The sequence below is a fragment of the Legionella steigerwaltii genome (assembly GCF_001468065.1).
Lineage (GTDB): Bacteria > Pseudomonadota > Gammaproteobacteria > Legionellales > Legionellaceae > Legionella > Legionella steigerwaltii.
Genome location: NZ_LNYZ01000005.1, coordinates 57,672 through 173,014, shown reverse-complemented (window position 1 = coordinate 173,014; position 115,343 = coordinate 57,672). Strand labels below are relative to the sequence as shown.

The following is a 115,343-nucleotide window of genomic DNA, read 5'->3' as shown; positions in this document are numbered from 1 at the left end:
TCAAGAACATCACCAATGAGTGCCAACCCTAGACGATCGTCAAGCGCTTTGGCTAAAAAGCGATTTTCACTTAAAGGACTGAATTGACTGGCGGGAGTGACTTGCAATCCTGGTCGTACATTAAATTTTGTTTCAGCCTGTTCTTTGGTTTCCGCGCCAATATCAAGAAACACAGCATTAGCCAAAGGCAGATTATTTTTTTTGGCCTCTTCGAGAAGATGGGTTGAATCCATACCAGAATAGGCCAAAATAGCCCCATTAGGTGTTGAAACCAGCCAACGTTGTGCAAAAATTACTGAAGCAGGGATGCCACCCAAAGGAATAATCTTTAAAAAACCATCTGGAGTAATTGATTCAATCATGTACCCAACTTCATCCATATGTGCCATTAATAGCACATTGGGTCCTTTTTGATTCACTTTATATTGACCAATTAAATTACCCATTCCATCTACAGTAAGGTTGCTCATCGATTGCTGCCATTGTTGCTTTACTACATCACGAACAGACTTCTCAAAACCAGATGCACCTGCCAAATCGGTTAACTTCGCCAAAGAATGTTCGTCCGCAATAGCACCGGTAGTAGCACCGATCAGCATCAATCCCATCGTTAACATGTTTAATCTTTTCATACAAACGTCCTTATCTTATATAAAATTTAATAGCTCAATAATTCAGGCTAATTGGTCTGTTTACAATTCGCTAGCTTGAGCCTTTTTGGCCAAGATAGTAGCGTTGTAAACAGACTCTACAGATTATTGTGACATTATTCTACTATAGTAACCGTATAATATTTAGGCTATTATTGAACCTTTTTATCATTGGAATACTTCTTGTCATGTACACTGCCATTGTAATTCCAGCTCGCTATGCCTCAACTCGATTACCAGGAAAACCTCTGGCAATGATTCATGGTCAAACCATGCTGCAACGAGTAGTGCGATTATCACGTGCAGCTGCTGAGGGGTTAAAAAATGTTTCTGTGGTTGTTGCAACAGATGACGAGCGAATAGTCCAACATTGTGATGAACTCGGTGTTACCTCCATCATGACCTCACCAGAGGCACCCAGTGGAACAGATCGAGTCGCCGAGGCAGTACGTAGCATGACAAGGAAGCCTGACTTTATTTTAAACATGCAGGGGGATGCTCCATTAACCCCCCCTGATTTTTTACGCGCACTGATCGATGCTTACGCTGCTTTCCCTTGTGATGCAGTAACTCCTGTTACTCAGTTAACCTGGAAGCAGTTGGATAATCTGCGTCAAAATAAACAAACTACTCCCTTCAGTGGCACTACAGCTGTATTCAATGAAAAAACAGGCAATGCTTTTTGGTTTAGTAAAAATATTATTCCCGCCATACGTAAAGAAGAAAAACTACGCCAAAAAGGCGATTTAAGCCCTGTATTTCGCCATATAGGCTTATACGGCTATTCATTAGATATGCTTGAACAATACATTACTTTGCCAGAAAGTACATTTGAAAAAATGGAAGGATTGGAACAATTGCGTATCTTGGAGAACGGTTATACTCTTCGTTGCATTCCCGTTGATTACAAGGGTCGTGCCAGCATGTCAGGCATTGATAGTCCAGAAGATGTAGCTCGTGCTGAGACTTTGATTGCTCAATACGGTGAATTATTAGAGAGTATGTAACGATGACAACACGCTTACTCATTGCACGCCATGGCAATACATTTGGACCAGGGGACATTGTCCGTAGAGTAGGAGTCACAGATTTGCCCTTAGTTGATAGTGGCCTGAATCAGGGACGTATGCTAGGTATTTATTTGAAAAATAATAATTTTATTCCTGATGTAATCTTCACTTCGAAACTCAAAAGAACCATTCAAACTGCAGAGCAAGCACAACAGGCCATGGGGACCAATTTACCTATTGAAACACTGACTATTTTCAATGAGATTGATTACGGACCGGATGAAAACCAACCCGAAGAACACGTTGTTGCGCGTATTGGGAAAGAAGCAATTAATGCTTGGGAATCACAAGCAGTGGTGCCTGAAGGTTGGAAGGTGGACCCTTCTGCGCTTATTAAGAATTGGATAGACTTTTCCAATCGAATTCGTAAAGAGCACATAGGAAAAACATGTCTTGTTGTAACAAGCAATGGGATTGCCCGTTTTTCGCCCTACTTAACTGGTGATTTTGCAACATTCAGCGCACAATATGGAATCAAAATCGCTACGGGGGCATTATGTGTCTTTGAAAATAAAGAGCCCTCTATGGAATGGCAATGTCGTGCATGGAATGTGAAGCCAAACCTGGATGCTTTGTAGCCTGGGTGAAGCGCAGCGTAACCCGGGTTTCTATATAAAATGGAACTATTTAATCCCGGGTTACGCTGCGCTTCACCCAGGCTACAATTCAAAAATTTTACTGGAAGAAGATCAATGAAATTATGGATGATGGTATTTTTTCTATTCATGAGCTCCGTATGCAATGGGACCTCCGAATATTGTTTACCCAATCAATCGTGTTGGCCAACCCAAGCGCAATGGGATGCATTAAATAAACAGGTAAACGGTCATTTGCAGCAAGGACATTCTCCCTTATCTCCCTGTATGAAAAACTCAAATAGCATGGCTTGCAAAGCCATTCTCAATCAACTAAAAAATCCTTACTTTATTGAATCGCAACCTGGTGCAACTCAATCCAATGGCTGGGTGGATGCGTGGCAATCGACAGTGAGTCCTTATGTTGTTGCTGTTGAAAACGTACAAGAAATTGCTGCGGCAGTTAATTTTGCACGCAAACATAGCCTGAAGCTTGTAGTGAAAGGGACAGGTCATGATTATCTAGGTCGCTCCAATGCGCCCAATTCACTCTTAATTTGGACACATAACATGCGCAAGGTAACCCTTCATGATCATTTTGTGCCCCAGGGATGTCCGGCAATGCACCCACCTAAACCAGCAGTCACGGTGGCAGCAGGCACACGATGGATAGAAGCATATAAAGAAGTTACTACAAATAATGGCCGTTATGTTCAAGGTGGAGGATGCGCTACGGTGGGTGCTGCGGGTGGATTTATCCAAGGTGGGGGATTTGGAAGTTTTTCCAAAAAATTTGGCACCGGCGCTGCAGGAATTCTCGAAGCAGAAATCGTTACTGCCGACGGTATAATTCGCACCGCTAACGCGTGCCAAAATCAAGATCTTTTCTGGGCATTAAAAGGAGGGGGAGGAAGTACGTACGGCGTTGTAAGTAAAATCACTTTGCTAACCCATAATCTCCCCAGCTCATTTGGAAAAGTTAAAGGGACAATTACAGCAAAATCAGATGCAGCATACGAACAACTTATTCATCACTTTATCAATTTTTATCGAATCAATCTCAATAATGAACATTGGGGAGAACAAGTTAGTTTCAACCCTAATAATCAAATGATCTTCTCTCTAGTTTTTGAAGGATTAAGTAAAACTGAAGTAGACAAACTTTGGCAACCATTTCTTGATTGGTTAGCCAAAAAGCCAGAGCAATACCAATTTGATCTCAACAGTGCGACACGTCCTGCACGGCACTACTGGGATTTGGATTATTTGATTGCAAATGCTCCTGATGCAATTGTGGTGAATAAAGAAAAAAATGCATCTTCAGGTGAATTTTGGTGGGCATCGAATCAATCCGAAGTATCCATGTACATCAACTATTATTTATCCATGTATCTTCCTTTCAAATTATTCGCTAAAGAAAATTCAGCGCATTTCGCCAGAACACTTTTTAATGCATCACGAGCCACTGAAATTGCCCTTCATTTCAATAAAGGTTTGTCGGGAGCATCATCTGATGCAACTGCACGTCAAAAAAATACGGCGATGAACCCAGAGGCACTTGATGCGGCAGCTTTGATCATTATTTCTGGAGGCCAACAAGATACCTATGCCCATATTGGGGGGCATAAACCTGACTTAATTAAAGCGAAGAAAGCCATACGTCAAGCGAATAAGGCGATGGACCTGCTCCATACCTTAAGTCCTAACTCAGGCACGTATCCGAATGAAGCGGATTATTTTATTAAAAATTGGCAATACGCTTTGTGGGGGAGTAATTACCCTAAGTTACTGCAGATCAAACACAAATACGATCCGCACAATGTATTTACTTGCCATCATTGTGTGGGGAGTGAATGAGATTTTAGGATTGATAAAATTGTAGCCTGGGTGAAGCGAAGCGGAACCCGGGTTGATATCACAAGTTCCCGGGTTACGCTTCGCTTCACCCAGGTACAATTCGAGAATCCATCAATCACATATCATCAAAATAATTCTTTAACGTGTGCTGAACATCTAAATTGAGCTCACCTGAATTAGGATCAATAGCACTTACCGTATCCCCAAGATAGCCAATTGCCCAAAAGAAGACATTGTTGGTTTCCATATTAGTTTGTAAATAAGACATGAGTGAATTAGTAAAAAAAGCTTTTCCTTTTGCGGTTTTCCAAGATGCCTCACCCAGTACAATGGGATAACCCGCCTTATATAAAAATCCCCATGACCAGTCAAAACGTAATTGACTTGGCATCCCAGGTGCTGTTTCCCAGCCTGCAACTTCAGCAGGATAAACATGTGGTGAGAAAACCAAGTGTCCATTGTGAGCGTAATCATCCCCCAACAACCATGGTAATGCAGACTGATTTATTCCTTGATTGATTAACTCATTTTTGAATTTATTCTTATCAAAAACAGCAATCCCGTTTTTAGCTTGAGTTTCATCAAGCAGGGGTTTGAAATCCTCTCCCCAATTTCCTTTAAAAAACACACGTTCTAAATTGCCACATAAAGAAGGATCTGGAGAATGGCTGTATCCATTGTCATTCACTACTTGTGATTTAGGAGCACAAATAACAGGGTTATTTGAATCATCATTTCCTGAATCAGGGCCTTCCACAAACAACAGTAAATTAGGATTATTTTTCTGTACTGCATTAGCAGCTGTTGCTATGACTTTGGTCCAGGGAACTTGAGAATCATGGCTTTTAAACCAGTTTAACCGATAAGGTTCATTAAAAATATCAATGCCTATGACATTGTCTAAGTCGCGATTTTTAATTTCTGTGGCTAAAAGAGCAATATCTTGCTCGTATTGCTTCATGTCATACACAGTCCCATCACGCATTGCATCACCATAACCATGACGATGATGGATATCAATCATGACTTTGATATTCTTCTTTTTTAACTCGTGTAGAACAATCCAAAAAGCTTGTTTCGGACTCACTGCTTTTTCACAAGCCGTACCCTGACTTTGCCAGGTTTTACAAAAGATACCGTTGCCTGCATTTGGAAAAGACTTGTCCGAAAGCCACTTATTCAAATCGACTTCATGCTGATCATCATAAAGAACCTCAGGTTGTATGGGTAATCGCAAGGTTTTAAAACTCACCGCTGTATTTTTATCTACACCTGAACTCGGAAACTCCCATGGATTACTGATTAAATCCATCATTCCATAAGCTCTTGGGTTAGAGCTTAACGATGGAATTGCATAAAAAGGATTGCTTTGTAAGCCTTGAAGAGTATTTGTGTCTTGAAATCCAGACCAGGATAGGCCATTTATATGAATAAGCTGGCCATTGTCATTGTAAATTTTACTTTCTCGAGTTTGGTAGGAGTGCGCATCCAAAGCAAACATTAATAATAACCAACATCCTAATACGCTTATTTTTTTCATTTACTACTCCTCCAAATTAATACATGGATAATTTTTAAAATGGGCGTTATTTAACCACTGCTCGGTAATTTCGGGTGAACTTTTGAATGGTTTTGCAAAAATTTAACAAAACAGGGTTTTATATTCGATTGGTACAAAAAATAAACATCCTGACAGAGTGAAGCAGTGAAGCGATAAATAACCCTGGCGTACTCAATTCCAGGGTTACAATCACTAAAGCGAAAAGTCGTTAGCCTACGTGTGATAAGCGGCTCTGATTTTCATAAATTGATTTTTTAACTAATTCATCCATATTGGCATTAGGCTCACACGATTGATAAACCATTTTTAATGGAGACACGTCTACAGTTGATTTGCTCACATCATTTTGCAAATAACCTTCAAGATTTCTAAAAGTAAGATATTTATCTGTAGCAAACTCTTGGCATTGAGCCATAGTTTCATCTTGGCATATTGAAAACTTAATCAAATGTTCTGCATGGAATGATTGATGGCCTTTTGAAAATACATACTGCATATCGTACAGAGCACTATCAGCACCAGCACAAAAATAGGAACCTGATTGAAATTTATTATTTTCGAATACATCACTACGAATATAGCGACCTTCTCCAGGTTGCAAACCAGCAAGAGTCACTTTATGAGTTGCTATTTCTTTAGGACTGTCTGCAAAAACATAACCAGTTAAAACCAAACCCAATATTATAGAGGCTATTTTCATCATTCTGTTTTAACTCCTAAAATGAAACAAATTTTCTCGGTAATGATTTTATATCCCTGAACCACTACAAAGAATTTCAGTTGGACATTATACCCTATTTCATACGAATAGTGTAAAAATTTATAAATTAATTCTCATTTTGATCGAAAATGTGCTAACAGATGGCACCTAACAGGGCATAAGAAGGGTCGTTAGAGCTCCTATCTCTTAGCCAAGAAACATCCATTTTTTGACCTCATTGAATTTTTTATTTACCAATTTAAAATTTTTTATTACACTGGGCCAAAATTAAAATTAAATATACTTTTTTAATGTCCAAAAATTTAACCCATGAATTCAGAGCTTCATTAATCAGTTATTTGCAGAAGCCTCATGATCTGAAGAATAAAAAAAAGCTAACTAAATCCGCTTTTGCACTATTTGATGAGGCCGCAAAGACATGTAATAGTATTGAGCCAGGGAAATACATGACTGTTATTGATGAAATGGTAGAAGTTGCGGTTCGTGGCATTAAAATACATCCTTACCTTGGAATAGCACTGGATTCGTTTTCCCGTGAATTAAGCCAGTCAGACCTAAAAAAAGAAGCACTCGCATTTCACGTACTCAATCTCACCTATAATTTGTATTTGAAAAATAATTTAATTGATCCGGAAAAAGTAGCTAGGAAGAAATTAAAAATAATCGAGCAAACAATTCAGCAATTAAAGACTGATAACAATCCGTATGCTACAGAATTAGAAAGTGCACTAGTAAAACTAACTATCTTAGCTGACGAGTATTTTAAATTATCACCCATAAAACAATTTCAAGAGCAGGTCGAGTTTGAGCGAAAACTAAAACTTGTTTGTGCCGATCATCAAGCGGCCATCGAAAGCGATGCGCAAGTTAAATCTGCTTTTTATGGTTTTCTAGCAGTGATTTTTAGTCTCTTTAATGTTTTTGGACTTTCTCTTGCCGATGAATACTATAGAAAAAACCGATTTTTCCAAGAAATTTCTTTAGCTCCAAAGAATACCTTATCCAATTTTAAAATACCTTTTATTGAAATTGAAGAGACTCAGGAAGAATCAAAAATTGTGTCACCGTCAAGCTAAAAAAAATTGAAATCCTCATTATTACTCTCCATACGTTTTTCAATACCTTCAACGAGTTGAATCTGGCTGTCCCATTTCTCTGAGACGCCCCACTGATTTTAAACACCCATTGGTCAACTAATTGTCATAATGGCAAAGATAACAATAACTAATTGATTTCATGCTAGAAAAGGCTTTGCTATTAAAAAAAAATGAGTTATAACTCTTTCTTACCTGAATCAAGGATTGACAGGTATCTAGGATGGGTCAGCATGATGCTGAATATTTTTTTCATGGAGTGAGAAAATGAACAGTAAAGTATTTTCGCAACGCTTCAATCGCGAGTTAGCTTCATTGGGCTTTCCTGAAGACTTAGCCGAGAAAATCAAAGCAGTCTCTAAAGTATTTGGTGTTTCACGTCATCTAGCAAATTCTTTAATTTTTGGTCACATGCTTCCTGGGGGCGAACAGCTCAACAAGATTGCAGAAATTTTAGAAGTTTGCCCGCAATGGTTAGGTGGAGCAACTGACAGAAAAAAAACTTATCCAAGCCGCGAAACTGTAGATAGTGTATAATAGTTAAAGTTGAGATAATTATTATATATTGTAAAATGCTGTATCTGATCCTGACATCAGGCATTAGGTACAGCAGTATGTATATCTATTTTTCACCATAAAAAAAGCTTATTTTCGCGGGTTATTACCATCATGGAATGTTTGAGTTTTTGTATCGCCAAATCAATTGATTTAACACGAGTGGACAATCATTTTAAAAGCGCTTCGACTGAATTTACTTCATTGAAGACTCGGGATGTTCTTAAATTAAGTGCAAACTACAACAAAGATCATACTATATTTGTTTTTAAAAATGGCACCGTGGTTTCCTGGGGGATCAAGCGTTATCAAATTAATGATTATTTGAATACGATCAAACTCCTGGTTGATAAACCCGTTACCCTTTTGGTGCATGATGAATTTCATTATCAGTTCAGTGATAAAACCACTATAGAGCCACATGATTTTTTCGATGTGGATTGCTTAACCATTGAAGATGAAAGTGATGAACTCAAGCTCAGCCTGTCTTATGGATTCTCTCAATCAGTAAAATTACAATATTTTGAAACCATTATTGATGCGCTAATTGAAAAATACAATCCAATGATCCAAACCCTTTCACTAACAGGTGAGATGGAAATTAGCCGCACTCAAATACAACAGATTATTGGGGAAATTCTTGGTGCTAAGAGTGAAATGAATTTAATTAGTAATTTCCTTTATCATCCAAAATATTTTTGGCAACATCCAACCTTAGAAGAGCATTTTTCTATGTTGGAGCGTTATTTGCACATCCAAAGACGTGTCAATGCAATTAATCATCGGTTGGACACCCTTAACGAAATCTTTGATATGTTTAATGGTTATTTAGACAATCGACATGGCCATAACTTGGAGATTATTATCATCGTATTGATCATTTTGGAAATTATAGTTGCCGTTTTAAATGTACATTTTTAGTAAAATTTCAATTTTAATGAGAGCAAATTAAGACAAAACAGGCTATTCTTTAGAAAAACAAATAATATTTATTAAATCATGCTCAGTAATACAAACCAACTCAATGAAGATCAACTTAGTGCTCTAGAACAATTAAAATCCGTCTGCAAAAAAAAGGATGGCAGCGTACCTAATTTATATACTCATTTGCTCACACAGAAACGAAATTTACCTACGGTTTTGCTGTATTACGATAAGCAACATTTGGTTGGATTCTTAAGTGTTTTCTTCTTTTATGAAGATGCAGTTGAGATCTCAGTGCTTGTTCATCCAAATTATCGACGCAAAGGCATTGCTAAAAAAATGCTGCACAGTATTTTGCCCCTTGTGAAAGAGCAAGGCTTTTTTAAGTTGATTTTTTCTAGTCCTTCCCATTTGAATGATCAATGGATCGCTGAGCTCGGATTTTCTTATATGCATAGCGAATACTACATGGAACGACATGATTTAAATCCCTTACTGGATTACAAAAAAAATCTGACGTATCGCACTGCAACAGAGCAGGACATTCCATTACTTTGCGTTCTGGATGAAGCGTGTTTCTTTAAAACTCAATCCGAATTAATTCCTCGTTTTGAACACATACTGAGTGATAGGGCCTATCAAATAATACTGGCCTTTGAAGACAATCATCTTATAGGTAAAGCACATATACGTTGGCAAAAACATGGCGCAACCCTTTCTGATATCGCGGTTTTACCAGTCCGGCAAGGAAAAGGTTTAGGAACAGCGTTGATTTCTCACTGTATTAATTATGCTTTAAGCGAAGGCAAACCTGAGCTGAATCTCGATGTAGAAACACACAACCAAAAAGCACTAGACCTCTATACCCGACTTGGTTTTCTCACACAAAATTCGTGTGAATACTGGGAAATTGATCTCCACAAATTGCAGAAATTAGTCAAACCAAAACACACGCATTAATTTGCATCCCGTTTACCCAGAGGCTTAACTCATCTTAATTACATTTTCACGCATCTGGGTAAACTTTTTTCTGTAAAATAAACCTCTTCATAGAGCTTGACAGAATTTAAACCCCGCCTTTAGTATTGTCCTAAAAAAAGTGGAGCAAACTATTCACTTCGAAGTCGCGCTTTTCAGCTTACTTAGAAAAACTCCGCACATTTAAATTAAAAGGGATCATTGATGAAAAAAAGGGTTGTAATAACCGGCATGGAAATAACCTCTTCCATAGGAGTAGGCTTAAATAAATTCTGGGAGGCAGCAAAACAGGGACAATGCGGAATAAAACGCATCCAAAGTTATGATCCATCTTTGTATCCAACACAAATAGCTGGTGAAATTACTGATTTTTCTCTAGAGCATCTTCCCGAGCTTAATAAAAATAAACGTTATCCAAGGGTTGCTCAATTTGCTCTTTATTGCACACATAATGCAATAGAAAAGTCTGGACTTACTGCCCGTGAGCTCAGTAAAGCGGGAACCTTCATGGGCACCGGAATGGGCGGGTATCCCGAATCAGAAGCAAGTTATCAATTTTTCTTCGCAGACAATTGGAAAAAAATGCAACCTCTGACCGTGATCCGAGGAATGGCCAACTCCATTGCAAATTTTATTGCCATTGCATTTGGGCTGGGTGGACCTAATTCAACTATTTCTAATGCATGTATTTCATCAGCTGATGCTATAGGCGCAGCGTATCATCAAATCGCTCATGGCAAAATTTCCACTGCGATTTGTGGCGGTACTGAAGCACCACTTTGGGAATCGATGATGTCTGCCTGGTGTAAATTAAAGGTAATGTCTACTAACAATGAAAATCCAACAAATGCCTGCCGCCCATTTGATCTGAATCGTGAAGGGATGGTGATGGCTGAGGGCGCAGGCGTTTTAATTCTTGAGGAATTAAGTCATGCCAAAGCACGTGGAGCTACTATTTTTGCAGAAATAATTGGGTTCGGCTCCAGTTGTGATGCGTTTCATATTACCGCACCCTCTTCGGAAGGACAGCAACGCGCGATTCAAGGGGCATTGGATGATGCAAAATTATCACCGCGAGATATTCAGTATCTGAAAGCCCATGGGACTGGAACTCCATTAAATGATAAAATTGAAACGCAAACCATTAAATCAATATTTGGTGAACGAGCCTATGAAATCCCAGTCACTGCACAAAAATCCATGATTGGGCATGCGATCGGAGCTTCTGGAGTCATGGAAGTTATTTCCACATCACTCAGTCTGCAACATGATCTGTTATTACCTACGATTAACTTAGAAACTCCCGATCCTGATTGTGATTTAGATTATGTCCCTAATGAGTCACGCAAAAAAGCTATTGATATCGTATTATCCAATCATTTTGCTTTTGGAGGTGCTAATGTGGCTTTGATACTTCGAAGATATATAAAATAAACAGCGTATTCAGTTCACGCAATAGTAGCAACAGACTGTAGCCTGGGTGAAGGCAAAGCCGTAACCCGGGTTTCGAATAAAAAAATCACGCGCCTATATCCCGGGTTTCGCTGCGCTGCACCCAGGCTACAACGATCACAGGCAACCTAAATTTTCGTTAAAAGATTGCATTTAAAGACAGTATCTACGATTCCACAATCTTATGACTCAGCAAGTAGCCCGTATTAGCGCGTAATACGGGGATTCAAACACTCACTCAATTCATTAATACATATAGCCTATGCTAAACAATAATGCAGTAGTATATAAATGAGGCATACCTGGACCTTGGTTCAAAGTCGCTCCATCGCCTCCTAAATAATTTTTACCCCAATCCGCAAATTCAGCTCCTACACCTACTTGCCAGTTCTGGCTAAGCATTTTTTGGACCCCGGCTCCAAGTGTATATGAAAAAGCTAGGGTACTGGCGGTAGTAAACCAAAATGGGGGAAATAAAACAGGATCGATTGTAGTAGGAATCCAGTCATGAGCATGGTTCCAACCTACACCAAAACTACCGCTAAGGTAAGGCTGTAGCGTTTGAAAACCACAAGCAATCAGTTTACCTTTAAACTCTGCTCGAAAATGACTTACTTGATACTGATAGGTATAGACATCAGGAATACCATTCACTGTAATCGTACCCGACAAAGAGGCATCGCTGGCTGCTGCAACGCCAAGACCAAATTGAGCAATAACATCGCTGGCGCCAATAAAATGTTGTAACCCAAAAAAGAGTTCACCAGTGCCTAACCAATCAGATTTCGAATCAGCATTATAAAGGTTGATCTGTGGCGGCGAAAAAGTATTAAGATATTGATCTTTCCCTGGATTAGACCAGGCAGGTCCTCCACTGGCAATAATAATTGATGACCATACCTGGGGCAAAGCAGGGGCATAGAGGTCTTCCGTAGCAAATACATTTATTGAAAAGAATGCACAAAGCCCAGAAACTATTATTTTTTTAAACATACATATCCTTTTGATTTTTAAACATGAAATCCAGAGCATTCAGGCTAATTTTATACAGGATTTGGCTCTACTTTTCTAGACTTCACTGATCAGAATTGATGTGAATGAACGTGTCACTGCCGTTAATTTAGAAAGTCAGACCTATTGATCACCTCTTTGTAGCTTTTCTTTTTTAATTCATTAATTAGCTTGATTATATGCTGAATTTTTATCAATATTGATCACATTAATATCGTAACTTGGCTTGTTATTATTATTTTAGGGATAAGAGATGAAAACAAAATTTGGGCTTTTTGATACAGACATTGAACTGAAAGAAGTAAGGATAAAGCTCCCATCATTCAAGGTGATTTTTGTCGGAGATGTTTGCGGTAAAACCTCGCTATTAAAAACGTTTACTTCGGGAAGATACCCCACTAATGTTAAGGCTACAATAGGCGTTGATTTTTATCATAAATTGATTGAAGTCAATGAAAGTAAAATAAATCTTCACATATGGGATATTCCTGGGGTAGCACGCTATGGACATTCATGCAGGTTTTATTTTAAGGAAACAGACATTGCAATTATAGGTTTTGATTTAGCCAGACCCATCACGTTTGATGGTGCCATGAAATGGCTAGAAGAAATTAATCAGCATTTAGATAGGAACAGCTTAGGGAAAATTATTTTAGTTGGACTAAAAAGTGATGCAGAACCTGATCAAGAGTTAGATATTAAAGTCCTGAACAGCTTTGTTAAGGATAATAATTTATTTTACATGACCGCAAGTGCAAAAACGGGAAAAAATATGGAAGAGTTATTCCAGCAAGCAGTTACATCAAAAATGGAATCATCACCCCCGGAAGAAGAAAAACATCGGGTTGAAGAGTATCAATCTAACAAAGGATGTATTATTTTCTAGAATAGTTCGTTTATTTGAATCATTACTGAATCAAAAACCTCTACCAGTAGTGTTTACCTCATACCAGCCAGAGTTACTTTAACTCATCTTTTATACAAACCTCTAAGCAAAAAATGAAGCCGCCTAAAGCATAGCAATGGAGGTTCCTTGGGTATATAATCAGCTATTTTACAAAAAAAGGCCAACAAATGAGTTATTCACTACGTGATTTAGCAAACATGGTACAAGGGGTAGTCATAGGTGATGACTCAATAAAAGTGTCTTTCCTATCACCTATTGACGAGATTTCCCCCGAAAGTTTAGTGTTTGCTGATAGTAATGAAAATGTGAAATTGGCGGAAGCATCGCAAGCAACAGCCATATTAGTCAATGAACAGATTACTGGTTCAAAAAAACCATTAATACAGGTAAAGCATCCATTTAAAGCCTTCATTACTTTGATGCACCATTTCAACCCCCCTCAAAAAACTATTCCTGGTATTCATCCTACCGCCGTCATTGGCGAAGGAGTGCAATTGGGGAATGAAGTATTTATAGGCCCTTATGTAGTCATTGAAGCGGGTAGTATTATTGGCGACCACAGTATTTTAAAAAGTCATATTCATATTGGTCGTGATGTATCTGTAGGAAATAATACCACCATTCACTCCCATGTCACCGTATATGATAAATGTCGTATTGGTTCCAGAGTCATCATTCATGCCTCTACTGTTATAGGTTCTGATGGGTTTGGTTATACCTTTGTTGATGGCAAACATCTTAAAGTTCCTCATATTGGGCATGTTATTGTTGAGGATGATGTAGAAATAGGTGCAAATACTGCAATTGATCGTGCCACGATGGGGGCAACGGTTATTGGTGAGGGAACTAAAATTGATAACCTGGTCCAGGTAGCACATTCTGTTAAACTAGGTAAGCACAATATCCTCTGTGGTTTTACCGGTATCGCTGGAAGTACTACTTCAGGCAATCATGTGATTTTTGCTGCTAATGTCGGGGTTAGTGATCATGTACGCATTGATGATGGGGTAATATTAGGAGCTCGTACAGGTGTACCACCCAACAAACATCTAAAAGAAGGGAATGTTTATTTAGGAAACCCAGCTCGTCCAAAAGATCTCGCCATTCAACATGAGCTAGGAGTTAACCGAATTCCCTTAATGCGCAAGAATATCAAAGCACTTTCGGAGCAAATTGAATTATTGAAAAAACAACTTGCCAAAGAAGAGGCAGAGTAACTATGACATCCCCCTTGATTCTCATTGACGGCTCATCCTATTTTTTTCGTGCATTTCATGCACTACCGCCTTTGACTAACTCAAAAGGCCAACCCACAGGAGCCATCTATGGGGTGGCCAATATGATTAAAAAGCTCATCAAAGATTACCAGCCTGAAGAATTAGCTGTAGTCTTTGATGCCAAGGGGAAAACATTCAGAGACGAATGGTATCCAGAATACAAGGCCCATAGGCCACCCATGCCACATGACTTAAGCACTCAATTTGCGCCATTAATCCAATTGTTAGAAGCAATGGGACTTCCCATACTGATTATTGAGGGAGTTGAAGCAGATGATGTGATAGGAACCTTAGCAAGACAGGCCACAGAACAAGGAATTCCAGTAATTATCTCTACAGGTGATAAGGATATGGCCCAACTGGTTAACGAGCATATTACGTTAATCAATACCATGAGCAATACCACTATGGGTAGTGAAGGAGTCCAAGAGAAATTTGGCATTAAACCCGCGCAAGTGATTGATTACCTTACTCTTATTGGCGATAGCGTAGATAATGTCCCTGGTGTCACCAAATGTGGGCCCAAAACAGCAGTTAAATGGCTTACAGAATATCAAACATTAGATAATCTAATTCAACACGCGGATGAAATCAGTGGTAAAATTGGTGAGAACTTACGTGCAAGTATCCCACAACTGCCATTATCCAAAAAGTTAGTAACAATCAAAACAGATGTTGATTTACCTCTAAAATGGGGTGAGTTAAAACCAAATCCAATGAATAAAGAACGGCTCATTGAATTAACACGTCAATTTGAATTCAAAAATTGGCTTAAAGAACTCTTGGGAGAAGAAGGCAGTTCCTCTCCAGGCCAACCCAAGATATTCAGTATCCCTTTCGAATTAATTACGACGAACCAGCAACTCAATCATTTGCTCAATCAACTGGAACAATGCCAAGCCTTTTGTATTGATACAGAAACAACCAGTATTGACATTATGTTGGCAGAGCTTGTTGGAATTTCTTTGGCGATCGAAGAAGGCAAAGCGGTATATATTCCATTTACGCATACCGATGGAACAGCGCAATTAATTCGTGAAGAAGTGCTCACTGCTTTAAAACCTATTTTAGAAAATCCACAAATAAAAAAAATTGGCCAGAATCTCAAATACGATTATTCCGTTTTGAAAAACCATGGCATTACTTTAAAAGGTATAAATTATGACACGATGTTAGAGTCTTACGTACTCAACAGTAGTGCCGGTCGTCATGATATGGACTCGTTAGCCTTAAAATATCTGGGACACAAAGCAATTAGTTATGAAGAAGTTGCGGGCAAAGGAGCAAAGCAGTTGCGTTTTGATCAAATCCCCGTGGATAGAGCAGCGGCCTATGCAGCGGAAGATGCAGAAATTACATTGCAACTGCACAATAAACTGTTTCCTTCGATCCCAGAATCCATGCTGGGTGTATTCAATGAAATAGAAATGCCATTAGTCACCGTGCTTGCCGATATGGAGCGACTTGGAGTACTCATAGACGCCGTAACTTTGGAAGAGCATGGCGCTCGTTTGAAAGAGCGCATCAATGCATTAGAGCAAGAAGCATTACAACTGGCAGGCAAACCTTTTAATCTGAACTCCCCAAAACAATTACAAGAGATTCTCTTTGATTCACATAAGCTGCCTGTAATTGCAAAAACACCAACAGGGCAACCATCCACGGCAGAGGCTGTATTACAAGAACTGGCTTATGATTATCGTCTTGCTGCGGTGATCCTTGAATACCGCAGCCTTACTAAACTGGTCTCAACGTACATTGACAGCTTGCCTAAAAAAATTAATCCACAAACACATAGAGTCCACACATCCTATAATCAGGCAGTTACCGCCACAGGAAGACTTTCCTCAAGTGAACCCAATTTGCAAAACATTCCTATCCGAAGTGAGGAAGGCCGTCTGATTCGTACTGCATTTATAGCCCCCGAGAACTGCCTCATTCTTGCAGCAGACTATTCTCAAATCGAATTACGAATCATGGCTCATTTATCGCAAGATGAAAATCTGTTAAAAGCCTTTGCTCAAGGGTGGGATATTCATGCAGCAACCGCCAGTGAAATTTTTCAAACACCACTAGAAGATGTCAGCAGCGAACAACGTCGCAGGGCCAAAGCAGTCAACTTTGGTCTGATTTATGGAATGTCTGCTTTTGGACTGGCAAAACAAATTGGCGTAGAACGTCAGGACGCTCAATATTATATCGATACTTATTTCCACCGTTACCCTAAAGTTTTGGAATACATGAACCGAACTCGCCAACAGGCTCATCAGCTCGGTTATGTGGAAACCTTATTCGGCAGACGCTTGTATCTACCCGAAATTAATACTCGCAATATGGTCCGACAAAAAGCAGCCGAACGCACGGCAATTAACGCGCCGATGCAAGGTACTGCTGCAGACATTATTAAAAAAGCCATGATATCGATAGCTAAATGGCAAAATGAGCAAAGAAATCCACCAGCAAAAATGATCATGCAAGTCCATGATGAGTTGGTTTTTGAAGTACGTAATGAAGAAGTGGAATCCAGCAAAAAAATAATTCGTGAGCTGATGGAACATGCGGTGAAACTCTCCGTTCCACTTGTAGTCTCTATTGGCACAGGTGCGAATTGGGATGCGGCTCATTAAGTATTTGAATATCTATCGTATTTGTAGCCTGGGTGCAGCACAGCGGAACCAGGGATTATGGGCCATTCATGTTTCCCGGGTTTCGCTGCGCTGCACCCAGGCTACAAGCTGACAAAATTGTAAAAATAATTTTGTTGGAGGAGTAATGAGAAGTACAACGGTAGTTGAAACACTAAGTATGAATTAGCAAAAGAGAGGAAACACCCTCATTTCAAGCATGGTGCGTTGCCCAATAAATATTCAACGCATCCCCATATTCCAGGGGTTTAATAATTTGCCCTCGTACATTTAAATCTTTTATGGCGAGCTTATTTTCTTTCGTATAAGCATTTGTCAAAATAAATACTTCTGTAAAAGCTAAGGAAGGATCCTTACGAATAATTTTTAGCAAATCAATTCCATTTACTTTGGGCACGTTAATATCAAGAAGGATCACTTTCGGATGGATTTTTTCTTGTCCTTGACGCCCAAATAGTTTATTTAATGCTTCTTCACCATTGGAGGCAATTTCAATAGCGCAAGACTCTTTAACTTTTTTAAATATTCGCTTTACACCTTCGACATCAACAACATCATCCTCAATATACAAAATATCAACGGTGTTTTTGTGGGTTTCCATAGCCATTCTCCGTCCGCATTTCGTGTACTTTAAATGAATGATTAAAAGCCTGCGGAAATAGGAAATATTTTCGCTAAAAAACTTAGCCAGTACTGATATCAATCATACATTAATTATAGTACTAAATATTAGTCAATTTTGAAAAAAATTAAATTTATTGCCTATAATTTATATTACATAAAGATAAGGAAGAAATTATGTATCAGTTAGATAAATCAATTCATTTCATGCTCGTAGATGATGATGCAATTGACATCAAAGATATGCAAAGAACCTTTAAAAAAAATAAAATCGATAATCCTCTTCATGTAGCAACTAATGGATTAGAAGCATTAAACAAATTATTGGGTATAAATGGCGAGAAAAAGATAAAACCCACCCCCAAAATCATTATCCTGGACATCAATATGCCTAAAATGAATGGCATAGAATTTATAAAAAGTATCAGAGCCCATGAAAAATTAAAATCACTGTTGGTTTTTATTCTTACTACTTCAAATAGCGAGAAAGATAAAATAGATGCGTACAACTTAAATGTGGCGGGTTATATTGTAAAACCATTTCATATTTCAGAATTTGTGGAAATCATCTCATCATTGCATCGTTATTGGAATCTGCTTGAATTTCCTGACAAAATATGAGTTAGAGCTTATCAATATTTTCTTCCTTAAGCTGCTTAGGCCAGGTAAAGGACATTGTAGTTCCATGCCCTACTTGAGATTGCACCATAACTTTTCCCCCCTGAGATTCGACAATTTTTTTCACAATACTCAAGCCAATACCGGTAGACTCTAATTCATCTCTTGATTTAAGCGTCTGAAAAACAATAAAAATTTTGTCAAAATATTCGGGCTCAATCCCCGGACCATCATCTTTGATAGTAAACAAATAAAATGCTCCTAAAGGGTCAACCTCAATTTTAATAGTCCCTTTTTTACGGTTGTGGTGTTTTATGCTATTACTTATCAAATTGGATAATACCTGAACTAAAGGGATCTTGGCTGTTTTAAAAACAGGCAACCGTTGAGGCAATAGAATCTCAAATCGGCCCTCAGGATTCAGGTTTTCAATGATCTCTTTCAAAATGACTTTGGTATTCACAAGTTCAATATTCAAATCAACACGACCAGCACGCGAATAGTGTAATATTCCATCAATTAAATTGGACAAACGCAAAGTGCGTTGACGTAATAATGCCAAATGTTCTTTTGACTTTTCATCGATTTTGTCGGCATTATCTTCTTCAATCCAAGTGGCTAATCGTTCGATTGCTCGCAATGGTGCTTTTAAATCATGTGATGTAATGTAAGCAAATTGCTCCAGTTCTTCATTAGTCTTAAGTAGTTGATTTTCAATTCGCTTCGCTTCGGTAACGTCTTTGGAAATGGTCAGATAACCAATAGGCTTACCTGCATCATCTCGACGTAATGTTAAGGTGACTGAAGCAATAAAATGCGACCCATCTTTACGAACACGTTCAAACACTTCTTCGGCTTTTCCTTCCTGCAATGCCTTTTGCATAAAAGCTTGAGCAACCCCGGATTTGACGTCTTCGGGTATATGTAAGATAAGAATATTTTTTTTATTAACCATTTCAGAAGCATGGTAGCCATAATTGCGGTAAGCGCCTTCATTCCATACGATTATTTTTCCATTTAAGTCCGTAGCTATGATTGAATATTCAATGGAACTTTCCAGTATGTTTTGCAAAAGAGTTTTTGCATAAAACATTTCTTCTGTTTTAATGGTTTGTACCTCCAAGTTAAGCATGCTTTTTTTTGCGTGCATACTCTCTTCTCCCTTGTGTTTTTCGGTCATTTTTAATTTTTGACTTAAAGAACCAAGAGTATTCTTTCTGCTAATTTTTTTACCTGCGTGTATTTTTTGTGTTTTCTGATCAGAAGCGTTTTGTGCCCTTTCATAATCCATAGTGATTTCCTTAAGAAATAGATTTTACTCACATTCATAGAAAGAGGATTACTATAATTATAGTGCGTATTTCACATACTTGCTGATTTCTGGTCGGTTTTCAGCTCTGTATATGGATTTAAAAATCAAAGTTCCGCTCACTGAGCATTCTGCTTAAATGCAATCAAGGTGATAGCCAGCTTGTCGTTTAGCACGAGTTGCATGTGAATAAGTTGGTTGCTTTTCATTGACTGAGTCATCAAAATAATAGGCCCAGGTTTTTTGAATGCACTCTGGTCTTACCGTTTTGGCCCAAGTATTATACTCGTTAACTAAGCGATTATATTGAATAAAAACCTTGGCAAAAGCGCCACGCATAAATTCAGAATCTGACCAAGCAATTAAGGGAAGATGAGGATATTTTTGTAAAATAACGGCTGCAAGCTGGGGACCATGGGTAGATAACTCATCAATCAAATTCAACTCACCATCAATGATAACTAGATCGGGCACATGAGTATCTATACAAGATAAAGCATCTTGACTATTACTCACAACATCTATTGATACCGATGCAATTACTGACTCCAATAGTCGAGACAAGCAAAATGCATTAAAGGCATTGTCTTCAATAATTAATACACGCATCGCATCCGGGCTCCCTGTTAGTTCAGGATTAAGTATAAAGATCAAACCTTAAGGAAGAATTAAGAAATTATTTTTATGAAGATTTTTTTTATTTTTGTAAAATTAGACAAATAAGTCTAATTTGGACTAAAACCATTTTGAAAATGCATCACTTATTAATTGAAGGTGCTGTTGCGTAGCTCTGGGGAATCTAACGCGCCCCACCACCAACGCCGCCCAATCCACCATGACCACTACCACCTTCGCCAGAACCTTCTCCGCCATAACCTTTTTCATTCGATGAAATAGGTTGATTGGTATAGCAGGAGCTAACCAATATAGTGGTTCCAAGCAAACAAAACACAAGAAGGGCTTTTTTCAATAGTTTTATTGTTGACATAGGTTTTCCTTATAAATAATTTATTTCCTTATACCGTCTCACCATGCGTTTCATAAATAAAATATAGCTTCTTTTACAATTAAATCACTAAGCAAGTTAAAAAAAGGGAAAACTTATACCTCAACATCATGCGCTAATAGACGTCGATTCGCACGAAAATAAGTTGCAGGAGAGTATTCTAATAAGTCAGATAGTTTTTCCATATAAATACAGGCAAAGCGATCGACTTGATAAGCAAAATAACTTTCTTCTGCTCCAGCTCGAAAAATACGTTCCCACTTTGGATTAAAATAGGTTTGTTGTTCTTTTAACAATTTCGTAAGTTGCGCATCAATCCTACTGATTTGCGCTTGTAGTTCTTGAATTTCATGGCTGTATTGTTTTGAGCCTTCATCGATCATTTTGGTGGATAGATTGACATATTGTTTTTCTAAACCTTTTTTTACATCCATTACTTCGCTGATTTTTTTCTCTATAGGCATTGCTCGTGCTTGCGCCTCTATTTCTTCTCCAAGCTCTTCAACAACTAAAGCAGTACGCCAGTTGCAATCTTTCTTCAATCGTAAAATATCACCATAGATGTGATCTCCAATATAAAGAATTTCATCGCCGCGGACCTGCAAATCTTCAGTAAACTTTTTGGCATTACCCCCTTGATATACTCCTGGAGCGATAGCCCCCATCATATTAGTCATTGCTCCGCTCGCGGGATTAATCGATAAAAAGCGGAGATTATCATAAAAAAAGCGAGGTTTATTTGCTAAAGTAATGACAAATTCAAATAAATTGATCCAGCTCTCACCCTTCTTTAAAAATGGGTTAATCGCATATTCCAGCAAAAGTTTTGTATAAGCATAATCTGAATTGGTCAGAATAAATATTTTTTTGCCATGATGAATAAAATGTTTCAAACCCTCGACTAGTGCACGTTCTTTTATCACATAAGTAGGTAAATTTTTACTAATGATTGTTTTCAAACTGCCATCAGAGTGTACTTTATCCACACAAAATTGAACATCTTGCGCAATGGTTTGATAACTGGGAATTTGCTCAGGATATAGGGTATCTTTCAAGTCAACCAATTGACCATATAGAACACAAAAGGCAATCGAAAAAGCAGTGTCGATTGCCATATAATTTGGATCACCTAAATCAACATAGATGCTTCGATATATTTTCTGTTGCTCGGTAAAATCAATCTGTTTGGTACCATGATAACTTTGTCGAATTGCACCATAACGACTTAATTTTAAAATATTGCCGTTTTTGCTATCAATCACTAAACCGCGAATTGCATCATGATAATTAAAATTCAATTTTTTAATTTGCTCAGGATAATACTTCACCTCGACCAATTGTTCTTTGACGAGTTGATAAACCAAAGATTCAAAATTCTCAGAATTATAACGAATCAAGGTATGGTCCATATCCAGACCAATTAACTTGATTTTTTTCATATTTAGAATTCGATTTACATAAACTTTATGTTCATTCATTAGCCTAAAACCTATTTGTTTTTGTAGCCTGGTTGCTTGCAACCAGGGGGATTTCCTAGAATACATCCATTGAGATCCTGGCTGCAAGCAGCCAGGCTACGTGCCTGGTCCCCGAGATACATTCTATTTAATCTATTTCACTTGCTTCACACCATCCTGAGAGGCCAACAAAACGACATCTGCCGCACGATGCGCAAATATGCCGTTTTCCACAACTCCAGTGATGCGATTAATGAGATCTTCCATCTCCATAGGTTCATTGATTGTTAAATTAAATACATCAAGAATAATATTCCCATTATCAGTAACAAAACCTTCTCTATATTCAGGATCTCCGCCTAATTTGACTAATTGCCGAGCAACCATGCTCCGTGCCAAAGGAATTACTTCAACAGCGACAGGAAAACGCCCTAAATGCTTTACTAACTTTGAGTCATCTACAATACAAATAAATTGTTCTGCCATTTGCGCTACAATTTTTTCACGAGTATGAGCACCACCACCACCTTTTATCATTTCGCCATGTTCCGTTACTTCATCAGCACCATCAATATAAATGGGTAGATCCTGCACCGAGTTCAAATCAATAACAGGAATACCTTCTTTTCGTAATAAAGCTTCTGTTGCTTTAGAGCTCGATACACAAGCATCAATTTTGTGCTTTATGGTAGCCAATTCTTTAATAAAGAAATTTACTGTAGATCCGGTACCTACACCAACGACCATATCATCTTCGATAAATTGCAATGCAGCTTTTGCCGCTTTCATTTTTAATTCACTCATTAAGAGCCGCTCCCTTTTCTTTGCCTTACAATTTCATATAAAGAAACACCGGTAGCTACAGAAACATTCAAACTGGATACACTGCCTAACATAGGTAAAGAGAATAAACCGTCACAGTGCTCACGAGTCAGGCGACGTAGCCCTTCACCTTCTGCACCCATTACAATTGCGATATTTCCAGTGCAGTCTGTTTGATATAATGAACTGGTTGCCTCACCAGCTGCACCATAAATCCATACCCCATGTTCTTTTAAAAGCTCCATGCTACGCACCAAATTAGTCGCTCTGACCAAAGGGATAGCCTCTGCTGCACCGCATGCAACCTTACTTACCACCGGGGTAATGCTGGCGCTTTTGTCTTTTGGAATTACGACAAAATCAACTCCGGTTGCATCTGCAGTACGCAAACAGGCCCCCAAATTATGTGGATCAGTGACCCCATCCAGGATAAGAATCAAAGCCGGCTGTTTACTGGACTCCAATAAAGCAAGCAAATGGGATTCATTGTAATCAGGTAACGAAGAAGCCGTGGCAACAACACCTTGGTGCGCAAAGTCAGCAAAGCGCTGATTCATTTTTTGCATACTCAACTTTTCAATACTAACACTCGCTTGTATTGCCTTATCAATAATGTCCTGCAATCGCTTGTCTGCACGGTCTTCACTGATATAAAGTTTTTTAGTCACTCGATGTGGATTGGTTAACAAAGCAGAAACCGCATGTACCCCATAAACATACTGCTCACTCATGACTTGGTGTTTCCTCTACTGGCTCAAAATCAATTTTACGTTCATCCAAATCAACACGGGCGACCAATACCGTCATCTTGTCTCCCAAATGATACACCTGGCCACCACGAGTTCCAATTAAACGATGTTTTACAGAGTCAAAAGTATAGTAATCATTTTTTAAAGAGGTTACATGGACCAAGCCTTCAACATAAATTTCATCAAGTTCTACGAAAATTCCAAAACCTGTCACTGCGGAAATTCGACCTTTGAATACTTGCCCTAATTTATCTTGCATATACTCACATTTTAACCAAGCAATTACTTCTCGTGTCGCTTCATCTGCGCGTCGTTCGGTCATAGACGCATGTTTGCCTAATCGATTCATATCTTCATGAGTATACTCAAATTCATAAACTGGCTTCTTATCGAGTAAATAACCGATTGCACGATGAATTAACAAATCAGGATAACGTCTGATGGGTGATGTAAAATGAGTATAAGCCGAATAAGCCAGCCCAAAATGCCCTTCATTCGCTTCAACATATTGTGCTTGTTTCAGGGAGCGGAGCATTACCGTTTCAATAAGATGTTTATCAGGTCGACCCTCGATGGCATTCATAGTGCGCTGAAAATCTTTAGGCCCCGGTTTTTTCCCCCCACCTAATTGCAATCCCAGCTCACCTAAAAACTGTCTTAATGCAGTAATTTTGTCTTCTTCGGGGGCGGCATGCACTCGATAAAGCGCGGGAATCTTGGCTTTTTCTAAAAATCGTGCCGTAGAAACATTCGCGGCCAACATACATTCTTCAATCAATTTATGTGCATCATTGCGAATCACAGGAACTATATATTGAATTTTTTTATTTTCATCAAATTCGATGCGCGTTTCAGTTGTCTCGAAATCCATGGCGCCTCGAAGTTTACGGGTAACTAATAGAACATGATACAAATCATAAAGAGCTTGTAATGTAGGCCATAAAGAGGCATGTTGTTCGTCAGTGGCGCCCTGCTCAAGCCAAGAGCCAACCTGGGTATACGTTAATCGGGCATGTGAATGAATGACGGCACGATAAAAACGTGAGCGAGATATTTTACCTTCATTACTAATCGCCATTTCAGCAACCATACACAAGCGATCGACGTGAGGATTTAACGAACATAAGCCATTGGATAAAGCTTCAGGTAACATGGGAATTACCTTGCCAGGAAAATAAACCGAGTTACCCCGGCGCGCTGCCTCTTTATCCAGCGCAGAATCTTGCATGACATAATTGCTGACATCGGCGATTGCAACATACAGTTGGAAACCGCCTTTGGGTTTTTTATAACAATAAACTGCATCATCAAAATCTTTAGCGTCTTCACCATCAATTGTCACAAAAGGCAGACCACGCAGATCGGTGCGCCCGTTGATTTGTTCTTCGGTGACATGCTGCGGAATTTTTGCTACTTCGATGCTTACATCCTCAGGCCATTCAAAAGGAATCCCGTGTGCATATAGAGCAACTTGAATTTCCATACCTGGAGCCATATGCTCGCCTAAAACATGAATTACTTTACCTATGGCTTGGGTACGTTTACTTGGGAAAGCAATTAATTCGACCAAAACAATTTGACCATTTTTTGCTCCGTTTACCATTTCTTGCGGAATAGAAATATCCTGAGTCAAATGTTTGCTATCCGGCAAGACAAAACTGACCCCATGATCAGTAAAAAACCGGCCCACAATAGTAGCATTGGCATGCTCGATCACTTCGTGGATTTTCGCCTCAGGTCTTCCTCGACGATCCACACCAGCCTGATAGGCAAGGACAACGTCTCCATGCATGACTGCTCGCATTTCTTTAGCAGACAAAAACATATCTTCTGTACCGTCATCAGGAATAAAAAAACCAAAACCATCTGGATGTCCCTGGACTGTACCGCGCGAGAGATTAATCCTTTGCATCAAACAAAAGCGCCCGCGCCGATCTTGCATAATTTGTCCATCGCGCAACATTGCTTTGAGTCTAAATCCCATGGACTCTTGTTTGCGTTCATCTCTTATTTGTAATTTATCGAATAATTGATTGCGCGACATAGGCTTACCATATTCATTAAGAACGTCCATAATGAATTCGCGGCTGGGAACAGGATCGGCGTATTTTTCACTCTCCCGTTTATAAAAGGGATCTTTTGATTTTTTGCTCACCGTATATCCTGTTTATATTTTGTTGTCATAGAATTAAATTACTCATCATTTGCTCAGTTCTACCACTTATCTATGAAAGTAGCAAGATAAGTGGCATTCGTACTAGTGCTTAGCTACGGGAATTACAAATCCACGCGTCCCCACTGCCGCAGTTAAGGCAGATAAGGACATATCTTCTGCTGCCCAAAACGTACTGCCTTTGTCATTAGCAGGAATTTTTACTCCTTTCCATTTGCACACAGCAATAAGACCTTCACAAGGTACTTGTTGTTCATGTCCGGGTTTGGATTCAATGCAATTTAAAGCAAACGGACCTTTATTTAAGGCTAATGCAGCCCAATTTCCACCTTGTAACTTAGTTGTCCAACCGGCACTAGCACCAGGATTAGTCACTGGATGGGTAATCCATAAATCTGCAGAAGTAAGATTATGAATAAAAACCAAACTGCTTTTCTTAGCCTGTAGTGTTACTGATTCACCTTGAACTGCAACTGCCTGACATCCAGCAGGTAAGGTCGATTCAGCTGCTACACAAAAAGATACGAGTGAAAAACACAAAAAAGCGACAATTCTCATTACTTTCTCCCAAATTAAATAGAAAACTGTGCGTACAATAGCATGAAAGAGCTCATAAGAATAAAATTATATAATTTGCCTATGTTGCTTGTCAGCCTTACTTGCTAAAATCATTCTACTTTTCTTTGGCCAATTTAATAACTATGCATATCTGGGTGGATGCCGATGCGTGCCCTAAAGTAATTAAAGAAATTTTGTTCCGTGCTGCAGCCCGTACAAAAACTTCACTCACTTTAGTGGCAAATTCCTTTCTTACTTATCCTAACTCACCTTTCATCCGCGCAGTACAAGTCACTAAAGGGTTTGACAGCGCGGATCATTACATTGTGGAACATGTAGAACCTTTTGACCTGGTGATTACCGCCGATATCCCTTTGGCAGCAGACGTTATTGCCAAAAAAGGATTAGCAATTAACCCGCGTGGTGAAGAATATACCGAGAACACCATCAAGCAACGTTTAAATTTAAGGGATATGCATGAGCAATTAAGGGCAACAGGAAATTTTTCAGGTGGCCCGCCTGCCTTAAGTATCAAGGAGAAAACTGCTTTTGCTAATGCTCTGGATAGATGCTTGGCAAGAAAAGTACAAAAATAATTAAATTAACGTAAACGTATGCGCGTGCAAATTACTTTAAATTTGACAAATAATTCTCAGCAACCTAGATTTTAGATATGCCTAAGAAGGATGGTAAACTGCATGAAGCTGCTTCGGTATACCCTGTTTCTTTTTATATTAGTGAGTAATACACTCGCTTATGGTGACCCCATTGTAATAGGCGTTTCTAAATCTGCACCTCCTTTTTCTGCAGTAGGTGGTGGCAATCATTATTTTGGCTTTTGTATCGATCTCATGAATGAAATATGCAAACGTCTTAATGAAACGTGCGAATATAAGCCTATTACCATAAGAAACCAGATGGATACATTGAATTCAGGCGGCATAGACATTACCTTTCCACCATCTCCAATACCTCAAACACCATCACCAAATTACATTTACAGTTTGCCCTATATGACAAGCAATGGACAATTTTTAACCATGTCTCCAGACATAAAAACAATTGCTGACATTAAAAATAAAAGAATTGGAACCGTACAAGAAAGCCATCTTCGCGACACTCTATTGCTTTATACCAGCCAAGATAACATCAAAGAATATCCAAAAATTTCGCTAATGATTACTGCCTTACTCGATAAAGATGTGGATGTAATCATAATGAACGTTAATATCTTTAAGTATCTTACCATTAATAAAGTCATTAATTTTCAAGCAGTAGGTGATCCTATTGTTATAGGAAACGGGTATGGGATCGTGACACTCCCCAAAAATGATAATCTAATTAACAGAATAAATAAGGTGTTATTACAAATAGAAAACGATGGAACCTATGAAACCATTTATAATAAATACTTCGGCTCTAATTTGTAGCTCTATGCAGTATGGGTTAAACTGGCACCCATTTTCAAAAAATACAGGATAAAACATGTTAGATAGTATTAACATTGCAGAAATCACCAGTCTGCATAAAAACTCCATCATCAAATGGAAAGCCTCAGGTATAGTACATCAACACAAAGAATTTTGTCGTTTAGTTGAAGAAAATCATGCGTTTAACTATCAGCTCTGGCATGCGGAAGATAGAGCACGTCGAGATGATCAAGGATATGAGTTTGTATATCAAGCAAAAAGAGAGATTGACCGATTTAATCAATTGCGTAACAACCGGATGGAAGCGATGGATGAATGGCTTGTTAACCAGCTGCAACCGGAACACTTTAAAATGTGTCCAGTGAACTCTGAATCACCAGGAATGATCATTGATCGATTGTCTATTTTATCCTTGAAATCGTACCATATGGATCTACAAACCAAGCGCGAAGATGCTACAGAGGAACATCGTAAAAATTGTACCCATAAGTTAATGATCATTAATCAACAATTAGAACAATTAGCTCAGTGCTTCAAAGAATTACTTGAGGAAGTAAGAGCGAGAAAACGTACTTTCAGAATCTATCATCAATTTAAAATGTACAATGATCCTACTCTAAACCCAGAACTGTACTGCCAGCGTTAGTTGTGGCGTGATGAGTTAAATCAGTGTCGCTTTTTGAATGATTCATAGTTGGTGGGGAATTTCTAGGCGGCGCAGCTTTATGAAAGAAGAAATTCCAAAGTGAAAAAGATGAGTTGGCTTTTGGCAGGGAATCAGGGGCTCTTTTTTTGGCGGGCTCACTTGATTCCCTTTGGGACTGGGTCTTTAGTTTATCCATCGACACATCATCTTGGCCAGCTTCACTCTCTTTAGACGGGCGAACCTGACCTTGGGGTGGGCGCCCTAAGCCACGTGCTAAAGCCCTAAGGCCTAGAACTAATGAAAATAAGACTGCATTAGCTATCGCTAATACACCCATTACCGGAGTATCATGATAATGTCCATCCGGATCCTCTTCCTGACAAGAGGTCATTGCAAAATTAGAGAAATTATTTCCCTTAGATACACCAGACGCGAGGGAGCGGAACACTTCAAACCATTCTTGGAAAAAATACTGTGGCGAGGAGTTGAGATTAAGGCCATCTTTTAATGATGTCTTAAAACTCTCTGCACCTAAAATCTCAGCATTATTTTGTGCCTCGATATTCTTCTTCATCTCCTTTATTTGATCGTAAGAATGTTCTTTTTCGTTCTCTGCTTTTTGCTGCTGCATATGCTGATAATGGGCGCTCAGCATATAAGCGGTCATTCCAATCATTAGCATCAGACCAGAAACAATAAATGCAGCAAGTAAAACAGGAGGAAAGGCACTTGAGGTAACTAAACATACTGAGGCAACTGTAAATAAAATACTGGTCAATACACCATAAGCATACAAACCGTATTTCATTCCCAATAAACCCGCAGTGAAATAACTGTGCGTTGTTTGATCTTGTAATAATTGACGTTCTTCTTCAAACTCTTTAATTAATTCACACACTCTCTGTTTCAATTGGTGGATTTCTAAGGAGGCTCCTGGTTTTTTATTACCCTCTCCTTGTAACTCAAGCAATTTGGCATAAGTAAGTTCTAATTCTTTAGTTGTTAGTGCCAATTTACATCGGGTTTGCGTAACCTCCAGGCGTAACTGAAAATCGTATTCCTCATAAATTCGAGAAACAACACAAGCCAGCGCATAAAAAGCACTAAGAACTGACATGGCGAGGAAGAGGGGTGGGGAAAGAACTGAAAGACTCACCACACCTATATAAAGGTATAAACCATCAAGCAATCCACCAGCCCCAACCGCTAAATAAGCATAAACACGATCATCAGTGCTCTGATACTCTATGCGTGATAAATAAATTTCACGTTCTGTTGCTGTTAATGAAGTCAGCAGTTGAATTTCCATTAAAAGCTGTTTATTTTCATTCATTTGCGTTTTACGCCGCTCAAGCATACTGCGTACCCAGAAACGATTGGCGGCTGCAAAAATACCTAATACTAAACCAACAGGGACGACCATATATTTAAGGTCCATCCCGCTGAGTATCCCTAAAACTTGTACTGTACTTCTCCACCCCTTATAAGCATTTTTTAAGCCCTTCATTACATCACGAAAATAGGGCCAAGCAGCTGCGATGAATTTTTTTACTGAGTTATTTTCTTCACCATCAAAAACACTTGCAAGAAAAGAAAACGACACTAAAAAAATTGCTTCTGCAGAAACTGCAGCGATCCCTTCAGGAGAGGTTAATATTTTACGAATTGAGTCAGCATCAGTTTTGGCAAGAAATACTTCTAAAAAGTATTTAAACATACTGTAAGAGGAACTTAGTGAATCCAGAACTGCATAAGCATGATAGATGTAACGATCTTTATCGAGTTTTTGAGCGAGGAGTCTACTTTGCGCGTCGATACGGCCGGCAATCGCCAAGAGGAAAATGAGGTCTTTTGAATTTAGAGATGAACCTTCTTCGCCCTTATTAGACATTCTTACACACAAAAATGACCGTAAGTTAGGATGGCGCGGATTATATGGATAATTGTGCTTGATGTCAATAATCGTTTCATCCTGAATCAAAAAAACACAAATTTCCTGCAGGTCGATAATGATATCATACTCAGTTCGTACAAAAAATATTTCTTTAAACTCAATACGGGTTGTGACTTAGGAGGCAAAATCTGCTACGATATTGCACTAATAATAAAACAACTCAGGAAAGAGGATTCAATGAGATCAATACTTGCTCTCTTTATTTTTGCGGCACTAATGACTGGACCTGTTATGGCATCAAATGAAACACAAATTTACGGTTATGTTGAGAAAGTTACTTTTCCAGGGAAAAATTTAACACTCTCAGCAAAATTGGATACCGGAGCTAAGTCAGCTTCATTAAATGCGACCAATATAACTGAAATTACTAAAAATAGTGTGCCTTATTTGCGCTTTACTGTCCCAACTAAAAATGGAGATTATCAATTTGAGGCAGAATATAAAGGTCGTGTAAAAATTAAAGTTCGTGATGGAGAACATGGTTCAGAAATACTAGCACATGCACCAATCAAACGCCCTGTCGTACTGCTTGATATACAGCTTGGCGATAAAGTGAGAACAATTAAAGTGAATTTAACCAATCGCAAACGTTTCCTCTATCCTTTGCTTTTAGGAAGAGATGCAATTATTGCTTTTAATGGTGCGGTAAATCCTGCACTGACATTTACGTTAAGAAATCAGAGTCTTAAGAAATAATGAAAAACAACACGCGTCATGTTTATGGACTTATTTTTACTTTATTTATCCTAGGGGCAGGGATTTTTTTGTACCGACACTTTGTGCTCGATGTACCGTTGACCGACACCGAAACAATAAACAGTTGGACGATTGAATCGAACTTACGTTTTGTTGCGGATCCAAATACGCCGATTAAGGCGAGTTTTAATATTCCCTATTTACCACCACACTTTGCAATTCTTGATGAGTATTTTGTATCGAGAAATTATGGGGTAACCACCAATTTAAATGGTGATAATCGGGAAACAGTTTGGTCCATCAGGCGCGCTCATGGCTCACAATCCTTATATTACAGAGCGATTTTCCGTCAAACTGAGGGAAATGAATCACCATTAGCAACCCCTCCGGCAGTCAAAACACAACCGCTTGCTGAGAGTCAAAAATCTGCAGTTGAAACCATTACAAACCAAGTAAGACAATCCTCTGCGGACATTAAAACTTTTGCCCAAAGTACGATTAAAGAACTGAATAAAAAAGATGGGAATGCCAAGTTACTGACCAGTAATGATTTTAGCGACGAACGTCTCATTAATGCAGCAATTCTCATTTTGAATCAGTCTAAAATTTCTGCAATTCCAGTAAAAGGGATTTATTTATCTCAAAAGAGTAAGGCCGAATTAAGTTCATTTTTGGCCGTATTCAATGGCAAAAACTGGGTTTATATTAATCCTAAAACAGGTAGTGCTGGACTACCTAAAGATTTCCTAATTTGGCAATATGGCAATGAACCTGTATTTAATGTAACAGGTGGTAAAAAAGCTCAGTTTAGTTTAACTGTGTCCCCCACACCCATCAATGCCTTAAGTATTGCCAAATCGAGAGGCTTACAATCAGACTCACAACTGTTGCGTTTCTCCTTATTGCAACTACCGGTCAATGTTCAGGCAACTTATAAGATTTTATTAACGGTACCCATAGGTGCTTTTATTATCTTGATTTTGCGAAACTTTATTGGGATTAAAACGTTCGGCACTTTTATGCCTGTTTTAATTGCTTTAGCCTTTAGAGAAACCCATGTAATCTGGGGAATTTCCCTCTTTGTCATCATCGTATCTTTTGGACTCCTAGCACGCTTTTATCTGGATCAATTAAGATTACTTTTGGTACCAAGACTCGCGGCAATTCTTACTGTCGTCATTTTGCTCATGATCTTCATAAGTGTCATCAGTCAAAGTCTTGGATTAGATGCAGGACTCTCTGTTGCCTTATTCCCCATGGTCATTTTAACCATGACCATAGAACGCATGTGCATCACCTGGGATGAGAGGGGCGCCTCTGAAGCAATAAAATCAGGGATAGGAAGCCTAGTCGCTGCAGTAATCTCTTATTGGGCGATGAGCTATGAACCATTACAATATCTTGTATTTGCTTTCCCCGAGCTGCTCCTAGTTCTGCTCGCTTTGATATTGTGGTTCGGTCAATACCGCGGATACCGATTATTTGAGTTGAAGCGCTTTAAGTCACTTGCGAGACATGTAGAATGATTACGCTGTTTCGTCGTTTAAAAAATCATGGAATATTAAGTATCAACCAGCGCAATACTGATTTTGTGTTACGCTACAATCCAAGAAAATTGTTTCCTCTAGTCGATGATAAATTAAAAACAAAAAAATTGGCTCTAAAAGCAGGAATCGCGGTTCCACCTTTATACGATATTATCGAAACTGAACAACAAATTAAAACCATAGAGGAACGCTTGGAGCCTTATAATGACTTTGTTGTTAAACCCGCACGGGGATCAGGTGGCGATGGTATTTTAGTTTTTAAAGATAAGGTCTATGGACGTTATCGACAAATTAATGGAAAGCTAACCACGACCCAGGAGCTAAGCTATCATTTATCGTGTCTGCTTTCGGGGGCATACAGTCTTGGGGGCTCCTCTGACTATGCCATTATCGAGAAACGTGTCGTGGTTGATCCCGTATTTGCTGAGGTAAGCTACGAAGGCATTCCTGATATTCGAATTATTAGTCTACTTGGCTATCCCGCTATGGCCATGGTGAGGCTTCCTACACGTTTGTCTGGCGGAAAAGCCAATTTACATCAAGGAGCAATTGGTGTTGGGGTAGATCTCGCTACAGGGAAAACTCTTGGTGGAGTATATCATAATGACATCATTGATTATCATCCTGATACGCTTAATCCTATCGTGAACATCGAAGTGCCTTATTGGAATAAAATACTTGAGATTGCCTCCAGTTGCTATGATCTCACTGGTCTAGGCTATCTTGGGGTAGATATAGTTCTTGATAAAGAACAAGGACCCTTAATGCTCGAGCTCAATGCGCGACCTGGCTTAAATATACAAATTGCAAACAGGGAAGGTGGATTAAAACGCTACCGAACAATTGAAGCACACTATAGGGAGCATCCTAACGAATCAGTTGCCGAAAAAGTAGCTTTTAGTCGTGAACATTTTTCTCGTTTAAAATAGCCTTTAAGGGTTGCCCGGATAAAGGTCCACAGGACCCAAACTCGGGTTTCACTTCGTCGTACCCAAGCTACAAATAGGTGCACTTAAATAGTCATTGGGCTGATTCCCTCTTCATCTTTGGTGAGTTCAGAGCGTTTTCTTTTTTTGGTAGTCAGATTTTCACTGAACTGGAACGTCGGACTCCAAGTCGATTTCATTTTTTCATGACTGCATTCACTCTCTTCTGAAAGTTCTTTCTCCAAACGCTGAGAAAATTCTTGCTCAGAAGTATCAGAATTATGGCCAGGTGTTAGAATCCTCTCACCAGTATCTTGTTCAAAATCAGATGTTACAAGCCACTCATTTGTTTGCTCTTCCTTAAAGGGTGGCGAAAAAACCGGTTCATCCATCTCATCCAAATTATAACCAGGAGTTTTGGGTATCACATACTCCATGGCCATTCCATGCTCACTCCAGTCAGCATGGTAATAGTATTGGGATTCATTAAAATCAGCGACAACCTGAGTCAAATTGGTAGGCGAAGCACTGTAATCATAGTCGCTGTAATAGGCAAGAATTTCTTCGCCTGGTTGAATTTGACGTGTCGTTACATAAGAGTCCGTTGCAAAATCAAATCGAACATTCATTTCTTTTCGACGATTTGCACCTTCTATGCAATAGGCTTCTGATGCTTTATCTTTAGTATAAAGATATCCTCCCGCACCTGATTGCACTAAGTAGTTTGTGTCTAAACCACGTTGTACTGCCCACAATCCGATCGCTGTATCCTTTTCAGGTACATCATCCATGCCCTGACCTACGAGCCGGCATAGTGTTTTTTTCGCAGGAATTTCCTGCCCGCTAAATAAGGAATAACGAGTTACTCCATTTCGTACCGTGGGTGCTATAAACAAATGGTAAGGTGAGTTTCTTTGTAGCTCCATTTTTTGATTTTTTTGAAAACGCGCTACGTCTTCAAATTTATTCAAATCATATATTTTAGGATCTAAATTTTTATCTAAATACATTTGCTTTTTAGATTCTTTCTTCATAGCTGCTCTTAGGGTTATTAATAAATCGAAAAAGCTTTTTATGCCTTCACGCGTACTCACATCACTTATTGTAAATTCTTGACCGAGTGTTTTAGCTAAACTCCGCAGAACTTCAATCAGCGTTTGTGGTTGGCGCAAAATTTGCGGACGATCTTTTGTAAAATACTCATCTCCATAAGAAATAGTTAACTCATCAGCAAAAGCAATTTTTCTGGTCGCAATATAATAAGCATGATAATCAAATACAACTGTTCCAAACTTGTCTTTTTGTTGGTTACAAATGACTTTTACTTCTAAATTAGGTTTTGCAGCATGATTAACCCAGCGGGTACTGGACCCTGATTTCAACATATCAATTACTACAGCATATTCATCTTTATCATCTAAATTTAATTGCCATACATAAGTAGAATCGCCTTGATATTCTTTAACTACTTGCTCCATCCTAGAGTTAGGCTGTATACCAAATAAATCAATGCCTTTTATTTCGCCAACAATATCACCTTTCTCAAATGATTTGGCGGCATATACTCCCAATTGTTTGGAACCAAGATTTGGAATAGCGGCTATAATTACACCGTGATCATAATCCGTAGATAAATAATTAAAGTCTGGTTGATTGCACTGATTCTGCAAATAATTACGCAGTCTTAATCGAGACTCCGTCTGCTCAGGGAAAAAAAGCAATTGTTCTGCGAGCATTTCTTCTAAAGCTTGTTCTTGATCTACTTTGTTTAAAAATTTAACGGTTCTTGTCATGTTGATTCTACATCATTTATTTGCAGCGAATTTTAGTAAAAAAAAAGAGCCTGTCCAGCTATTTCTAGAGACAATCTGATTTTAACTCTATGTGCACATCAGATTATATTAATGATGAGTACAAAGATATTACACTTTATGGCTGTATGCCCTGCGCATGTTGGATAAATAATCGTTTTATAGGGGTAAATCCATTACATAAACCTAAGCCCAAACCTCGCAAGGTAACAATAGGCAGAAAGGAATTACTGAATAATCGTTTGAAACCCTCCATCAACAGAATAGTTTGCCATACTGCATTTTTACGCTCACGTTGGTAAGCCCCTAATGCTTTTTTGGATACAAGGGTATCATGAGCAGCATCCAAACACTGAATCCAGGAGTGCACGTCGGCCAGGCCTAAATTTAATCCCAAACCGGCCAAAGGATGGATTGTATGTGCCGCATCACCAAGAAGTAACCAACGATTCCCTACATAGTGTTTGACATGCCTCATTTGCAAAGGGAATTGATGACGCGTGCTGATTACTTCAACCTGTCCAAGCTTTTTAGCAAAAGCTTCAGTTAAGGAGGCATTAAACTCCTGTTCTGAAAGATTCATTAATTTTTTAACTTGTGTTGGGCTAGTGGACCACACGATAGAACATTGATGTGCATCAGCTAGAGGTAAAAATGCCAAAGGCCCATCAGCGCGAAATACTTGATATGCAGTGTGATGATGCTCTTTCTCTACAGATACCGTGGCAACCAATGCATGTTGATCATAAGACCAGCTGTTTAATGGCACCTTGAGTTTTTGGCGAACCGGGGAATTTGCTCCATCAGCAACCATTAACAATTGTCCTTCCCAAGCCTGCTGATTGCCGCACACTTTAACTTTGGCGTCCTCACTAAATACTTCTTCCACGTAACTCTCAGGAAATAAATGAATGGAGGATTGTGTCGAAGCTTGTTGGAGTAAAGCGTGTTTTAAGACAGATTCTTCAATAATGCTCCCTAAATTCTGTGCACCCACATAACGTGAATCAAAATCAATATGTGCTTTGCTTTCAGCATCCCAAACATACATACGACGATAGGGAGAAACGCGTGTATTCTCCAAGTATTGCCAAACATTTAATTGCTGCAACAGTGCCTGTGAAGCATAGTTAATCGCATAAACACGAGTATCTGGTTGTGAACAATCGACTTTTAATGAACCCGCGTCAATGACTGCTACAGAGTAACCACGTTGGGCCATAGCTAAGGCTGCCGTTAAGCCCACAATACCACCACCAATTATCAATACATTAAATTGCAGACTCATTTCATTTCCTTCATAACTATTTTTGTAGCTTTGGCAAAGCAATTTCGCAGACCAAATCAGGAATCACCCCCCCGAATCCTCGTGCATATCGTGCTAAAAGGTTCTTCAATGCAGGAATATTATCAAGAGCCATCAATCCTAACCCACGAGCAACTCCCAACCCAGGTAAACGACTGGTAAACACTTGGATTAATCCATCCGTTAAACGAGTAATTGCTTTTTGATCATGGGATCTTAATTGCACGTACTGGTGTAACATTTCAGCATTAAGTCCCCGCTCGGCAATGCATTGCGCTAAAGTAGCCACATCTCTTAGCCCGAGATTAAATCCTTGCCCCGCTACGGGATGTAATGTGTGTGCCGCATTACCTACAAAAACTACTGGCCACTTAGTTTGTTTTGGCATTAAAACTTGTTGTAAAGGATAGGAGAACCGTTTACCTACTTTGGCAAAGCGACCTAAACGATAACCAAAAGCAAGTTGTAATTCTTGTAAAAAATCCACCTCAGATAAAGACAATAAGCGTTCTGCTTCCTTAGGAGGCACGGCCCAAACCAAAGACATCCGATTTTCTTGCATGGGTAAAAGCGCCAACGGACCATAACGAGTAAAACGTTCATAAGCACGATGTTGATGCGGTTTAAGCAAACCAATATTAGCTACAATCGCGTGTTGACCATAGAGCTTGGTGTTAGCCGGTAATGAACAAAAACGACGCGCTTCAGAATGAGCACCATCCGCAGCAACAATCAAACGTGCCACAATGTTTATTTCACCAGAATCAGTGAGAATTGTTGCCGAATGGTTCTCATAATCCAAGGAGTGTAAGCTCGCTGGAGCAATTAGCTGGTCATGAGGTAATAATTGATGCAAAGCCTGATTGATATGCTGCATTTCTGCAACATGGCCCAAAGGAGCATCCAACTCACCCTGCAAGCGTGATATCCCAAAGTGATGTTGATCGGACACATGGATAGTATCTATAGGAGTTACATGCTTTTTAAGAAGATCCCAAACGCCGAGCATTGTTAAAATGCGTCGGCTCGCAGGCGATAAAGCTAAAGAACGCGCATCAAAATCAGGGCTTATTTTGTTGCTAAACGGTTTCGCTTCTACCAATAAAGTACTATACCCTAATCCTTGCAAAGCAAGCATTAAAGTTGCGCCTGTTAAACCACCCCCAATAACCAGTATATCAATCTCTTTATTAATCACGCATTAATGCCTCAATTTCATGCACATCCACAGGCAATGCTGCAGTTAATACCTCATGGCCTGTTTTCGTTACTACCACATCATCTTCAATACGCACACCAATACCCCACCAACGCTTATCTACCCCCGCGCTGTTTGAGCTAATATATAATCCTGGCTCAACAGTTAAAACCATTCCTGGTTCTAAAGCACGCCATTCACCATTAATTTTATAAAGACCACTGTCATGAACATCTAATCCCAACCAATGTCCGGAATTATGCATGTAGAACGGTTTATATGCTTCTTTAGTAATCAATTCCGCTACATCACCTTGCAAAATACCCAACTCACATAATCCTTCAGTGAGAATGCGGACCATAATTTGTTGTACGCCATTCCAGGGAAGCCCTGGTTTGACCGCTGCAATTCCTGCTTTTTGCGCCTTGAGTACCAACTCATAAATACTTTTTTGCTCTGGGCTGAATTTGCCATTGATTGGAAATGTTCTGGTGATATCAGCAGCATAATTTTCATACTCACCCCCTGCATCAATAAGCACCAAACTGCCACGATGCAAAGGTTTGTTGTTCTCTGTGTAATGCAAAACACAAGCATTTTCGCCACAACCCACAATAGGATCATACGCGACACTACGACAACCATGACGACTGAATTCATAAACAAGCTCTGCTTCAAGTTGATACTCATGTTCCAAATGCCTGCAACGACGCATCGTGTGCTCATGTGCTTTAACAGAAATGCTTGCTGCTCGACGCATTAAATCCAGCTCCGCATCACTTTTAAATAAACGCATTTCACCTAAAATAGGCTCCAAGTCACATAGCTGGTCTGGTACTTTAACCCCACGCCGAACTTGAGCTTTAAGTTTCTGCAATGACTGCATGATTATTTTTTCTGTCTCTGGATTTCGAGCAAGCGAGTAATAAATAGCTGACTTTCCATTTAATAATTTGGGCAATTCTTCCTCAACGCTGTCTATAGGAAAAGCAGCATGCATGCCTAATTTAGAAAGCGCCCCATCTTGTCCAAGGCGTTTTCCTGTCCACTGCTCTTCCGCAGGATTACGTGTGCGGTTAAATAAAATACTCTGAGTATTTGCCCCGGCGATAAGAACCAATAATGCATCAGGCTCATTAAATCCTGTGAGATAATAAAAATTACTGTCCTGACGAAAGCGATAATGCGCATCGCCGTTACGTAATACTTCGTGAGCAGCAGGGATAATGGCAATACTGCCCTCGGGCAATTTTTGCGCCAATTTGTTTCTTCTTGTCTGGTATTCTTGTTGGGAAATCATAGTAAAAATCCTTTTAATGAGTTATTCCAGCATGACCGCCACGTTCTTTTTCATTCATAATTAAATCACTATGCAACCGAAGCACCGCCATTCGTGCATATTCACTGACTTCCATTAATGCACGTTCATCTTCTTCATCTACATCCAAGGTGTCACAATCAAGTTCAGCAAATTCAATAAGATGTTGAAATGCATCCTGGGCCTCTTCCTCATGAAATTGACTGGACCCTATACCCGCTAAAGTCAAGGCTTGGGTAAAACCTTCGCACCACTCACTAAAAGCTTGTGCCCGTACCAATAAGGACTCCTCTTCATCGGGAAGCATCATTTTAAATTCAAAATCCAAACTGTTAATTTGTTGCTGGCTTATAGAAAAAACGGCAAACATTGCTAAAACTGCATTACGACTGGCCTCATCTTTTTTATTATTTAATAAAGCACGTAAATAGGCTTCCCCTTGGCTGTCAGCACCAGCACATAGGTAACCACACATCATTCCATGCAATAAACTGGTTGATATGTGCAACATTAAAACTGAAATGGATGCAGAAAACTCATCATAATCAGGCAAATGCAAATGTTCTCTTTCTTCAGACATATTTAACTCATTAATGGAAAAATACCCCATGATAACCGATTTAATGCAAGCGTTCATCCTACTAATTGCTGCTTGCGAGCAAAATTGTTACTATTCATAACTGCTCTTTATGGAATTGCAAAGGTCTTATTATTATGACGCAGATGAAATCGTGTACTGTTAAACTACTGAATAAAACGTATGAAATTAAATGCCCTGAAGGTGAGGAACCCAATTTACTACTTGCAGTGCAAAAATTAAACAACCAAATCATGATAAATAAAAAGAAATCGAAACAGCTGGACAATTTCCAAACTTTGTTGCTGGCTGCGCTTGATATTAGCCATGAATTGATATTATGTAAAAACAAACAAGCACACCAGCAACATCAGGTAACCCAATTTATTAACTCACTGGAAAATAAAATCAATAAAATGGTGGGCAATGAAATGACAGAACGAATTCCAGAAACAGATTATTGATTTATACTGGATTGCAAAAAAAATGTAACCGTTCACTGAATAGGCGTGAACGATTACAAAAAAAATCCCCGCCTTTCGCGGGGAGATACTATTAAAACTCCATCTCTTAAAATAAGAGGAAAAATAGATCACGATTAAAAGGACTTAAAAATGAGACGCCAATGGTATATAGGATTTGGAGTAGCTTTATTAATTATTCTTGCTCTCTTCGCTATGTTTCATAGCATCAAATGGTTTATCGCTTTTCTAATTCCCCTTTTTGTGATTTGGATCTATGATTTGATTCAGAAAGAACACACTATTTTGCGTAACTTTCCAGTCTTGGGTCATGTGCGCTATTTTCTAGAATTTCTTCGTCCTGAGATCCAACAATATTTTGTTGCTACCGATGAAAGTGAACTTCCTTTCAATCGTGAAACACGTTCACTCATTTATGAGCGCGCAAAAAATACTCGTGATACAGTCCCTTTTGGCACGGAGCGCGATATTTTAAGTGTTGGCTATACTTGGGCGCTCCACTCTTTAGCACCCAAACATCATTCAGAAGTCGAACCAAGGATTACAGTTGGAGGGCCCGATTGCCTCCAACCGTACTGTGCCTCACGCTTTAATATTTCCAGCATGAGCTTTGGTGCGCTCTCTGGTAAAGCAATTATGGCCATGAACAAAGGAGCACAGATTGGTGGTTTTTACCAAGCCACTGGGGAAGGGGGGTTAAGCACCTATCATCTACAAGGTGGTGATCTGGTATTTCAATTCGGAACCGCCTATTTTGGTTGTCGAGATGCACAAGGCAATTTTGACGAGAAGGAATTTGCCGTTGAAGCCAATCGTAAAGAAGTAAAAATGATAGAAATTAAACTCTCTCAAGGGGCAAAACCATCTCATGGAGGCATCTTGCCCGCCGCCAAGTTAACTGAAGAAATTGCAAAAGTAAGAAAAGTCCCCATGGGTCAGGATGTAGTTTCACCCATGGCTCATTCTGCCTTTTCTACCCCTGTGGGATTATTACAATTCGTAAAAAAATTACGTGATTTATCACATGGAAAACCCATTGGGTTTAAATTGTGTCTGGGACGTAGAGATGAATTCCTTGCCATTTGTAAAGCCATGCTCAAAACAAATATCCTGCCTGATTTTATTACCGTTGATGGCGCAGAAGGAGGTACAGGAGCTGCTCCAGAAGAATACGTTAATTTTATAGGCACCCCTTTGGAGGCGGGATTAGTCTTTGTGCATAATGCTTTAGTCGGGATTAATGTAAGAGACAAAATTCGTATTATCTGTAGTGGTAAAGTGGCAAACGGATTCGATATTCTGACCAATATCGCCTTGGGTGCAGATATGTGTAATTCTGCGCGGGCAATGATGATGGCTACGGGTTGTTTGCAGTCGAAACAATGCAATGCGAATACCTGCCCCACAGGAGTAACAACACAAAATAAACGATTACAATATGGTCTGGTTGTCGATCAGAAAAAACATCATGTCGCCAATTTCCATAAAAACACCATGAAAAGCTTTTTGGAGATGGTTGGCTCACTCGGCTTAGACAATCCCAGCGATTTAAAACCCAACCACATCATGAGACGAGTCAATGTGCAAGAGGTCAAATCGTTTAATGAAATTTATGAATATCTTACACCAGGACAACTGTTAGGACCGGATATTCCTGAGAGTTATAAAGCACATTGGGAAATAGCAGATCCGGATAAATTCTAAAGATGTAGGTTGAGCCAACCTACATCAAATTGAGCAACGATCTCACTTCCACTTAATATTGCATCCTAAACTTGGCTTTTGGTTCGCACTCACTGGTTTTCCAGCAAGGATATTATCCAGTGCATTTTGTAAGTGGGAGCCAGTCACTGGTTTGTTATTCCCTGGTGTTGACTCATCCAAACAGCCGCGATAGACACAAAGCATATCCTTGTCAAAAATATAAAAATCAGGAGTGCATGCCGCTTTATAGGCTTTAGCAACTTCTTGTGATTCATCATACAAATAAGGGAAAGGATAATGAAACAATTCAGCTTCCTCCCGCATTTTTTCTGGACCGTCAGCAGGATATTGTTCAGCGTCGTTTGAACTAATTGCAAGGAATTGAATCCCTTTTTTCTGATAAGTTTCTGCTAATTCAACTGTTTTGGTCTGGATGTGTTTGACATAAGGACAATGATTGCACAAAAACATAATCACTGTTGCAATCGGTGATTTAATCTGTGCTAGGGAAACCAATTGATTGTTGCGTGTATCAACTAGAGTAAAATCGGATGCTTTACTTCCCAGTGGAAGCATATTTGATTCTGTTGCTGCCATAAATAACCCTTCATTAATCAAAACAAGGGTCATATTGTACCTGCTAAAGGGGCGTTAGTGCATTACCCTGTTTATGTTAGTTGTTTATGTATAGTGCCATCCCAGTCTGCACGTGAATGATAAAAATTTAGATTTGTGATGGTTCTAGTTTTTTAAGTAGAAGCCAGGACCATCCTTGACTTTAATCGAGATGACCATGATATAATCAGCTTAACCCGATAGCGAGAGATTTTAGAACCAATGCTAACAGCATGGGGAGCATCCTGAAATCGGCGTTGTGCAAGCCCACCCTGCAGTGGGAAGCCTGAACCGATTCATCCGCTACCCACTTGAACCTCAGGGTTCATAATCCATGTCTGTCGGGCTCCTCTTTTACTTCATTAATTGCTCTTTTAATAAAAGATACTCATCTCTAATCTTAGCTGCTGCTTCAAACTCCATGTTTTTTGCATGCAAATACATTTGTTTTTCCAAAGTATTAATGTGTTTTACTAATTCCTGAGTTGACCAATGCAAATATTCTGGACTAGGTTCTGCAACCGCAACGTTGCGTTTTCCTTGATAAGCGCCTTCCATAATATCCGTTATTGACTTGTTAATCCCTTTGGGTATGATTCCATGCGCCTCATTAAATGCTTTTTGCTTTTCACGTCTTCTGTCGGTCTCATCAAGCGCCCTTTGCATGGAGCCCGTAATCTTATCGGCATAAAGAATCGCCCGTCCCTTCATATTACGTGCAGCACGTCCTATAGTCTGAATCAAAGAGCGATCAGAACGTAAAAAACCCTCTTTATCTGCATCAAGAATCGCGACTAAAGCAACCTCCGGCATATCCAAACCTTCACGCAATAAATTGATTCCCACCAAAACATCAAATACACCCAGGCGCAAATCACGAATAATTTCAACTCGCTCCACGGTATCAATATCTGAATGCAAATAGCGTACTTTAATGCCGTGTTCATTTAAATAATCGGTTAAATCTTCTGCCATACGTTTCGTCAAAGTGGTCACCAAAACACGCCCATTTTGTTGGATCACCAGGCGAATTTCTGACATTAAATCATCAACCTGAGTGCGCACAGGGCGAATTTCTACTTCGGGATCCACAAGACCTGTGGGGCGCACGACTTGTTCAGCAACATTATCAGAATGTTCTTGTTCATAAGGACCAGGAGTAGCTGAAATATAAATCGTTTGTGGCGAACGTGCTTCAAACTCCTCAAACCGTAATGGTCGATTATCTAAGGCTGAAGGAAGTCTAAAACCATACTGCACCAACGTCTCCTTACGCGAACGGTCGCCTCGGTACATCCCGCCAATTTGCGGCACAGTAACGTGGGATTCATCAATAATCAGCAGTGCCTCTTCAGGCAAATAATCAAATAAAGTTGGAGGTGGTTCACCCGCTTCACGCGCGGATAAATAGCGAGAATAGTTTTCGATACCCGAGCAATAACCCAATTCCAACATCATTTCCAGATCGAAATTAGTGCGTTGCTCTAAACGTTGGGCTTCGAGTAATTTATTTTGCTCTTTAAATTCAGCCAGACGCTCTTGTAATTCTTCTTTGACCCAATCTACAGTTTGCAAAATACGATCGCGAGGAGTTACATAATGGGTTTTAGGGAAAATAGTAACCCGCGGGAAACGTCGTAAAATTTCACCCGTGAGCGGGTCAAACTGAGCGATGTTTTCTACCTCATCGTCAAATAATTCAATGCGTATTGCATCGCGTTCTGAATCTGCAGGGAAAATATCAATAATATCGCCATGTACTCGGAACTGGCCACGCTCCAGGGATAAGTTACTGCGAGTGTACTGCATTTCAGCAAGTCGTCTTAAAATTTTACGCTGATCGGATTGTTCTCCACGTGAAAGATGTAATACCATACGCAAATAGGAATCAGGATCACCCAAACCATAAATTGCAGATACGGTTGCGACGATAATCGCATCTTTACGTTCAATTAAGGCTTTGGTTGCAGACAAACGCATCTGTTCTATGTGTTCATTGATGGATGAATCTTTTTCAATAAAGGTATCTGAAGCGGGCACATAAGCTTCTGGCTGATAATAATCATAATAGGAAACAAAATATTCCACCGCATTGTCGGGGAAATATGCTTTAAATTCGCCATAAAGCTGGGCAGCAAGTGTTTTGTTGGGCGCCATAATCAAAGCAGGACGACGCATGGTTTTAATAACATGTGCTATAGTAAAGGTCTTGCCCGAGCCAGTAACCCCTAAAAGGGTTTGTTTGGATAAACCAGATTCCAAGCCTTCAATTAATGAGGCTATGGCAGTCGGCTGGTCGCCAGCGGGCTTATAATCGGCATATAGTTTGAATAAATCTTTCATATCTTATTAGTATATCTCACAGGAGCAACAAATGGATATCGCATTAGCAAAACGCGTGCAAAAAGTTAAGCCTTCACCTACTTTGGCCGTAGCAGCAAAGGCTACCCAAATGCGTGCTCAAGGGCATGATGTTATTAATTTAGGTACCGGCGAACCCGATTTTGACACACCCAATTACATTAAAGAAGCAGCTATTGCTGCCATTAATAAAGGATACACCAAATATACTGCTGTTGATGGCATCCCTGAACTTAAAGAAGCGGTTAAAAACAAATTTAAAAAAGACAATGGACTTGATTATCAGACCAATCAAATTTTAGTTTCAGTAGGTGGCAAACAAAGCTGTTACAATCTCTGCCAAGCCCTGCTTAATCCGGGTGATGAAGTCATTATTCCTGCGCCATACTGGGTCTCTTATCCTGATATGGTGTTATTGGCCGAAGCAACACCCGTTATCATTTCTACAACTCCGGCACAACGGTATAAAATCAATGCGGAGCAACTCGAAAAAGCCATCACCCCCAAAACACGACTGATCTTCTTAAATAGTCCATCCAATCCATCAGGGGTAGCGTACACTTTGGATGAGTTGAAGGCCTTAGCCGAAGTCTTGAAAAAACATCCGCAAATTATTATTGCGACCGATGACATGTACGAACATATTCTTTGGAGCCAACCCTTTGCGAACATTCTTAATGCATGCCCTGAATTATATGACCGAACTATTGTATTAAATGGTGTTTCCAAAGCGTATGCCATGACCGGATGGCGTATAGGTTATGCAGCGGGTCCTACCCCATTAATGAATGCGATGAAAACCATCCAGTCCCAATCAACCTCAAATCCGTGCTCCATTGCACAAAGAGCGGCTGTAGCAGCATTAACTGGCGGGAATGAAAGTGTAGTGGAAATGGTTAAAGCCTTTCGCCAAAGACATGACTTCGTCGCTTCCAGATTATTAGAAATACCCGGAATAGAAGTGATTCCAGCTGATGGTACTTTTTACATTTTCCCAAGCGTACAAGCAATCATTGAACAGCGCGGTTATATAAATGACCTTGAATTTTCGGAAGAATTACTCGTTAAGGAAGGGGTGGCTTTAGTACCCGGATCTGCATTTGGTAATGAAGGCTGCATCCGTTTGTCCTTTGCAACCAGCATGGAGATATTACAAGATGCATTAAACCGTCTCCAGCGCTTTTGCAGCTAAGGAATCCCTTCTCCCTACAAGGGAGAAGGTGCCCGCAGGGCGGATGAGGGTATTAATTATATCTAATGAACCCTCACCCCTACCCCTCTCCCACTCGTGGGAGAGGGGATTTCTAGTGAGAAAGCAGAAGTATCATAACCCAACAAAAAAACCGTAAATAAAGCAGATTTTAAAAATTTATTATTAAATCTACTTGACCCTCAATGAGAATCGTTTTAAGATTCCGACCCTATTCCCCGGTAGCTCAGTCGGTAGAGCGGATGACTGTTAATCATTAGGTCACAGGTTCAAGTCCTGTCCGGGGAGCCAATCCCAATCGACCACTTATAGTTTATTTTCTTCATTGTTTTTCTTATTAGAATATTGATCATCGATTTCTTGGATCTTATCTTGTAGGTTGGTTCGCCAAATACTGTTTTTAATCAATCGATTATGCGTTAGTTTCGTTTCTTCCTTTCGTTTTTGCCAATCGCTCTGCCAGTCCTTACTTTCCCAAAATGGGGTAACAGGCTTTAATTTAGTTACATCAGAGAGTGTTTCAAGACTTACAAATTTAACCGTATCCAGGGCAACTTGAGAAAATTCGGGTCCAAATTCTGTTGCTAATTTATAGACTCTACGTAACTCCGTTAATGTCACCCATTTCTCATAAGGATCGTCTTCTCTTTTAGCAATTTGGTGTGGATCATAACTTTCGCTACTTTTTCCAACAACAAAAATTAAAGGGACTGTTGGTTTTCCTTCTTTTTTCTTCTTATAATTTTCAAGAATTAAATCATTAAGAATCAACTTAAAATAACCATACATAGAATGAGGGGTACCCTTGCCTAGATCTTCGTTTTTGAAAAGGTAATCGTCAGAATGAAACGCCTGTATTCCATTATTTTTATTGATTTCATGACAGACCTCTTTATAGTCATATTTACCGAAACCAAATACAACAACTTCAGTACTTTCTCCACACAGCGCTTTGATGGATTCTTGATCGATTTTCATATGCTATAAGACATAAGGCGAGCATAGTATAATTATAGACCAGCAATCGTAAGTCGTGCCCTGAGGGATCTACCTACGTCTGCTAAATGACCTTATTCAAGCAAGCGTGCGTAATATGGGATTTATCTTGATGTTTACCGATAATCCATGCGTGAAAGGTTAATGTGTTTTAGGGTAATGGATAATGTCATGAAAAGTGGCTGTTTTTGACGTAAGATTACGGTAACCATGGGATTGGTTCGCATTAAATCGAATACCCTCGCCATGTGAAAGAGTACGCCAAACCCCATCCACTAGGATATCCATGTTGCCTTCAATAACCACTACATGCTCAATGACTCCATGTTTATGCGGGGGTGATAAATGCTCACATCCTGGCAATAATTCGATAACAAATAGTTCAAAATTCAACTGCGGATCAAAAGGAAAAAGAGGTAAAACTCGAATTCTTTTATCGTCAGGATGAATGGTTTGTACTTGGCCTGTGCGATGCACCGCTTCACCAGAGACCGAATTAATTTCTTCAATAAAGGAAGAAAAAGAAACCTCAAAACCTGTTGCTATTTTCCATAAAGTGGCAATGGTTGGGCTAGACTCTTCGCGCTCTATTTGCCCGAGCATTGCTTTGCTAACTCCAGTGGCAAGAGCCGCTTTATCTAAGCTCCAGCCCTTTTGTTGGCGCAATTTTTTAAGCGTTGTTGCAATATGTTTGTATATATTTTCCACAATGAACCTATAGAAAACGCTTGTGCGCCATAACGCACAATGATAATATAAGCTATTATGCGTTATAACGCACGCACTGTAAATTGTTCCATGAAGAGTAAGAAATGTCTGATGCAAATAAAACATTAAGCAAGAGCGCTCAAAGCGTACAGCGAGTTCTAGTAGAAAAAGGCTTAGCTTTTGAGGTAATTGAACTTTCTGCAAGTACCCGTACTGCTCATGATGCTGCTAATACCATAGGGTGTGATGTAGCACAAATTATGAAGTCATTATTGTTCTGCACCGCAAAAACCAAGAAGTCTGTTTTGGTATTAGCAAGTGGCATTAATCGCGTGAATGAAAAAACGATAGAACAATGGGTCGGCGAAAAGATTGTTAAAGCAGATGCCGATTTTACTCGTGATATAACCGGTTTTGCTATTGGTGGCGTTCCTCCTGTTGGTCACAAACAAACGATTGCTCATATTTTTATTGATGAAGATTTGCTGCAACATAATATTCTATGGGCTGCTGCTGGTACCCCTAATGCAGTTTTTAGCTTGAGTTCGAGTGACATTGAATCGCTAACTCACGGCAAAATCATAGCGATTAAATAGGCTCATTATGCGAAAAGTATTTTGGGATAATCCCTACCAGTCTCATTTAGAAACTCGTGTAGTTTCAGTTGCTAATAATCGCGTGTTATTCGAGGAAACGATCGCGTTTTCTTTTTCAGGTGGTCAGGAAAGTGATAAAGCCTATATTAATGAGCTTACTGTGCTTCATTCTGAAATAGATGGCAATCTCATTTATTACACGCTTCCAGAAGGTCATAACCTTAAGCCTGGCAATATAGTGACAATGGAAATTGATTGGCCTCGTCGGTATAGGCTTATGCGTCTACATTTTGCTGCTGAATTAATTCTTGAGCTTGTGACACGAAAACTTAAACTCGAAAAAATAGGAGCCCATATAGCCGAAACCAAGGCTAGAATTGATTTTTTCTGGGATAAAAATATTTCGTTCTTATTTGAAGATCTGCTTCGTGATTACAATACAATCATACAAAAAAATCAAAATATAAAAACAGGCTTCACTGATGTACAAAATCAACGACGCTTTTGGGAAATTGAGGGATTTTCTAAAGTGGCATGTGGTGGGACACATGTTAGGACAACATCAGAGGTTGGTTTAATCGCTCTTAAGAGAATCAATATTGGCGGTGGAAAAGAGCGTATTGAAATAAAACTCTTGGACAATAATTTGGGATTAAATTAATTCAGTGTACCATTCTGGTAAATCGTTGGTAATTTCTCTACAGAACTGCCCTGCAAGATGGGGTGAGATTTGTTCTACTTGATAGTTCATTTGCTCTATAAACCTTCTCATAGTAATGTAATAATTTTTAAAGATCTTGTTTTTCCCAGATAAATAATATTAGGGAATATACTACTGTGTCATCTATAAAGCATTTTAATCTGTTATCGTTTTAATTTTCCTTATCTCTGCGTAGTTTTACGTATTGATGCATCTTTTTGTCTAATTGTACAATTATTGTATATTAAATATTTAGGAGATAATCGTATGAGCCAACCACAACGAATTTTTATTGTTGGGCATCATGGTGCTGGTAAAGGAGTGCTTGCGAACGCTGTAGCACAATCATTAGAATGGCGATTTGTCGATGCAGATTTTGGGCTGGAAGCTCACGTAGGCCGTCACTTGCATGAAATATTAGGAAAACAAGGCCAAAATGATTTTTATGATTGTCAATTCGAGATACTAACTGCACTTTGTGACCAAGAGCACCTTGTTGTAACAACAGATTCCAGCGTCGTTTGTTCTGAAAAAAACCGTCAATTATTACGAAATGAAATGACGGTATGGTTAGATGTGAGCACGCCAATTCAAATCGAACGCACGTTACACCATCCGACACACTTATTGCCTATTCCAAGTTTGAATGATTTCTTTGATCGACTGCATGAGGAGCGAGATGGTTTATATAAAGAGGTAGCCAGATTAACTATTCAGGGTGATGATGGAAAATTAGAAGATCATACGAATTATCTTGTTAAGACCCTATTCAGAAATAAGTAATTGTAGGTCGGACCTTGACGCGACACATCAAGAAATTAATTTAAAAATCAATCGATTAGCATTATGGTGTGGGCCAAGGCCCAACCGCCCGAACATTAATTTTTAAAATGTTTTTGCCCCAAAACCGATTTATAAGCTTGTTCATCTGTGCCTAAAATTTTGAGCAGAAACTCTGCTCTTTCCCCCTTCATATTTTAATTTCTCTGACATTAAATAAACTTTTTCTCATCATAAAAAACAAAGTTGACTTTTTTTGAGCATTCTGGTTTACTCGTTTTGGTTCAACATTACTCAATGTTGAACCAAGAAGTGAATAGGAAGGATACAATTGCTTAGAATAATGCTATTGAGGAGTAACCCTACCTTGTTGCATATTCAAAACAATATAATAAAAACAAAAATCAAGAGTGCTATTTGGATTAAGGAAATTCAATCTGATAACACTCAAAGCTGTTGTGTGCCTATGGAATTTGACTATTACTTTTATTTCTGTCTCGAAGTGAACTCTTAATAAAACCGGCTCCACTGTGTTTTTAAAAAGCAGGATACCGAAAGATAGAGTATAAGTATCAGAAATTAAGGATAGAAAAATGATGGCAAAGCTATTTAAACCCTCATCTGTAAAAACACCTTCTATAATTCGAGATATATATTCCGCTCATAAACCCAATATCATCACAGGATCGTATACTGGAAGTAGATGGCGGCATAAAAGCATGGAAAAAACATTGGATCACATTATTGATCCTAATAAACTCAAAGAACTACACAAACAGGCACAAGTTAATTTAAGTCAATGGGCACAAAAAAAAATATCTCCACCAAAATCTGTTGAAGTAGTTCATAAAGATTGGGGGCTTGCGGCACTTGAAGCAACCAAGAAACATGGTAAGCCTTATTCTGTACTCAATATGGCCAATCCAGTGTTCCCTGGGGGCGCAGCTTTGGAAGGAGGAAGTGCCCAAGAAGAGAATATGTGGCATCGAAGCACTTGTGCTCAATCTTTATTGGACAAAATGATCTATGTCGATAAAGACTCTCAGACCTTCCGCTACAATGATGTAGCAAAAAAATTGTTAGAAGCCAAGCTCAAAATGACGGCTGAAGAACGTGAAGTCTTAAAAAAACACGGCGGGGAAACGGATTCCTCAGGACATAAAGTATTCTTTAGCCGAGATCCTAGGATATGTTTCAGAGGACCAGAAATAACCCTTCCTACGGATTCTAGTGATTTTACATCAGCATCCCGTGTTGCAGACAGCGACTTAAGTTATTCTTTTCTTCATCCATCAGATATTTTCTCATTTTATGAATTAAGATCAGCAGCCCCAGAATTCTCCATTGAACCACACGAACTGACTCATGAGGCCAGAGCGCAATACTCTGCTGATTTGCGAAGACGCATTGCAGCCCAATTGGATACACTAATCCTTGAGGGGCAACCCAATGCAATTTTGGGCGCTTGGGGTTGTGGGGCATTTAAAAATGATCCATCAATAGTGGCACAGATATATGGTGAGGAAATTGCAAAACGCGCCCATTTCTTCGACCATATTGTGTTCCCCATACTTAACACAGGCTCGCATAATAACTATGCCATATTTGATAAATATCTTTCTGGCATGAAACTTGGGGATACGCATTCTGTAACTCCGACTTTGAAATCTGCGTAAAGGCTTTTGTAGTTATCGGTTTGTGATAACCGAGGCTTGTCCAACTAAGCTTAAAAATTTTGAACAGAACTAGTGATGTGTTTTTCTGTACTAGTTACTATTCCGTTTCCGTAAACCCTTTAAATTTTGAATGCCTCCATAAAGAACCTAATTTTTTATATCGCAACCACTTTTGTTCCACGTGTTTTGATCTTTTCCTTTCTTCTAACAAACCAATACACCTGAAATTGCAACTTATTTCCGCATAACCTATGCTTAAAAATAAATCATCTAGATCACATAAAGCTCAGTTATTGCGACAGTTGGAGGTGTTATTATGTTCTGTAAATCAGTAGCAAAGGCCTTAAGTCGAGGGGGTGTGATTGGTTCGGTTTCTAAGGTTTTTCTCCGAGGCGAACTTAAACCATGGGATCCTGATCTTATAAAAGTCGGTTCAAAGCAAGTATGTCGCGGAATGACAAAAGCTCAATTAAACCAAATGTTGACAGAAAAAGAAATCACTCAATTCAAATTAAAAAAACAAGCACCAGATATAGAATACAGCGATATAGGTCGTCAAGTGATACGAGGAGGAGATCCTAATCTATTATCATTTTCCCCCAGTTCATATACAGCGAGCCTTTATGGAGCAAACAGATACTGGCTTCCACGAGATGGAGCCATTATAGTAGGATGCCTGCCGGCGGTATTCACTGATCTCAGTGAACAAGCCAAGGCATGTCCTCAGATGTGCGATAAGGAACAAAGAATATACAATGAGGCGAGGCTAGCCGGGGGAGATTATTATCGATCAGATCCATTAGACGATGGTGGTGTGGCAAAACTTGTAATGGAATGTAATGAAATCTGTGCTGTTGTTGGAAGTCAAAAAGGAATATGTTTTGACAAAATGTATCAGGTAGATTCCTTCGTAGAAAAAATACACCATGTGATAGGTACAGGACGACCACGCTTAGGATTGATACCAAGCACATCATGCTTAGTAGATACATTCATAAATCCTGATTACGTTGAACGAGCACTTGCTGTGAAAATTGTACTTACAAAAAACCCAGAACATCTTGAAATCTTGGAAGAAACAATGAAAATCTCAGGAGATTTAGAACCTGACCAACGTGTTTTAACCGCCGATGATGCTGCGCTAATTATGGGTGATCCTGAGTTGCGATTACTTGCAACAACAGCAGCAGGTCCAGCAGGAACAACCATTGTGAGTTCCGTACCCAAAGATGCTTATGGTCCTGAAATGTTGGTACACTTAAAAAGTGCATTACGAGAACAAATTATGCTCTCTCAACAAAGTATCACCCAATTTCGAATGGAATAAGGAAGTGCCAATAAAAACCAGATAGAAATATGAGTAGTGGCAATTAAGGGATAATAACATGTTTTTAAAAACGCTATTTAGAGTACATAAAGCCAATTCCCCAATTAAAGAGGTATATGCAGCACATAAGCCCAACTTGATTACAGGATCCATTTCTGGGAATAAATGGCGGCATAAAAGCATGGGAAAAACACTAAATTACATCACTGATCCCAATAAACTTATGCAATTACAAAAACAAGCACAATTAAATTTAAGCCAATGGGCACAAAAAAGAATACCTCCTCCAAAATCAGTTGAAGTAGTTCCTAAAGACTGGGGGGTTGCAACGCTTGAAGCAACAAAGAAACATGGTGTAACTTATTCTGTACTCAATATGGCAAATTCTGTTTTCCCTGGGGGTGCCGCTTTGGAAGGTGGAAGTGCTCAAGAAGAAAACATGTGGATGCGAAGCACCTGTCCCCTATCCTTACTGGACAAAATGATTTATTTAGATAAGGACACGATGACATTTCGCTACCATGATACGGCAAGTAAATTATTAGACGCCAAAATTAAAATGACTGATGAAGAACGTGAGGTCTTAAAAAAACATCGAGAAGAATTAGATGCCATAGTATATAAAGTATTATTTAATCAAGAGCTCAGAGTATGTTTCAGAGGGCCCGAGGTAGTGCTTGTCACCTCTGGGTTTGATGACTTTGGGGCAAATAGGAATATTCCAGACAGCGACCGAAGCTATTCCTTTCTTCACCCATCAGATATTTTTCCATTCTATGAATTTAGGTCAGCGGCTCCAGATCTCAACGCGGAACCGCATGCTTTAGATAGCGAATCTCTAAAACAATACACCGCTGATTTAAGGAGACGCATCGCAGCCCAATTAGATACATTAATCCTTGAAGGAAAAGCCCATGTGATTTTAGGTGCCTGGGGCTGTGGCGCATTTAAAAATGATCCATCAATAGTGGCAGAGATATATGGTGAAGAAATTGAGAAACGCGCCCGTTTTTTCGAACATATTATGTTCCCTATACTTAACACAAGCTCATATGATAACTATGCCATATTTGATAAATGTCTTACTGGTATGAAACTTGGTGATCAGTATTCTACTACTCCGACTTTGACATTAGAGTAAGTGCTTTTTGCAGTATTATCGGTTTATGACAAACACTTTCAGGGCTTCTCCTACTGAATCTAAAAATTTCGCATAGGGCACTCTGGCATGCTTTGCACGTTGACGCAATTTTTTCCAAAAATTAAACGAAGTACGAAATAAAGAACCAAGGTGAGCAACATAAACCACATGAAAACAAAATTTGTTAATTTTGAAAAAAACATTTGCATTTGAATCAATATTTAGATTAATCTGAAAGGGGCTCATAGGAAAAGGAGATCACCATGGGTAAAAAAATGCAAGAACACGATCGCGCCCGGTTTGAAGAAATCCGATCCTCGATGTATGTTTGATTTAAAATTATATTCGTTCTAACCCAAAGTAAACGTAGGCCCGATCTAAACCTGGCCTACGTTTTTTTTGATTTGACCGCATTAAAATTAACCTCGCAAAATTTCTCACAATGGTTTAAACACCCCCAAGATAATTAAGTGAACAAAATCTCATATTGAATGTTAATATCATGGTCGGAGTTTTTTCTAATTATTAAAGGATGTAATCATGTGCAAACAATTCTCCATATCATTCCTCTTCTTTATTATTTTCAATGGCATGGTCCATGCCTCGGCTAACAAACAAACGCTCGCAGTTGTAGAAGAAAATGCCGACCGCGTGAGCTTTTATAACCAGGACACAGGGACTAGAAAAGGCAGCTTGAAAATTGGTTTTCTCCCGCACGAAATTGCGATAACAAAAGATGGAAAAACCGCCTATGTTAGCAATTTTGGAATTAGAGATTATGATAGTGGTTCTGGCCTACCGGGTGTTTCAATTTCGGTTATCGACCTGCAAAACCAGATAGAAAAATATCGGTTATTTACCTTTGATTCTTTGGATTATAAAGATTATTCACAAATTGATAGCGCACCACATGGAGTTAAATTACGCCCTCCTTTTGAAAAACAATTGTACGTTAATGTAGAAAAAGGCGGCAAGATTCTTGTATTTGATGTCGATACACAAACGTTAAGCAAAAAAATAGATGTCAGCCCTAATACGCATAACCTATTTTTTTCACAAGATGGAAAAATATTATGGCTGATGGCTGGTAAAGATGGTGTCATCCGCATGGATGCTGATTCAGGATTGATTACTGGGAGCATCACTCTACCATCCCCAGTACGCGGCTTGAAATATACGCCTGACAACCGTTTTTTAATGGTGTCTGCAGTGAATCAAATTGTGTTTCTTAATCCAGACACACTCACGATTCAAAAACAATTTACGAATTTGAACCTGGGCCCCATCCTTTACTCAGAAATGACACCCGATCAAAAATATATATTGGCTCCTGCTCCATTTGATCATCAAGTTGCAGTGATTGATGTTGAATCAGGCCTCGTCATAAAACGACTGGTAACTGGCTTAAATCCCATTAATGTTCTGACTAGCCCTGATGGGAAATTTGCTTATGTATCTAATGCAACTGATAAACATCTATCCAAAATAGATTTAAATACTTTTGAACTCACGTCCATTCCTACTCATGCAGGCCCTAATGGTTTGGCATTTATACCCGAATTTACCCCAGGGCTGCATAAAAAACTGCGCATGGGAGTCGCTTTGCCGTTGACAGGCAAAGACGGTCCTAAAGGTCGCGATATGCTTAGAGGTTATGAATATTGGAAAAGTACAGTCACTCAAGCTGGAGGACTCTTAATCAATCACCAAGTCTATGATCCAGATATTGTTTATCTAGATACCGAATCTCAAGTTGATAAACTTAAGAGCTTGACGCATGAATTACTCAATCAATATCAAGTACAAATACTTCTTTCAACCTATGGTAATGACGCGTACGCCCTTGAAAAAGAAGTGGCTGAATCTAAAAAAATAATCCTCACATCAGCACCTGGAAATGAAACAGCCTGGGAGCCCAATAACATCGCGCGTGGCTATGATTATTTTGTGACGACTAGTCTTTATGAAAAAGGATATATCACTCAATACAACTTCAAACCATCTTCCTGGTCAGCACGTGCTTCAGCAATTGGTTTGAAACTCCAAAATGCATGTTATGCAGCTAACTCGTTGGATTATCAACACATAACGACCTTATTAAATGAAGACAATTTTCACTTGTTTTATCCATAAAAGCTGGCTAAAAAGAGTGGGGATTTGTGTGTTAATAATAAATAACTTAATCATAAGGAACTAAGATCATGATTCGTCACCTAAAAACATTCGTTATTTTATTTATGTTCTTAATGCCCATTTCAGGGGTATTGGCAAAAAATGCGGATTATGTCTTTGATCCGCTGGATCCCCATCATAGTCTTTATATTCCTGAGACGACAACTAAAGCTCCTGCTATTTTATTACTCCATGCCAGTACAGGTATTGAAAAAGTGAATTATGATTGGGCGAGTCGGTTAAGAGATCGCGGCTATGTAGTTTATATAATTGACAGTTTTAAACCCAGAGGCTGGGAAGATCGTCGTTCAGTAGGCTGGGAAAAGGCCACACAAGCGCAACTTGATGATGTCGATCCCGCTTATCAATATCTGAAACAGCTTCCTTTTGTTGATCCCGACCGAATCGGTATTTTAGGATTTTCTATGGGCGGTTTTGACGTATTAAAAGTCATGGAAGCGCCACAACACGATCCAGCTCCCTACCAAAAACTTCCCTTTAAAGCGGCTGCTTCGTTTTATGGGGTATGTCATAGACTTGATGCCAATGCCAAACTAAGAGCCATAACTAAAATATTTATTGGTGAATATGATGATCGAGCAACAACGAACGATTGTATTGATTTAGTCAATAGAAGTCTGGATGAGGATCTGGATATTTCCATCCAAATTTATCCTGGTGCATTGCATGGATTTGATAATTTTGAATTCCCTGACTCCAAAGAAATCATTGATGAAAAAGGGGAGCTTTATCATATTGGTTTTAGTAAACCAGCAAGAGAAGAAGCGCTTAAAGACTTACCCGCGTTTTTTGATCGTTTTCTAAAAGCATAGAAATAACGTATTTAGAAGGCCCGATTATATTTTCTATACTCTATAATTAAAAAATAAACTATTTGATAGAATAATATTCATTTAAAGTTTTGAAGAAGAGAATTACCCTGACAAAGCATAAATTCTAGAAAGTAAGGATCGTAATTATGTTATCAAGACAAATGTTTGGTCGAATCCCAAAATCTCCTGCTCTAATTAAAGAAGTACATGCGGCACATAAACCCAGCTTCGTCAGGGGTTCCCTTTCCGGGGAAAGATGGCGGCATAAAAGCATGGGACGAACATTAGAGTACATTATTGATCCGAATAAACTCATAGAGCTACACAAACAAGCACAATTTAATTTAAGTGAATGGGCAAAAAAAAGAATACTTCCCCCCAAATCAGTTGAAGTAGTTCCTAAAGATTGGGGGATTGCAACCCTTGAAGCAACCAAGAAACATGGCAGACCTTATGCTGTACTCAATATGGCTAATTCGGTGTTCCCTGGGGGAGCTTCTTTAGAAGGTGGGAGTGCCCAAGAAGAAAATATGTGGCATCGAAGCACCTGTGTTCTTTCTTTGTTGGACAAAATGGTTTATCTAGATAAAGAGACGATGACATTTCGCTACAATAATACAGCAAGAAAATTATTAGAAGCTAAGATCAAAATGACCGATAAAGAATGTGACGTCTTAAAGCAACACGGTGGGGAAACAGATCCTATAGCATATAAAGTATTATTTAACCCAAAATCCAGCGTATGTTTCAGAGGGCCAGAAGTAACGTCTATAACATCTGGTTTTGAAGAGTTCCACCCAGATAGACCTATTGCAGACAGTACCCTGAGTTATTCTTTTCTTCATCCATCCAGTATTTTCCCGTTTTTTGAATTAAGATCAGCAGCTCCAGAGTTCGTCATTGAACCACACGCTTTAGCTCCAAAGGAATTAGCACAATACACCGCGGATTTAAGGAGACGCATCGCAGCCCAATTAGATACATTAATCCTTGAAGGAAAAACTCATGTAATTTTAGGAGCCTGGGGTTGTGGCGCATTTAAAAATGATCCAACAATAGTGGCGCAGATATATCATGAGGAAATTGAAAAACGAGCTCATTTTTTCGACCATATCGTGTTTCCTATACTTAACACAGGTTCACATGATAACTATACCGTATTTGATGACTGTCTTGATGGCATGAAACTTGGAAGTACTACTCCGACTTTGGGAAATTTATAGACATCAAGAGTTCTGTTTGATTTTTATTTATTTAAAAACTATCTCAGTTAATGTTCATGTTATGAGGTTGGGGATTCCTTTTATTCTATCTGTATTAATTCAAGCTACACTTGTTATATAACCTTATTTAAGGAAGCAACAGGAATGAGTAGCAAAACACCCATAGTTTTTGGTGATGTAAAAATCAAGCCCGGAGAACGAAAAACGGTTTTATTGCCTATGCCCAAATTATATGACTGGACGCCAATCAGTTTACCTATACATGTAATTAGTGGTTTGGAGGAGGGCCCCTCATTGTGCATTACTGCCGCAATACATGGGGATGAAATTAACGGAGTTGAGATCATCAGGCGCTTCTTGAAAAAAAAAGGGCTAAAACATATCAATGGAAATGTCATTGCAATTCCCATCGTTAATGTATATGGTTTCTTATACCAGGAACGATACCTAATGGATCGAAGAGACTTAAATCGATCATTTCCTGGCAGTTCCAATGGCTCTCTTGCATCCATTCTCGCAGAAATCATCAGTACGCAAATTTTATCCCAATCAACCCATGCGATTGATCTGCATACTGGCTCTAACCATCGTTTTAATTTACCGCAGATTCGAGCGAACCTGGATATGCCAGGAGTTGAGGATTTGGCTCAGGCATTTAATGTTCCAGTCATCCTGCATTCGGCCTTTAGAGATGGTTCGATGCGTGAGTATGCCAATGAGCAGGGCATCCCCATTTTGGTTTACGAAGGCGGGGAGTCTTTGCGATTTGATGAGCTATCCATCAGAACAGGCATTAATGGAATTTTAAGTGTTATGGGCGCATTAGGCATGATTCAACCAGGAAGATACAGGGTGAGAAAATGTACCCCTACTGTATCCAGAAACAGTTATTGGATTAGATCACCCACAAGCGGCATTTTAAGACACCTTAAAAAATCAGGAGATCGGGTCACTAAAGGACAAACGATTGCGATTATCGCTAATCCAACCAGTACGGAAGAATACAAATTAAAATCACCGCTTTCCGGCATTATTATTGGTGAAAATATGTTGCCGCTAGTGCACTCAGGACAGGCTTTATTCCACATCGCAAGTTTTGAAAAATTAACAGTTGTTGAAGAGCAACTGGAAAACCTCCAAGAAGCATTTGATTTGAACGACTATGAAGATTAGGGCTTGTTTGCATTTCTACTATCTTGGACAAAATAGTAGAAATGCAAACAAAGCCCTAAGTGCTCATCAAAAATAATCAAGCCAAAAGCGTAATAAAGCGGTTACCGCTTGAGGTGCCTCCATGGGCGACATATGGCCAGAGTCCTCAATAATCGCTAATTTAGCGTTAGGAATTTTGTTGCTCAACTCCTCATGAGTCGCTAAAGAAAAATTTTTATCTTGGCGTGCATGGATCACTAAGGTAGGCATTGTCAAAGCAGGGAGGATCGAAAGACACTCTTCGCGAGCTAAAAGGATCTTTTGTTGTGTAATAAATGTTTGTTGGCCAACACTTAAGAACATAGAATGGACTTGCTTTTTGACTCGCTCATCAAAAACATAATAATCTGTAAGTGCGGCAGCGACCTCTTGAAAACTTCCTTGTTCAACCTTCTTGATCATGGTAATTCTTTTTTGATGTTTTTCTTTAGAATCGGGTTGTGCCGAAGTATTCAATAAACATAATTTTAAAATGCGTTCAGGGACTCTCCTGGCAAGCTCCAATGCCAACCACCCACCCATGGAATGCCCCGCCAAGAAAAAATCACCTTCAATATGATTTAAAATCTCCTGGGCTAAATCTTCAGCGGTATTCCCACTAACTAATGGGATAGTTTGACACCGTGCAAGATCCTGCAAATGATTGGTTTGATAAGACCATACTCGCTGATCCGATAAAACACCGGGTAAAAAAATCAATGTTTTCTGCGACACAAATGACTCCTCACTTAAGAAGAACGTTTTGTAAACCACAAAATCAAATCATCATCCAGGCAAACCACGGAGCCCGGTTCAACAGTTTTATAAGCATAAGTGATTCCCATGCCATCAGGGATATAACCTCGTTGTACATAGAGTCGCTGAGCCTGCCCATAATCTGCATACAAACCAACACCAATTCCAAGGATGGAATGATTTTTAAATCCTTCTGCCTCAGCCAGATCAAGAAGTGCTGAAGCAATTCCTTTATTTCGATAAGGGGGAAGAACATTCAAGTCCATAATTTCAGGAATGTGCTGTTGCTTGAATGATGGATAAAACGAATCCCATTTCAAGGTAATATACCCCGCAAAATAATTCTCGTAAAACGCAAGCCAAACCAGACGCTCTTGATTTTCCTGCTCTTGAAGATAGTGAATAAAAGTGCTTCGAGGTTTTTGCCAATTGTGCGCTGCAAATTGCTTGACCATCAAGTCGATGTCATCTTGGTTCATAAAGCGGATATGTAAACTTGTGGAGGTCATTTGTTACCTCTCTGAAGAAAAAAAATTACTATTTAAATCATTGTTAACAACAAATGAGGAAGTAATTTTTGCTGACAAGGCTTTTTCGCAAAAAAAGTTTACAAGTAAATTAATTTTATACTCATTCGCCAAATACATTGGATAAATTGCATAAAGATTAATCTCCGGAGACGTTTCTTGAGGTAATACTTGAATTAAAGTGCCATTTTTGATTTCTTCACAAACTGAAAAATACGGGGCCCACAGCAGCCCCATGCCTGCAATGGCAGCCTGTTTTAAAACACTGGCATTATTACTTTTAAAGTTTCCTGAGACATGAACAATTTTTTTATTGAATACCCATTTATTTTGAAGTCCATAGAGAGTATTAATTAAGCAATTATGCTTTTGCAACTGCTCAATTGTTTTGGGAAATCCACATTGACTCATATAGACAGGTGATGCAAATACATCCCGATGAATTGCAAATAATTTTTTGCAAATGAGTTTTTCATGTTTGACATCATCAAATGAAATGGCCAGATCAAATGTGGAGGATAAAAGTTCTTTTGAATCAGAACCTACAATAATCTCCATTTCAATCTTAGGGTATTTTTGCATGAACTCAATACTTAGTGCAGTTAAGTAAGGTATTGCAGGCGTCACTGTAAGATAAAGTTTAATGGGACCTTCTAATTCTGATTGCTTAGGAGTTGCAATCTCCTTAACTGCTTCCAATTGCTCGAAAAGCCTCAATACTTCTCTATAAAGTCTCTGCCCTGATTCAGTCACAATTAATCCTGTTGTAGAACGCCTAAATAAGGTAGTTTTTAATTCATCCTCTAACCAAGTAATTTGCTTGCTCAATTTAGACGGGGAAATATATAAATTTTGCGCGGCCTTTGAAAAGCTTTTGCAATCAACAGCAGCAATAAAACCTTTCAGACAAGATAGGAGATTCATATTAAAATTTTTCTTAGTTAAGATGTATCGAATTATAGTATGGTAAACCAACAGGAAGATCCAACCTCACATCAAAACGTAATCGTTAACGGGCTACGTCATTCCGGGTTGACGAGTAGCATCAAATATTAATTCTCCAGTAGTAACTTACATTAATTCGCTTCATGAAAAAAAGCCTATTTGTTTCTCAATAGGAAAAAACTTCTTTCCCAAAAAGCATATTCTCGCCCTTTAATAAGTTGCATAAAATTCACGCAACAAAAAGAATGCACACCAAAAGCACTTATGTTTTTCCGCCATATAAGAAGCGGGATTAAGATCATTATTAGGAAATTTCAATGAAAGATAAAATCCAAAGAAGTAATCCCGCTGCGATTACAGAGACCGTAAAACAATCGCATAAAATGAATGAAGAAGTACTGACTCATCTTAAAAAATTTGGCGAAGAATCTGAAGCTGAAGGAAAGAGCGTTCATGAACAACTAAAAGAGTATGAAACTTCCGCTGAAACCATACTGGAAATTCATCGGACACAAATAGTAACGGATGCTAGCCAGGTGTTAATTACCTTATTAGAGAAATACATCGCACAAATAAATACCCCTTTACTCTCTTGCTCATTTTTAGACCATCCAGATCGAAAAACAGATTTTATTCTAGCCAAGCACTGCCTTAACCTACTAAAACCTAATCATGATTCTGCCCGCACAGGTGATGAAGCCATTTATCATCTGCTGAACTACTTGAACCGATATCATGATGAACTGGACATTAAACAAGGAACTACCCAAATACTATGCGCCTTTTTCTCTGCTTATAGGCATTATGCTGATGGTCTATCTGAGGAATTAACCGAGCAATTAGCTGTCCATGATTTCTGGAGTGAGGTTATTGATACCCGTTGGCTGAAACCCGCTCTAGAGGAAATACAAGATGAAGACGATAATGTAAAAAAACTCGCTTTTAAAAAATTAGCTGCTGTAAAAACGTGGACTCCTGAGAATCGAACGGTGCATCAGAGACATTTAACCTCAATGATGCTAGAAAAATTAAACAACGATACAATAAACTCTGAGGCCAAAGAAACACTAATAAAACATCTTACCGATGGAAGTGACGCAACATATCTGGAATTATGTCCAATAGATAATCCTTTAAGGCGGTCTTTTCTACTCAACATTTAATGGCAAGACAGCACCATCTTGCCATTAAATATTGGGCATCCATTACCGATATATCGGGATCTCCTGAATTTAGCACTAAACTAAATAAACTTTCGTACAGATCTGGCCAATCTGGACTCATCATATTGATGCGATCATTCTTCTTTTTTCGTGACCATCGCCTAATCTGTTTTTGCCATCAGGAACTGCTAAAATTTTTGAAAATAAATGCTGCTTAAAACGTTACTTAAAAGAAGAAAGCAAAACAGTGAAGTATAATAATCTTTATCTACCTAACGAAGGTTTTTATCTATGCCGAATAAATCATTAGATACTTATTTAAGTTTATGCACGCAAGTTTATGACTTGAGTAAACCTCTTCCCCCCCAGGATGCCTGGGATTTCTATCTAAGCTATGCGCAAGAAACAGATGGCCCCATTTTGGAGCCCATGTGTGGCACGGGACGTTTTCTTTTACCCATGTTACGCAAAGGATTTGATGTCGAGGGGTTTGATGCGAGCCAGTCGATGTTGGATGCATTACATGCCAAAGCAAAAGCACACCATTTAAATCCTAAAGTCTGGCATGGATATCTTGAAAAACTCCAGCAAGCAAAACAATATGGCTTAATCTTTATTCCTAGTGGTTCGTTTGGTCTCATTACTGATTTAGCTACGGTCAAACAGGCCTTAACCGTTATTTACGATCATTTAAAAGAAAATGGTCTCTTTGTATTTGAAACCGAAACCTTTAATGCTGCCCCTAAAGAATTGGGCATTTGGCGTGGTTCGCGTTGGCACCGTGCTGATGGACAAACCATTTTGCTCAGTCAGCTGGCAATGCTTGAAGAATCCATTTGTTATTCGATTGGCAAATATGAGTTAATTGAAGCCAACCAACTCATTAAAACGGAAATTGAGGAATATAAAATCCGACTTTATGATGATCCATCTCTTTTAATAGATTTGTTGCATGAAACGGGTTTTAAAGCAATTCGCACGCTTAAAGCCTTTGACAGGAATGCATCTCCAAGTAAAAACGATGAGACGATTCTCTATGAATGCAGAAAATGATCCGGCGCTTCTTTGGGCGCAAAATTATCTGAATCAACAAGGCTATTCCATACAAGAGCCATTTAAAACAATGCACAGCGCTTCCTGGGCTAAAGTGTATCAAATTGCTACGACTAAAGGCTTTTTTTATTTAAAACAGATACCTAAAGCCTTTGCCATCGAGCCTAATTTATTATTATATCTGCGCAGTTTTTTCCCAGCTTTAGTACCTGAAGTATTGGGTACTAACCCAGATTTACACTGTTTTTTGATGAGTGATAGAGGGACGCCACTTGGTGAAAGTTTGGCAATAAATTACCAAATTGAATTGGCTAGGGAGGCGCTTAAATCTTATGTGACAATCCAAACCGGTCTTATAAGCCAAATTGATTCCTTGCTGGCACTCGGGGTTCCTGATTGGCGTTTGGCAAACTTACCTGATTTATATTTAAACTTGTTGGATGAATCTGATTTTTTAAAAGATGAGGGTTTAAGTACCCATGAGTTGCAACAACTCATTTCTTTGCACCCAAGATTTGTTACGCTTTGTCAGCAGCTCGCCCAATACGCTATTCCTGAAACAATTGAGCACAGTGATTTTCACGAAAATAATATACTGCACCAAGTACAGCATCTCACGCTTATCGATTGGGGTGAAAGTGTCATTTCCCATCCTTTCTTTTCTCTAATTTCATTTTTGATGGGGATGATGCGCAATCATCAAATCAACGAACAAAATGGAATCTATGGCGTATTACGTGATAGCTATTTGAGTCATTGGCATGCTTTTGAATCTCAGGAACGATTATTGAATGCGTTCGCCTTAGCAAAACGCTTAAGCCCCATTAAATACTGTTTAAGTTTTTATCGCTTAACCCAATGCCCAGGATGGTATGCCATTGAGCGTCATCAAGGACGAGTCGCTAAGGTACTGCGCACATTCCTGCAGTCTGAGATAAAAGCAGATAAAAACTAAGGTAATCGTTCATTCCCAAATTGTAGCATGGGTGAAGCGAAGCGAAACCCGGGTTACGGCTTCGCCTTCACCCAGGCTACATTAGCCCTTTTATTTCTGGATTTGACAACGCAATAATTTCCAGTAACCAAACAAATTAGTCTTTCGAGAATCCAATAGTTTTAATAGCTTGTAATTGAGAATTGAATGCACCGAAAAATCAGATTTAAAACCTACAAGCTCATTAACACGGGCAAATATTTTTTCAAAAAAACGAATTACTGCATGTTCTGAGGCAAAATGATTAACAAATATTATTTCTGCTGTGGGCTTGGCGACACGCGTTAATTCCTGCAGAAAAGCATTCACATCGGGTACTACAGAGGCCACATACATCGCGACAATAAAATCAAAACTGTTATCAGGAAATTCTAGATGAGCAGCATCCATAATCTTTAACTGCACCCGCTCTTCTAACTTATTTTTTACCACCTGCTCCTCTGCTTTTTCCAACATTTTTTCAGAGATATCAATCCCAGTAATCTGTAAATCAGCACGATAAAGTGGTAAAGACAAACCAGTCCCAATACCAATTTCAAGCACTGTAGCATGTTGCTTTGCGGCTTTGTTGACTACATCGGCACATAAGGAACGACCTGGGTTAAAAATAGAACCAAACAAAAAATCGTAGAATGAAGCGTACGCATTATAAACTTTTCTTATTGAAGCAACAGACATAGTAAACTCCATAAAACACAAATTGTTTATAATTAAATTATAGGTTCATAGCTATCTAATATAGTCCTTAATTGTTTTTAAAGTTCTATTTCCAATAATTAAATAATAATCCATGTGCTCCAAACACAGGATCACTTTTGGGCAATCCAGCGCGCTTTATCTGCTCATCAACACGGGGATGCTCTTCGGCTTTGCCATAATTCATATCAAAATCAACATCCCGGGGATAAGCGCCAATACATTTAAAGTCCCTCGATAAATTCGGGCTTTTATGCGCTACACCCGCAGGAATAATCACGACATCCCCCTGGCTTACTTCATAAACTTTGCCTTCATCACCTCCAAATTGAACGGTACCTGCTCCTTCAATCATGACTAATACTTCATGCGTTGTGCTGTGATAATGATGAAAATTGTAAATCGAATCGACCCATGATTGCCCCCAATGATTTCGCTGTAAAAGTTCTTGAATGGCTTGTGTGGACTGATTGGTCATTACAAAGGTTTGCTTATAGATTAATAAAGGAAAACGAGGATTATTTGGGAAAAAACCATTAGATGGAATCAATTCATGGAGCAATTCTTTGGGGGGCATTGGCATTACCATTTTGCGTCCTTGTAACCTCTATAATTTTTATATCCTTTCTACGAGAAATTATCGCGTAGATACCTCTCATCGAGAGGTATTTGGCTTTAAATTTCCTATTAAATCATCTAAGAGCCGGTGCAGTCGCAGGCTTAGCTTTTTCCTCTTCCTTTTGCTGGGAAAAAAAGCGCGCCCTTTGTTCTTCTCTTCTTTCTAAAATTCCATCTGCATAACCAGTTTCTGGGTGTTGTCGTATTAACGCGTTTTGATAAGCAATGCGCTCTTGTCCGCTATAAGAATCGGGGTCATCGCAGGTAATTTGCCCCTTTGGGCCAATATAGGATACTGATAACTGACGCTTTAGACCTACTTGGGCAAGTCTTTTTTGCTGTTGATCTGGATTACTTTTCTGTTTCAACATAATAATCTCCTATCCTCAAAATTAAAAGTTCGCATGCTCCTTTTAAGCTTTATATCAAATCCAGAGAAATGAAACAATGCAATTCAATTTGATCAATAATAAAATTACTGACAAAATAGCACCCAGCTTGTTCATCTAATCCAGGTTGCTTTTTAAATGGCATTAAAAATTGACTTAAACCACCCCATTTTTTTATTAAAAAATAAAATTCATGAAGCAAGTAAAAGTTTGCTGGATGCATTTGGATTTAATTATTTTCAATATTTACGATGTTTTGCAGATGGTTCAATTAATTGCCTGACCAATGATACGGGACTCTTTGAATACTTCCAGCAAATAGAAAATGAACCTGTCGTTTTTTCCTCATTTGAAGACGAACATGAGAATTCTCATTCATACTGGTTTCTTTGGGATGAGGAATTGCCCAGTATACCAGTGCAAATTGCCCGCGAAAAATTTAATTTGCATAACGGGATTACATTAGTTCGCCGCAGTAAAAATTATTACGATATGATTGCTGTCGCCTTACCTTATGAACAGGAAAATCCGGGGTCCTTCTATCTCAATAAACTCAAAGCAATTGAGCAATTTATTTTTGATTTTGATCTTCAGAATAAAGATTTACTCCAAGTACTGAATAAAAATTCAGTCGCTTTGCCTGAAGCATATCGTGATGTGAATTACAAAGACATTTGCCTCACTCATGGTAGAGTCCCTGTTATTGGAAAAAGCGGGACCACCTACCTCACCGTGCAAGAATTAACCTGCCTCAGATTATTACTGCAAGGTGCGACTCATAAACAAATCGCCCAGCTTCTTGAGATTTCACCTCGCACTGTAGATACCTATTTGCTACGTATGAAACAACGCACTGGATATTCTTCCAAATTGGAAATGGAGCGGATGTTGTATCTATGCTCGACATTATAGTTTCAACCACTGTTGTCCGTGTTCATAACGTACAGACAACTTTTTCTCCGCGTTTTATATTCTGCTAAAAATTTTATTTGTCAGGAGAAAACCCCCATGAAAATTTCAGAAACCAAACCAGCAGAGCAGATTTTTAAACAATTTTGTGATGGATATGCGCAACGTAATTTGCCATTTTTGCTCAGCCTTTTTACGCAAAATACAAACGTTTGGGGCTCCGCACTCGATGAATATCGTGTCGGTTTAAAAGAAATAGAAGAACAGTTCAGAAGAGATTGGAGCCAATCCGAGCAGGGCAAAATAGAAGTTATTCGTTTTGTTCCAACCCCTGATAACGCCTTATGGGCTGCTGCAGTATGTAATGCACGTGTTACCATCGAGGGCAAAGAGCATCTATTTGAACATTTACGTGGGACTCTAACCATCGAAAAAGAGGCAGGTGTCTGGAAGATTGCGCACATGCATTGTTCTTTCCCCGATTATCGCAACGCCGAAAATGGTTCTTTTCCTGTAGGGAATGAATAACCAGATCTAGGTAATCTTGTAACCAGGATTAGTTTCGTAGCCTGGGATGTAGCGCAGCGGAACCCGGGTTTCGCTGTGCTACACCCAGGCTACAATACTGAAACCGTCATCCCGAGTATAACGAGGGATCTCCTCTATGCTACAACGCGGAAATCCCTCGCTGCACTCGGAATGACGGTATCTATTTACTCATTTTTTGTTTTTATTAAGAGAAAAACAAAAATCTTCAAATTGTCTATACTTATTTTGTCCTGTTAGAAAAAGTGACGGCTTGGCTTCATATTATTCATAAAAGAAAAAATGAAATGTGTTTAAACTTCAACTATGAGGAACAAATAAAATGGATCTAAGTAAACGTATAGAACCAAAAACCTGGGCTTTCGTTGAAAAAATCAAGAAAGCTGGCGGTAAACCAATTTATGATCTTCCGGTAAAAGAAGGAAGGGCCATTTTTGATAAATTACAAGAATTGCCTGCAACAAAAGAAAAATCTGAAGTGGATATTGAAGATCGTTTCATTCATCACTCTAGAGGTAAAGTAGGCATTCGCATTGTTCGTCCCAAAGGCTCAAAAGAAAAACTACCGGTAGTTATGTTTTATCATGGTGCAGGTTGGGTTTTTGGTGATTGGCAAACTCATGGACGTCTTGTGCGTGAACTCTCAGTGGGCGCTCATGCTGCAATTGTATTTGTCAATTACTCTTTGGCTCCAGAAGCACAATACCCAACACAAATCGAAGAAGATTATGCAGCATTAAAATATATTGCAGAGCATGGCAAAGAACTCAACCTAGATACTTCTCGTTTAGCGGTTGCAGGCGATAGTGTCGGCGGAAACATGGCCGCAGTCATGACTCTTCTTGCCAAAGAACGTGGTGGTCCTAAAATTGATTATCAAGTGCTTATTTATCCAGTAACTGATGCCAACTTTGAAAATGATTCCTATAAAGAATTTGCCGATGGACCTTGGCTAACCAAAAAAGCAATGGAGTGGTTTTGGGATAATTATTTACCCGATAAAGCAAAAAGGAAAGAAATCACTGCTTGTCCTTTGCGAGCCACTGTTGATCAACTCAGAGGATTACCTCCTGCGCTAGTAATCAATGGTGAATGCGATGTATTGCGCGATGAAGGTGAAGCGTACGAACACAAGCTTAATGCAGCAGGTGTTCCCGTCACGGGGATCCGCCATCATGGCACAATTCATGATTTCGTTATGCTCAACGATCTTTTAGATACTCCAGCATGTCGTAGTGCAATCGAAACCATCAATAGCCACTTGCGCATGGTATTTGCCAAGAAGCACTAATGGAATACGCTTGAGGGATACTGCAGGTATCCCTCTCTTTTTTAGTAAGCGTTCACACCCTATCGTTCCCCAATATTAAAGCATACCCCTTAACGTGTACCTTTTTAGGACAACTCAAGATTCGATACGTTTTTTTTATTTCCAGACTCTCTTTTTTTGATGCCTGTAAATAAAGGCTCTTGATACCCACCAGGAATACCTTCTTTGGAAAAAACAATTTGCCATAACTGATTCGAACGAGCACGAAAAGAACCGGCACATGCTAATAAATAATAGCGCCACATACGATAAAAACGTTCGTCATATTGTCCCTTTAAACGCTCCCAATTTTGTTCGAAACGTTCATGCCAGGCCATTAAGGTATTGTCATAATAGGCCCCAAAGTTCGCCCAGTTTTCCATAATAAATAATCCCTCAGAAGCGCTGCTGATTTGCTCCATAGACGGAATCATACCATTAGGAAATATATATTTATTAATCCAGGGATCACTTGATTTGGTCGTTTGATTCCCGCCAATTGTATGCAATAAAAACAAACCATTATCTTTAAGGCAATCACGCGCTTTTTGCATGTAAACTCGATAATTTCGATAACCTACATGTTCAAACATTCCCAACGACACCACACGATCAAATTGTTCATGGACATCCCGATAATCCTGAAAACGAATTTCAATAGGCAACCCAGAGCAATTTTGTTTGGCATAGTCATACTGTTCTTTGGATATGGTGATTCCCACAACACTGACACCATAGTGTTCCACCGCATATTTGGCAAAAGCCCCAAAGCCGCAGCCTATATCCAATACACGCATTCCGGGTTCGAGTTTTAATTTCTGGCAACTTAATTCCAATTTATTCAATTGTGCTGTATCGAGATCATCTGCATTTTTCCAATAACCACAGGTGTAATTCATACGACTATCCAGCATGGATTTAAATAGTTCATTGCCTAAATCATAGTGTGTTCTACCTACTTCAAGAGCACGTTTTTTAGATTGATGGTTAATCAGCTTGAGCCAAATTAATTTTGGCCATAACAATTTATCACCTTTGACTTTTTGATCGAGCTGCGCACGAAGAATACGAGTAAAAAATTGATCGAGGCTTTTACAATCCCACCACCCATCCATGTAGGTCTCACCTAATGCTAAAGAGCCCTCATTAAAAATACGTGGGTAAAACTCTTCATTATTAATTTGAATATCCCAAGCCTCATTCCCATTGGGCGTAATTCCAGCTGAATGCAAAAGGTCTGTTGCAATTTTTTTAATTTGCTGATTCATGAGCAGACTCATCCTTCTGTGCTACACAATTTAAAAATATTAAGTTTTGTAATTTTTATTATCTGGATTACTTAACTTATCCTGTAAAAAAAGAAATACCTCAAACAACAGAATAATTAATACAATGTATTTTCCATTCATTATCACCGTATTTATTATAATATCTGCATATACATTTTGTTTGTATAAAGCAAAAGAAAATGAATAATACATCCCTAAAGTAAAAATTCGTGTCCATTGAGAAAGATTATAAACAAAAATACCCTGAATAAAACCCACAATTTTTATTCGATGATACATTTTGATTAAGCCCATTCCCTCAACAAGAAATAATAAACTGGTTGCAAAAATCCATGTATTAAGAATTATCTTATCATCAAGAGCATGAGTCACAGTACTTGCCAATCCTGAAATAGACAATGCACCATGAAGAATACTATTTCCATTACTCCAACCTAAAAATAAACGTTTCTTTGAGCATGCAAGCAGATACCTTCCAATAAGTATGAACCCGATGATATAGAATAAATAACCCAGGATAATTAATACTTGGCTTATCAACATTGGAATTACAGGCGCAAACAAGGAATGGGTAAGTAATGCTAATGCTTGAGTACTGACAGTTAGGAGTAAAATATTCCCGGTATGTAACTTTATTTTCTTTGAAAAAATACGCTGCAAATTGATTAAAGAAATAATGATGTAGATCGGCCAAATAATTAACGCGCAAAAGGCAAAAGTCCAAATGACGAGATACCAAGAAGGGAATTCTTGTAAAAATAAGAGCGCCAAAATCGAAGAACCTGCCACCCAGGTTCCGATACCGAATTGATTGATTGCACTTGCTGTAAACAGATTAAAATGCCCCTCTACAGAACACTTAACAAAGGAGCACATCAAATAAAATCCAATAATCAACAACTCCAAGATAATGAGCTGTCTCAGTAAAGGGGTTACACATTGGAATTGAGGCAATACATCAAACAAGACAATTCCTATAGCCATAACAATATTGCCGGCAAATGCCTGGCAACAGGAACCTTTTTTAAAAAAATGATGAACCAAAGCTGAGATTAAAAGCAAAATCAAGAGATATAGAACTGAATAATATTCCATAAGTTAATGTCTCAGAAAGGCCTCAATGAAAGCAATATTTCTATTCATTCTACACATTTCAACCTATATGAAAACACCCTGGCGTACAAATTGCATATGAGATGCAAAGCCATCTTTTAATTTACAGATCGCTTTTCCTCGATATCTGACTTTTTAAGATAGCGTGCCTTAAAATTTTATGGAGAGGATAAAATTATGGCCCTAACCAGCGCATTAAATGGATTGAGCAGTATCAGTGCACTTAGCCTTTCAGAACCTGAAGCTATTGCAGGTTTAGTTACACTGGGAATTGTAGCAACAGGAGCAGTAGTCGCAATTGCACACAAAAAATGGGAAAACTACGAAGAAAAAAAACATAGAAATGAAATTGAAGACATTAATCGACGTTATAAACATTTCTTGGAACGAATTGAAGTACCTGGTTATGGAGTCATTCAAGGATTCCCACCCATTTTCAAATGGGTACCAGAAAATAATCCTAAATCTGTGGATTCCCTGCATTATACGGTGGATGAAATTAAGGAAATAGGCAGAAAACTCCCACAAGTACCTCCTGCGTTATCCTCATACAGACAATCCATTTTGCACGCCATTTTAAAATTAAAAGAATATTATTTAAGCCGAGAGAATCATAATGATACTACTGCAGGAGTTCTTTCATACTTACTCAACATCCTGCAAAACAGATGTTTAAGCTTCGAAGGGTATGATTTTGATTCTGCATATCTTGGAGCGCTTACCGACTTTATTGATGATTATGCATCGATGGAAGGTAGGGAAAATAGCCAACATTTTAAACGTTTGCAACCTGTTTATACTTACTTATTGGATGCCAAGCAACACTTGGACAAGCATAAAGAATCGCTTTCATTACGTGAATTGATTAACGAGCTTAGAGAGACATGTCTCGATGACAGTAATCGATTATTGCGGCTCTTTGTAAAGACCGTTGTGCCAGAAAAGAAAAGGGATTTAGCAGATACAGCAGCCCTTGATGAGTTGGAAAATAATATAGTTCGTAGGGAGTACATTAAATCCGAAGTATGGGGTGCAGTACTCAGTAAATTTCATGAAATCAATCTGCCTGAATCTGTTTTTAAAGATTGGATCATCGGTTTAGCGGCATACTATCTAAAATCACTAAGGCCTTGCTCCATTTTGAAAGACAAAAAAGTAATGTCACCTACGGATCTTTTTGCGTTTACTGACTGGGCACAAGCCATTCTGCGGCAAAACAAGAAATCAACAAAAGATAAAGAAAAACTAAGCAAACAGTTAGAAGCAATATCTCAGGTATTTAATAAATCACGCAATTTTATTAATACAAAAAGAGTAGGCCCTGAAAAAAAACCTGAATTTGTAGTAGTTGAAGAAGACCAGGAATTGCTGGATAGAACAGTCATTATGGCACATTTTGCCCATTTGATTCACGCGATTATTTCCCTACAAGCATTTTGCTCTCACTTGTTACACAGCATAGAGCAATTGGGGGCAATTTATATTAATGATCCACAGCATTTTACTGAAATTTTTACTGTGCTCGACAATTTATGCAAGATTGTTGACGTTGATCTGCACCAAGTCAAGGAAGCATTCGTCGCAATTTCTAAAGCCAACAAAAATACCATGCGCCTTGCAAATGAAGGATTATTTCCCAAGGAAATTGCCACAGTTCTCGAGTCAGTAGAGCACATGCTGTTAAAACTTGGGGCGCAAGTTAAAGAGTATAAAAATCAACATGCTGAATCATCCGAAGCAGCAACAAAGACTGTAGTTTATGAAATGCTCGCTGTAGCTCAATTTTTCGAAAAAATGTACACGCTTCCTCAGTCCATCGCACAACTGATGGTTCCTGTCACGGCATCTAAAAATAAGAGTACAGACTCACAAATCAAAGCCACTGCCCCAACTAAGCCAATATTAAAAGAAACCATACCCCCCGAAGATGAGTCATTGGTTATTAAACAAAAGGAACTCGCTTTATACGATCTAGGTCAGCAAATAAGAAGCCAGATAGATACTATCCATAAAGAACAACCATCTGATTCTAACCTAATAAAATATCAAAAAATAAGTTACGCCTTAAGCATGTTGAAAGTTAAATCCATCAACATGTTACAAGAAAAATCAGCAGATACCGAGCGCACGGATAAAGCCAATAAAACGTATAATTTAGTCCTTTCCTTATATCAAATAACTCTTGAGTTTTTAGTATTGCCTCAACAAATGCGGACAGAACAGGTCGGTGCGTTCATCCAAAAAATTCAAGCGGAATTAAATGATCCTGAAAACAGCGCATTCATTGATAAGCATCGGGACTGTTTCCCCAGATTCATTGCAGAACACTTTGGTTTTTTTCATACGGATACTCGCAATAAATTATCGGCATTGAAACAAGCTTATGAAGGTTTGCAAGCACAACCAGGATAGAAGCTATCACAATGATCCTCATACCCTCACCCCTGCCCCTCTCCCACAAATGGGAGAGGGGATTTTTAAATGCTAAAAAAATTTCCCTTCTCCCTACAAAGGGAGAAGGTGCCCTTTAGGGCGGATGAGGGTATTAGTTACAGCCAACACCCATCAGATTTTATTAATAACGACGCGCAGTGCCTGTAATTTTAAAGCCGTACTATGAATGTATTCCTCGCTGTCAACAAGCTGCTTTTTATAATACGCAATTTCATCCTCGCGTATCGAAGGGTTGAGCGTTTTTAATGCTTCTAGCCGATTTATTTCATGCGTAATACTTTGTTTCATCTGTACCGTAGCCTGTTCTATAATCTCCTGGAGTTGTGCTTCGGCTACTTTTTTACTTTGTACCAATATGGTTTCAAGATCTGTTTGGATCTGCTGAACAATTGGATATCCCAAATGACGTTTAACAGGTTCACACATTTGATTTAATTGTTTGTAATCCAATATCTTAGAAAGATTCTTTCCAGATACATCCATGAGCACTCGAATTGGTCTAAGAGGCAGGAAACGATCCAGTTGCAATTTTTTAGGCGCGGCACAATTTGCGGTGAAAAAGGATTCCAAAAACAAAGTTCCTGGCTGAATGCTTTTTATAGAAATAGTAGCTAAAGTTGCATTTCCCAATTCGGAATCCAGGGTCATTTCCATACATTCACTGACCATGGGATGCTCCCAGCTTAAAAATTCGACGTCTTCACGCACAAGTGCTTTCGTGCGCGAATAAGTCACGGTCACACCGTCTTCTTTTAATCCTGGGAAGTGACTTGTTTTCATATGATCGGTAGGATGCAACACTTCTGTAGATTCAGAATGGTACTCATGATCAATCCCATATTCCTGAAATACTTGAGCCATATAATTTTCTAACTCCAAACAGTTTTCTTCTGCCTCAATAGCAGCAATCAATGCTTCTGCTTGCGGTGTATTACAGGAATTTAACTCCAACAACCGATCTCGGCCTTCGTGAAGTGCTTGATTAATTTGTTCCGCGCGTGCTTTCGTTTCCGCAATCAGTTTTTCCAGCTCTTGCGGGGGTGTATCTACTGTATCGAGAATGGGTAATAACTGATCTTCGAATTCTTCATAAAGAGTAAAACCCACAGAGCAGCTCTTTGTAAATAAGTTAATCCCTTCATGATACCAACGGAATAATTTCTCCTGTACCGTGTTCATGAGATAAGGAACATGAATTTCAATGGTATGTCGCTGGCCAATACGATCGAGTCGACCTATGCGTTGCTCCAATAAATCCGGATTTAAAGGCAAATCAAACAATACCAAGTGGTGCGCAAATTGAAAGTTGCGGCCTTCACTACCGATTTCAGAACAAATAAGCGTCTGAGCTCCATTTTCTAACTCAGCAAAATAAGCTGCGGCGCGATCACGTTCAATAATCGATAATCCCTCGTGAAACGAAGTGCTACGAAGACCTCGCTTTAATTTTAAGTGCTGATCTAAAGCAATTGCGGTATTTGCCTTGGCACAAATAACAAGAACTTTTTGGGGATGTAATTCGTTAATTTTGTTTGCTAGCCACGTCACTCGAGGATCGTTTTCCAACCAGATCTCTTTATCCAAAAGTTGTTCAGGATAAAGTTTACGCTGACCTTTTTGTTCATCCAATGAAGAATAAATCGTAGGGCACGCCAAAGGGCACGCATGCACTTGACGCTCAGGGAACCCTTGAATCGCTGCACGCGTATTGCGGAATAGGACACGTCCTGTTCCATGTCGATCCAATAAGTCTTTAATAACCTGACTGACATTCAAACCCGTTATTTCCCCCAAGTAAGCCTGCAATTGCGACTTAAGTTCCACACTCAAAATATCCGTCGATGTCTGCTCTCCATAAGTCATTAACTCTTGCACTAGGGTATTGATTTGCTGATACCCTTCTTCTTCTTTTTTGAAGGTAGAAAAATCATAAAATCGTGATGGATCAAGCAATCTCAAGCGGGCAAAATGGCTCGCAATTCCCGCTTGTTCCGGTGTCGCGGTTAAAAGCAATAAGCCTTTACTTCGTTTCGCTAACTCCTCAATACATTCATACTCAGGACTTTCCTCTCCCTCTGACCAATGCAAATGATGTGCCTCATCAACAACAAGCAAATCCCACTCGCTCGTTAGCGCTTGATGCCGTGCTTTTTCATTTTCCATGAGAAAATCCAAACTGCATAAAACCAACTGCTCGTTTTCAAAAAGATTCTCTTGGGTCGTATCAATCTGCATCCCTTCTTCTTCATCTAACTCATACGAAAGTTCATAACGGTCTGCATCAATGATCGAAAAATATAAATTAAACCGTCGAATCATCTCGACAAGCCATTGATGAATCAATGTTTGGGGTACCACAATCAACACTCGGGTAGCACGACCAGTGCCTAACTGATAATGAAGAATCATACCTGCTTCTATGGTCTTACCCAGTCCTACTTCATCTGCAAGCAAAACCCTTGGGGCATAGCGTTGTGCCACTTCATTGGCTATGTATACCTGATGTTTCAGATGACTGGTTCGTGATCCCAACAATCCTCTAACCGTAGATTGCTGTAACCTGCTTACATGATTCAAGGTATCTATTCTTAATTTAAAGGTATTTAACTTATCCAGCAAACCACTGAACAGTCTTTGTTCTGGGGTGTTTAATTTGATAAAACAATCTAAAGAAAGCTCATTAATTTGCAGTTCATTACCTGCATCGTCTATTCCTGTGTAAAAAAACAAACCTTGACGCTCTTCCACTTGGGTTATACGCATTTTTTGTTGGCTCGAGGTAGTTACTTCTTCACCTTCCTTATAGACGATGCGGCTTAGAGGAGCACTATCTGTGGAATAAATACGCTCCTCATCCGCAGCAGGGAAGCTCACGCTCACCTGCCTACCATTCAAATCAATAATAATACCCAAACCTAGTTGAGTTTCAGTGTTACTTATCCAGCGTTGGCCAATACGATATGTCATAAAAAAAATCATCGTTCATGTTAAGTGTGAGTAAAATAATCAAAAAACAAAATAAACTCAACTTGACTTGTATCCTTTTTTTAAATAGGATGACCCGATTTTAATCACTCAAGGGGTCTATTATGTACAAGAGAGAAGAGCCACGTAGTTATTATGAAGAAGAATCACAGTACGAAAGCAAACAGCGCCTTGAGGAAGACGAAGGTCAAACGTACCACAGACCAGGATACAGCCCAAGAGTACATTCTTCTGATTTTAATGATGACAGCAGCATATTTGATGCATGCTTAGGAAGTCCTGAGGTAAGAGCGGAAACACAAAAAGAACTTATGGGCGACTTAAAGGAAGGATATACTTTTGTAAAACAAACTATTCCTGGATTTTTCACTCCTTTTGGAAAAAAACCCGCATTTCAAGAAACATTTGGACTGAACACTAAAAAAGAAGTCGCTCTTGTAGCAACCTCTCCAATTACAATCCCTGTATCACTTACTCTTGGTGCTGGTCTTGCAGCGGCTACTGCTGCTGTTGCTACCATTGCGGCTCTTGGAGGCTTGCTTACTGCTGCTGGTGCTGGATTGCATAGTTTACGTGCAGGTAAAGAAGATGCCAGAGAAACAGCAAAAAATGCACTCATGTTTTCTGCAAAAGCTGGAATTACTGCTGCTATTTCTACTTTAGCTGCAGTTGCTGCTGCTGTATTAGCCGCGGTTAGCGCTCCTATCGCGTTGCTCTATCTTCTTACACGTACTGGCGCAACTGCTGTTGGAAAAATTGCTGAGTGTTGTGCTGACGATACCGAAACTTCATATAGATTTGCATCTATGCAGTAAAATATCCTTATTGAGTTGGGCTCCAAAAGCCCAACTTATCTAAAGGCAAATGACTTTTTTGCGCTTATAAAATAATAATTTATTTGTTTCATGAATTACCGTTAACTCTTTAAAACAAATTTTTCTTGTTTTTTTAAGTTATTCTGGTTAAAAATAGTAGGCACAGGAAGATAATTCAACAGAAAAAGGAATTCACATGGCTACCAACGAAGAAGAAACTCGACTGCTTATTGATCTCGATACCATAGAAGAAAAAGAACAAGAACAAGAAGAATCAGAAAAAACATCAGTAGACATAAAAACACTTGAAGAAACGATACAAAAAAAGTTAAAGATCATCAATGAGACAGATCAAGACAAGTTCGAAAAAATTACCATAACCAAAGAAATATTTGAGCAAATCAAAAAAAGTCTGCAAGAGACCATTGCAAGCATGGAAAAAAATCCAAGCATGTTCTCACGGGCAGCGGAATACTGGGGTGAGTTACCGCTTTGGCAAAAAATTATTGGGGGCGTCGCCTTAACAGTTCCCACCTTAATTATGGGCATTGTCGCACATATTGGTTTTCTTTTGGCAATTTGTGGCGTCACGGCGGTTACTTATGCCGCAGGGGGGATCATGCTTGATGATCACCATAAATGCAGTACCAGTGCTGTCGAAAGCTTGCAAAAAGGTGTTTTAAGCTTAGCCAATCTTCTTGAATTAACCATTACTGCCCTGGACATTATCCGCCAACAATTGGCGGTAGAAATTCAAAAATTTGCCAAAGAAAATGAACGACTCACAGGAAACATTGAAGAGTTAAGCAAGAAAATTGATTTGATTGACAAACAAGTCATGGCTACCGCTAAAATTAATGAGGTGCTCGGTGGCACCAAAGATGGATTAGTAGAAGCTGCCGAAACGCTTAAGGGAGAGGTGGGGCAACAAACTGACCTAATGAAAAAAAATCAAGAGAAATTAGACCGCATTACAGAAGGATACATTAGCAGTCAAAAGGAATTGGCGGAAAAAGTTCTGGAAGTGCAAAAGGTGAGAGATGCTCTTGGAAAAGATCTTGAGAATGCGAAACTAATGATAGATACTCTGCATGGCACCATATCGCAATTATCAACTGCCGCCATTGGTAATGAAGAACAGCGCCTGGCTTTCCAAGAAAGACTAAATACCTTTATAAGTGATAAGGAAGCGAGCTTTCATTCACTAGCGGAACGCATTTTTGATGCAGAACGCAAACTTGCATTAGTACAAAAAGAGTTAGAACGATCAAATTTGCGCTATCAGGAGCTTCTTGATAAACAAGAAAAACATATAGACATACTTCAAACGCTGAGTGCCCAACCTTCCGCAGATCAAGCTCCCCAAAAAATACCGATGGGCGAGTTATTAGCTAAGAAAGGGATTTATGCAACAAAACAAGAAGGAACTGGCAATGGTTTGGGCTCAGATCTAACATCAACACCAGTATACAATTAATAATTCTATTTATATCCCTTAACTTACCCTCTCCCACTTGTGGGAGAGAGCAGGGTGAGGGTTCATTAGCTATAATCAATAACCCTAATCCGCCCTGCGGGCACCTTCTCCCTTGCGGGGAGAAGGGAAATATCTCCCTCCACGCTGCGTCCTATTCTTTTCTGCCTTCCAAAGTCAAATCATATGCCTCTAAAGCAGCTTTGACGGCCGTACGCTCACTGATACGTTGATACCATTCAAGTAAATGAGCAAAACGTTGCTCATCAATAGTCTGTTGGTAAAAAATTTGAAAGCAGAAAATCCAAGGCCAAATTGCCATATCTGCAATAGTGTACTGATTACCGCTAATATAAGAAAATTGGGTCAATTGCTTTTCCATAACCCCTAACAAGCGATCACTTTCATCCGCATAACGTTTAAGCGCATAGGGGACTTTTTCAGTTGCACGATGGAAATGCCCTAATTGGCCAAACATAGGGCCTATATGAGCTGCTTGAAAAAGACACCATTGGAGGGTGGTATATTTATCTTGTAATGAATCGGGTAAAAATTTATGATGCTTTTCTGCAAGATATTGCAATATAGCGACACTTTCAAACAAATAGAAATTTTTTTGCGAATCATATAAAACCGGAATTTTATTATTTGGTGAAATTTTTAAAAACTCCGGATTAAACTGTTCTCCTTTGGAAATATCAATTGTTTTAATCGTATAAGACTGGGACAGCTCGTGCAGCATTATCGTCGGTTTAATACCATTAGGTGTTCCGAATGAGTACAAGGTATACATGAGAACCTCCTTGTTATAAGCTCTGAAAATAGAAGTATAGTGTAATTTTTTTCTTGGAGTAAACCCAGTCATGGTTAATGACTAGGACAGACGCACACTTTGAAATGAATAGATTGCGCTCGCTCCCAGATTATGTCATTCCCACGCAAGCAATCCATTCAGCAATTGGCACCATTTGTTTGGCATGACTCCAGGTAACAATGATTTGATGCAGGATAATTTTAGGCTATTCTTAGAAATCATGATCAGCAAAAAGGACTTAACATGAGCTTCAAAGATAAAGTGGCTATTCTTAATAGTTCCCGTACTCCATTTGTCAAATCTCAAACGTACTATTTAGAAAAATCAAATCAGGATTTGTTAGGAGCAGCATTAGCTGATCTAATCAATAAAACTAAGATTCAAGGTGAGTTATTGGGTGATTTTATTGCAGGAGCAATTATGAATCATCCTTTTGACTGGAATCTGTCCCGTGAAACGGTTTTGGGTAGTGGCTTATCCCCAGAAACTCCTGGATTAACCATACAACGTGCTTGCGGCACTGGTTTAGAAGCAGTAAATCTTATTGCGTTAAAAATTGCTAGTGGACAAATCACTGCAGGCATAGCAGGGGGAACAGATACCAATTCAGATATCCCGTTAATTGGGCAAAGAAGGCTAACTCATTTTTTAATCAAATTTCAACAGGCGAAAGGACTCAAGGAAAAACTGAAAGCCTTCAAAGAATTTCGCTTGGGCATGCTAAAACCCCAATTACCGGAGGTTCGCGAACCACGTACTGGTCTGTCCATGGGCGATCATTGTGAATTGATGGTTAAAGAATGGCAAATATCCCGCAAGGATCAAGATGAATTGGCTTTTCGCTCACATCAAAATGCCACACAAGCTTATAATGAAGGGTTTTATGAGGATTTGATCGCTCCTTTTGCTTCCTTAAAACGAGATACCATTACCCGCAAAGATTCTTCTTTAGAAAAGTTGGCCGCCTTAAAGCCTTCTTTTGATAAATCAGACAAAGGCAGTTTAACTGCAGGAAACTCGACGCCACTCACTGATGGTGCCTCTGTTGTATTATTAGGTTCACCTGAATGGGCAAAAAGTCATCAACTGGAACCACTCGCCTATTTTGTGGACTGCGAAGTGGCTGCCGTAGATTTCGTGCATGGTGCAGGGTTATTGATGGCGCCAACGATTGCTGTCGCTCGTTTACTGGCAAGAAATAAGCTGAGCTTACAAGATTTTGATTATTATGAAATTCATGAAGCCTTTGCTGGCCAAGTATTATGTACTTTAAAAGCCTGGGAATCTGCTGAATATTGTAAAAAAGTGTTACATCTCAAAAAACCTCTAGGAAGCATAGACACACAAAAAATGAACATAAAAGGTGGGAGTCTTGCCCTTGGCCATCCTTTTGCTGCTACAGGTGGGCGCCTGGTTGGTGCAGCAGCCAAAATACTTGCCAATAAAGGCCAAGGACGCATCCTTATAAGTGTTTGTACCGCCGGAGGAATGGGTGTTGCTGCAATCATTGAACGTTAGCCGACAGAAGAGAATATCTCTTCGTAGCCTGGGTGAAGCGCAGCGTAACCCGGGATAAAGGAGCGTGATATTTTATCCGAAACCCGGGTTACGCTGCGCTTCACCCAGGCTACGCGCTTGCACTGAAAATCCCATCTACACTAACTATTAACTAAAGTATAAACAGTTGGTTCTGCTTTTTGTATTCTTTGGGCATGGAGCGCCTCGGCTTTCTTGGCAAATAGACCCTGTGCCAGATAGGCACTCCCCCCCACTACCGCAGAAACTGCCTCTGTAACCGCCAAAGGAGGATTTGGTGTCGCTTTATTGGGTTTAAAGAAAAAACCACCGCCATAAGTGGCCTTTGCCGCCACATCTACTGTTTTGTTTAGCAAAACATTCAAATTTTCAAAATACAGTGGAATAGTGAAATTACTTGTTCCTAAATCAATGCGGATATTAAAAGGCAATGTTATGGTTGGACCATTATAATAGGCACCAGACACCAGGTGTTCTGAAGAAGGAGGATAAGTGATTTTAGGAACCGTTCTGCTTGAAAATTGAAGCGCGGTTGTTGCAACTGTAGTACTGAACATAGCCAAAGCCACTGCCCCAGCAAAAGCTTCTGCACTCACATACCCATACTCTTTCCACAGAGGCTTGGCAAGCTGCAGTCCAAGCTTGTCGGCATAATACCGTTGTTCTTCTCTAGCTTTCTGCCACTCATTTATCGTTGCACCTACAGTTCTTAAGGCAATACCTGTTGCCATACAAATAACACCGGCATTTTGCACCACCCCTGAAGTAATATAATCGGTCAGGTTATATGAGGTACCATTATTTACATGATTACTGTAAGTCAAAGGAAATGATTCACTAAGACCATAGTCTAAGTTTGTAAGATTAACCCCTAGAGTAAAATTACCCGTAGCATTCACTGCACCATAATAGGATGCACTGACTTCTTCCAAATTAAGCATATTAGAAACAGCATATGCAGCACCACCAAGGGTACACGCTAATGTACCGCACACATTCATTGTATTTGCCGCTGCATGAACTGTAGTATCAAATGCCCAATTGGCTGCCGTCCAAAAACCATTCATCCAACGCATAACCTACATCCTTTTTTACAGTACAAAAAATGACTTGCTCATAATTTTCATCATGACAAGTCAAAATATCGACACTTATTTGTCTTAATTTGGATCAGAACATATCTATATCAACTGGTCAATAAATTATTTACACGCTGGATTTTCACAGAACTCGCTAAGATGGGAAATAAGTTATGCGCACTTTTGCTAAAAATGGTGCAAATAAAAGTTAACTTCCTTCGCACGATTGGTAAAGAGCCAATTTATTCCTCGATTCAATTCTCGGTACAAGCTGAACTTGGAATCAACCATGCCCACCCCAACAATTTGTTTGGCGGTTTTGAGTCTATTAATTACTTTATTATTGATCAAAAAATAATGGCCCAATACGCCCCCATAATTCTCATTTAAACTGATATTACAATATTGCTGCACATTATTATGTCCTGCTACCAATAACAGTGCATTTTTAGGAAATTGCGATAAGGCACTAAAAACCTTGGAATTTAAAGTGAGCAGATGATAGTTTTCACCAGCTGACAACCCATTTAAGGCGTGAACCAATGCCTCCTCATCCTGAAAAGGTGATGCTTTTAATTCGATCAACAAATGCATGCTGTCTCCATATCGAGCAACAACTTCATTCAGTGAAGGTACATCAGGAGCTAGTGCTCGTAATTCATTAAAGCTCAGCTGAGCAATTGCCTGCTCGTGTCCCCAGAGACGCTTTAAAGTAGGATCATGATTCACTACAAGTACTTTATCTGCAGTTGTGTGCACATCGAACTCTATTCCCCAGCACCCCAATTCTTTTGCCAAATCAAATGCCGCAAGCGTATTTTCAATAATACCCTGTGCCTGATTGTGTACTCCTCGGTGTGCAATCAACCGTGCAGAATTAACAAGATCCAGTGAGGGCTTACTTCTGGGAATAAGTGCAAAATAAACATCCATCGTTTTTTCTAAAAAATTAAGCAGCACGACAAAATTCCTGATTGCTTCAATACTTTTTATTTTATGTGGAGAAAATTGAAAAGGCAAAACAGCTGATTTCTCTTTCAATTTGTGTAAAAATAATAGGTTTTTTAATCTACGGTCTGTGTATGCCTTTAATTACAAACCACATCGATCAAGCTATCCGCGATTTACATGCAGGAAAACCTGTTGCCATACCTACAGAAACTGTTTATGGATTGGCAGCACCTATTAATAATGAAAAGGCAATTAGAACCGTCTTTGCAATGAAAAACAGACCATTAAACCATCCTTTAATCGTTCACGTAGCACAAGATTGGGATCTCAAGCAATGGGTCAAGGACATACCTGCTTATGCCCAGCAACTCATTAAAAAATTCTGGCCCGGTCCTTTAACTCTTGTTTTGCATTGCAAACCCGATCAAATCAATCCATTAATTACGGGAGGTCAGACTACGGTAGCTATCCGATGTCCCGCCCATCCATTGGCCCAGGAGCTGTTAATCAAGTTAGGTATCCCGTTGGTCGCCCCCTCCGCAAATCCTTTTGGGAAAGTCAGCCCCACAACCGCACAGCATGTCAGCGAATCATTTCCTCATCAAGAATTAACAATATTGGACGGAGGTCGCTGTGCTGTAGGCATTGAATCGACTATCATCGATGCAACTCATGCAGAGAACTATCAAATTTTACGTCATGGGCTTATTGATGAAAAAACCATAGCTGAAGTAATTGCGACCCCATCACTGCACCATGAAAATATACTGAGAGTTCCGGGAAAATTGGAAAGTCATTACCAACCGCAAAAAACGTTATATTATTTTCCCAACTATGAGTCGCTTACACATTTTTGCCAAAAAAATCCAGATAAAATCTATGTTATCGCGAGCAAACAGCCTTTAGGCATCCTTGAAGATCATTTTCATCGATTGGAAGATCAACCTGAAAAAGTAGCCTTTGACTTATATTATCAATTAAGAAAAGCAGACACATCCGATGCCCAAATCATTGCAATCGAACTCCCTCCCGCAACAGGAGCATGGGAAGGAGTAAGGGAGCGTATTTTAAAAGCTGGAATTCCCTATTCCAGTTAGTTAGGAATAATTGGCTTACGATTAATCTGAAAAAGCCAATAGACTTCTTTCCGAAGAAGTCTATTGACAGATCAGCAAAATATGAGTACCTTAGCGCCACAATGCCGAGGTGGTGGAATTGGTAGACACGCTAGCTTCAGGTGCTAGTGGGGGCAACTCCGTGGAGGTTCGAGTCCTCTTCTCGGTACCATTGAGTAAGTTTAAAACACTTCACAATGGTTCTCAAACATACGTAACACATTGATTATTATTGAAATAACACTGACTTCTTCTTCTCAAATCTTTCTCAACTATTCGTTATTTTTCGTATATAACCGCGAGCACTTTGGGTAAGATCTTGGGTAAGACTTTTATAATCATCTTCCCTCAAAGTTGCCATTAGTTGAGGTAACTATAAATGCTTTCAGATGCAAAAATTAAATCCTTAAAAATTGAAGATGGAAAACGCCATGCAGATCGGGATGGTTTAGTATTAGAAATAAGGCCAAGTGGAAAAAAGGTCTTTCTTTTTCGCTTTCAATGGGAAAAAAAGCCGCAAACAATCACCTTAGGTAATTATCCAAGCTTAAGCTTGGCTGATGCTCGAATTAAAACAACCTCCTACCGCAATTTACTTAATAAAGGAATTGATCCAAGAAAAGGAGATGAGGGCGAGCAAATAAAACTCACTTTTCGCGAAATCGCAGAACAATGGCACAAAAAAAATATTCATCGATGGAAGTCAATTACAAGCAATCGCCATTATAAAAGCCTTACTCGTGACATTTACCCATTCATTGGTGATAAACCCATTGATGAAGTAACTAAAGCAGAACTATTAAAAATCATTCAACCACATGAGCTCAAGGGGCACCATGAAGTAGCACACCGGTTGCATGATAGATTAGAAGCAATCTTTGAGTTTGCAGTAGGTGCATCACTTACAGAGAATTATCCATTCATTGGACTAAAGAAGGCATTAGCACCAAAACCAAGGGTGGTTAATCAACCTGCTATAGCACCTAGCGATGCTCATGAGATGATGGCAATAATCAAAAAAAGCCATGCCTCCAAAATCACTAGGCTATACATTGAATTGTTGGCACATCTTTTTACAAGGCCATCTGAATTAAGGCTTGCTCAATGGAGCGAGTTTAACCTACAACAAGCTGAATGGCACGTTCCTGCTGATCGAATGAAAATGGCAACTCCTCATTGGGTTCCATTATCCTCACAAGTTCTAAAATTACTAAAAGAACTTAGGTTATTAACAGGATTTACTCTTTACCTCTTCTGTTCCCCAACGACAAAAAATCAGCAACCATTGAGCGAAGCAAGTGCACGAAAACTCTTACATAACATTGGTTATAAAAGCAAACATACCTTACATGGTTTTCGTGCTTTGGCTTCAACAGTTTTACATGAGAAAAGTACCTTCAGGACTGATGCGATTGAAGCTCAATTAGCTCATAAGGTACAAGGTGTTCGAGGCGTTTATTTACGTGCTGATTTTAAGCAAGAACGCGGACAACTGATGGAATGGTATAGCAATTGGTTAAATCAAGCCAAAAACCAAATAAAAGAAAATCAATTTACAGGTAGGTTATAAATGCATTCAATAATAATCAAACATACTTCCGAGTTTAACCAGTCTAAACTCGGTCAACGATTAGACGAAACACTGATGACGTGTCTTAGGGCGACCGTAACAGTAAATGATGAAACCGGTACTAAATTAGCCACACTCCTTGAAATTAGTAACTTACCACGAGAAGTAGTAATGATACTTACCCAACCCTGGTACAAAGCCAATATGATTGCCTCTTGGATTGAAAAGCATAATCTACCTACTGCAAAAGAATGCGCTAAAGATATTATAAAAAAACTCAAAGATCTAAAGAAAATACTTACAGCTAACTCGACTGAGCCCAGCTTATTCCTAATGTTATTACTAACATCATCCGAACTGGACTTAGATAAAATTTTATTTAATCTAAATGAGATTCAATCATTCTTTGAATTTTTTATAAAGCACAATTTTAAAAATGGTAATAACTACTCAGCTAATTTTTTTAGAAGATACGCCATTAATAGCCTATTTTGGATGGGAAAAAAAATGGGTTTAGTAGAGACAGGAAAGCCAACTAAACTAAACCAATACCTTCACATTGTTACTGATCGCGTATACGAAGACATAAATAAAGATTTTATGAGGTTCAAAAAAATTGATTTCCTTACAATTAGTAAAGAAAAAATGAATGTCCCACTTTCATTCATATTTAATCCTTTCAATGAGAAAACAAATAATATCTTATCTATAATTAATAACCGTTTTACAACGACATAATTAAACCACTCCTGACAGCCTTAAAATTTCAAGATGTCAGGAGTTATCATCTATTTTCTATCAATTCATAATCTCTCCTACGGATTCATGAGAAGGATCCTCTAGAAGAAGTTAATAAGGAGAGAAAATGTCTGAACAATCACTTTTACTTTATCCCAATCAAGCTCAAAAATTTTTAGGCGTAGGTCCTACAAAGTTTTATGAACTTGTAAAACTTCCTGATTTTCCTAAGCCAAGAAATCCATTAGGAAAACGTCCGATGTATCTGAGAAAAGAAATTGAAGAATGGGCAATTAACCTCATTGACGCTCAAAATTATGAAAGGAGTTAAAATGAGAAAAATAATTAACAACTGCCCAGATATACTGGGCAATCCTAAATCCAAGTCACTTTATAGTAATGTAACGACATCTCAACGAGCGAGGATATTAAATCATTTTGAGGCATTCCCAAAGATTTCAACTATTCAAGCCCGGACTAAATATGGGGTATTAAACATTTCCCCTCGGGTTATAAAATTGAAAAAGATCGGCCATATTATCAAAACTCTCTGGATTAAAAAGCCAGATGCTAATGACGTACTGCATCGTGTAGGGCTGTACGTTGATTTGGGAAAGCAGGAGGTGCCTCATGCATAGTACCATTGGAAAAAAAATCCTTCAGTTCAATAACCTTCAGCGTGAGCGAGCTCGCTTATATGTAAGTAACTGTACTAACCCTGATTTACCAGAGCATATGAAGCTGGATTCTGCTGAATCGAACATTGAATTGGATGAATGGCTTAATCAAATTTTTGGAGGTAATAAATGCCCAGAAATAGAATGATTAAAAGCGAGTTTTGGACTAGTGAACAGGTAATGTCCTGTTCGCCTCTAGCTAGATTAATGTTTATTGGGCTGTGGAATTTTTCTGATGATCACGGGGTTCATCCAGGCTCATATAAAAAACTGAAGGCTGAGGTTTTTCCTTATGACGACTACTCCTTGGACAAAATTCAAAATTGGATTTCTGAGCTTATACAACAGAAGCTTTTACATGAGTACACTGTTGATGGACAAGCCTACTGGATAGTTACAGGTTGGAGTAAACATCAAAAAATTAACAAACCAACGTACCGATATCCAATAGATGCCAGTCTGATTCCCACTAAACCAATTCATAATTATTTAATGAACACTAGTGAAGATATTAGTGACTATTCAACTACTCCTACATCACCAGTCAGTGAGAACTTATTGAGAAGTTCCGACGAAAGAGAAAAGAAAGAAAAGAGAGAAAGAAAAGAAAAATACTTACGCGAAGTAGGAACTTCATCTGTTTGTGTTTCTGATTTTTCATCCAATGATGGTTGCACACAGTTATTTGAATATTGGAAAAAAATCATGAATCACCCAAAAGCAAAATTCGATTGCAAAAGACAGAGGGTTATTGCCAAAGCACTTGAACTTGGTTTTGAGGTTAGCCAACTGCAACAAGCGATTGATGGATGTAAAAATACTCCGTTTAACATGGGACAAAATGATCGTAATCAGGTGTATGACGACATTTCCTTGATTTTTCGTGACGCAGAGCATATTGAGCGTTTCATTGCCAACGCGGATAAACCTGCATTTGAGCAAATAGATAGCATTCCAAATGATTTAATGGTAGGGGTCATTTAACATGATGATGGCTAAAGAAGTATCACAACAATTAGCACAACGAGCTGAAGATGTCGCACGTTATCTCTTTCCAAGTGGAAAACGAGAGGGCAACGAGTGGTGTGTTGGTAGTATTAGTGGTGAACCTGGAAAATCCCTTAAAGTACATCTTACCGGTGAAAAATCCGGTGTATGGTGCGACTTCGCGAACGACTCTAATGATTCGGGTGATTTGTTGGATCTATGGGCGCGATCACGCAATTTAAAGATCATAGAAGCCATTAGAGAGGCGACCCACTACTTAGGTATATCCATCCCTCATTTTGAGGCGCATAAGATCCCAAAATTCGTTAAACCATCGTTGAAGGCTACTGTCGAGCTAAGCCAAATGTCTTTGGTTATGAATTATCTTACTGTTAAAAGAAAATTAAACACTAAAACTGTTTACGATTATAAAATTAGTGAACGAAATAAACAGATAATTTTCCCATATTGGCGTGATGATGAACTTATATTTGTAAAATATCTAGGATTAGAGCGCATTAATGGGAAGAAACAGATTTCAGTTGAACCAAATTGTGAGCCTTGCTTATTTGGTTGGCATTTAGTGCCAGCTAATGCACGTACCGTGACGATTTGTGAGGGTGAAATCGATGCAATGAGTTTATATCAATATGGCTTATCAGCTTTATCTGTTCCCTTTGGAGGAGGGGATGGTAATAAACAAAAATGGCTAGAATATGAGTTTGACCGACTGGCTATTTTTGATGAAATTTACCTATGTTTTGACAATGATGCTTCGGGTCAGTCAGCAACATTAGAATTAGTTGAACGGTTAGGTCGTCACCGCTGCCATATCGTTAAATTACCATATAAAGATGCTAATGAATGTTTGCAACGTAGTGTTACAAAAGAAGTAATACAAGAATGTTTTAATGATGCAAAAACACTTGATCCAGAAGAGCTAAAGTCTGCTAAAGAATTTACTGAGCAGGTGATAGAGGAATTTTTTCCTCCAGCCGATGTTTATATTGGTTATGAAGCTCCATGGAGTAAAACTCACGGTAAAATTAGTTTTCGCCCTGATGAGCTATCTGTCTGGACAGGAATAAATGGTCATGGAAAAAGCCAATTTTTAGGTCAAATCATTCTTCATGCTATAAAGCAAGGTGCCCGAGTGTGTATCGCAAGTTTGGAGATTAAGCCCAAACGATTATTAATGCGTCTAACTCGTCAAGCCAGTGCTCTTGCCGAACCATCAAAAGAATATATACGTGCTATTCACGAATGGTATGAAGATAAGTTATGGTTGTTTGATTTGGTTGGAACGGCAAAATCCAGACGGTTATTGGAGGTATTTCTCTATGCTCGTCAGCGATATGGCATTGATGTATTTGTAATTGATTCTTTAATGAAATTAGATATTGCAGAAGATGACTATAAAGCACAAAAAGCTTTTATGGAGTTACTATGTGATTTTAAAAATGAGCACAATTGTCATGTTCATATCGTTATACATCCGCGTAAAAGTGCAAATGAATTACAACCCCCCGGGAAGCTTGATAATAAAGGAACCGGAGCAATTAGTGATTTAGCTGACAACTGCTTTACTATTTGGCGCAATAAAGAAAAAGAAGCTTTTAAGCAAAAACAGAGCAGTGGTATAGAACTTACTGTAACGGAATTAAAAAGGCTAAATGAATCAGATTGCCTATGGTGTTGTGATAAACAACGTAATGGTGATTGGGAAGGAAGATTTGGCTTTTGGTTTCATGGTGAATCATTACAGTACCTGAGCAAACCAGAACAAAAACCTATGCGGGTAGTGGATTATTCGAAAAATATGCCTAAAGATTAGCTTTCTGAATTAATGTTTGCAGGATTTTCTAGTTCTGATAATGGGAGAATAGGTTCCCCTACATCAACATTTATTATAAAAGCAATTTTGATTAAATTTTGTATAGAAATATTTTGCTCTCCACGCTCATCACGTCCCATATAAGTTCGACCCAAAGTAGAGGCAGCAGCTAACCCTTCCTGAGAAAATCCTTTGGAAGCTCTTATTGCTCGAATTTGATCGCCTATTTTTATAAGGTTTACGTACTTTTTTATCATGCAATAAGTAAACCGATTGCACCTTATAAGTTCCAAGCCCAATAAGTGGCATTATTTCTGAATTTGGTTTATTATCGGTCAGGTGATAAAAATTAAGGCAGCAATTATCGAAAATGATTTTCTTAATACCAAACCTGCCTATTTAGAAAAGCGTTAATAAAGTGCAAAAAATACAACTAGCAACAATAAAAACAAAAATCATTAACCATAAAGTGAAATCTTTAAGGTTGTTACCTTCTTTTTTAGACTAGAATTTTTATGAAAAAAAAATTAACATTAGTTCTGATGCTATCTGCTTGTCAGGTTTACGCTAGCGCTCTTCAGCCCCCGTCAGTTGCTAAATATCAACTTTACCCAATTGGAACCTCAGGCTCTTCAGTTTGGTTATTAAATGTTGAGACCGGAGCGTTGTCAAAATGTATCTCTGAATCTATTACCGAATCAACAAAATGTTCCCCGTGGGCAGAACCTCCAGGTAAAAACCCAAGGTACCGTTATGATCCTAATACAAAAAAATTGATTCCGATGAACCAAGCGGCTAGAAACAGAGATAAAGGAAAAGATCCTCTTGGCATTAGATAAACATTCCCTTGGAAATATGAAATGACAACACAAAAGTTAGATTTACAAAATAAATGGTTCTACAGACTTGTTAAAGTTCTGTACATCTTTTTTTTAGCAGTAGGACTTATCGGGGTTCTCTGTATAGGGTGGTGTTTAAAACCATATCAATTGGTTGATACCAAAAAAAGTTATTTGACCTGCCCGGATGGAACGAGACATTCATTTCATAGTTTAGACCTTTATTTTGATTCAAAAAAAAGCTTTTCTGATTATGACGCTAAAAAAGCAATAAAAATGTGTGGTAAACATAGTGATGAATTTGAAAAATATCGAGCGCCATCTCCTGAACCATATCCTACGCATTGGGAATTTAAAGAACTTGGTAGTTGGTTATCAGTTATGAAGTTCTGGCTATGGGGCATTATTATTGTTTTTATTATCATCAACGTTACCAAACAATCCTTGGTATATATTGTTTATGGCAAAAAATTCAATTTTTAATTTGGAACAGATGGGTGATCAAAAAAACGTACTAAATTTTTATTTTCGAAACTAGATAAAATGATTAATTCAATCCAAGTAGTTTTTCAAGATAAGAAGATACTGGAGCCTGCTCCTCTTTGCACCGAGCTCCATATATTTTAGGTACTAATTTTGAAGCCAACCATTTACGCGTATCAATACGCAACCGTGAGCGAGCTATAAATTCTCTATTACAGATTATATTGCCCTGCTCATTCACTACCTCGTCATGAGATGAATCATCAGCAATTTCTAATATTTCTTCAACCAGTAATTCAACTTGGCATTGTTTTGCTTGCGCGTATTGGTCGGAAAATTCGGAATTATTTTTCAGCCATGCAAAAATTGTATCTTTATTTGGCCAGTGTGGATTCTCGGCGCATAATTTTTTTATCCCTATACTGTTCGATGCAATAACATCACAAATTTCTTTTGCAAGCGCAGCAGTATAGTTAGTGGGTCTTCCTACTTTATTTTTTTTAATATCCATTCTAGAGTTGATTAAGAAAGAGTTATTCTATTTTACTATTAACGTATCAATTATTACGATTGTTATTTTTTGATTTAAAGCTAGTTGCACATTACAATTGCCCATTATTTCAGATGAGATTAATTAAATTCAAAATTGTATACTACAATAATGTATAATAATTAAACATAATATAAATTAATTATTTAAGACCCATTATATATGGATAATCAACAATTAATATTAGCGATCATACAAGAAGCACAGAACAGTGGAATAGCTCCATTGTTGAAAACTGCTCTAGTTAAATACCTTTATCTATTAGATGTATATGTAGCAGAGGAGCAACAAGGAAAAACTCAATCTTATTGGGTGTGGCAATTTCTGCATTATGGCCCCTTCTCTGTAAATGCAATTAAAGACATAGAAGCATTAACTTTAACTAAAAAAATAGTAGAAACAAGCTCAGCCTCTTCATTAGAAAATGACAAAGATTTTGTGCTTTATAATATTGCAGATTATCAGAGGCCTCCTAGTCTAATTGAGCTTGGAATACCTGGTTCAGTGCGTTTGAAAATACAAAGTGACATGAAACGATATGGACAAAACCTAACAAAGCTATTGGATTATGTCTATTTTAAAACCGATCCCATGCACAATGCCAAACCAGGAGAAATTTTAAATTTTTCAGATTGCATTAAAAAGAATCCAGCAGATTACCGAACTGTACAGATGAAAAAAATTCCCTCCAACGCTATAAAAAAAACCAGAAATAAACTACGTGAACTTATAGAAATTCGAACACAAAAAAGTGAAATAATTCATGGGCAATATGATGATATTTATTATTCAGGATTAAAAGCATTAAATGAAGAGCCTCTTCCTACTGGACTGCGAGGAAAAGCAAAATTAAACGACTAATTTCAAATCAGTGGATTGATTATGGGTATATTGCAAGTATTTGATACATTTCTAGAAGATACACCATCAAATAGTAAGCCACAACTAGGGAGTATTTATTGGGTACCAACCCCTGATACAGATGAAGTGACGAGAATACTGGAGGTTGAACGGGCTACTCCAGATGAACATAGCATTACGAATTTTGAAATTACACAAATTAATAAGACTCATTTTAAAAGTCGTCAACGACTGCCCATAAAAAGGCTAAATCTTGGAGATACAGAAGAAATAATACTCACAAAAGGAAAAAAGCGACCTGTAGTTATTTTATCGGCTATACATACAAGTAATATTGATACCATAAATTCAGGCACCGAGAGAAAGCTTGCATCTAATTTAGGAAAAACAACCTACTTAGTAGCACCATGTTTCAGTGTTTCTTCCATGCTAAACCCAGGGACCTTTGGGCCAATTTTAGTAGCACGCATTCGCGCGTTACAGTACCCACATTTTTTTTGTTTACCTGACCCTAAAAATCCAGATGAACCTGGATCAATAATTAGATTAGATAGGATTTTTCCCACATATCTTGGCTTATGTTGTACCCCCATGGAAAAAAAACTTCACCCCGAACCATTCGAGGTGCTTCTTTCTCAATTTTCAATAGTAATGAATGATAAATGTGCATATAAAGAACCTTATGAATTAGTTAAAACACTTGCTCAAGATGCATTACCAACAGAATAACTTAAATTCTTTTCAATTCGCATCTATCCTTATGTTTTCTTATTTATTCAAATCATCTATCATATATAAGGTTGGGTAAGATCTTGGGTAAATTTCGAGTCCAGGTTATTTTAAACTAATTAAATCAATGCATTACAAAGAGGTTCGAGTCCTCTTCTCGGTACCATTGAAAGATTTTAAATCCATATACAGTAGAGACTTTAGAGCAATTTCAAGATAGCTCTCATGACGCGCTCTCTTAATCACAATCCAGAAAAAACTATTGAACCTTCTAATGAATGTAGCAACTGTCTTGAAAAAAACTTTCAGGACAGTTGCTACTCTAATTTTTACTATTATGTGTTATAAATTAATTTGTTATAGACCGACGCTTAAAGGAGGTTCTCATGAAAATTATTATTGGAGGTGGGACAGGATTAGTTGGTCAAACTTTAGTACCTGAATTACTGGAGTCTGGACATAATATTTATGTAATTGGACGTGATGAAGAAAAAATTAAACAGATTTTTGCAAATAAGGTACATGCGATTTCCTGGGATGAACTTAATGCATTAAATCCGAATGAATTTGATGTGATTATTAATCTAGCGGGTGAAAATATTGCGGCCCATCGATGGAGCTCCGAAACAAAAGAAAGGTTACTTTCAAGTCGCATTGAAACAACCAGTCAATTAGTGCTTTGGGGACTCAAAGCCGAAGAGAAAAAACCTCACTTGTATAATGCAAGTGCTGTTGGCATTTATGGATTACAGAAAATACGAGCACAAGATAATCTAACCTTTACTGAAACCACCCCTCCTATTGATTCTCCTGATACCAGTTTCTCGACTCAGCTTGTTACTCAGTGGGAACAAACCGCAAAAAGAGGTTTTGAAATGGGTATGCCGGTTACCCTAATGCGTTTTGGCGTGGTTTTAAAGCGCGGCGATGGGATGCTAAAAAAACTGGAATTACCCACAAAATATGGGATTGGAGCGGTGGTTGGTTCTGGAGAACAACCTTTAGCATGGATTGATAGCGCCGATCTGGTTAAAGCAATCATGTTTTTAATTGCCCATCCAGAAATTACCGGTCCGGTGAATTTGGTAGCACCAGAGTGTGTCACGCAAAAAACGTTTACCAAAACATTTGCGCAGGTACTCAACAAACCTGCATTTCTGCAGATGCCTGCCTGGGTTGTAACGCTTTTATTCGGCCAAATGGGCGAAGAATTATTATTGTCAGGACAAACTGTGACACCCCAACGCCTGTTAGAATATCAATTTGATTTCGAATACCCAACGTTATTTTCAGCTTTAACTAAAGAATTTGGAGGTTAAGATTATTATGAGTCTTAGATTGTTATCCCTGGATGAAGTAAAACAAAGTATTACTATGAGCCAGGCAATTAGGGCAATGGAAAATGCATTTATTCAATTAGCCAAACAACAGGTTAAATTACCTTTAAGAACAGGGATTACTATTGAGGAAGAAGAGGCGCTTACTTTAACAATGCCTGCATATCTGGCTCAAGACAAAGCGTTAGGTTTGAAAGTAGCTTCCATTTTTCCCAAAAATAGCACACGAAATAAACCCACAATTACTGGTTTTATTATGTTACTTGATGCCAGCACGGGTGAACCCAAGGCATTAATGGATGCAGGGTATCTGACTGCATTAAGAACTGGGGCCGTTTCGGGATTGGCAACCCAATATTTTGCAACAGAGCATGCTCATCATGTAGCGATCATTGGTTCAGGTATTCAAGCAGAAACACAGCTTCAAGCTGTAGCCACTGTGCGTGATATCAAACAGGTGTCCGTATGGTCAAGAAATATTAAAAAGGCAGAGCAATTCGCGACAAAATTCTCAAACCAATACACAATTAATGTTTATGATCATATTCCCTCCGCGGTTAAAGATGCAGACATCATCTGTACCGCCACGGCCAGCACCGAACCCTTAATTCATTTACACGACATACAACCTCATGTACATATTAATGCCATAGGCTCCCACACCGCCCAGATGAAAGAAATCGATAATGAGGTGTTAAAACATAGCATTGTGATCGTTGATCAATTAAGTGCTGTCATGGCTGAGGCTGGTGAAATTATCAGTGCAGTCCAACAAAATCAGTTAAAACAAGAAGATATCATCGAGATAGGTAATTGGTTAATACATAAAAATATCGATTACAAAAATCAAATCACGGTGTTCAAATCAGTGGGGCTTTCTATCCAGGATGTAAGTGTCGCTTCAGTTGTTTATGAAAATGCGGTAAATAAAAATTTAGGAACAGCATTTGAGTTGAATTAAGGGGAATTTATAGGAGATGTAGCCTGGGTGCAGCGCAGCGGAACCCGGGTTTTCTGGCCACGAATAAATTTCTTAATCCCGGGTTCCGCTGCGCTTCACCCAGGCTACAATTCATTTTATTTGGATGTTATATCCCCTAACGCCTGACCAAAACGGATTGTACTCCCTGCTTTTAAATCATTACTCCAATTCATTTGAGCACCGTTTGCAAACAGCAAAATAACCGTTGAGCCCAATTTAAAGTAGCCCATTTCATCGCCTTTAGCCATTTGCTTCTGCTCTTCTTGTCTGTATTCAAAATCAATGTGTGTTTTGCTGCGCTTGATATCCCCATGCCAACTGGTTCCTATCGCTCCAACTATAGTTGCACCAACCATCACCATCACCATAGGGCCTATTTTAGTGGAAAAAAAGACAGCCAATCGTTCATTACGTGCAAATAGCCGGGGTACTACACGAACAGTCGAAGGTTGGACGGAAAATAATGCACCAGGCATATAGTTCATTGATATGAGTTTGGCATCCATCGGCATATGAACACGATGATAATCTTTGGGCGATAAATACAAAGTAGCAAAACGTCCGTTAACAAATTGCGCTGCTCGATCTTTACCACACATTAAAAGATCTTCTACTGAGTAATAATGACCTTTTGCCTGAATTAATTGGCCTTGCTCTATAGAGCCTATTTCACTAACACACCCATCTACCGGTGAAATAATGTCCGCTCGAGCCAATGGTCTACATTCTGGTTTTAAATAACGAATAAAAAAGTCATTAAAACAAGCGTATGCAGTAGGATCTTCAATCAACGCCTCACTCATATTGACCTGGTATTTACTTATAAATCGTTGAATGATGTAATTTTTTACCTTGTCATGTTTCACTTCAGCCACACATCCCGCTAGAGTTGTCAATCCATGCTTAGGAGTTAAATATTGAGGCAAAGTTTTTATTAAATCAAAAGACATATAAAGCTCTTGCAACGTTTTAGAAAAAAAGGATCATAACCTATACTTCCAATGCTCACAAACATAGTTGGGAACATTGAAAGTACAAGTAGTTTATTTAAGGTTTGAATGTCCTCGTCTCAATCGCCCATATACGTTCACGAACCTGGATCCCGCAAACAAGTCGCAAGACGTAGAAATATGAATTGTCAAAGAGCCACATGCTTAATAAGTACAACCTTCGATGAGCAGTTGACGATGTGATGCAGAAATTGTTTCATAATGATATTTCACATCATTAAGATAAAATCTTTTATGCTCTTCCAAGTTAAATTGTGCGATTAATTGATATTTTTGCTCTTGTAACATCGCTGGATACTTAGTAGTTTCTTTTTTAATCGTTTCTATTATTTTGGTAAATAAGCAGTCGCTTAACCCCGAGGAATCTGGTCCATTCATAAAGATCAGGGCAAGTGCTTTCGAGTTACAATTTCCTTTTAAATAACCTTCAACTTCCTGTCTCCTGGAGGAACCCCAAAGAGAAGCGCCCCATGATTCCTTTTCATATTTTTTTAATGAAGATTCAACTAAGCTATTAAATGACCGTTCCGTTAGGCTATCCACCCACTCATACATAGTCTTATACAACATAGAAATACCTCCATCACTATAAGGATGAGTAAATCGTTTGTCTTTTTTAGCAAAGAACACCACATCACGAGTAAAATCTGCAATGCCTTTTTCGAAACTTTTATCTCTTATGGCCAGATCAATACTGGGTATAGGGTGCGTTTGTAGCATATGGATAGTAAGGCCCTTGATAAGCAACATATTCAATTCCCCATCTTGCTTTGGGCCTGAACTTAAAATATAAGCCAGACGATTATCACCACTCTCATTCACGCTCACTTTTAAATATTCTTTAACGGGTTCAACTCTGGTGCGAAATGAAAGCGCACTGATAAAAGGAGCATATTTTTTATCAATAATTTCTATGATATAACGTTCCAATTCTTCAGGTTTAATGGATTTTGCCCAAACAAACAACGAATCATAATATTGATTTTTCACATCTTCATGCGTAAAAGGTAACACGTCTCTTTTCACTGCAAGTACGGCTTTTTCCATGAGCTCGTCTGTCTTTGTCAAATGCAACTGGAAATTGACCTGCTCTGCAATTAACTTAAGGCTTTCGGCTATATTATTGAATTCAGCGGCATGAGTTGTTGTATTTGCCAAGGCTTGGCAAATTGTTAGATTATGTGTTTTATACAGTGAGCCAAGTTTATCTGAAAATTCAAGGTTATCTTTTTCAGTGAGATCCTCACGTTTCTTTGCATAATAGGTATTAATTATCGTTCGGAACTCATTGACAAAAGCAACCAATGACTTTGTTGCATCGCGCAATTTACTGTCTTTATCAACACTAATCTTTGCTGCAATTGCATCAGCATCGAGTAGAGGGAGGTTTCCAAATAACTCCAAGGCGCTGGTTAAGGTCTCATCTGTCGCCTTTTTACTTACTAGGTTGGAAATTTGTACATGAGGAGGATTGGTCGTCTCTTTAAGTAATGAGTTTGTTAGTCGGTATGAACTGTAAATCAACTCTTTTATTGTTGGTGCAAACGCATCACGCCAAACCATGTGATATCGTTTTTGCAGTTCGCTAGGATCATATCGAAGACCCTCTTCCTTTGCATAGGTTGTTTCATTTTCTTTTTTGATCCATTCTTCTATATTCCGATAAAAAGAAGGTTTTTGATAAAGGGATTGATAAGTAGGTAGCAGCGATGCCCCATAACCATTATCGAGACATCCCATATAAAAGATGGCAACCCGATATAAATTATCGTAATGCTCTTGATATAAAGCCATCATAAAATCAACAAATGATTTTTTGTTCGTCTCTGCGTTACAAAAATCAGGAAACAACTCTTCATATTTTGCTCGTAAGCTGGGATCCGTTTCATCTAAAGAGGTGTAATTTAAAGGCAAATCACCAAAAAGCTCGGTTAAACGTTTACGTTGCAGTTCGGGTTGAAATGTTAATAGGGCTTTTAAAACAGCAGCCAGTTTTTGTTCTTGCGCAAGAGAATTCTGAGCCAAGCGCGCGAACTCTACGGGATCTGCATAGGCTTTAGGTAATTTTTTAAGTGCTTGCTCTTGTACTCCGGGTAATATTACTGGAATAGTAACTTGTCCTGGATGTTGGTAAGGCGGCCAATGATAAGGCATGGACTCCTGGACATTAGGAAAAGCCTCATAATCACGAACAGTGAGATTAACATGGTTTTTAGGAACGCCAATCACCGCTCTAGGTTCTTTCATATAAATGATGAACCAATAAAAGAACATATCAAAATCGATATCACCGGCCAAACTTAGGTTATGCGGATGAGCATCATCATCGTCAAGAAACCATCGGCCTATCAAAAGCTCCATAATGTTTTTTTCAATTAGTGTTTTAACACTAGGAGCAACTTGTTCCTTTAAAGTACTATTGACAGGAACGCCCTGGCTGGCAAAGTGAAAAGGTTTAAAATCCTCAACACCAATAGAAAGCGTACCAATTATTTTGTCTTCGGTGTGACCTCTTTTTGAAGTGATTTCCAGGATATTACTTTTTATCGTTTGCAGCTGTTCACTTAAAGGCTGTTCCCGATTAAAGTTTGGTATATCCTTTAGAGCAATTGTATCTTTTTTGATTAGACCTTCAGGAGTCTTAACAATGTATTTGATTGAGTCTTTATCTAATGCAATGTGAAGTGTGTTGTCTTTTACGGTTTCATTGCTATCTGACATTAGTTCGAGATCATACGTCCCAAATACCAAGCGCTCCTCAGCAGATCTTTTTCCTTGGAATGCCCTTTTGAAGGATGAAGTTGCTACGCTAATTTTGGCTAATAATTCAGGATAATGATTTTTAGGTTCTAATTTTTTAAAAAAAGCTTTCTTGATAACACCATCTTCTTCAAAGGTAACTTTAAAAGTTTGATGAGAGCTATCCGAAATCGCAGTTTTTTCTGAATAAGTGAGTTGACTATGCCAAAGTGCTTTTTTTGGTATTCCCATATTTTAGTCCATTAAATCACAGTCGTCCTTTTAGAATAGTTCATATTAGGCAGAAATATTCAATAAGTTCAAGAATAATTTTCAAACAGATAACTAGGAAACTAAACAGTAAAATATGACGTGAATCATATCAGCACAAAAAATCTCTGTGTGCCATGTCACTTTGCTTTTTTAGGAATAGAGCATCAAGTAAATTGTAGTTCAACTGTGGACGAAATGCCCAGCCCAGGAGGGAGATTAGTTCCAGGGCTAAGGCTGTAGCGTTATTAGCTACATTGGATTTAACTCATTTGAGAACATGATAGGATTGACCAAATATCATTTTCATCCGTTTGTTCTGGTTCTATAAGTGCCAGCACGTCCTTATCCAACGCGCGTATTTCTTCTCCTGAAGTCGTTTGATTGAAAAACCAGAGATTTCTAGTGAGTTTATATTTAATTGCATTAGCTCCAAAAACGGTAATAGCAGTGATAACTATATTAGCAAGAACAATTAAGGCGTCAACTATACTTTTATATTCCGGATTCGTTTGAGGGTCGACAATATTAAGAATGCCTTTTTCAGCGGTCTTTAATCGATCACGGACATCAATATCGGGATCCATAAGTGCATCATAAGCAATCGAGTACAAATTTTTTCTATATCCTGCCTGCGCCTTTTCCCATTTGCCTTGCATTTTTTTATAAGACTCGGATCCGGCCAAGCGCGTAGAAATTACTTTGCATTGAGCCTCAACGCGCAAGATAACCTGTCGGAAACGTTCTGCTTCTTCACTCTCTTGTGCCGCCAACCCAACCATTTCTGCATTAATACTTAAATTCTGCATTAACGTGACGCAAATAAAACGCTCGCGTAAACGCTCTGCTAACGCCAACTGCAGTGGATCTTCGATTGCCTGTACTTGATTACCTTGAGTTTGTATCCCATGTATTACACCAGCATAAAGAACTTTTATCAATGTCTTTCTATGAGCTTCATCCGGTATATTCGCCAATTGCGGCAAAAGTAGGCGCAAAGCTTGTCCTTTATAATCTTTCCCTAATACCAGCTCATATTCTTGAGGAGTAATTCCATCCGACCCTTTTAATAGCCACAGTGCTGCGTTTGCAGCTTCTAGTTCTTGAGAGCTTAATTTATATAAACTCGATTCAAGATTAGTAATTTCTTGGAGTTCTTTAGCAAAATGATGTCTAATTGAGTCCTTTAAATGTAGGTGAGGGGTTAAAGCATGTTGCTCTAGTTTTTCAATATCAATAGTTTTCGTTTGATCTAAAGCTACTAAACTCGAAGCCATTAAAGGATAGTCCTTTGCTGCGGCAAAGATTTGCTGGTACCCATCCTCAGATAAAGATCCTTTGACCCAAAAAATCAAACAAAGTTTCTTACAGTCCTCATCAGGAAAAGAATGAATAAGATCTAACTCTTCAAGTTTTGTAGGATCATTAAAAAATTCTTTGGCCTCTATAGCAAGCGCTGGCTCTAAGTCGATGAGTTTGTTTAAAGCCTGATAATAAGCAGCATTCGATAAAATACGGCGGATTTCTTCTTCAGAATAATTTTGCTGCATTAAGAATGGGATTAACTTAATTTGAGTCTCATCCCACATATAAGCGCTGAATTTTTTGATCAGCTCCAAATTAGTGAGTAAATTCCGATTCTGCTCCAGCAGTCCTTTTTCATAAAATACGATGAGGACTTTCAATAAACTCTTGTTAACGCGTTCATCCGCAGTTAAGTGAAGCGCCTCAATTTCCTTACGTAACTGACTGGGTTCAGACAATAGATCCTTAAGTACGTTAGCAGAAAAAGAAAGTTCGTCTTGTATTTTATATTGAAGAATCCTATCCAGTGCTGGATTATCTGCGAATAAGGCGGGTAAATTAAGCTCGAAAAATGGAATAGGCGCACGCAACGTTACTGTGTCCTGCACTACGTGTAGTTTTCGCATCAACAGCGCAATACGTTGAAAACGCAAATTAATTGCGTTATCCCCATTGACTGCATTTTGTAATAACATGCCCGGCAAAGCAGAACCAATCTGCTGTAGTAGGGGGTCTAAAGAGGGTACAGAGGAAACAGCTACTCCAGAATTACGGTCTTTAATAAATGGGTTTAAATCAAAACTTGATAAACAATAAAGCGCTCTATCTTGTGGTGCTGCATGGCCATTTTTTCCTAAGGCCATGACCCATTGTTTGGGGTCATCCTTTCGATACATCACCAGAAGCCCACAACTCTCCCCTGCATCATTAATGTAGGAAAAATTCTGACGAACAAGATTCGCATGGCAAGTTTCTGAACTTTCTCCATTTTTCTTTAGCGGATCAGGCCCAAACAAAAATGCCAAATTACCTGCAGTCATATTTCCCTGCAAATAATATTTGCCTAGAGATTTTGTGTACCAAATCTTAAAGTGTCTTATTGCTTGCTGAACTGTACCCAGAAAATTAACAGCGGGAACATCCCTATAAATTATGTTTGTGTCATCTTTTTTTTCTGCAATCGCCCAGCCCTGTCCAAATGCATGGAAAATTTGTTGTGCATTTCCCTGTACCAAATAAGGCATAATTCATTTCTCAACATGGCAAATTGAGAGTATTATAACCAATAATTCAACGAATGGTGATGTATTTTTGCAAAAATTGCATTTTTAATACCTTAAAATTAGGTTATTAGCATCTTCATAGTTCAAATAGAGGTCACTGACCGCGTTTCTGTGGCCTGTTTTGGTATCCAGAAGGGGAGCCGCCCCTGGTACGTTAAAAAGAAATTGTAGCCTGGGTGAAGCGAAGCGGAACCCAGGAATTCAAAACTGTATTTTAAGCAAGAAAAAAATATGAAATGCAACATCATAGGCGCAGGTCGATTGGGTAAAAATATAGCCTTGGCTTTATCCCAGACCCAACTCATCACATCATTTGCTATTTGTAATCGCAGTTTAGAGAGCACACAAAAGGTCTGCCAAGAGCTTGGTTTCGGACAGCCAATCGATAAAATCGAGCATTTACCTGCAGCGGAAGTCACTTGGATCTGCTGTAATGATGATGCCATTACCGATGTTGTAGAAACGCTGATGCGATATGATGTTTTAAAACCAAAATCTTTTGTGATTCATTGCAGTGGGGTGCTGAATTCTGATTTGCTGAAGCCATTAAAGAAACAAGGTTGTTTCGTTGCAAGTTTTCATCCGCTTAAGGCGTTTAAAACAAACTACCTCGATGCTTCTGCATTTCAGCATGTCGATTGTGTTTTGGAAGGCGATGCAGAGGTCTGTGACTGGTTACAACAGGCTTTTACCCAGTTGGGTGCTAATCTCATCGCGATCGAACCTGCAGCAAAAAATGCCTATCATGCCGCAGCATGCATGGCATCAAATTATTTAATTACCTTGGCAGCCTGCAGTGAAGAATTATTCCAGCATGCAGGAATTAACCCCCAGCAAAGCCGAAAAATGATGGTCAATTTAATGCAAGGGAATTTAAATAATTTATTGCAAACCGAAAAGATTGCCGAATCACTCACCGGCCCTTTGGCAAGAGGAGATGTTCAAACCCTTGCCCTGCATTTGCAGGCCATAGAGAATCCAGAGATAAGGCGTTTGTATCAAAGTGCAGCATTGAGTACCTTGCCATTAGCGCGATTATCTGAGGAAATAAAAAAACAAATTAGAGGTCTTTGTAGTTTGGATGAAAGTGAATTTTTTACTGGACAAGTTAATGATTAACTATCCCCCTTCGCCCAGATTTATTTAATCGTAGCCTGGGTGAAGGCGAAAGCCGTAACCCGGGTTTCGCTACGCTCCACCCAGGCTACAATTCATACTGAGTTACGGCTTCGCCCTCACCCAGGATACAACTATTATTACAATTACTAAATTGTAAGGTCAGTTGTTTGAACTACCGGTGTTGACTCTGTACCACCTTCCAGAGTTGCCTGTTTTTTAACTGTAACATCTTGCGTAACACCATGTCCGTTCTCAAGCTGGCGAGGCGCTGGACTATGATCTGCCCCCTCAATACGAGGCATCTTCCCATTCATTTTCTCCCAGCTCTCCGCCATAACCCCATCATCTTTATTATTCGTCTGAAATTCGTCCATAGCCTCACTTATTTTTGCTTCTATTTTTTTGTTACTTTGATAAGTGGAATAGCCATAGAAAGGAAGACTCAAAAGCAACCCTACTCCAACTGTAAGCACACAAGCGGCAATACCCCATCCTCCAAGAAATTTGCCCAATCCCTTGGCTCCCCAAGAGTCAGCCATGTATTCGGTTAAACCTTTATGCGCCTGCATATTACCTGCTTTACCTTGGCTTAAGTATTGAAGTGAAGATTCCTCTGCGATATTCCTACTCTTATTAGTAAAGAGAGCCTTAAATGAGTCCCAAGGATGTTTCCAAGACATTTTTTTGGGGGCATTTACTTTGGCAGATGCTCCTTGATCCACATCACTAACCAGCGAAACACCAGATTGCAATCTTTGATCATATTGTTTATCCAGTTGTTGTTTTAAGCTTGCAGCGTGCTCTAATACGTGATCTGCTCCCCCATTAACAATTGAGTCAATAGCCTTAAAAATTTCACTGTCAGGCTGACCTGCTTCATGATCCAAGATGGCAACACGGCCATTAATTGCTTGCGCACGTTCATTTCCACTTTTACATCCGCTAATAGAGGCTTCTTCGATAAAGATAGATAATGCTTGTATCAGCTTGCTGTATTCATGTTGATGGTGTAAATCATTGGCCATCATTGTTTTTAATGCTGCTTTTGCTCTTTCAACAGGATTGCTTTGGTCTACTTCTTCTGCTACTCGATCCTTCCATGCGATTTTAATTCCTTTGATCAATTCAATGGCATCTTTTCCTTGCTTGGATGCAGAAAAGAATAGGTCCTTCTGAGGATGGGCATCGGCTTCCATTAAGAAGGCATTATACTTAGCAAATACCTCTTGAACTTGATCCTTTGCAACATCATCTTCCCTAACCAAATTGTACAACATAGCCATTTCTGACATTAAAGTGGCTTCTGTTCTTAAATCATTTCCGCCATACCCTAAGCTATCACCAAATCCGTTTACTGATATATTTTGCACAAAACAAAATGGCCTAGCCACACCTGCTTCCATGTATAATTGAGCTTTGTTATGCAAGTGGGCTCCACTCAAAATGATACGTGCCCCTGCAGATTGTTTATTACCTCCAGCATCACCCAATCCATCATTAATCGCTGTATGCAAATTATAGATAAACGCTTTACCTGTCCAAGGTTTGGTATTGAAGACATCTTTATTTATTTCAGCTGCTTTTTCTAGATTAACTTGTATGCCAGCTACTTCTTCTAGACAAGCTTTTATGTCAGCTGCTTCTAGACGTGCTTTTATGTCAGCTACTTCTTCTAGACGAGCTTTTATGCCAGCTGCTGCTTCTAGATTAACTTTTATGCCAGCTGCTTCTAGACGTGCTTTTATGTCAGCTGCTGCTTCGAGATTAACTTTTGCCCTGAACTCTTTGTTTGTAAAAACTTTTTTCTCTGTGATAACCTCTTTTATTGCATATTTTGAAGCAAGAGAAGTCAACTTAACACTGACATCATTAATGGCAGATGCTTTATCAATTCCTTTTTTCACATCCAAAGAAGGTGTCCTGATTTGCAAGCGAGAGGGTGTATAACCATTTCCTAGCGCGATAGTCGCAATTTGCCTATCAGCAAGCGTATCTATACCTCGTTCATGCGCGGTATTTTCTGAACCAGAAATCCATGTAGCAAGTTTTGAAGAGCCATCTGTATGCAATATATCATTAGGAGTTGCAGTAGTTGATTCAGCAAGATGCACGACTTCCTTTTTACTGAGATCTTTCTTGGAAACACGTTTACCAGTTGCTCTGACAACTTCTTCCATAAGGATACTATGTGCTTCTTCAGCAATACTTTCACGAGCTTTGTCTAATGCTTTTACAAGTTTAACATTATTACCGTTAGAATCCGCGAACGCTTTTTTAAACGCGTCTTCAATTAAAGGCTGAACCCGAGCCATTGCTTTTTGATGAGCTTGGGCCATTTGTTTTTCCAACTTTTCTTTTTCTTGAGCAATTTGCTTTTCAAATCGTTCTCTAAATTCCTTTATAAACGCCCCTTTTTTCTCCAATTTATCTAAAATCTCTTTATATGTCTCATTATTGCCAGCATCGAGAAATTTTTTTCGGAATTCTTCTTCTTCTTTACGATCGAATGGCTTTCCCCCCCGCTTATGTTCTGCCTGAGTTTTTTTCTCTTGATATTCCAAATTAAGCTTTTTTCTAAGCTCCTTTATGTCGAATTCTGGATGCTTTGCAAGCTCCTGCTTGAGGGCATCCTTGATTTGCCGCTCAGACTTTAAACCATCAAATTTTTGCTCTATTACTTTTGCATAGGTACGTGTAGCAAGTGCCAAATGAAAATGATATTCTTGTTGCAGTGGGATAATACTGCTTTGCATGCTTGATAATTCAGCCAAGTTTTCTTCACTCAGCTCGTACTTTTGCCTGTACGTTGTTTTTAGCGCTGCAAGATCAGGGTCTGTTGTTACATCAAGGCTAACTGTAGTTACCTTAGAAGGTTTAAAAGTTTTATGTCCAGGATAACCTTTTTGAAAAAGACCAGTAACCGTCGTCTTATCTTCTGGTAATTCAATACCCTCTTGTAACTTAAAATCTTCTGGTAATTCAATGCCTTCTGGTAATTTTTTTGGTAATTTTTCTGGTAATGCAACATCTATTAATACGCGTCCCTGAGGATCAAAAAGCAACCTCTCAGGGTGTTCCAAAGCCATTTTTTTTGCTTCATGAATAAGCAACCCCATATAGGCTTTGCGCGCTTTGATTTGTTCTGCTGTAAGCATAATTAGATCTCAGGTTGTACTATCTTATTTAAATTTTAGCATATAAAATATTATGGAAACCTTACGTCTAGAGAAATTGGTTAATCTATTGATAGTAGGTAAAATTTTTCAACGAAATTAGCAATCGCAGGGATGCAGCAATGAAATTCGGGAATTTTTCCTCAAGTCGAGTAGTCGTAGCCTGGGTGCAGCGTAGCGGAACCCGGGGTTAAGAAGTTTGTTCAGGTCTTGAAAACCCGGGTTCCGGCTGCGCCTTCACCCAGGCTACAATTAATAAAGAGGCATTTTGAAGACGTTTGGGGCTACCTAAAGCTCTGCTTCTTTCAAATTTGTGGTATTGGCATTCTTCTTTGCTTTTCTTTTTTCTTGCCAAGTCATCAACATGACAAAAAATGCTGGCACAAAGACCACCGCAAGGCATGTTGAGGCCAACATACCACTGCACACGGCAATACCAATCGAGCGTCGTGCGTTGGCACCGGCACCGGTAGCGAATACTAAAGGCATCACGCCGAGAATAAATGCAAACGAAGTCATCAAAATAGGGCGAAAACGTGTTTTAGCACCAATTACAGCGGCTTCCATAACGGATTTGCCATGAAGCTCGTGTTCCTCTCGTGCTACCTCAACAATCAAAATAGCATTCTTCGCAGCCAATGCAATCAGCAGTAATATCCCGATTTGGGTATACATATTATTGGAAAGACCCAGAGCGGATAAAGCCAACACCGTTCCAATTAAAGCTAAAGGCACGCTTAACAGAATTGCTGCAGGCGCAATCCAGTTTTCATATTGGCCTGCCAAAATCATATACACCAAAACGAGTGACAGGATAAAAATATAATAACTCATATTTCCGGCAATTTTTTCCTGATAGGCAGTACTCGTCCATTCATAAGATATCCCTGCTGGCAACACTTCTTTAGCGACGCGCTCCATCGCTTGCATGGCTTGACCAGAGCTATAACCTTTCGCTGCCATTCCATAAATATTGCTGGAAGGATATAAATTATAAAGAGAAATAATGGGTGGGCCTACGGTAGGTGACATATCAGTCAGTGTTCCCAATGGCACCATTTCACCCGATTGATTCCTCACATAGAAATTACGTACATCGCCAACCGTCATCCGAGAGTCTGCATCCGCTTGGACATAAACCTGAAATACCTGTCCGAATTTTGAAAAAAGGTTCACGTAAGAGGAGCCAAGGTAGGTTTGCAATGTTTCGGTTGCATCACCCACCGTAACGCCCAAAGCTTCTGCTTTGACCCGATTGATGGGTGCAGCAAGCTGCGGTGCTGATGCACGAAATGAAGACATCAATCGTTGCAATTCAGGTTGCTGGCTTGCATAGTAAATCAACTGGTCCGTCGCGCTTTGTAGTTTGCGATAATCAAATGATCCATCTTGCAGTTCAAGTTGCATTTGGAAACCGCCTGAAGTACCTAGGCCTTGAATCGGCGGCGGGATCATCACCAAGACTTTCGCACCCAAGGTTTTTCCAGCAATCTCATTCAGCTTATTGTACAAGGAAAGCAAATCCTCGCCTTTACCTCGTACACTCCAATCTTTAAACATCACATAAAGGACACCCCCATTGGCAAGGGGCGCACTATTATCCAAAAGGGAGATCCCATCAATGGTAATGACATTCTCTATGCCGCCAATTTTCGCGACCTGGTCGCTTAAATCATGTAACAGTGCTTCGGTTCGCCCTAAACTGGACCCATCGGGTAATTGGACGTTCAACATCGCATAGCCCTGGTCTTCAATTGGAATAAACCCCGTAGGAATACGACTAAGACCAATAATCGCCAAGACTACGAGTAAAATACCAATGAGACATACTGTTTTATTTCTATGAACAAGCCGGTCTATGAAGCTAATGTAGTTATTTTCTATAGGGTAATAATACTTATCAAACAAACGAAAAATGAAGTTTTTCTCTTTCTTCGTATCAATTGGTCTAAGCCACATAGCACACTGGGTGGGTTTCAAGGTCATGGCGTTAATCGCACTGATAAACGCAGTAGCTGCAATAACCAATGCAAACTGGGCATACATCGCTCCAGTTAATCCTGGCATAAACCCTGCAGGAACAAATACCGCCATTAATACCAGCGTAATTCCAATAATAGGCCCTATTAATTCGGCCATCGCATTAATTGCTGATTGCTTGGGCGTGGTACCACGCTCAATATGCTGGGTTACCCCTTCAACAATTACAATCGCGTCATCCACCACGATTCCGATTGCTAAAACAAGTGCAAATAAGGTTAATAAGTTGATGGAATAATGGAGTGCAAACATAGCAAAGAATGCACCAATGATGGTCACCGGTACAGTGGTGGTGGGTACTAAGGTAGCACGCGCGTTTTGTAAGAACAGCAAAATCACAATTAACACCAAAATACCTGCTTCAAACAGAGTTTTATACACCTCGTCAACGGAAGCTTTTACGAAAATCGTGGTATCAAATGGAATCGTATACTCCATCCCTGGAGGGAATTTTTTTGCCATTTTTGCCACGGCTTTACGCACTTCATCTGCTACTTGCAGTGCGTTGGCACCTGGAAGTTGATAAATGCCGATTGCCGCAGTCGGCTTGTTATTCAGTTTTGCAAGCTGGGCATAGCTATTCGAACCTAATTCAACACGCCCAACATCACGGATGCGTACAATTTGCGCACTAGTACTTGCATTCGCATTTTGATTTGGTTTTTGGGCTACTGTTTTCACAATGATGTTTTCAAACTCACTGACATCAGCAAGTTGCCCCGGCACATTCACCGTAAATTGATAAGGCTGTTTTCCTACTGCAGGTGGTGCTGCAATTTGCCCAGAAGAAACCTCTTGGTTTTGATGGCTAATGGCTTGCAGAACATCACTTGGATTAAGTGAGTAAGCCAACATTTTTTTGGGGTCCAACCAGACACGCATTGCATAAGTACCTGTTCCAAAAATAAGCACATTCCCTACGCCAGGCAAACGCGCCAACTCATCTTGCATATTAATTGCAGCATAGTTATCAAGGAATAATCCATCGAATTCACCATTTTTGGACGTTAGTGTAATAAATTGCAAAATCGCGGTAGATTTCTGCTGGACCACCACACCTTGCTTTTGCACTGACTGAGGTAACTGCGCCATGGCTGCTTGTACCCGGTTTTGTACCAGCACTTGCGCAAAATTCAGATCCGTACCAATAGAAAAGGTAACAATAAGCGTGTAAGCCCCACTGTCCGTGCTGGTAGATTGCATATATAGCATGTTTTCCACCCCATTCACTTGCTGCTCGATGGGCAAAGCGACGGTTTTGATTAGTGTTTTCGCATCTGCACCAGGATAGGTGGTTGTCACCTGAATGGTGGGGGGAACAATAGCAGGATATTGAGATACAGGCAGCGCAATAATTGCTACCAATCCCAGCAGCACTATGAGTAGCGCAATAACGTTTGCCAAAATAGGCCGCTCAATAAAAAATTTAGAAATCATTCTGCCGTCTTCTCACTTTTTGTAACAATCCCTGAACAATTAATGGTGTCAACTTAGTGGGTAGCCTGGGTGAAGGTCCGAAGGACCGAAACCCGGGTTTCACTTCGTTTCACCCAGGCTACACGTACTTTTATGAACGTTTGGTATACTTACACCCCTACCCGAATAACGCTCCCTGACACATCTAAATTAATGCTTCGCCTCTTCATTCTTTTTATTCGCTTGACTCTCTTTCGTTTGTGTTGCCTGCTCTTGCGGCGCAACCTTATTACCTGGAGTTGCATATTGCAGGCCATCAATAATTACTCTGTCTTGGGCATTAAGTCCCGAAGCGATCCCCCGCATTCCATTCTCCACGCTACCCAAAGTGACCCTTTTCGACACAACGACATTGTTGTTATCCACGGTCAATACATAAGCGCCGATTTGATCGTAAAGAATTGCGGAATCAGGGACTGTCAGTTGCTCTTTTGGTTTGGATATCGCCACACGTACCTGCACAAAGAGTCCAGGTACAAAAACATAATCTTTATTTTGCAAAAGCGCGCGGAGCTCCATGGTGCCTGTAGACGCATTAAGACCCGTGTTCACGAAATCAAGTGTTGCCTTATACTTGAACGTAGTATCGCCTTGTAAGCTAACTTCGACAGGAATTTGTTTAATATCTTCGGGTTTAAATCCATGTGCACGTGCTGCTGCACGCAATTTAATTAAATCGATTTCATTCAAATTAAAGTAAACATAGATGGGATCAATCTGCTCAATAGTTGCTAAATTCGTCGCTTCACCGTGGCCCACAAGATTGCCAACGTCAACTAAATGTCGACCAATTCTGCCATCAAAAGGGGCGGAAATATGTGTATAACTGTAATTAATTGCCGCGTTTATTTCTTCGGCTTCTGATTTATCCAATTCTGCGGCAATCTCTAGGGTTTTGGCGTACCATTTTTCTACTTCATTTAGGGAGGTAGCATGCTCTTTATACATACGCTGTTGGCGTGCATATTCTGATTTGTTATAAACAAGTGATGCCTTTGCTGCAGCGACAGTCGCCTTAGCCGCCCTAAGTTTTTCAAAATACGGCTCAGGCTGAATGACAAAAAGCTCTTTTCCTTTTTTAACAAAAGTGCCATCAACAAACTCAATTGAATCAAGGTAGCCTTCAACACGCGCAACCAGATTAACAGAATTAAATGCTACCGTATTGCCTGTTTGGGTAACATATTCCGCCATTTCTGCTCGTATTGGCTTTTGCACAACGACTTTAGGCGGGGGGATCGTTGGAACATTGCTTTTGCCAAAAAAATGCACAATCAAATAGATGAGAACTAAAATAGCAACAGCTATCCCTGCAATTTTGACTGATTTCGAATCTTTATTAAAGTTCATACCCGATACCATTTTATTTATTCCCAAATTTCCTTTTTTCTTTAAAAGAGGAAGGTTTGATGCTTAATATACCCTCACCCCTCGCCCCTCTCCCGATAACGGGAGAGGGGATTTTTTAATGTATTCCTCTCCTAACATGGAAAAGGACTATTTTAATGTATCCCCTCTCCTAACATGGAAAAGGACTATTTTAATGTATCCCCTCTCCTAACATGGAAAAAGGATTATTTTAATGTATCCCCTCTCCTAACATGGAAAAAGGATTATTTTAATGTATCCCCTCTCCCGTTATCGGGAGAGGGTTAGGGTGAGGGTATATTCGCACCTCGCTCACCCAGCCTCTCTTTCAACACTAGAAGAGAGACTTTCTCCTCTACCACTTAGGCAAATAAAGCTCCTTTATTGCTTCTTTTTTAGTTCGTGGTGGCTCATGGTTTTGCTGTTTAAGCAAAGTACCCCAATTTGTTCGTGCAGCCATGTCCGCTTTAATTTGTGGTGGTACCACATCATTAGTTCCACGTATTTCCCAGCCACCGCCAAGCGCACGATAAAGCGCGACTAAGGCTAGCGGAATATTTGCTTGTGCATTAACCAAAGCAGTCTGCACACTTAATTGTTGCTGCTCCGCATTAAGCACCGGTGTGAAATCTGTTTCTCCGTTAATATACCGGATGATTGCGAGCTTCAGTGTTTTGATTGCAGCAGTATTTGCTTGAGTTAAGGCGCGTTCTGCTTTTTTTGCTTCAATATAAGCCGTAATATTGTTTTGAACTTCTTGCTGCGCTTTTAGAACTAAATTGACATAATTTAATACGGATTGCTGAAATACAGCATCTTGTGCCCGCACCGCGTTAGTGATTTGGCCATAATTGAGTATTGGCCAGGTCATGGTCGGCCCTGCAGTTATTGAGCGATTTGACCAATTAAACAGATCGGAAAGTGAATTTTGCCCAATACTGTTTGAAGAAAAAACAAATGTTCCATTTAAGGCAAAAGATGGAAAAAGATTTGCTTTTGTTGCGCCTATCTTAGCGGATTGCGATATGGCATCCATACGTGCCTGATAGATATCTGGTCGACGCGCCAATGTTTCTATAGGGATTCCAACCGCCACCGTTGAAGGTGCTTTGGGGATTCCTTTGCTTTTCCTTAGCTGTTCATCAACACCATTCGGTACTGTACCTAATAAAAGTGCCATGGCATTTTTTTGTTGTTCCAAACTATTTGCCAGCGGAGGCAGAGACGCTTCGGTTTGTGACAGTTCTGTTTGTGCTTGCTCCACATCAATCAAGTTGGTTTGACCCGCGTTATATCGCGCTTTGGCTATTTTTAACCCTTCCTTTTGTACTACGATGTTGGCTTTTGTTACTTTGATTTGTGCCTCATAAGTACGAACCTGGATGTACGTGCTGGCAACGTCCGCCGTAAGGGTAACCAAAGCATTGTCATATGCAGCAATCGAAGATAAAAAGGCAGCATCATTCGCTTGAATCGCCCTTCGATATTTACCCCAAAAATCAATTTCCCAATTCGCGGCAAACCCCAGTGAGAGGGTTTCAAAAGATGAAGGCAAAACCTTTTGCAATTCACCACCACCAATTTCGTAATAGGTGAAATTTCCGGTTGCGGCCTGTTGTTGTGGATACAGCATGCCTACCGACTGCGCTAACAGAGCGCGAGTTTGTAACACTCTTACCCCGGCAATCTGTACTGTTAGGTTATTGTAATACCCTTCATAAATTAATGAGGTAAGAACTGGATCATGAAAAACGTGCCACCATTTTATCGTTTTAAATGGAGCCTCTTTTACCGTTGCGTCCTTTTTTGGCCAATGTGCAGCAACCGGTTTTTTGGGCTCTTTATAATTAGGCCCAACCATGAAACAGGCGCTCAGTAGCAGGCAAGCAACAAAGGTAAAAATTTTTAACATAGGTGCTAAGATTTCCCTATCTAAACAATTTTCCATTATTGGAAATGATTAGCCGTTATTACTTTCCAGAACTTTATCATTACTCCGAATTATTTGATAGATCATTAGGTTAAATATTGGATGAAGCGAGCTGATCGCTCTCTGTAAAAAACGTGTAGCCTGGGTGCAGCGCAGCGTAACCCGGGATAAAGAAGTTTATTTAGGTCCAGAAAACCCGGGTTACGCTGCGCTTCACCCAGGCTACAATTGCTTAGAGATTATTCAGAGGTAATGACTTGTAATTGAGTCACATTTTGCAAGCCACGCGGTAATCGATTGCCTCGACGTCCACGCTCGCCTTTATAATGATCCAGGTCGGCCCCTTTCAACGTAAAATGGCGTTTTCCCGCATGTACGGTGAGTGAGTCATCTGCTGAGAGCACTTGCAAATCAATCACATACTCTTCGCGTGATGCTGCTTTAGCAGAAGGGATACTGATTAATTTATTTCCCTTCCCGCGCGATAATTCCGGTACTTCTTTGGCTGAAAAAATGAGTAATCGACCTGCGCTGGTAGCACAGGCAACAAACAACTCATCGTGTTTAGGTAGTATTCGCGGTGGCAAAATATGGCTAGCGTCAGGCAGCTTAATACACGCCTTTCCGTTGCGATTTTTTACATAAAGATCGGCGATTTTGGCAATAAAACCATATCCAGCATCACAAGCTAATAACACCAATTGTTCAGGCTCGCCTCCAGCTACCGCTTCGAACAACGCACCTTCGGCGGGATTAAGCTTACCTGTCAAAGGCTCACCCTGGCCCCGAGCAGAGGGTA

The 115,343-nt window shown here is 39.1% G+C and carries 101 protein-coding genes, 2 tRNA genes and 1 other RNA gene (2 of these 104 cut by a window edge); 59 read left to right on the top strand and 45 right to left on the bottom strand.

All coding sequences use genetic code 11. From position 1 onward, the window contains the following. Positions 1-608, bottom strand: the 5' portion of a protein-coding gene (locus tag Lstg_RS04110; protein ID WP_238585369.1) for a M42 family metallopeptidase. The gene continues 505 nt to the left of window position 1, outside the view; 608 of the gene's 1,113 nt are visible here — the first part of the coding sequence; its start codon is at positions 606-608; the stop codon falls past the left edge of the window. Between the two features lie 230 nt (positions 609-838). On the opposite strand from Lstg_RS04110, the gene kdsB reads away from it, so the two are divergent. The 3 genes from kdsB (at position 839) to Lstg_RS04095 (ending at position 4,152) form a co-directional block, all read left to right on the top strand. After that, positions 839-1,657: a 3-deoxy-manno-octulosonate cytidylyltransferase gene (gene kdsB, locus Lstg_RS04105; RefSeq protein WP_058476394.1), complete on the top strand. Its 819-nt coding sequence runs from the start codon at positions 839-841 to the stop codon at positions 1,655-1,657. Positions 1,658-1,659: 2 nt separating this feature from the next. After that, entirely contained in the window at positions 1,660-2,298 is a 639-nt protein-coding gene (locus Lstg_RS04100) for a histidine phosphatase family protein (RefSeq protein WP_058476393.1), read from the top strand. 114 nt (positions 2,299-2,412) lie between these two features. Further along, the gene (locus tag Lstg_RS04095; protein ID WP_058476392.1) at positions 2,413-4,152 is read left to right on the top strand and encodes an FAD-dependent oxidoreductase; all 1,740 of its coding nucleotides are present in this window, start codon (positions 2,413-2,415) and stop codon (positions 4,150-4,152) included. Between the two features lie 115 nt (positions 4,153-4,267). Here Lstg_RS04095 and Lstg_RS04090 read toward each other — a convergent pair whose 3' ends face one another. Together Lstg_RS04090 and Lstg_RS04085 are read right to left on the bottom strand one after the other, a co-directional pair. Beyond that, complete coding sequence (locus Lstg_RS04090; protein WP_058476391.1) at positions 4,268-5,692, bottom strand: cellulase family glycosylhydrolase; 1,425 nt, start codon at positions 5,690-5,692, stop codon at positions 4,268-4,270. A gap of 229 nt (positions 5,693-5,921) precedes the next feature. Continuing rightward, positions 5,922-6,416: a hypothetical protein gene (locus Lstg_RS04085; RefSeq protein ID WP_058476390.1), complete on the bottom strand. Its 495-nt coding sequence runs from the start codon at positions 6,414-6,416 to the stop codon at positions 5,922-5,924. Positions 6,417-6,724: 308 nt separating this feature from the next. On the opposite strand from Lstg_RS04085, the gene Lstg_RS04080 reads away from it, so the two are divergent. From Lstg_RS04080 to Lstg_RS04060, 5 genes are all read left to right on the top strand, one after another. Further along, a complete protein-coding gene (locus Lstg_RS04080) occupies positions 6,725-7,510 on the top strand; it encodes a hypothetical protein (RefSeq protein ID WP_058476389.1) in 786 nt (261 codons plus the stop codon). A gap of 285 nt (positions 7,511-7,795) precedes the next feature. Then, positions 7,796-8,065 (top strand): hypothetical protein, encoded by a 270-nt coding sequence (locus Lstg_RS04075; protein WP_058476388.1) that lies wholly within the window; start codon positions 7,796-7,798, stop codon positions 8,063-8,065. 132 nt (positions 8,066-8,197) lie between these two features. Beyond that, a complete protein-coding gene (locus Lstg_RS04070) occupies positions 8,198-9,004 on the top strand; it encodes an RMD1 family protein (protein ID WP_058476387.1) in 807 nt (268 codons plus the stop codon). Positions 9,005-9,082: 78 nt separating this feature from the next. After that, entirely contained in the window at positions 9,083-9,967 is an 885-nt protein-coding gene (locus tag Lstg_RS04065; RefSeq protein WP_058476386.1) for a GNAT family N-acetyltransferase, read from the top strand. 222 nt (positions 9,968-10,189) lie between these two features. Continuing rightward, complete coding sequence (locus Lstg_RS04060) at positions 10,190-11,419, top strand: beta-ketoacyl-[acyl-carrier-protein] synthase family protein (RefSeq protein ID WP_058476385.1); 1,230 nt, start codon at positions 10,190-10,192, stop codon at positions 11,417-11,419. 264 nt (positions 11,420-11,683) lie between these two features. Here Lstg_RS04060 and Lstg_RS04055 read toward each other — a convergent pair whose 3' ends face one another. Further along, positions 11,684-12,430 carry a hypothetical protein gene (locus Lstg_RS04055; protein WP_058476384.1) on the bottom strand — a complete coding sequence of 249 codons (747 nt, stop codon included), beginning with the start codon at positions 12,428-12,430 and terminating at the stop codon, positions 11,684-11,686. 271 nt (positions 12,431-12,701) lie between these two features. On the opposite strand from Lstg_RS04055, the gene Lstg_RS04050 reads away from it, so the two are divergent. From Lstg_RS04050 to polA, 3 genes are all read left to right on the top strand, one after another. After that, a complete protein-coding gene (locus Lstg_RS04050) occupies positions 12,702-13,334 on the top strand; it encodes a Rab family GTPase (protein WP_058476383.1) in 633 nt (210 codons plus the stop codon). A 188-nt stretch (positions 13,335-13,522) separates the two neighbouring features. Continuing rightward, complete coding sequence (gene lpxD / locus Lstg_RS04045) at positions 13,523-14,572, top strand: UDP-3-O-(3-hydroxymyristoyl)glucosamine N-acyltransferase (RefSeq protein WP_058476382.1); 1,050 nt, start codon at positions 13,523-13,525, stop codon at positions 14,570-14,572. Positions 14,573-14,574: 2 nt separating this feature from the next. Then, entirely contained in the window at positions 14,575-17,259 is a 2,685-nt protein-coding gene (gene polA, locus Lstg_RS04040) for a DNA polymerase I (protein WP_058476381.1), read from the top strand. Positions 17,260-17,470: 211 nt separating this feature from the next. Here polA and Lstg_RS04035 read toward each other — a convergent pair whose 3' ends face one another. After that, the gene (locus Lstg_RS04035) at positions 17,471-17,878 is read right to left on the bottom strand and encodes a response regulator (protein ID WP_058476380.1); all 408 of its coding nucleotides are present in this window, start codon (positions 17,876-17,878) and stop codon (positions 17,471-17,473) included. A 197-nt stretch (positions 17,879-18,075) separates the two neighbouring features. Here Lstg_RS04035 and Lstg_RS04030 point away from each other — a divergent pair, with 197 nt between their 5' ends. Further along, the gene (locus Lstg_RS04030; protein ID WP_058476379.1) at positions 18,076-18,519 is read left to right on the top strand and encodes a response regulator; all 444 of its coding nucleotides are present in this window, start codon (positions 18,076-18,078) and stop codon (positions 18,517-18,519) included. A gap of 1 nt (position 18,520) precedes the next feature. On the opposite strand, the gene Lstg_RS04025 is transcribed toward Lstg_RS04030, so the two are convergent. From Lstg_RS04025 to Lstg_RS03990, 8 genes are all read right to left on the bottom strand, one after another. Continuing rightward, the gene (locus tag Lstg_RS04025) at positions 18,521-19,807 is read right to left on the bottom strand and encodes a sensor histidine kinase (protein ID WP_058476378.1); all 1,287 of its coding nucleotides are present in this window, start codon (positions 19,805-19,807) and stop codon (positions 18,521-18,523) included. 153 nt (positions 19,808-19,960) lie between these two features. Continuing rightward, positions 19,961-20,434: a response regulator gene (locus tag Lstg_RS04020; RefSeq protein ID WP_058476377.1), complete on the bottom strand. Its 474-nt coding sequence runs from the start codon at positions 20,432-20,434 to the stop codon at positions 19,961-19,963. Positions 20,435-20,624: 190 nt separating this feature from the next. Beyond that, entirely contained in the window at positions 20,625-20,813 is a 189-nt protein-coding gene (locus Lstg_RS04015; RefSeq protein WP_058476376.1) for a hypothetical protein, read from the bottom strand. A 113-nt stretch (positions 20,814-20,926) separates the two neighbouring features. Next, positions 20,927-22,309: an HAD-IG family 5'-nucleotidase gene (locus Lstg_RS04010; protein ID WP_058476440.1), complete on the bottom strand. Its 1,383-nt coding sequence runs from the start codon at positions 22,307-22,309 to the stop codon at positions 20,927-20,929. 132 nt (positions 22,310-22,441) lie between these two features. Further along, positions 22,442-23,092, bottom strand: coding sequence for a ribose-5-phosphate isomerase RpiA (rpiA, locus tag Lstg_RS04005; RefSeq protein ID WP_058476375.1), 651 nt, complete (start codon positions 23,090-23,092; stop codon positions 22,442-22,444). Continuing rightward, the gene (gene rlmB / locus Lstg_RS04000) at positions 23,092-23,841 is read right to left on the bottom strand and encodes a 23S rRNA (guanosine(2251)-2'-O)-methyltransferase RlmB (RefSeq protein WP_058476374.1); all 750 of its coding nucleotides are present in this window, start codon (positions 23,839-23,841) and stop codon (positions 23,092-23,094) included. Before rlmB ends, rpiA begins: the two co-directional genes overlap by 1 nt. Beyond that, the gene (gene rnr / locus Lstg_RS03995; RefSeq protein ID WP_058476373.1) at positions 23,834-26,014 is read right to left on the bottom strand and encodes a ribonuclease R; all 2,181 of its coding nucleotides are present in this window, start codon (positions 26,012-26,014) and stop codon (positions 23,834-23,836) included. The genes rlmB and rnr overlap by 8 nt, the downstream gene beginning before the upstream one ends. A 102-nt stretch (positions 26,015-26,116) precedes the next feature. Beyond that, positions 26,117-26,590 (bottom strand): hypothetical protein, encoded by a 474-nt coding sequence (locus Lstg_RS03990; RefSeq protein ID WP_058476372.1) that lies wholly within the window; start codon positions 26,588-26,590, stop codon positions 26,117-26,119. 143 nt (positions 26,591-26,733) lie between these two features. Here Lstg_RS03990 and Lstg_RS03985 point away from each other — a divergent pair, with 143 nt between their 5' ends. From Lstg_RS03985 to Lstg_RS03975, 3 genes are all read left to right on the top strand, one after another. After that, the gene (locus Lstg_RS03985; RefSeq protein ID WP_058476371.1) at positions 26,734-27,186 is read left to right on the top strand and encodes a YaiI/YqxD family protein; all 453 of its coding nucleotides are present in this window, start codon (positions 26,734-26,736) and stop codon (positions 27,184-27,186) included. 102 nt (positions 27,187-27,288) lie between these two features. Beyond that, positions 27,289-28,020, top strand: coding sequence for a transporter substrate-binding domain-containing protein (locus tag Lstg_RS03980; protein WP_058476370.1), 732 nt, complete (start codon positions 27,289-27,291; stop codon positions 28,018-28,020). 55 nt (positions 28,021-28,075) lie between these two features. Then, on the top strand, positions 28,076-28,666 hold the full coding sequence (locus tag Lstg_RS03975; RefSeq protein WP_058476369.1) for a DUF4254 domain-containing protein: 591 nt from the start codon (positions 28,076-28,078) through the stop codon (positions 28,664-28,666). On the opposite strand, the gene Lstg_RS03970 is transcribed toward Lstg_RS03975, so the two are convergent. After that, complete coding sequence (locus Lstg_RS03970; protein ID WP_058476368.1) at positions 28,632-30,557, bottom strand: hypothetical protein; 1,926 nt, start codon at positions 30,555-30,557, stop codon at positions 28,632-28,634. The genes Lstg_RS03975 and Lstg_RS03970 overlap by 35 nt on opposite strands. 54 nt (positions 30,558-30,611) lie before the next feature. Here Lstg_RS03970 and Lstg_RS03965 point away from each other — a divergent pair, with 54 nt between their 5' ends. Genes Lstg_RS03965 through Lstg_RS03955 form a run of 3 tightly spaced genes read left to right on the top strand, consistent with a single transcriptional unit; the run spans position 30,612 to position 33,792 of the window. Then, a complete protein-coding gene (locus Lstg_RS03965; protein WP_238585367.1) occupies positions 30,612-31,316 on the top strand; it encodes an ATP-dependent zinc protease family protein in 705 nt (234 codons plus the stop codon). Beyond that, complete coding sequence (locus Lstg_RS03960) at positions 31,316-32,842, top strand: inactive transglutaminase family protein (RefSeq protein WP_058476366.1); 1,527 nt, start codon at positions 31,316-31,318, stop codon at positions 32,840-32,842. Before Lstg_RS03965 ends, Lstg_RS03960 begins: the two co-directional genes overlap by 1 nt. Then, the gene (locus tag Lstg_RS03955) at positions 32,839-33,792 is read left to right on the top strand and encodes an alpha-L-glutamate ligase-like protein (RefSeq protein ID WP_058476365.1); all 954 of its coding nucleotides are present in this window, start codon (positions 32,839-32,841) and stop codon (positions 33,790-33,792) included. Before Lstg_RS03960 ends, Lstg_RS03955 begins: the two co-directional genes overlap by 4 nt. A gap of 83 nt (positions 33,793-33,875) precedes the next feature. Here Lstg_RS03955 and Lstg_RS03950 read toward each other — a convergent pair whose 3' ends face one another. The 5 genes from Lstg_RS03950 to Lstg_RS03930 all read right to left on the bottom strand — a co-directional run bounded on the left by Lstg_RS03950 (position 33,876) and on the right by Lstg_RS03930 (position 40,002). After that, on the bottom strand, positions 33,876-35,582 hold the full coding sequence (locus tag Lstg_RS03950) for an SET domain-containing protein (protein WP_058476364.1): 1,707 nt from the start codon (positions 35,580-35,582) through the stop codon (positions 33,876-33,878). 136 nt (positions 35,583-35,718) lie between these two features. After that, the gene (locus Lstg_RS03945) at positions 35,719-36,888 is read right to left on the bottom strand and encodes an FAD-dependent oxidoreductase (protein ID WP_058476363.1); all 1,170 of its coding nucleotides are present in this window, start codon (positions 36,886-36,888) and stop codon (positions 35,719-35,721) included. A 16-nt stretch (positions 36,889-36,904) separates the two neighbouring features. Beyond that, positions 36,905-38,104 (bottom strand): 2-octaprenyl-6-methoxyphenyl hydroxylase, encoded by a 1,200-nt coding sequence (ubiH, locus tag Lstg_RS03940; RefSeq protein WP_058476362.1) that lies wholly within the window; start codon positions 38,102-38,104, stop codon positions 36,905-36,907. Then, positions 38,097-39,404 (bottom strand): Xaa-Pro aminopeptidase, encoded by a 1,308-nt coding sequence (pepP, locus tag Lstg_RS03935; RefSeq protein WP_058476361.1) that lies wholly within the window; start codon positions 39,402-39,404, stop codon positions 38,097-38,099. The genes ubiH and pepP overlap by 8 nt, the downstream gene beginning before the upstream one ends. A 13-nt stretch (positions 39,405-39,417) precedes the next feature. Continuing rightward, positions 39,418-40,002, bottom strand: coding sequence for a UPF0149 family protein (locus Lstg_RS03930; RefSeq protein WP_058476360.1), 585 nt, complete (start codon positions 40,000-40,002; stop codon positions 39,418-39,420). Positions 40,003-40,136: 134 nt separating this feature from the next. On the opposite strand from Lstg_RS03930, the gene Lstg_RS03925 reads away from it, so the two are divergent. Together Lstg_RS03925 and Lstg_RS03920 are read left to right on the top strand one after the other, a co-directional pair. Further along, positions 40,137-40,463, top strand: coding sequence for a cell division protein ZapA (locus Lstg_RS03925; RefSeq protein WP_058476359.1), 327 nt, complete (start codon positions 40,137-40,139; stop codon positions 40,461-40,463). Positions 40,464-40,613: 150 nt separating this feature from the next. Further along, positions 40,614-42,185: an FMN-binding glutamate synthase family protein gene (locus tag Lstg_RS03920; RefSeq protein WP_058476358.1), complete on the top strand. Its 1,572-nt coding sequence runs from the start codon at positions 40,614-40,616 to the stop codon at positions 42,183-42,185. Positions 42,186-42,227: 42 nt separating this feature from the next. Here the strand turns inward: Lstg_RS03920 and Lstg_RS03915 are convergent, their stop codons facing one another. Next, the gene (locus tag Lstg_RS03915) at positions 42,228-42,782 is read right to left on the bottom strand and encodes a thioredoxin family protein (RefSeq protein WP_058476439.1); all 555 of its coding nucleotides are present in this window, start codon (positions 42,780-42,782) and stop codon (positions 42,228-42,230) included. A 209-nt stretch (positions 42,783-42,991) separates the two neighbouring features. Here Lstg_RS03915 and ssrS point away from each other — a divergent pair. Then, positions 42,992-43,152, top strand: a non-coding RNA gene (ssrS, locus tag Lstg_RS17385) — 6S RNA. Positions 43,153-43,154: 2 nt separating this feature from the next. Here the strand turns inward: ssrS and uvrB are convergent. Next, positions 43,155-45,143, bottom strand: a complete 1,989-nt coding sequence (gene uvrB / locus Lstg_RS03910) for an excinuclease ABC subunit UvrB (protein WP_058476357.1) — start codon at positions 45,141-45,143, stop codon at positions 43,155-43,157. Between the two features lie 31 nt (positions 45,144-45,174). On the opposite strand from uvrB, the gene Lstg_RS03905 reads away from it, so the two are divergent. Together Lstg_RS03905 and Lstg_RS03900 are read left to right on the top strand one after the other, a co-directional pair. Next, positions 45,175-46,353: a pyridoxal phosphate-dependent aminotransferase gene (locus Lstg_RS03905; RefSeq protein WP_058476356.1), complete on the top strand. Its 1,179-nt coding sequence runs from the start codon at positions 45,175-45,177 to the stop codon at positions 46,351-46,353. A 233-nt stretch (positions 46,354-46,586) separates the two neighbouring features. After that, a tRNA-Asn gene (locus Lstg_RS03900) sits at positions 46,587-46,662 on the top strand. A gap of 15 nt (positions 46,663-46,677) precedes the next feature. Here Lstg_RS03900 and Lstg_RS03895 read toward each other — a convergent pair. Next, positions 46,678-47,349 (bottom strand): hypothetical protein, encoded by a 672-nt coding sequence (locus Lstg_RS03895; protein ID WP_058476355.1) that lies wholly within the window; start codon positions 47,347-47,349, stop codon positions 46,678-46,680. 159 nt (positions 47,350-47,508) lie between these two features. Then, positions 47,509-48,075, bottom strand: coding sequence for a helix-turn-helix domain-containing protein (locus tag Lstg_RS03890; RefSeq protein ID WP_058476354.1), 567 nt, complete (start codon positions 48,073-48,075; stop codon positions 47,509-47,511). Positions 48,076-48,179: 104 nt separating this feature from the next. Here Lstg_RS03890 and Lstg_RS03885 point away from each other — a divergent pair, with 104 nt between their 5' ends. The 10 genes from Lstg_RS03885 to Lstg_RS03835 all read left to right on the top strand — a co-directional run bounded on the left by Lstg_RS03885 (position 48,180) and on the right by Lstg_RS03835 (position 59,696). Then, positions 48,180-48,671, top strand: a complete 492-nt coding sequence (locus tag Lstg_RS03885; RefSeq protein WP_058476353.1) for a YbaK/EbsC family protein — start codon at positions 48,180-48,182, stop codon at positions 48,669-48,671. Between the two features lie 7 nt (positions 48,672-48,678). Next, positions 48,679-49,332 carry an alanyl-tRNA editing protein gene (locus Lstg_RS03880; RefSeq protein ID WP_058476352.1) on the top strand — a complete coding sequence of 218 codons (654 nt, stop codon included), beginning with the start codon at positions 48,679-48,681 and terminating at the stop codon, positions 49,330-49,332. 306 nt (positions 49,333-49,638) lie between these two features. Continuing rightward, the gene (locus Lstg_RS03875) at positions 49,639-50,154 is read left to right on the top strand and encodes a shikimate kinase (RefSeq protein WP_082650797.1); all 516 of its coding nucleotides are present in this window, start codon (positions 49,639-49,641) and stop codon (positions 50,152-50,154) included. A gap of 590 nt (positions 50,155-50,744) precedes the next feature. Then, positions 50,745-51,827, top strand: coding sequence for a poly(ADP-ribose) glycohydrolase domain-containing protein (locus Lstg_RS03870; protein WP_058476351.1), 1,083 nt, complete (start codon positions 50,745-50,747; stop codon positions 51,825-51,827). 316 nt (positions 51,828-52,143) lie between these two features. Then, positions 52,144-53,154 carry a hypothetical protein gene (locus Lstg_RS03865; RefSeq protein WP_058476350.1) on the top strand — a complete coding sequence of 337 codons (1,011 nt, stop codon included), beginning with the start codon at positions 52,144-52,146 and terminating at the stop codon, positions 53,152-53,154. 58 nt (positions 53,155-53,212) lie between these two features. Then, positions 53,213-54,295 carry a poly(ADP-ribose) glycohydrolase domain-containing protein gene (locus Lstg_RS03860; protein WP_058476349.1) on the top strand — a complete coding sequence of 361 codons (1,083 nt, stop codon included), beginning with the start codon at positions 53,213-53,215 and terminating at the stop codon, positions 54,293-54,295. Positions 54,296-54,835: 540 nt separating this feature from the next. After that, positions 54,836-56,428 carry an ABC transporter substrate-binding protein gene (locus Lstg_RS03850; RefSeq protein WP_058476347.1) on the top strand — a complete coding sequence of 531 codons (1,593 nt, stop codon included), beginning with the start codon at positions 54,836-54,838 and terminating at the stop codon, positions 56,426-56,428. A gap of 68 nt (positions 56,429-56,496) precedes the next feature. Next, complete coding sequence (locus tag Lstg_RS03845; RefSeq protein WP_058476346.1) at positions 56,497-57,300, top strand: dienelactone hydrolase family protein; 804 nt, start codon at positions 56,497-56,499, stop codon at positions 57,298-57,300. A 146-nt stretch (positions 57,301-57,446) separates the two neighbouring features. After that, positions 57,447-58,523: a poly(ADP-ribose) glycohydrolase domain-containing protein gene (locus tag Lstg_RS03840; RefSeq protein WP_058476345.1), complete on the top strand. Its 1,077-nt coding sequence runs from the start codon at positions 57,447-57,449 to the stop codon at positions 58,521-58,523. A 144-nt stretch (positions 58,524-58,667) separates the two neighbouring features. Then, positions 58,668-59,696 (top strand): succinylglutamate desuccinylase/aspartoacylase family protein, encoded by a 1,029-nt coding sequence (locus Lstg_RS03835; RefSeq protein ID WP_058476344.1) that lies wholly within the window; start codon positions 58,668-58,670, stop codon positions 59,694-59,696. A 66-nt stretch (positions 59,697-59,762) separates the two neighbouring features. Here Lstg_RS03835 and Lstg_RS03830 read toward each other — a convergent pair whose 3' ends face one another. The 3 genes from Lstg_RS03830 to Lstg_RS03820 are packed head-to-tail and all read right to left on the bottom strand — an operon-like array spanning position 59,763 to position 61,921. Next, positions 59,763-60,449, bottom strand: coding sequence for an alpha/beta fold hydrolase (locus Lstg_RS03830; RefSeq protein WP_058476343.1), 687 nt, complete (start codon positions 60,447-60,449; stop codon positions 59,763-59,765). Positions 60,450-60,463: 14 nt separating this feature from the next. After that, complete coding sequence (locus Lstg_RS03825) at positions 60,464-60,979, bottom strand: GNAT family N-acetyltransferase (RefSeq protein WP_058476342.1); 516 nt, start codon at positions 60,977-60,979, stop codon at positions 60,464-60,466. Positions 60,980-60,982: 3 nt separating this feature from the next. After that, the gene (locus Lstg_RS03820) at positions 60,983-61,921 is read right to left on the bottom strand and encodes a LysR family transcriptional regulator (RefSeq protein WP_058476341.1); all 939 of its coding nucleotides are present in this window, start codon (positions 61,919-61,921) and stop codon (positions 60,983-60,985) included. A gap of 338 nt (positions 61,922-62,259) precedes the next feature. On the opposite strand from Lstg_RS03820, the gene Lstg_RS03815 reads away from it, so the two are divergent. The 3 genes from Lstg_RS03815 (at position 62,260) to Lstg_RS03805 (ending at position 65,113) form a co-directional block, all read left to right on the top strand. Beyond that, complete coding sequence (locus Lstg_RS03815; protein WP_058476340.1) at positions 62,260-63,105, top strand: hypothetical protein; 846 nt, start codon at positions 62,260-62,262, stop codon at positions 63,103-63,105. A 291-nt stretch (positions 63,106-63,396) separates the two neighbouring features. Beyond that, positions 63,397-64,158 (top strand): class I SAM-dependent methyltransferase, encoded by a 762-nt coding sequence (locus Lstg_RS03810; protein WP_058476339.1) that lies wholly within the window; start codon positions 63,397-63,399, stop codon positions 64,156-64,158. Further along, positions 64,142-65,113: a phosphotransferase gene (locus Lstg_RS03805; RefSeq protein ID WP_058476338.1), complete on the top strand. Its 972-nt coding sequence runs from the start codon at positions 64,142-64,144 to the stop codon at positions 65,111-65,113. Before Lstg_RS03810 ends, Lstg_RS03805 begins: the two co-directional genes overlap by 17 nt. Positions 65,114-65,203: 90 nt before the next feature. On the opposite strand, the gene pmtA is transcribed toward Lstg_RS03805, so the two are convergent. From pmtA to Lstg_RS03790, 3 genes are all read right to left on the bottom strand, one after another. After that, the gene (gene pmtA / locus Lstg_RS03800; protein WP_058476337.1) at positions 65,204-65,830 is read right to left on the bottom strand and encodes a phospholipid N-methyltransferase PmtA; all 627 of its coding nucleotides are present in this window, start codon (positions 65,828-65,830) and stop codon (positions 65,204-65,206) included. Positions 65,831-65,915: 85 nt separating this feature from the next. Next, positions 65,916-66,437 (bottom strand): cupin domain-containing protein, encoded by a 522-nt coding sequence (locus Lstg_RS03795; RefSeq protein ID WP_058476336.1) that lies wholly within the window; start codon positions 66,435-66,437, stop codon positions 65,916-65,918. Positions 66,438-66,540: 103 nt separating this feature from the next. Next, complete coding sequence (locus Lstg_RS03790; protein WP_058476335.1) at positions 66,541-66,837, bottom strand: hypothetical protein; 297 nt, start codon at positions 66,835-66,837, stop codon at positions 66,541-66,543. Positions 66,838-66,993: 156 nt separating this feature from the next. Here Lstg_RS03790 and Lstg_RS03785 point away from each other — a divergent pair, with 156 nt between their 5' ends. The 3 genes from Lstg_RS03785 (at position 66,994) to Lstg_RS03775 (ending at position 69,601) form a co-directional block, all read left to right on the top strand. Further along, positions 66,994-67,767 (top strand): helix-turn-helix domain-containing protein, encoded by a 774-nt coding sequence (locus tag Lstg_RS03785; protein WP_058476334.1) that lies wholly within the window; start codon positions 66,994-66,996, stop codon positions 67,765-67,767. 96 nt (positions 67,768-67,863) lie between these two features. Beyond that, positions 67,864-68,292 carry a nuclear transport factor 2 family protein gene (locus Lstg_RS17380; RefSeq protein ID WP_065235598.1) on the top strand — a complete coding sequence of 143 codons (429 nt, stop codon included), beginning with the start codon at positions 67,864-67,866 and terminating at the stop codon, positions 68,290-68,292. A gap of 340 nt (positions 68,293-68,632) precedes the next feature. After that, positions 68,633-69,601: an alpha/beta hydrolase gene (locus tag Lstg_RS03775; protein WP_058476333.1), complete on the top strand. Its 969-nt coding sequence runs from the start codon at positions 68,633-68,635 to the stop codon at positions 69,599-69,601. Positions 69,602-69,705: 104 nt separating this feature from the next. On the opposite strand, the gene cfa is transcribed toward Lstg_RS03775, so the two are convergent. Further along, positions 69,706-70,887 (bottom strand): cyclopropane fatty acyl phospholipid synthase, encoded by a 1,182-nt coding sequence (cfa, locus tag Lstg_RS03770; protein WP_058476332.1) that lies wholly within the window; start codon positions 70,885-70,887, stop codon positions 69,706-69,708. 39 nt (positions 70,888-70,926) lie between these two features. Further along, a complete protein-coding gene (locus Lstg_RS03765; RefSeq protein ID WP_058476331.1) occupies positions 70,927-72,003 on the bottom strand; it encodes a TDT family transporter in 1,077 nt (358 codons plus the stop codon). A 195-nt stretch (positions 72,004-72,198) separates the two neighbouring features. On the opposite strand from Lstg_RS03765, the gene Lstg_RS03760 reads away from it, so the two are divergent. After that, positions 72,199-74,433 carry a hypothetical protein gene (locus Lstg_RS03760; RefSeq protein ID WP_058476330.1) on the top strand — a complete coding sequence of 745 codons (2,235 nt, stop codon included), beginning with the start codon at positions 72,199-72,201 and terminating at the stop codon, positions 74,431-74,433. A 153-nt stretch (positions 74,434-74,586) separates the two neighbouring features. Here Lstg_RS03760 and rapA read toward each other — a convergent pair whose 3' ends face one another. After that, on the bottom strand, positions 74,587-77,442 hold the full coding sequence (gene rapA / locus Lstg_RS03755; RefSeq protein WP_058476329.1) for an RNA polymerase-associated protein RapA: 2,856 nt from the start codon (positions 77,440-77,442) through the stop codon (positions 74,587-74,589). Positions 77,443-77,564: 122 nt separating this feature from the next. Between rapA and Lstg_RS03750 the strand changes: the two genes are divergently transcribed. Beyond that, positions 77,565-78,275, top strand: coding sequence for a hypothetical protein (locus tag Lstg_RS03750; protein WP_058476328.1), 711 nt, complete (start codon positions 77,565-77,567; stop codon positions 78,273-78,275). Between the two features lie 196 nt (positions 78,276-78,471). Then, positions 78,472-79,752, top strand: a complete 1,281-nt coding sequence (locus Lstg_RS03745; protein WP_058476327.1) for a LegC2/C7 family Dot/Icm T4SS effector — start codon at positions 78,472-78,474, stop codon at positions 79,750-79,752. A gap of 151 nt (positions 79,753-79,903) precedes the next feature. On the opposite strand, the gene Lstg_RS03740 is transcribed toward Lstg_RS03745, so the two are convergent. Further along, positions 79,904-80,542, bottom strand: a complete 639-nt coding sequence (locus tag Lstg_RS03740) for a glutathione S-transferase family protein (RefSeq protein WP_058476326.1) — start codon at positions 80,540-80,542, stop codon at positions 79,904-79,906. A gap of 264 nt (positions 80,543-80,806) precedes the next feature. Here Lstg_RS03740 and Lstg_RS03735 point away from each other — a divergent pair, with 264 nt between their 5' ends. Continuing rightward, entirely contained in the window at positions 80,807-82,081 is a 1,275-nt protein-coding gene (locus Lstg_RS03735) for an acetyl-CoA C-acetyltransferase (RefSeq protein WP_058476325.1), read from the top strand. A gap of 140 nt (positions 82,082-82,221) precedes the next feature. Here the strand turns inward: Lstg_RS03735 and Lstg_RS03730 are convergent, their stop codons facing one another. Further along, positions 82,222-83,175 (bottom strand): hypothetical protein, encoded by a 954-nt coding sequence (locus Lstg_RS03730; RefSeq protein ID WP_058476324.1) that lies wholly within the window; start codon positions 83,173-83,175, stop codon positions 82,222-82,224. 189 nt (positions 83,176-83,364) lie between these two features. After that, positions 83,365-84,138, bottom strand: a complete 774-nt coding sequence (locus tag Lstg_RS03725) for a glycerophosphodiester phosphodiesterase (protein ID WP_058476323.1) — start codon at positions 84,136-84,138, stop codon at positions 83,365-83,367. 122 nt (positions 84,139-84,260) lie between these two features. Between Lstg_RS03725 and Lstg_RS03720 the strand changes: the two genes are divergently transcribed. From Lstg_RS03720 to Lstg_RS03680, 9 genes are all read left to right on the top strand, one after another. After that, positions 84,261-85,226: an L-threonylcarbamoyladenylate synthase gene (locus Lstg_RS03720; protein ID WP_058476438.1), complete on the top strand. Its 966-nt coding sequence runs from the start codon at positions 84,261-84,263 to the stop codon at positions 85,224-85,226. Between the two features lie 103 nt (positions 85,227-85,329). Beyond that, a tRNA-Leu gene (locus tag Lstg_RS03715) sits at positions 85,330-85,416 on the top strand. Positions 85,417-85,623: 207 nt separating this feature from the next. Beyond that, positions 85,624-86,814, top strand: coding sequence for a tyrosine-type recombinase/integrase (locus tag Lstg_RS03710; RefSeq protein ID WP_058476322.1), 1,191 nt, complete (start codon positions 85,624-85,626; stop codon positions 86,812-86,814). After that, positions 86,815-87,552 (top strand): hypothetical protein, encoded by a 738-nt coding sequence (locus Lstg_RS03705; protein WP_058476321.1) that lies wholly within the window; start codon positions 86,815-86,817, stop codon positions 87,550-87,552. Positions 87,553-87,679: 127 nt separating this feature from the next. Next, on the top strand, positions 87,680-87,883 hold the full coding sequence (locus Lstg_RS03700) for a helix-turn-helix transcriptional regulator (protein WP_058476320.1): 204 nt from the start codon (positions 87,680-87,682) through the stop codon (positions 87,881-87,883). Between the two features lies 1 nt (position 87,884). After that, on the top strand, positions 87,885-88,190 hold the full coding sequence (locus Lstg_RS03695; RefSeq protein WP_058476319.1) for a helix-turn-helix domain-containing protein: 306 nt from the start codon (positions 87,885-87,887) through the stop codon (positions 88,188-88,190). Continuing rightward, on the top strand, positions 88,183-88,377 hold the full coding sequence (locus Lstg_RS03690; protein WP_058476318.1) for a hypothetical protein: 195 nt from the start codon (positions 88,183-88,185) through the stop codon (positions 88,375-88,377). The genes Lstg_RS03695 and Lstg_RS03690 overlap by 8 nt, the downstream gene beginning before the upstream one ends. Next, positions 88,359-89,213: a hypothetical protein gene (locus Lstg_RS03685; RefSeq protein WP_115324581.1), complete on the top strand. Its 855-nt coding sequence runs from the start codon at positions 88,359-88,361 to the stop codon at positions 89,211-89,213. The genes Lstg_RS03690 and Lstg_RS03685 overlap by 19 nt, the downstream gene beginning before the upstream one ends. A 1-nt stretch (position 89,214) precedes the next feature. After that, positions 89,215-91,050 carry a toprim domain-containing protein gene (locus tag Lstg_RS03680; RefSeq protein ID WP_058476316.1) on the top strand — a complete coding sequence of 612 codons (1,836 nt, stop codon included), beginning with the start codon at positions 89,215-89,217 and terminating at the stop codon, positions 91,048-91,050. On the opposite strand, the gene Lstg_RS03675 is transcribed toward Lstg_RS03680, so the two are convergent. Then, positions 91,047-91,307, bottom strand: a complete 261-nt coding sequence (locus Lstg_RS03675) for a helix-turn-helix domain-containing protein (protein ID WP_058476315.1) — start codon at positions 91,305-91,307, stop codon at positions 91,047-91,049. The two genes, Lstg_RS03680 and Lstg_RS03675, sit on opposite strands and share 4 nt — an antisense overlap. Before the next feature lie 258 nt (positions 91,308-91,565). Between Lstg_RS03675 and Lstg_RS03670 the strand changes: the two genes are divergently transcribed. Both Lstg_RS03670 and Lstg_RS03665 read left to right on the top strand, forming a co-directional pair. Then, positions 91,566-91,889 carry a hypothetical protein gene (locus Lstg_RS03670; protein ID WP_058476314.1) on the top strand — a complete coding sequence of 108 codons (324 nt, stop codon included), beginning with the start codon at positions 91,566-91,568 and terminating at the stop codon, positions 91,887-91,889. Positions 91,890-91,910: 21 nt separating this feature from the next. Beyond that, positions 91,911-92,372 (top strand): hypothetical protein, encoded by a 462-nt coding sequence (locus Lstg_RS03665; RefSeq protein ID WP_058476313.1) that lies wholly within the window; start codon positions 91,911-91,913, stop codon positions 92,370-92,372. A 64-nt stretch (positions 92,373-92,436) separates the two neighbouring features. Here Lstg_RS03665 and Lstg_RS03660 read toward each other — a convergent pair whose 3' ends face one another. Beyond that, positions 92,437-92,883, bottom strand: coding sequence for a terminase small subunit-like protein (locus Lstg_RS03660; RefSeq protein WP_058476312.1), 447 nt, complete (start codon positions 92,881-92,883; stop codon positions 92,437-92,439). Positions 92,884-93,084: 201 nt separating this feature from the next. Here Lstg_RS03660 and Lstg_RS03655 point away from each other — a divergent pair, with 201 nt between their 5' ends. The 4 genes from Lstg_RS03655 to Lstg_RS03640 all read left to right on the top strand — a co-directional run bounded on the left by Lstg_RS03655 (position 93,085) and on the right by Lstg_RS03640 (position 96,810). Further along, positions 93,085-93,783, top strand: a complete 699-nt coding sequence (locus Lstg_RS03655; RefSeq protein ID WP_058476311.1) for a hypothetical protein — start codon at positions 93,085-93,087, stop codon at positions 93,781-93,783. 21 nt (positions 93,784-93,804) lie between these two features. After that, the gene (locus tag Lstg_RS03650) at positions 93,805-94,512 is read left to right on the top strand and encodes a hypothetical protein (RefSeq protein ID WP_058476310.1); all 708 of its coding nucleotides are present in this window, start codon (positions 93,805-93,807) and stop codon (positions 94,510-94,512) included. 386 nt (positions 94,513-94,898) lie between these two features. Continuing rightward, the gene (locus tag Lstg_RS03645; protein WP_058476309.1) at positions 94,899-95,831 is read left to right on the top strand and encodes a TIGR01777 family oxidoreductase; all 933 of its coding nucleotides are present in this window, start codon (positions 94,899-94,901) and stop codon (positions 95,829-95,831) included. A 7-nt stretch (positions 95,832-95,838) separates the two neighbouring features. Further along, entirely contained in the window at positions 95,839-96,810 is a 972-nt protein-coding gene (locus tag Lstg_RS03640; protein WP_058476308.1) for an ornithine cyclodeaminase family protein, read from the top strand. A gap of 116 nt (positions 96,811-96,926) precedes the next feature. Here Lstg_RS03640 and asd read toward each other — a convergent pair whose 3' ends face one another. The 3 genes from asd to Lstg_RS03625 all read right to left on the bottom strand — a co-directional run bounded on the left by asd (position 96,927) and on the right by Lstg_RS03625 (position 103,399). Next, the gene (asd, locus tag Lstg_RS03635) at positions 96,927-97,781 is read right to left on the bottom strand and encodes an archaetidylserine decarboxylase (RefSeq protein ID WP_058476307.1); all 855 of its coding nucleotides are present in this window, start codon (positions 97,779-97,781) and stop codon (positions 96,927-96,929) included. Between the two features lie 204 nt (positions 97,782-97,985). Continuing rightward, positions 97,986-100,832 (bottom strand): hypothetical protein, encoded by a 2,847-nt coding sequence (locus Lstg_RS03630; protein ID WP_058476306.1) that lies wholly within the window; start codon positions 100,830-100,832, stop codon positions 97,986-97,988. A gap of 281 nt (positions 100,833-101,113) precedes the next feature. Continuing rightward, positions 101,114-103,399, bottom strand: a complete 2,286-nt coding sequence (locus tag Lstg_RS03625) for a hypothetical protein (RefSeq protein ID WP_058476305.1) — start codon at positions 103,397-103,399, stop codon at positions 101,114-101,116. Between the two features lie 246 nt (positions 103,400-103,645). Here Lstg_RS03625 and Lstg_RS03620 point away from each other — a divergent pair, with 246 nt between their 5' ends. Beyond that, complete coding sequence (locus Lstg_RS03620) at positions 103,646-104,557, top strand: Rossmann-like and DUF2520 domain-containing protein (protein WP_274519318.1); 912 nt, start codon at positions 103,646-103,648, stop codon at positions 104,555-104,557. Between the two features lie 146 nt (positions 104,558-104,703). On the opposite strand, the gene Lstg_RS03615 is transcribed toward Lstg_RS03620, so the two are convergent. The 5 genes from Lstg_RS03615 to parC all read right to left on the bottom strand — a co-directional run. Continuing rightward, positions 104,704-107,712, bottom strand: a complete 3,009-nt coding sequence (locus tag Lstg_RS03615) for a hypothetical protein (RefSeq protein ID WP_058476303.1) — start codon at positions 107,710-107,712, stop codon at positions 104,704-104,706. Positions 107,713-108,018: 306 nt separating this feature from the next. Then, the gene (locus tag Lstg_RS03610) at positions 108,019-111,207 is read right to left on the bottom strand and encodes an efflux RND transporter permease subunit (protein ID WP_058476302.1); all 3,189 of its coding nucleotides are present in this window, start codon (positions 111,205-111,207) and stop codon (positions 108,019-108,021) included. Positions 111,208-111,396: 189 nt separating this feature from the next. Continuing rightward, positions 111,397-112,596, bottom strand: coding sequence for an efflux RND transporter periplasmic adaptor subunit (locus tag Lstg_RS03605; protein ID WP_238585366.1), 1,200 nt, complete (start codon positions 112,594-112,596; stop codon positions 111,397-111,399). A 373-nt stretch (positions 112,597-112,969) separates the two neighbouring features. Further along, positions 112,970-114,526: an efflux transporter outer membrane subunit gene (locus tag Lstg_RS03600; protein ID WP_058476437.1), complete on the bottom strand. Its 1,557-nt coding sequence runs from the start codon at positions 114,524-114,526 to the stop codon at positions 112,970-112,972. 257 nt (positions 114,527-114,783) lie between these two features. Continuing rightward, positions 114,784-115,343, bottom strand: the 3' portion of a protein-coding gene (gene parC, locus Lstg_RS03595) for a DNA topoisomerase IV subunit A (RefSeq protein ID WP_058476300.1). Its footprint extends 1,693 nt past the window's final position; only the last 560 of its 2,253 coding nucleotides appear in the window; the start codon falls outside the window, past its right edge — the gene reads right to left on this strand; it ends in the stop codon at positions 114,784-114,786.

Excerpts from the sequence above, each read along its gene's own strand:
- kdsB (WP_058476394.1), top strand. The coding sequence starts at position 839 with ATGTACACTGCCATTGTAATTCCAGCTCGCTATGCCTCAACTCGATTA.
- Lstg_RS04100 (WP_058476393.1), top strand. The coding sequence starts at position 1,660 with ATGACAACACGCTTACTCATTGCACGCCATGGCAATACATTTGGACCA.
- Lstg_RS04095 (WP_058476392.1), top strand. The coding sequence starts at position 2,413 with ATGAAATTATGGATGATGGTATTTTTTCTATTCATGAGCTCCGTATGC.
- Lstg_RS04090 (WP_058476391.1), bottom strand. The coding sequence starts at position 5,692 with ATGAAAAAAATAAGCGTATTAGGATGTTGGTTATTATTAATGTTTGCT.
- Lstg_RS04085 (WP_058476390.1), bottom strand. The coding sequence starts at position 6,416 with ATGATGAAAATAGCCTCTATAATATTGGGTTTGGTTTTAACTGGTTAT.
- Lstg_RS04080 (WP_058476389.1), top strand. The coding sequence starts at position 6,725 with ATGTCCAAAAATTTAACCCATGAATTCAGAGCTTCATTAATCAGTTAT.
- Lstg_RS04075 (WP_058476388.1), top strand. The coding sequence starts at position 7,796 with ATGAACAGTAAAGTATTTTCGCAACGCTTCAATCGCGAGTTAGCTTCA.
- Lstg_RS04070 (WP_058476387.1), top strand. The coding sequence starts at position 8,198 with ATGGAATGTTTGAGTTTTTGTATCGCCAAATCAATTGATTTAACACGA.
- Lstg_RS04065 (WP_058476386.1), top strand. The coding sequence starts at position 9,083 with ATGCTCAGTAATACAAACCAACTCAATGAAGATCAACTTAGTGCTCTA.
- Lstg_RS04060 (WP_058476385.1), top strand. The coding sequence starts at position 10,190 with ATGAAAAAAAGGGTTGTAATAACCGGCATGGAAATAACCTCTTCCATA.
- Lstg_RS04055 (WP_058476384.1), bottom strand. The coding sequence starts at position 12,430 with ATGTTTAAAAAAATAATAGTTTCTGGGCTTTGTGCATTCTTTTCAATA.
- Lstg_RS04050 (WP_058476383.1), top strand. The coding sequence starts at position 12,702 with ATGAAAACAAAATTTGGGCTTTTTGATACAGACATTGAACTGAAAGAA.
- lpxD (WP_058476382.1), top strand. The coding sequence starts at position 13,523 with ATGAGTTATTCACTACGTGATTTAGCAAACATGGTACAAGGGGTAGTC.
- polA (WP_058476381.1), top strand. The coding sequence starts at position 14,575 with ATGACATCCCCCTTGATTCTCATTGACGGCTCATCCTATTTTTTTCGT.
- Lstg_RS04035 (WP_058476380.1), bottom strand. The coding sequence starts at position 17,878 with ATGGAAACCCACAAAAACACCGTTGATATTTTGTATATTGAGGATGAT.
- Lstg_RS04030 (WP_058476379.1), top strand. The coding sequence starts at position 18,076 with ATGTATCAGTTAGATAAATCAATTCATTTCATGCTCGTAGATGATGAT.
- Lstg_RS04025 (WP_058476378.1), bottom strand. The coding sequence starts at position 19,807 with ATGGATTATGAAAGGGCACAAAACGCTTCTGATCAGAAAACACAAAAA.
- Lstg_RS04020 (WP_058476377.1), bottom strand. The coding sequence starts at position 20,434 with ATGCGTGTATTAATTATTGAAGACAATGCCTTTAATGCATTTTGCTTG.
- Lstg_RS04015 (WP_058476376.1), bottom strand. The coding sequence starts at position 20,813 with ATGTCAACAATAAAACTATTGAAAAAAGCCCTTCTTGTGTTTTGTTTG.
- Lstg_RS04010 (WP_058476440.1), bottom strand. The coding sequence starts at position 22,309 with ATGAATGAACATAAAGTTTATGTAAATCGAATTCTAAATATGAAAAAA.
- rpiA (WP_058476375.1), bottom strand. The coding sequence starts at position 23,092 with ATGAGTGAATTAAAAATGAAAGCGGCAAAAGCTGCATTGCAATTTATC.
- rlmB (WP_058476374.1), bottom strand. The coding sequence starts at position 23,841 with ATGAGTGAGCAGTATGTTTATGGGGTACATGCGGTTTCTGCTTTGTTA.
- Lstg_RS03990 (WP_058476372.1), bottom strand. The coding sequence starts at position 26,590 with ATGAGAATTGTCGCTTTTTTGTGTTTTTCACTCGTATCTTTTTGTGTA.
- Lstg_RS03985 (WP_058476371.1), top strand. The coding sequence starts at position 26,734 with ATGCATATCTGGGTGGATGCCGATGCGTGCCCTAAAGTAATTAAAGAA.
- Lstg_RS03980 (WP_058476370.1), top strand. The coding sequence starts at position 27,289 with ATGAAGCTGCTTCGGTATACCCTGTTTCTTTTTATATTAGTGAGTAAT.
- Lstg_RS03975 (WP_058476369.1), top strand. The coding sequence starts at position 28,076 with ATGTTAGATAGTATTAACATTGCAGAAATCACCAGTCTGCATAAAAAC.
- Lstg_RS03970 (WP_058476368.1), bottom strand. The coding sequence starts at position 30,557 with ATGTCTAATAAGGGCGAAGAAGGTTCATCTCTAAATTCAAAAGACCTC.
- Lstg_RS03960 (WP_058476366.1), top strand. The coding sequence starts at position 31,316 with ATGAAAAACAACACGCGTCATGTTTATGGACTTATTTTTACTTTATTT.
- Lstg_RS03955 (WP_058476365.1), top strand. The coding sequence starts at position 32,839 with ATGATTACGCTGTTTCGTCGTTTAAAAAATCATGGAATATTAAGTATC.
- Lstg_RS03950 (WP_058476364.1), bottom strand. The coding sequence starts at position 35,582 with ATGACAAGAACCGTTAAATTTTTAAACAAAGTAGATCAAGAACAAGCT.
- Lstg_RS03945 (WP_058476363.1), bottom strand. The coding sequence starts at position 36,888 with ATGAGTCTGCAATTTAATGTATTGATAATTGGTGGTGGTATTGTGGGC.
- pepP (WP_058476361.1), bottom strand. The coding sequence starts at position 39,404 with ATGATTTCCCAACAAGAATACCAGACAAGAAGAAACAAATTGGCGCAA.
- Lstg_RS03930 (WP_058476360.1), bottom strand. The coding sequence starts at position 40,002 with ATGTCTGAAGAAAGAGAACATTTGCATTTGCCTGATTATGATGAGTTT.
- Lstg_RS03925 (WP_058476359.1), top strand. The coding sequence starts at position 40,137 with ATGACGCAGATGAAATCGTGTACTGTTAAACTACTGAATAAAACGTAT.
- Lstg_RS03920 (WP_058476358.1), top strand. The coding sequence starts at position 40,614 with ATGAGACGCCAATGGTATATAGGATTTGGAGTAGCTTTATTAATTATT.
- Lstg_RS03915 (WP_058476439.1), bottom strand. The coding sequence starts at position 42,782 with ATGGCAGCAACAGAATCAAATATGCTTCCACTGGGAAGTAAAGCATCC.
- uvrB (WP_058476357.1), bottom strand. The coding sequence starts at position 45,143 with ATGAAAGATTTATTCAAACTATATGCCGATTATAAGCCCGCTGGCGAC.
- Lstg_RS03905 (WP_058476356.1), top strand. The coding sequence starts at position 45,175 with ATGGATATCGCATTAGCAAAACGCGTGCAAAAAGTTAAGCCTTCACCT.
- Lstg_RS03895 (WP_058476355.1), bottom strand. The coding sequence starts at position 47,349 with ATGAAAATCGATCAAGAATCCATCAAAGCGCTGTGTGGAGAAAGTACT.
- Lstg_RS03885 (WP_058476353.1), top strand. The coding sequence starts at position 48,180 with ATGTCTGATGCAAATAAAACATTAAGCAAGAGCGCTCAAAGCGTACAG.
- Lstg_RS03880 (WP_058476352.1), top strand. The coding sequence starts at position 48,679 with ATGCGAAAAGTATTTTGGGATAATCCCTACCAGTCTCATTTAGAAACT.
- Lstg_RS03875 (WP_082650797.1), top strand. The coding sequence starts at position 49,639 with ATGAGCCAACCACAACGAATTTTTATTGTTGGGCATCATGGTGCTGGT.
- Lstg_RS03870 (WP_058476351.1), top strand. The coding sequence starts at position 50,745 with ATGATGGCAAAGCTATTTAAACCCTCATCTGTAAAAACACCTTCTATA.
- Lstg_RS03865 (WP_058476350.1), top strand. The coding sequence starts at position 52,144 with ATGTTCTGTAAATCAGTAGCAAAGGCCTTAAGTCGAGGGGGTGTGATT.
- Lstg_RS03860 (WP_058476349.1), top strand. The coding sequence starts at position 53,213 with ATGTTTTTAAAAACGCTATTTAGAGTACATAAAGCCAATTCCCCAATT.
- Lstg_RS03850 (WP_058476347.1), top strand. The coding sequence starts at position 54,836 with ATGTGCAAACAATTCTCCATATCATTCCTCTTCTTTATTATTTTCAAT.
- Lstg_RS03845 (WP_058476346.1), top strand. The coding sequence starts at position 56,497 with ATGATTCGTCACCTAAAAACATTCGTTATTTTATTTATGTTCTTAATG.
- Lstg_RS03840 (WP_058476345.1), top strand. The coding sequence starts at position 57,447 with ATGTTATCAAGACAAATGTTTGGTCGAATCCCAAAATCTCCTGCTCTA.
- Lstg_RS03835 (WP_058476344.1), top strand. The coding sequence starts at position 58,668 with ATGAGTAGCAAAACACCCATAGTTTTTGGTGATGTAAAAATCAAGCCC.
- Lstg_RS03825 (WP_058476342.1), bottom strand. The coding sequence starts at position 60,979 with ATGACCTCCACAAGTTTACATATCCGCTTTATGAACCAAGATGACATC.
- Lstg_RS03820 (WP_058476341.1), bottom strand. The coding sequence starts at position 61,921 with ATGAATCTCCTATCTTGTCTGAAAGGTTTTATTGCTGCTGTTGATTGC.
- Lstg_RS03815 (WP_058476340.1), top strand. The coding sequence starts at position 62,260 with ATGAAAGATAAAATCCAAAGAAGTAATCCCGCTGCGATTACAGAGACC.
- Lstg_RS03810 (WP_058476339.1), top strand. The coding sequence starts at position 63,397 with ATGCCGAATAAATCATTAGATACTTATTTAAGTTTATGCACGCAAGTT.
- Lstg_RS03805 (WP_058476338.1), top strand. The coding sequence starts at position 64,142 with ATGAATGCAGAAAATGATCCGGCGCTTCTTTGGGCGCAAAATTATCTG.
- pmtA (WP_058476337.1), bottom strand. The coding sequence starts at position 65,830 with ATGTCTGTTGCTTCAATAAGAAAAGTTTATAATGCGTACGCTTCATTC.
- Lstg_RS03795 (WP_058476336.1), bottom strand. The coding sequence starts at position 66,437 with ATGGTAATGCCAATGCCCCCCAAAGAATTGCTCCATGAATTGATTCCA.
- Lstg_RS03790 (WP_058476335.1), bottom strand. The coding sequence starts at position 66,837 with ATGTTGAAACAGAAAAGTAATCCAGATCAACAGCAAAAAAGACTTGCC.
- Lstg_RS03785 (WP_058476334.1), top strand. The coding sequence starts at position 66,994 with ATGGCATTAAAAATTGACTTAAACCACCCCATTTTTTTATTAAAAAAT.
- Lstg_RS17380 (WP_065235598.1), top strand. The coding sequence starts at position 67,864 with ATGAAAATTTCAGAAACCAAACCAGCAGAGCAGATTTTTAAACAATTT.
- Lstg_RS03775 (WP_058476333.1), top strand. The coding sequence starts at position 68,633 with ATGGATCTAAGTAAACGTATAGAACCAAAAACCTGGGCTTTCGTTGAA.
- cfa (WP_058476332.1), bottom strand. The coding sequence starts at position 70,887 with ATGAATCAGCAAATTAAAAAAATTGCAACAGACCTTTTGCATTCAGCT.
- Lstg_RS03765 (WP_058476331.1), bottom strand. The coding sequence starts at position 72,003 with ATGGAATATTATTCAGTTCTATATCTCTTGATTTTGCTTTTAATCTCA.
- Lstg_RS03760 (WP_058476330.1), top strand. The coding sequence starts at position 72,199 with ATGGCCCTAACCAGCGCATTAAATGGATTGAGCAGTATCAGTGCACTT.
- rapA (WP_058476329.1), bottom strand. The coding sequence starts at position 77,442 with ATGACATATCGTATTGGCCAACGCTGGATAAGTAACACTGAAACTCAA.
- Lstg_RS03750 (WP_058476328.1), top strand. The coding sequence starts at position 77,565 with ATGTACAAGAGAGAAGAGCCACGTAGTTATTATGAAGAAGAATCACAG.
- Lstg_RS03745 (WP_058476327.1), top strand. The coding sequence starts at position 78,472 with ATGGCTACCAACGAAGAAGAAACTCGACTGCTTATTGATCTCGATACC.
- Lstg_RS03740 (WP_058476326.1), bottom strand. The coding sequence starts at position 80,542 with ATGTATACCTTGTACTCATTCGGAACACCTAATGGTATTAAACCGACG.
- Lstg_RS03735 (WP_058476325.1), top strand. The coding sequence starts at position 80,807 with ATGAGCTTCAAAGATAAAGTGGCTATTCTTAATAGTTCCCGTACTCCA.
- Lstg_RS03730 (WP_058476324.1), bottom strand. The coding sequence starts at position 83,175 with ATGCGTTGGATGAATGGTTTTTGGACGGCAGCCAATTGGGCATTTGAT.
- Lstg_RS03720 (WP_058476438.1), top strand. The coding sequence starts at position 84,261 with ATGCCTTTAATTACAAACCACATCGATCAAGCTATCCGCGATTTACAT.
- Lstg_RS03710 (WP_058476322.1), top strand. The coding sequence starts at position 85,624 with ATGCTTTCAGATGCAAAAATTAAATCCTTAAAAATTGAAGATGGAAAA.
- Lstg_RS03705 (WP_058476321.1), top strand. The coding sequence starts at position 86,815 with ATGCATTCAATAATAATCAAACATACTTCCGAGTTTAACCAGTCTAAA.
- Lstg_RS03700 (WP_058476320.1), top strand. The coding sequence starts at position 87,680 with ATGTCTGAACAATCACTTTTACTTTATCCCAATCAAGCTCAAAAATTT.
- Lstg_RS03695 (WP_058476319.1), top strand. The coding sequence starts at position 87,885 with ATGAGAAAAATAATTAACAACTGCCCAGATATACTGGGCAATCCTAAA.
- Lstg_RS03690 (WP_058476318.1), top strand. The coding sequence starts at position 88,183 with ATGCATAGTACCATTGGAAAAAAAATCCTTCAGTTCAATAACCTTCAG.
- Lstg_RS03685 (WP_115324581.1), top strand. The coding sequence starts at position 88,359 with ATGCCCAGAAATAGAATGATTAAAAGCGAGTTTTGGACTAGTGAACAG.
- Lstg_RS03680 (WP_058476316.1), top strand. The coding sequence starts at position 89,215 with ATGATGATGGCTAAAGAAGTATCACAACAATTAGCACAACGAGCTGAA.
- Lstg_RS03675 (WP_058476315.1), bottom strand. The coding sequence starts at position 91,307 with ATGATAAAAAAGTACGTAAACCTTATAAAAATAGGCGATCAAATTCGA.
- Lstg_RS03670 (WP_058476314.1), top strand. The coding sequence starts at position 91,566 with ATGAAAAAAAAATTAACATTAGTTCTGATGCTATCTGCTTGTCAGGTT.
- Lstg_RS03665 (WP_058476313.1), top strand. The coding sequence starts at position 91,911 with ATGACAACACAAAAGTTAGATTTACAAAATAAATGGTTCTACAGACTT.
- Lstg_RS03660 (WP_058476312.1), bottom strand. The coding sequence starts at position 92,883 with ATGGATATTAAAAAAAATAAAGTAGGAAGACCCACTAACTATACTGCT.
- Lstg_RS03655 (WP_058476311.1), top strand. The coding sequence starts at position 93,085 with ATGGATAATCAACAATTAATATTAGCGATCATACAAGAAGCACAGAAC.
- Lstg_RS03650 (WP_058476310.1), top strand. The coding sequence starts at position 93,805 with ATGGGTATATTGCAAGTATTTGATACATTTCTAGAAGATACACCATCA.
- Lstg_RS03645 (WP_058476309.1), top strand. The coding sequence starts at position 94,899 with ATGAAAATTATTATTGGAGGTGGGACAGGATTAGTTGGTCAAACTTTA.
- Lstg_RS03640 (WP_058476308.1), top strand. The coding sequence starts at position 95,839 with ATGAGTCTTAGATTGTTATCCCTGGATGAAGTAAAACAAAGTATTACT.
- asd (WP_058476307.1), bottom strand. The coding sequence starts at position 97,781 with ATGTCTTTTGATTTAATAAAAACTTTGCCTCAATATTTAACTCCTAAG.
- Lstg_RS03630 (WP_058476306.1), bottom strand. The coding sequence starts at position 100,832 with ATGGGAATACCAAAAAAAGCACTTTGGCATAGTCAACTCACTTATTCA.
- Lstg_RS03625 (WP_058476305.1), bottom strand. The coding sequence starts at position 103,399 with ATGCCTTATTTGGTACAGGGAAATGCACAACAAATTTTCCATGCATTT.
- Lstg_RS03615 (WP_058476303.1), bottom strand. The coding sequence starts at position 107,712 with ATGCTTACAGCAGAACAAATCAAAGCGCGCAAAGCCTATATGGGGTTG.
- Lstg_RS03610 (WP_058476302.1), bottom strand. The coding sequence starts at position 111,207 with ATGATTTCTAAATTTTTTATTGAGCGGCCTATTTTGGCAAACGTTATT.
- Lstg_RS03605 (WP_238585366.1), bottom strand. The coding sequence starts at position 112,596 with ATGAACTTTAATAAAGATTCGAAATCAGTCAAAATTGCAGGGATAGCT.
- Lstg_RS03600 (WP_058476437.1), bottom strand. The coding sequence starts at position 114,526 with ATGTTAAAAATTTTTACCTTTGTTGCTTGCCTGCTACTGAGCGCCTGT.